This window comes from Pseudomonas sp. GW821-FHT10C09, assembly GCF_059415465.1.
Window position 1 is genome coordinate 55,797 of the sequence record NZ_JBWKNG010000018.1, and the last position, 94,781, is coordinate 150,577.

The following is a 94,781-nucleotide window of genomic DNA, read 5'->3' on the forward strand; positions in this document are numbered from 1 at the left end:
TTCACGCGGGTCGAGCGGTTGTTGCGGGGTCAGGCTCTGCTTTTCGCCAGCCATGTCGTTCTTGCGCATCTTGCGAAAGTGGCCCTTGAGCAGGTTGCGGTAAATCAACGCATCGCGGTTGTAGAAGGCCAGGGACAACCAGCCGTCTTTTTTCGTCAATTGATGCAATACCGGCAAGATCGCGTGAGGTTCGGCGAGCCATTCCAGCACGGCATGGCACAGCACCAGGTCGTAGGGTTCGGTGAGCTGACCGAGCAGCTCTTGCCACGGCGCCTGAATGAACGTTGCGCTCTGCCCCGCCTCGGCGAAACGTTGGCGGGCGCCTTCGAGCATCGGCTCGGCCGGCTCGGCCAGCGTGACGTCATGACCGCGCTGGGCCAGCCACAACGACATGTGGCCCAGGCCGGCCCCGATGTCGAGCACACGCAGCGGCCGGTCCGGCAGCGTTTCGGCCAGGTCGGCCTGAAGCACCGCCAGGCGAATCGCGCCTTTGGCCCCACCGTAGATTTTTTCGGCGAAGCGTGTCGCCAGTTGATCGAAATGACGATCGCTCATCAGCTGAACCTCTTTTCACTGTCCGCGAGTTTGCTGCGCACGACTTCATTCATGTCCAGCCCCAACTCGCTGCACAGCAGCAATAAATAGAGCACGATATCGCCGACTTCCTGCCCGGCGTGGGCGAGTTTGTCGGCCGGCAGCTGACGCGACTGGTCTTCGGTCAGCCACTGGAAAATCTCCACCAGCTCGGACATTTCCACGCTGGCGGCCATGGCCAGGTTTTTCGGGCTGTGAAATTGCCGCCAGTCATTGCGGTCACGGATGGCGTGCAGGCGTTCGGTCAGTTCAACAAGGTTCATCGGGCTCTCCTGAAGGCGTATAGCTTCGGGGGGATGGCCGGGGTTGGCAAGGGCGCTTTTCCCACAGGTGCAATGCAACCCTCTATGCTTGTGGGGAACTCGCCACCGCGATCAATGGCCCAAGGCTCAACCACTTTCATCAGGACGTTAACCACATGCAGGTAGAAGGTTTTTTCGAATGGCTCGGCCAGGCGCTCGGTTCGGTCATCCGCTTTATCGTTGACGCCCTCAGTGGCCTGTTCAATCTGTTGAGCCACGCCGGCAGCAATTTTGTCGATGGGTTGTCCCGGACGCTGGGGATGGACACTTCGATCATCAGCATCATTGCGCTGATCCTGGGGTTGATGCTGTTGTGGTCGGCGATTCGGGCGTTCATGAATGCGTCGATCATCATGGGGATTATCTGGTTGCTGCTGGGGCTGTGGCTGCTGAGCTGGATCATCCACTAACACCCAAAATCCCAATGTGGGAGCGAGCCTCCCGCTACAATGCCGGCTTCGCCAAGGAGCCTGCATGTCCAACCTGATTGCCGACTGGCGTGACCGCCCGACCCATCGCCGGGTCTGGGCGCTGGCTGCGCCGATGATTCTGTCGAACATTTCCGTACCGCTGGTGGCACTGGTCGACAGTACGGTCATCGGCCACCTGCCCCACGCCCATCAGTTGGGCGCCGTCGCAGTCGGGGCCAGTTTGTATAGCTTCCTGGCCTGGGCCATGGGCTTTCTGCGCATGGGCTCCACCGGTTTCGCCGCGCAGGCGGCCGGACGCGGGGATGGTGCGGCGTTGCGGCAGATTTTGCTGCAAGGCCTGTTGTTGGCGATGGGCCTGGCGATTGTCCTCGGTGCGGTGGGCGTTCCCTTGAGCGGCGTCGCGCTGCACTTCATGCAACCGTCGGCAGAGCTGGATCAACTGACCCGCGAGTTTTTCCACACCCGGCTGTTCGGACTGCCAGCGGCGCTGGCCAGTTATGCACTGGTCGGCTGGTTCCTCGGCACCCAGAACGCCCGGGCGCCGCTGGCGATTCTGCTGAGCACCAACCTGGTGAACATCGCGCTGAACCTGTGGTTCGTCCTTGGGCTGGAATGGGGCGTGGTCGGCGCAGCCCGCGCCTCGGTGATTGCCGAATGGACCGGCGCACTGATTGGCCTGCTGATGACGCGCAAAGCCCTGCGTGCCTACCCCGGTCACATCGTCTGGGCCGCGTTGGCGCTGTGGCAGAGTTGGCGGCCATTGCTGGCGGTCAATCGCGACATCTTCATCCGTAGCCTGGCGCTGCAATCGGTGTTTTTCCTGATCACCGTGCAGGGCGCGCGACTCGGTGATGCCACTGTTGCCGCCAACGCGCTACTGCTCAATGGCTTGCTGCTGACGGCCCACGCACTGGACGGATTGGCGCATGCCGTGGAAGCCCTGTGCGGGCACGCTATTGGCGCGCGTGATCGAGAGGCGTTGCGGCGTTCTCTGGTGGTCGCCTGCGGTTGGTCATTGCTGGCGAGCCTGGGCTTTGCCGTGCTGTTTACCTTCGCCGGGCATCTGTTTATCGAAATGCAAACGAACATCCAGAGCGTGCGCGACACCGCGTTCATCTACCTGCCCTACCTCGCCGCGTTGCCGCTGATTGCGGTGTGGAGTTACCTGCTCGACGGGTTGTTCATCGGCGCCACTCGCGCCCGGGAAATGCGCAACGGCATGCTGCTGACCGTGGTCCTGCTGCTGCCCTTCGCCTGGCTGCTGCAAGGCTTGGGCAACCATGGACTGTGGATCACCTTTCTGCTGTTCATGGTGTTGCGCAGCCTGACTCTCGGCGCGTTCGCCTGGTATTTGCGCAAGAACGACGGCTGGTTCACGGGATGATGGGGTCAGGGTCCTCGTTGGGTTGATCGTTCTGCCACAAGGTGCGCAGGCTATCGAGACGCGCCTGCTGGGTGGCTCCGGACAAAGGCAGTTCAGGCTTTGCGCCAGGGTGCTGCAAACGTAGCCACAACCAGCCATCGAGCACCGGCCGCTCGCTGAAGCCCAGCGCCAGCCCTTCTTTCAGATGGGACCATAGACGTGGGTAGTCACGACCGGTGGATTGGCTCCAGCACCAGGCATGCTGCTCCAGCAGGCAGGTTTGCAAAGCGTCCCGCTGACGCGCGCTGAGGTCTTCCTCAATCCCAAGCGGTTTGACCACAAGCCCCGGATTGAACAACTGCTGCCAGCCCTGACAACCGATGGCCCGATCAGCCCAGGTTCCACCGAACCAGCGTATCTGCCTGATCGGACCGAGCCAGCGACTCAGTTCCCGGGCATCGCACGCATCGAAAAAATAGCTGGCCGTGTACGGGTTGTAGTAACTCAACAAAGCGCGGTGATGCAGGCCGACGGTGACGGTGAGCATGCGTCGCAAATGCTCGAGCAATTGCGACGGCGATGCTTCACTGACCAGCCACAACCCGCTCCAGAGATGGGGCTCGCCCAGGCAACGTTCGGCCAGTGCCGGGCACCCCTTGAGATCAATCAGCACCGGCCCGTGATCCCGTAACGACTGCCATTCGGTGTCGTCAAACAGCCCGTACTGTCGAGCGGGGGCAAATTGTCGGCGCCGCGTCGCTGCGGCCCCGGGTTCGCCCGGCGCATCGAGCAACAGCCATTGTGAGGTTGGATCGGGAGCCTGGACGGCAATCATGGTGTACCGCTCTGGCCAAGCTGCGTCGCTGCCCGGCACGCACAAAGGACATGTGTGCAATGTACGAAACTGCCCCCGCCGGGCAGCAGACACAGCAACACCAACGGTTCGCCGGACTGCAACAGGCGCAACAATCCGTCAACCGACACATTGTCAGCGGCCATCGGTGCAGGCTGAGGATCGGCCGAGCCGCGCGCTTGGATGACCGGCGGAGCGCAAAGAAACCCGGTGATAAGCGGTTGATCGGGATCGCCTTCGATAAAGCTCACCAGCACTTCAAGCCCCTCTCTCAACGGCATGGTGTGGGCGCTGCTCAATTCGGGTGCCATCGACAACCAACAGTGGCTGGGGGCTGCGCCTTCGCCCTGATAGAGCCAGTCAAATTGCACCGCGACAGGCCTGGTTGCATCGGGTCGAGGCTCATCGACCTCAACCACCCAAGCCCGTTGCAGGCTATGCATCCGCGGACCCATGACCGAATTGGTCGTCACATGAGGCAGCTCTGCCCCGCCCTTAACGTGCCCGTCACCAACCACCAGACAATGACCACGCCTGCGGTGCTCGAAGTGATAGTGCAGGCGTTCCTGCGCACACAGCCGCTGGAAAAATTGCAGGTCCGATTCCTGATACTGCGTGCAGAAATCCCGAGGCGGGTAATCGCCGGTCAACTCGAAACGCCTATCCTTGCCCGCAATGCCATGTTCCTTGAGCACCTGGGCGAGAATCTCCGGTACCGAACGGTTGCTGAAAATACGCTGGCTGAACCGCTGGGCCAGACACGCCAGCTTCGGCCTCAGGCGCACACGACAACGCCTGGGTGTGGCGCCCTGCCCGGCCTGGACAAGCTCATGCAACTGTCCGTGAAAACCGTTTCCCGGCGGACCGACATGCAAAAAGGCCGGCCGGTACAACAGGCTTGCCAGGTCGAGTGCCGGATCATCGATCAGCAGATCCAGGTTGAACTCAAAGGGTTGGCTGATCGCTTCACTGCCGGTAAAGGCCAAGACCGCAAAGGGATCGGGCAGGCCCTCAACATCCAGACGAAATGACGGCTCGTTGGCTGGATCGAACATCGGCGATTCTCTACAGGAGGGGCGGCTGGGGATTCTCTCCGAGAGAGTTGGCCGAGTAGAGTGCTGAACTACAACTTAGGAAATGACCTACGCGAAAAGAGGACCACATCGCAGGGATAGACGTGTATGTGAGTCATTTCGCACGAAAATAAAGACGCGTCGCACCAGGTCATCTGAAATTTCCGCAGCATGCGGAATATTTTCAGACAACCTGATGAGAGCAGTGACCTGCCTTACGAAGACAGGTAAGACGAACGGGTCAGGCCCAGGCGCAGAGCGTCGAGGAACTGGGTGCGCTCGGCAGCGGTGATGCGGGCACTGGCGCACTTGTCGCGGTAGTGGGTCATCAACTCTTCCGGCGACAAGTGCACATAACGCAGCATGTCTTCGATGGTGTCGTGGGTTTCGATACCCGCGTGGTACACGCTGCCGTCAGCGTTCTGGTAGATGTTCACCGAATCGGTGTCACCGAACAGATTGTGCATGTCGCCGAGGATTTCCTGGTAAGCGCCGACCAGGAAGATACCCAGCAGGTAGTCTTCACCGTCATTCAGCGCATGCACCGGCAGGCTGGTTTCGATGCTCTGCTCGTCGACGTATTGCTTGATCTTGCCGTCGGAGTCGCAGGTCAGGTCTTGCAGTACGGCGCGGCGCAGCGGCTCTTCGTCGAGACGGTGCAGCGGCAGGATCGGCAGCACCTGGCCGATGGCCCAGGTGTCCGGCAGGCTCTGGAACACCGAGAAGTTGCAGATGTACTTGTCGGCCAGCTTGTCGTTGAGTTCGTCGAGCACCTGACGGTGCGAACGCTGACGGGCTTTCAACGAGTTGTGCAGGCGACGGCACACAGCGAAGTAGCATTGCTCGGCCAGGGCTTTTTGCGCCAGGGTCAGCTTGCCATCGGCGTACTGGGTGGCCACGTCGCTCATGTAGTGCGTCGCGCGCCAGTAGGTTTCGGTGACCATCTCGATGTCGGTCGGACCCAGCAGGTCAACCAGCCACTGCACGGTTTCCGGCAGTTCTTCCTTGCTGTCGATCTGCGGTACGTCGTCGTTGTGTTTCTCGACGTCGGTCACCTGCACCACCAGCATGGCGTGGTGAGCGGTCAGGGAGCGACCGCTTTCAGAGAAGATGTTCGGGTGCGGCAGGTTCTGCGCGTCGCAGAACTCCTTGAGCATCCCGACCACGACACCAGCGTAATCGTCCATGTCGTAGTTGATCGAACTGGCGTTACGCGAATGCGTACCGTCGTAGTCCACGCCCAGACCACCGCCCACGTCGATGTGATCCACCGGCAGGCCGAGGTTGCGCAGTTCGCCGTAGTAACGGATCGCTTCCTTGAAACCGTGCTGGTAGTCCGCCAGGTTGGCGATCTGCGAGCCCATGTGGAAGTGCAGCAGGCGAATGCCCTGATCCAGGCCAGCGGCACGGAAACGCTCGACCACCGACAGCAACTGCGCCGCCGACAGACCGAATTTGGATTTCTCGCCGCCGGTGTCCGCCCATTTGGACGAGGCCAGGGACGACAGACGCACGCGCAGGCCGACCTGAGGCTTGACCTTCAGCGACGCCGCTTCTTCGATCACCAGGCCGACTTCGGATTCTTTCTCGATCACGATAAAGACGTTGTGACCCAGCTTCTGGCCCATCAGCGCCAGACGAATGAACTCGCGATCCTTGTAACCGTTGCAAACGATGGTGCCGCCCTTCGGCGCCAGCGCCAGCACGGCCAGCAACTCTGGCTTGGAGCCGGCTTCCAGACCGATGGAAACGTCCTGGGTGGCGATGATGTTTTCGATCACCGCTTCTTGCTGGTTCACCTTGATCGGGTACAGCGCGGTGTACTTGCTCTGGTATTCCAGACGCTCGATGTTTGCATCGAAGGCGCCGGTCAGCTGACGCACGCGGTCTTGCAGGATATCCGGGAAACGCACCAGCAATGGCAAGGACAAACCGCTTTTGCGCAGTTGGTCGACTTGCTCGAACAGATCAATAGGCGAACTGGTCGGACCGTTCGGACGAACTTCGACGCGACCGGCGTCATTGATCGCGAAATACCCGGCCCCCCAATGGCGAATCCCGTAAACACTGCGGCTGTCCGCAACTGTCCATTGGCTGCCATCGTCTTTGCGTGTGCGTCGTACGGACATTGAAGTCCCCTATAAAGAAGTCATAGAGCGTCGCCTGGGTTCAGGCCGGCGCAGTCTAAAGAATGAAAATGACGATTAGCCTGCATGCAAGGGCGATAGACCGCACATTCAGGTTTGAGTTTAGAAACCGGTCAGAACAGGCTCTGTGAAAACCATGTTGGCGACGCCAGAACTGTTGTCAGGACTGGATCAAGCCGAGGGTGGTTTTCACAGAGGCTGCTAGCCGCCGGACTTCTTCGCTTTGAAACCGAGTTTGATCAGCTCGCCCAAGAGTAGCTCGACATGATCGCCCTGGATTTCAATGATCCCGTCTTTCAACGCTCCGCCTGTGCCACAACGCTTCTTCAACGTGGTGGCCAGTTCCTTGAGCGCGTCTTCGGCCAGCGGCACGCCGTTGACGGTGGTCACCGTCTTGCCGCCACGGCCCTTGCTTTCGCGACGCACGCGAGCGATGCCGTCGCCGGCAGGGATAACGGTCTGTTTGCAGATACAGGCGTCCACCGGTTTACTGCAATCCGGGCAATGACGACCTGCGTCGGTGGAAAATACCAGGCCACCAAGGGCGGCGAAGGATGCGGCTTTTTTGGCCACCGGCAATCCTCTTGGGAGGACAAAGACTGGTCGCGGCGACTTGGGAAGCCGCCATCGACCGCGAAGCCCCACTCAGGCAGGGGCAGCGCTACTGAACCAGGCATGCCGGTTCAGCTTGAAAAGGTCGCGCAGTGTAACGGCAAAAAGCCGACTTGCTAAGAGCCAATCGGCGCCAATTTATAGCTCTTTTGCGACGCCATCCCGTTGCGCGCGCAGATAGCGCTTCAACGCCGCCAGAGAGTCCGGGCAATAAGGCTTTTGCTCGATTTCCAGCATGACCTGATCGATGGGCATGAAGCGCGCTTCAAGCACCTCTTCAGGCTGCAGAATCAATGGCCCGTCCCAGACCGCCGAAAACGCCGAACACCAGAGCCGGTTGCCGGTGTCTTCAAAGAAGAAGTGATCGTGGGCGGTCAGTTCCACCCCGCTCACGCCCAGCTCTTCCTCCAGCTCGCGGGCGGCTGACTCGGCGTAGGTTTCGCTGGCGAGCACCATGCCCCCCGCCGCCACGTCCCAGTACCCCGGATAAATGGCTTTGCTCAAGGTTCGGCGATGCACACAGAGTTCACCGGCGCAATTGAACAACATGATGTAGGTGCCGCGCCCGATCAGCCCGCGCTCGCGCAAATCGGAACGGACCAGGGCGCCAAGCAGGTTGTCCTGCTCGTCGACCCAGGCGATCTGTTCGGCATCCGAGGCCGCCCGATGAGCGACCTCTTTGGCGTTATCAACCATGACTCAGCCTTGATTGAGCAATTGACGCAGATCGATCACTGCGGCGTTGGCCCGGGAAATGTAGTTGGCCATGACCAGCGAGTGGTTGGCCAGCACACCGAAGCCGCTGCCGTTGAGGATCATCGGGCTCCAGACCGGTTCTTGTGATGCTTCCAGCTCACGAATGATCTGGCGCACGCTGACCGTGGCGTTTTTCTTGGCCAATACGTCGGCGAAGTCGACTTCGATGGCGCGCAACAAGTGCGAGAGCGCCCAGGCCTGGCCGCGAGCTTCGTAGAACACGTTGTCGATCTGCATCCACGGGGTTTCGACGATTTCTTCGTCAACCTGTGGCACTTGCCCTGGCGCGAGGACTTCGGTTTTCAGCGAAGTGTTGAGTTTGACCCGGCCAACGCTGGCCGACAGGCGTTGCGACAGCGAACCCAGGCGGGTACCGACGTCACCGAGCCAGTTGTTCAGGTTGTCGGCGCGGGCATAGAACAGTGCGCTTTTCTGGTTAGGATCGGACAAACGCGCCTGATAGCGGCTCAGGGAATTGATGCCTTCCTGATACTCGGACTCACTGGAAGGCAGCACCCAGCTCTTGTTGTCGAAGTTGAAACGAGGTTCGGCCTTGGCCAGGTCGGCGTCTTCGGCCGATTGCGACTGGGAACGGGCGAAGTCTTTACGCAGTGCGCGGCTCAGGTCGCGAACCTGGACCAGCACGCCATATTCCCAGCTTGGCATGTTGTCCATCCACAGGCCCGGCGGGAAACGGTCGTTGGAAATATAGCCACCCGGCTTGGTCAGCAACGTACCGGCGACGGTCTTGAGGGTTTCCACCGTGGTGTAGCCGACGACCATCTGCTTACCTTCTTTTTCGGCAGCGATCTGGGCATTTTGCTGGACCGGAAACAGCGCGGGCTCCTCGCTCCAATACCAACCCAGGGCAATCGCCACCAGCAAGTAAAGACCGATCAAGGTGGCCAGCGCCCGGCTGAACAGCAGGCCGCCGATATAACTGCGGGTGGCCGACTTCGGTTCAGCGGCACGTTCAGGGGCGCTGCCCGCGCGGTTCTTCCAGTCCAGCATGGCGATATCCTTTCAATCACTTGAGTTCATCGGTTCGACCACAACCCTACGCCATCGTGCCTCGTTTTGCCGCGTAATAATCGGCGCGCTGCCGTGAGCCAGGATTGCATCGTCGAGGCGTCACTATAAAGGAAGCACACGCCTTGAGCCTATCCGACCGACCGGTCATAAACTGAATGAGGCCGCATTACAGATTATTGACGTACGACACTCGTGCAATTGCAAAGAGGTGCTAGCATAGAGCCACCAGTCGATCTCAGCTTTTACCCTAACTAGTAGTCAGGATATGACCGAGCCAGAAGACCCCAGCCGTGAGCGCCTCAAGCACCACTTTGCCCAGCGGGTAATTCATCAGGCACGTCAAATTCTTGAGATCTGGCAGCGCCTGCAACGCAGTGAGTGGTCCACCACCGATTTATCGGAACTGAGCGAGGCCAACTTGCGCCTGCTGCGGTTTGCCGAGCGCTTCGAACAACCTGAACATACTCAACTGGCACGTCACATCGGCCAGTCGCTGGAGGCTGTCGACGCCAATCGCGGACGCCTGAGCAGTGGGCTGATCACCGACCTCAATCGCTTGATGCAGCGCTTGTCGCGTACCGGCCTGCGCCATGGCGATCAGTACGAGCAAACCTTCCTGCCGCCGTTGCGCAAGCCGATCTACGTGATGTTGCAGGATCACGACCGCGCCGAGCGCCTGGCCAAGCAACTGGAATTTTTCGGGCTCAGCGCCCAATCCCTCGACAGCGTTGCCGCATTCCGTTCCTCGATGGTCGAGCGCTTGCCGGCGGCAATCGTCATGGACGTGGACTTCAGTGGCGCCGGTATCGGCCTGAAACTGGCTGCCGAAGCTCAGGAAGGTCTCGATCATCGCCTGCCGCTGTTGTTCTTCAGCCTGCATGAAACCGACACCCCGACCCGCCTCGCCGCCGTGCGCGCCGGTGGCCAGGAGTTTCTCACTGGCACCCTGGAGGCTTCGAGCCTGCTGGAGAAAATCGAAGTCCTGACCTGCGTCGCGCAGTACGAGCCTTATAAAGTGCTGATCATCGACGACTCCCGCGCCCAGGCCCTGCACACCGAACGCCTGCTCAATAGCGCCGGGATCGTCACGCGCACGTTGATCGATCCGATTCAGGCCATGGCCGAACTGTCGGACTTTCAGCCAGACCTGATCATCCTCGACATGTACATGCCGACCTGCACCGGTACGGAACTGGCCAAGGTGATCCGTCACAACGACCGTTACGTCAGCGTCCCGATCATTTACCTGTCGGCCGAAGACGATCTGGACAAGCAGCTCGACGCCATGAGCGAAGGCGGCGACGACTTCCTGACCAAGCCGATCAAGCCGCGCCACCTGATCACCACCGTGCGCAACCGCGCGGCACGGGCACGCAACCTGAAAGCCCGGATGGTCCGCGACAGCCTGACCGGTTTGTACAACCACACGCACATTCTGCAATTGCTTGAAGACTGCAGTTTCCGCTCTCGCCGCGAGAACAAGCCGCTGAGCTTTGCGATGCTCGACATCGACCACTTCAAACGGGTCAACGACAGCCACGGCCACCCCATGGGCGACCGGGTGATCAAGAGCCTGGCGCTGTTTTTGAAGCAACGCCTGCGCAAGACCGACTTCATCGGCCGCTATGGCGGTGAAGAGTTTGCGATCGTGATGCCGGACACCGACCTCGCATCGGCCTACGCCGTGCTGGATGAAATTCGTCAGCGCTTTGCCGAAATTCACTATCCGGCCCAGCCACAAGACCTGTGGTGCACGTTCAGTGCCGGCGTGGTTGAGTTGTGCGAGCACTCCGACAGCCTGATGATGGCCAGTCAGGCAGACGAGGCGCTCTATCGCGCCAAGGACGCCGGACGAAATCGTGTTCAGGCGGCGCGAACGTCAAAGCAAAGTGCCACTTTTTCATCGGAATTCACCGATTCGGTCATAACCCTGTAACACAAACGCAATAAATTCAGGCGCTTACCATTCTGCCGTTGGTAGATACGCCATGCGCCTGAAGTTGCTGACCAATCTCAATACCCTCCTTTTAGTCGCCGTGTGCGTGGCCTTGGGCGCCACGCTGTGGTGGTCGCAAAAGGCCTTGGAGCGTCCCTATCTGCTGATGGAGCGCTACCTGGGGCTGTCCCAGCAATTTCAGAATGAAGTCGCGCGCAACATCGAGGACTACCTCGCCAGTGGCGATGCCCTGCGCCTGAGCAGCGCCAGCCAGGCGATTGATGTCTTGCAAAAAGAGCTGGGCGAGTTGCCACCGGCCCTGGCCGACACCTTGCGCCCGAGCCTGTCGACGCTGGATGAGTTCAGCAAAACCGATCTGTTGGCCGCCGGCAAACTCGCGGGTGATCCGCAGGCGCTGCTGCTGCAAGCCGAACGCGAACTCGGCGCCAGCCTCGACCAGCTCAGCCAGTACGCCAGCGCTGACGCGGCCTACCTGACGCCACTGCTCGCCGCCTCTCAACATCTGGGCAAACTGTCTCTGGCCCGGGACAAACTGGTCAGCAGCGGCCGCAGCGAACTGGCCGCCGACGTCGAGCGCGAAGTCGCCAACATCCGTACTCAGGCAGAACTGTTGAGCGGCTTGCCACTGCTCGGCGTTGCCGCCAAGACCGAATCCAGCACCGATGATTTTGCCTCGATGATGGGGCTGGAGAACAACGAGAAAGCCGCTGCTGAAGACGCCGGTGTTGGCCTCAAGCGTGAACTCAACAGCCTGCTGACACGCTACCCGGCCGAGCTGTCGCGCACCCGTGACCAGATTCAGAAACGCACTGACCTCAGCGCCGCCACGCACCTGAAAATCGCCGACGTGCAACAAGCGATTGCCGGGCTCGAACCGGTGGTCCGCGCCCAGCACGGACAGATCCAGGGCGAAGTGCGCTTGATGCAAGGCGTGATGATCGGGTTGATCCTGCTGATCGCCCTGCTCATCGATACCCTGCAACGACGCCTGGCCCGAACCCTGACCAACCTCGCGCCGGCCCTGTCCACCTGGGCCGAAGGCGACTTCAGCCGCGACATCGAACTGGGCAACACCAATCGCGAATTGCATGACATCCAGGCGTCGCTCAATCGCTTGCGCGCCTACCTGGTGGATCTGGTCGGGACCATTCGTCTCAACGCCGAGCAAGTCGCCGGCAGCAGCCGAACCCTCGCCGATTTGAGCAATGACCTGCACAGCGGTGCCGAACATCAAGCAGGCGACACGGCCCTGATCCGTGACTCCCTCGGTGAACTGGAGGCGACCATTCAGCAAGTTGCCGGCGATGCCAGCCAGGCCGCGGACGCCAGTCGCCATGCCGGTCTGGCCGTTGAACACGGCCAGAAGGTCATCGGCCTGAGCCTGACCGGCCTGCATGCGCTGGTGGGTGAGGTACAGGGCAACGCGCAGATGATCGAGCATCTGGCGGAAGAGTCGGCGACCATCGGCGGCGTGCTGACGGTGATCCGCTCGATTGCCGACCAGACCAACTTGTTGGCCTTGAACGCCGCCATCGAGGCGGCCCGTGCCGGCGAGATGGGTCGCGGGTTTGCTGTGGTAGCGGAAGAGGTTCGCTCACTGGCGCAACGCACCGCAGGCGCTACGGCAGAGATCCAGACGCTGATCGCCGGCCTGCAAACCGCCGCACGTCAATCGGTAGAGGGCATGCGCGCACAGGTGGAACACGCCGAAGCCACGGCCAATCAGGCGCAGGCGGCGGATGGCGCGCTGGACAAAATCGTCGGCGCGATCCAGACCATTGCCGACACGGCCGTGCGCATCGCCGATGTCACCGCCCAGCAGAGCGGTGCGGTCAGTGAGATTCGCGACCACAGTGAGCGCATTCACCAATTGGGCGGGGATAACTTGCTGCGCATTGGTGAAGGGCGTGAGCAAGGGGAGAACCTGTTGGTGCTGGGCGGGCGGCTGCGTACGGCCGTTCAGGCTTTCCGCGTCTGACAAATTACCTTCGCAAGCAAGCCCGCTCCCACAGGGATATGCATTCCCCTGTGGAGCGAGCCTGCTCGCGAAGGCGTCGGCACAACCACCACCGAACGCCCCGCCCTGCACACCCGCCCGCCGTCCGCTATCATGCCCCCAATTCCGATACGCGAGATTGTCATGCGCCGTTTGCTCTGCCTGCTGCTTTTAGTGCTCGCCCTGCCGGCCAACGCCGCCGGGTTGCTGGACACCCGGCCCAGCTCCACCCTGGGCTCGATCAACAACAGCGCCGACTTCCTGCCGGTGCGCGAAGCCTTTCAACTGAGCCTGGTAGACAGCACGCCGCAATCGATCAAGCTACGTTTCGTCGCCACCGAGGGGTATTACCTCTATCGCCATCGTTTCCAGTTTCGGGCTGACCCGGCCGAGATAAGCCTGGGCGCCGCCCAACTGCCCAAGGGCGAGCAGAAGCACGACGAGTACTTCGGCGATGTCGAGGTGTATCACGGGATTATCGAGGTCGAGCTGCCGCGCACCGATCCGCGCGCGTTCACCCTGGCCGTGACCTATCAGGGTTGCGCCGACAAAGGCCTGTGCTATCCACCGGAAACCGAACGCCTGAGCATTGATGGCATCGGCGCTCCGGCCCCGGCGCAAAACTGGAGCTGGCGCGAACTCGCCCTGTTCTTTCTCGCCGGCCTGGGCTTGACCTTCACGCCGTGCGTGCTGCCGATGTTACCGATCCTTTCCGGCGTGGTGTTGCGCGATCAGGTCGGCGGGCTACGGGGTTTCAATCTGTCGCTGGCCTATGTGCTGCCAATGGCCGTCTGCTTTGCCTTGCTCGGCGCCTTGATGGGCATGTTCGGTGCACAGCTTAATCTCCAGGCACGGCTGCAATCGGCCTGGGTGCTGGTGCCATTTGCAATGTTTTTTGCCGTATTTGCACTGGCGATGTTCGGCATCTTTGAACTGAAACTGCCGCAGTTCATCAACAATCACCTGCATCGCATTGCCGGCCGCACTCAAGGTGGTTCGCTGTGGGGCGCGGCAGTCCTCGGGACGGTATCGAGCCTGATCGTTTCGCCTTGCGTGTCCGCGCCATTGGCCGGTGCCCTGCTGTACATCAGCGCCAGCGGCGATGCATTGGGGGGCGCACTGAAACTGTTCGTGCTCGGCCTCGGCATGGGCCTGCCGCTGATCCTGGTGGCGACCGGTGGTGCCGCCCTGCTGCCGAAAAGCGGCCCGTGGATGGTCATGGTCAAAAACATCATCGGCGTCCTGCTGCTGGGCACCGCCATTGGCCTGCTGAGCCGCGTGATACCCGGGCCGATGACGCTGGTCCTGGTGGGCTTGCTGTGGGGCGGGGTCGGCCTGTTTCTTGGCGCGTTGGAGTTCGTCTACAAACCCCCTCGAAAACGCCTGGGACAACTGCTCGGCCTGTTTCTGCTGTTTTACGCCATGGCCTGCTGGTACGGCGCCTTCAGCGGCCAGGGCGACCTGCTGAACCCCCTCGCTCGAACGCCCGTCGCGGCCAGTAGCAGCCAACCGCAAACCACCGATGACTGGCAAACCATCAGCACGCCTGCAGAACTGGATCGCGTGCTCGCCGAGGCTCAATCCTCCGCCACCCCGCTGCTGCTCGACTGGTACGCCGACTGGTGCATCAGCTGCAAAGTCATCGAACACGAAGTGCTCAACGACGCCAACGTCATGGAACGCCTGCAAGGTTATCGACTGGTTCGTTTCGATATCACCGCCAGCAATGCCGAACAACGCGCCCTGCTCGACCGATACAAACTGTTCGGCCCTCCGGCCTTGATGTTTTTCGGCAAGGACGGGGTTGAACGTGCCGATGTGCGAGTGATCGGCGAGATCAATGCCAAGGACTTCGCCGAACGTGTTGCGAAGGCAAATGACCGGATTTAATCAGCCGGTCACATATTTCGCGCAAACATCGGCTATCGTGCTGGCTATTGCATAGAACTGGACAGTCACAAAGGCTTTGCGGCATAGTCGCCGGGTTCTGACACTTGCACACAGATAACAAGGAACAGCAGATGGCGACCCTATTGGTGCTGCACGGCCCCAACCTGAACTTGCTCGGCACCCGTGAACCGGGCACCTACGGCGCTACGACACTGGCGCAGATCAACCAGGACCTGGAACGCCGCGCCCGTGAAGCCGGCCATCATCTGCTGCACCTGCAAAGCAACGCCGAGTACGAATTGATCGACCGCATTCACGCCGCGCGTGGCGAGGGTGTGGACTTCATTCTGATCAATCCAGCAGCTTTTACACACACAAGTGTCGCATTACGTGACGCGCTGCTGGCGGTGAGCATCCCATTCATCGAAGTGCATTTGTCCAACGTGCACAAACGCGAACCTTTCCGCCATCACTCTTACTTCTCCGACGTAGCGGTGGGAGTGATCTGCGGCCTTGGCGCCAGCGGTTACCGACTGGCCTTGGAGGCTGCACTAGAGCAGCTTGAACAACAAGCTATACGCCCCTGACCGACCCTTGGGAGTTGATGATTCATGGATATCCGTAAAGTTAAGAAACTGATCGAATTGCTGGAAGAGTCCGGTATCGACGAGCTCGAGATCAAGGAAGGCGAAGAGTCCGTTCGCATCAGCCGTCACAGCAAGACGCCGGCTCAGCAATACTACGCACCTGCGCCAATGCACGCTCCGGCACCTGCGCCGGTTGCCGCAGCTCCGGCTGCCGCCGCGGCACCTGCAGCACCGTCCGCACCTGTCCTGAACGGCACCGTTGCCCGTTCGCCGATGGTCGGCACCTTCTATCGCAAATCTTCGCCATCCTCGCCTTCGTTCGTTGAAGTTGGCCAGACCGTGAAGAAAGGCGACACCCTGTGCATCGTCGAAGCCATGAAGATGATGAACCACATCGAAGCTGAAACCAGCGGTGTGATCGAATCCATCCTCGTCGAAGACGGCCAGCCGGTTGAGTACGACCAACCGCTGTTCACCATCGTTTGAACCGCGGAGAAACTTTGATGACTGCGAAGTTGGAAAAAGTTCTGATCGCCAACCGCGGTGAGATTGCCCTGCGGATCCTGCGGGCCTGCAAAGAGATGGGCATCAAGACTGTCGCCGTTTACTCCAAGGCTGACAAAGAACTGATGCACCTGGGCCTGGCAGACGAGTCCGTCTGCATCGGTCCGGCCTCGGCCGCGCACTCTTACCTGCACATTCCGGCAATCATCGCCGCAGCTGAAGTGACCGGCGCTACCGCCATTCACCCAGGTTACGGTTTCCTTGCGGAAAACGCTGATTTCGCTGAACAGGTCGAGAACTCCGGCTTCGCTTTCATTGGCCCGAAAGCCGACACCATTCGCCTGATGGGCGACAAGGTATCGGCCAAGCACGCCATGATCGCTGCGGGCGTTCCAACCGTTCCGGGGTCCGACGGCCCGCTGCCTGAAGACGAAGAAACCGCTCTGCGCATCGGTCGCGAAGTCGGTTATCCGGTGATCATCAAGGCCGCTGGCGGCGGCGGTGGTCGCGGTATGCGCGTTGTGCATAAAGAAGAAGACCTGATCTCCTTCGCCAAACTGACCCGCACCGAAGCTGGCGCGGCGTTTGGCAACCCGATGGTCTATCTGGAAAAATTCCTGACCAACCCACGTCACGTGGAAGTCCAGGTGCTTTCCGACGGCCAGGGCCACGCCATCCATCTGGGCGACCGCGATTGCTCGCTGCAACGTCGTCACCAGAAAGTTCTCGAAGAAGCGCCGGCACCGGGCATCGACGAGAAGGCTCGCGCTGAAGTCCTCGCTCGCTGCGTCAAGGCGTGCATCGACATCGGCTACCGTGGCGCCGGCACCTTCGAGTTCCTTTACGAGAACGGCCACTTCTACTTCATCGAGATGAACACTCGTGTCCAGGTAGAGCACCCGGTTTCGGAGATGGTCACCGGCATCGACATCGTCAAGGAGATGCTCAGCATCGCCGCTGGCAACAAGTTGTCGTACACCCAGGACGACGTGGTGATCCGCGGTCACGCCCTGGAATGCCGAATCAACGCCGAAGACCCGAAAACATTCATGCCGAGCCCGGGCACGGTCAAGCATTTCCACGCACCAGGCGGCAACGGCGTTCGCGTCGATTCGCACCTGTACAGTGGTTATGCCGTTCCGCCGAACTACGATTCGTTGATCGGCAAGCTGATCACCTACGGCGCAACCCGTGACGAAGCCATGGCGCGCATGCGCAATGCGCTGGACGAAATCGTTGTCGACGGGATCAAGACCAACATCCCGCTGCACCGCGATCTGGTCCGTGATGAAGGCTTCTGCAAAGGGGGCGTGAACATTCACTACCTCGAGCACAAGCTGGCAGGCGAGAAGCACTAAGCTTCGACCCGATCAACAAAGCCGCCTTCGGGCGGCTTTGTTGTTTCTGGAGATTTCATCCCGCCGAACACCATGCCCCCTTGTGGGAGCGAGCCTGCTCGCGAAGGCTATGTCACATCCCAACATTAGAAGAGACTGACCCACCGCTTTCGCGAGCAGGCTGCTCCCACAGGGAACTGCGAGACCAAGCGACTCCCACAAAACCTCCGCGCTCGCGTAAACTTGCGCGCTTCTCGCAGCCCGCTAGGCTGCAATCAATATTTTTCAAAGGTGCCCGCCATGCCTTGGCTGCAAGTCCGTCTCGCCATCAGCCCAGAACAAGCCGAAACCTACGAAGACGCTTTCCTTGAAGTGGGCGCCGTGTCGGTGACCTTCATGGACGCCGAAGATCAGCCGATCTTCGAACCAGAACTCAACACCACGCCGCTGTGGTCGCACACGCACCTGCTGGCCCTGTTCGAGGGCGGCACCGAAGCTGCCAGCGTTTTGGCCCACCTTGAGTTGCTGACCGGCAGTCCGCTGCCCGAGCATCACAGCGAAGTGATCGAAGACCAGGATTGGGAACGCAGCTGGATGGACGATTTCCAGCCGATGCGTTTCGGTCAGCGCCTGTGGATTGTCCCGAGCTGGCACGCCGCCCCTGAACCCGACGCCGTGAACATTCTGCTGGATCCGGGCCTGGCGTTCGGCACCGGCACCCACCCGACCACCGCGCTGTGCCTGGAATGGCTCGACGGTCAGGACCTGAAAGGTTGCAACGTGCTGGACTTTGGCTGCGGCTCGGGGATTCTGGCAATTGCCGCCCTGCTGCTGGGTGCCAAGGAAGCCGTCGGCACCGACATCGACGTGCAGGCACTGGAAGCCTCCCGCGACAACGCCGGACGCAACAACATCGACGAAGCACTGTTCCCGCTGTACCTGCCTGAAGACCTGCCGCAGGTGAAGGCCGACGTTCTGGTCGCCAACATCCTCGCCGGCCCACTGGTTTCCCTGGCTCCGCAGCTGTCCAGCCTGGTCAAGCCGGGTGGTCGCCTGGCGCTGTCCGGGATCCTCGCCGAACAAGGCGAAGACGTTGCCGCCGCCTACGCTCAAGACTTCGATCTGGACCCGATTGCCAATCGCGATGGCTGGGTGCGCATCACCGGCCGTCGGCGCTAGAATGAACGCCTGCATAAACCGGATCGCCGCATGACCGACAGCTTCGTCACCCAGTGCCCGCATTGCCAAACCAGCTTCCGCGTCAGCCATGCCCAGTTGAGCGTGGCACGCGGAGTGGTTCGTTGCGGCTCGTGCTTGCAAGTGTTCAACGCGGCCAAGCAGTTGCTTGAGCAACGGGCCGGCAAGGACGCTGTCACGCCGGTTAGCCCGGCCATCGTAGAACCGCCAGCGCCACGCGCGATCAGCCAAAAGCAGTGGACGGCCTCCGAACTGGACCTGGACAGCCTGGATCTGGACGAAGAGCTCGCCCGGCTTGAACAGCGGGAGATCCAGCCGACCAAGGAGTTTGGCCGGCACCGCGAAGACGGCCTCAGCGCCCGGCGCGACGCTAACGAACACGAAGAAGAACAGTGGTCCGACAGCCTCTTCAGCGAATCGGCCGCAGACCGCGCTCAACCGGTAGAAACCGAACAACCGGAAACAGAACCCGAACCGGACAACCACGAACGCACCGAGCCTTCGTTTTCGCTGGAGCCGGTTGATCTGGATGATGAACCCCAGGTGCCTCATCTGCGCCTGCACGACCCACTCGATGCCCCGCTCAACCACGAACGCCTGTCGGCAACCGAGGCGCTCGACGATGACCTGCCGTCGATCGAACCGTTGCGCAAACGTCGCGAGCGCAGTGAACCGGGCGTGCGCGCCGAGGTATTGCAGGACCTTACCGACGATCCGCTGCAACTGGACTGGCAAAAGCGCCGTTCCCCCTGGGGCCGGCGGTTGTTCTGGCTGCTACTGGTCTTGCTCGGCGCCGCGGCGCTGGCCGGTCAATACATTGCGTACCATTTCGACGAACTGGCCCGTCAGGACCAATACCGCCCCTGGTTCCAGCAACTGTGCCCGCAAGTCGGCTGCACGGTGCCGTCCAAAGTCGACATTGCGAAAATCAAGAGCAGCAACCTGGTGGTCCGCAGCCATCCGGAGTTCAGTGGCGCACTGGTGGTCGACGCGATCATCTACAACCGCGCCCCGTTCTCGCAGCCCTTCCCGCTGCTGGAACTGCGTTTTGCCGACCTCAATGGCCACTTGATCGCCAGCCGTCGCTTCAAACCCGGCGAGTACCTCAACGGCGACCTCGAAGGCATGGCGGAAATGCCCCCGCAAACGCCGATCCACATCGCGCTGGATATTCTCGACCCGGGCGCCAAAGCGGTGAACTACAGCCTGAGCTTCCACTCCCCCGAGTGAAACGGTTCACCGTTACAGGCTTGGCGGCAGATTTCTGACTGGGACCGTCCGAACCAAACTGCTGGCAATAACAGAATAACTGTTCAGATTTTGTTCAATTCAGCCTTTATCCAGTCATCGAGAGCGGGTATCATGCCAACCCTTTTTCGAACTCTAATGATCCGGCCCCACAACAGGGAAGTCCTATGTCGGCGGTACGCATCGGTCCATACACATTGCAAAACGGCTTGATTCTCGCCCCGATGGCGGGAGTCACCGACCAACCCTTTCGTCAGCTGTGCAAGCGATTGGGCGCGGGGCTAGTAGTCTCGGAAATGGTCACCAGCGACATGAGTTTGTGGAACACCCGCAAGTCGCGGATGCGCATGATCCACGAAGGTGATCCCGAGCCACGCTCGGTACAGATCGCCGGTGGTGATGCACAGATGCTGGCGGACGCGGCCCGGGCCAACGTCGAGCTGGGTGCGCAGATTATTGATATCAACATGGGCTGCCCGGCGAAGAAGGTCTGTAACAAGGCTGCCGGTTCTGCGCTGTTGAAGGATGAAGCATTGGTCACCGAGATCCTGCAGGCCGTCGTGGCTGCGGTTGATGTGCCGGTAACCCTGAAGATCCGTACCGGCTGGGACCGGGACAACAAGAATGGTTTGACGGTGGCGAAGATCGCCGAGCAGGCCGGCATTACGGCGTTGGCGGTCCATGGCCGCACCCGTGCCGACCTCTACACCGGTGAAGCCGAGTACGACACCATTGCCGCGATCAAGCAGGCGGTGTCGATGCCGGTCTTTGCCAACGGCGATATCGATTCGCCAGAGAAGGCCCGTTACGTGCTCGACGCGACCGGTGCCGATGGCTTGTTGGTAGGCCGGGCTGCCCAGGGGCGGCCATGGATTTTTCGCGAGATCGACCATTTCCTGCGTACCGGCGAGAAGCTCCCGGCGCTGGAACTGATCGAGGTGGAACGCATTCTGCTAGAGCATCTGGCTGCCCTGCACGTCTTCTATGGCGATGTCATGGGTGTGCGGATCGCTCGAAAGCATGTGGGCTGGTATCTCGCAACCTTGCCGGGCGCCAGGGAGTTTCGCGCCCACTTCAATCGTTTGGAAGATACGGAAGCACAATGCGCCAACGTTCAGGGCTTCTTCGCCGAACGTTACAAGAGCCTGACAGGGGACGGAGAAGGGGTGGCCGCATGACGATGATGACCGAGACTTTAGTGAGTGGAACAACACCCGTGAGCGACAACGTGAATTTGAAACAGCACCTCAATACGCCCAGCGAAGAAGGTCAGACCCTTCGCGGGAGTGTCGAGAAGGCGCTGCACAATTATTTCGCCCACCTTGAAGGCGCTGCCGTCACGGATGTGTACAACCTGGTGCTCTCCGAAGTCGAGGCTCCCCTGCTCGAGTGCGTGATGAACTACGTCAAGGGCAACCAGACGAAGGCCAGCGAGCTGCTCGGACTCAACCGGGGCACGCTGCGCAAGAAACTCAAGCAGTACGATTTGCTGTAAGCATTCAATCAAACCAGAAAGGCGCCCGCGTAAAAACGGTCGCCTTTTTTGCTGACTCCTTTGCTTTTGATGGAAATTGAAATGACCGACCAGACTACCCGCCTGCCGATCCGCCGCGCCTTGATCAGCGTTTCCGACAAGACCGGGATCCTCGAATTCGCCAAAGAGCTTGAAGCCCTGGGCGTCGAGATCCTCTCTACCGGCGGGACGTTCAAGCTGCTGCGTGACAACGGCGTTGCCGCAGTGGAAGTCGCGGATTACACCGGTTTCGCAGAAATGATGGACGGTCGGGTGAAGACCCTGCACCCGAAAATCCACGGCGGGATCCTCGGTCGTCGCGGTATCGACGATGCGATCATGAACGAGCACGGCATCAAGCCGATCGATCTGGTGGCGGTCAACCTGTACCCGTTCGAAGCGACCATCAACAAGCCAGGCTGCGACCTGCCGACCGCGATCGAGAACATCGATATCGGCGGCCCGACCATGGTCCGCTCTGCTGCCAAGAACCACAAAGACGTGGCCATCGTGGTGAATGCCAGCGACTACGCCAGCGTCCTCGAAAGCCTCAAGGCCGGCGGCCTGACCTACGCTCAGCGTTTCGACCTGATGCTCAAGGCGTTCGAACACACCGCTGCCTACGACGGCATGATCGCCAACTACATGGGCACCGTGAACCAGGCCGCTGACACCCTCAGCACCGAAGGTCGCAGCGAATTCCCGCGCACCTTCAACAGCCAGTTCGTCAAGGCTCAGGAAATGCGCTACGGCGAGAACCCGCACCAGAGCGCGGCGTTCTACGTGGAAGCCAAGCCTGCCGAAGTCGGCATCGCCACCGCGACCCAACTGCAAGGCAAAGAGCTGTCGTACAACAACGTGGCCGACACCGACGCCGCGCTGGAATGCGTGAAGAGCTTCGTCAAGCCAGCCTGCGTGATCGTCAAGCACGCCAACCCGTGCGGCGTGGCCGTGAGCCCGGACGCCGAAGGCGGTATCCGCCAGGCCTACGAACTGGCCTACGCCACCGACACCGAATCGGCGTTCGGCGGCATCATCGCCTTCAACCGCGAGCTGGATGCTGAAACGGCCAAGGCCATCGTCGAGCGCCAGTTCGTCGAAGTGATCATCGCCCCAAGCGTCAGCGAAGAAGCCCGCGCCATCGTGGCTGCCAAAGCCAACGTGCGCCTGCTGGCCTGCGGCGAGTGGTCGGCTGATCGCGCCGCTGCCTGGGATTACAAACGCGTCAACGGTGGCCTGCTGGTGCAGAGCCGCGACATCGGCATGATCGGTGCCGACGACCTGAAAGTCGTGACCAAGCGCGCCCCGACCGAACAGGAAATCAACGACCTGATCTTCGCCTGGAAAGTCGCCAAGTACGTGAAGTCCAACGCCATCGTCTACGCCAAGAACCGTCAGACCATCGGTGTCGGCGCCGGCCAGATGAGCCGTGTGAACTCGGCGCGTATCGCTGCGATCAAGGCTGAACACGCTGGTTTGCAGGTAGCCGGCTCTGTGATGGCATCGGACGCGTTCTTCCCGTTCCGTGACGGCCTGGACAATGCGGCCAAGGTCGGTATCACTGCGGTGATCCAGCCAGGTGGCTCGATGCGCGATGCAGAAGTGATTGCTGCTGCTGACGAAGCCGGCATCGCCATGGTATTCACCGGCATGCGCCACTTCCGTCACTAAGTACGACGATCAACTGTGGGAGCGAGCCTGCTCGCGAAGACGGCGGCACATCCAACAATGATGTGACTGACACACCGCTTCGCGAGCAGGCTCGCTCCCACAGAAAAGCAGCCTCATTGCTGCATCCAGAATTAGCGTCATCCGAGGTTTTTGAAATGAATGTTTTGATCATTGGCAGCGGTGGCCGTGAACACGCACTGGCCTGGAAAGTGGCTCAGGATCCGCGCGTGCAGAAAGTCTTCGTGGCACCCGGCAACGCCGGCACCGCCATCGAAGCCAAGTGCGAAAACGTCGCCATCGACGTGCTGGCTCTCGAACAGCTGGCAGACTTTGCCGAGAAAAACGTTTCCCTGACTATCGTCGGTCCGGAAGTACCACTGGTGGCCGGCGTCGTCGATCTTTTCCGCAGCCGTGGCCTGGATTGCTTCGGTCCGACCGCTGGCGCTGCCCAGCTGGAAGGTTCGAAAGCCTTCACCAAGGACTTCCTCGCGCGTCACAAGATCCCGACCGCCGACTACCAGAACTTCACCGAGATCGAGCCAGCCCTGGCTTATCTGCGTGAAAAAGGCGCACCGATCGTGATCAAGGCCGATGGCCTGGCCGCTGGTAAAGGCGTGATCGTTGCCATGACCCTGGCCGAAGCCGAAGACGCCGTGCGCGACATGCTTGCGGGCAATGCGTTCGGTGATGCCGGTTCGCGCGTAGTGATCGAAGAATTCCTCGACGGCGAAGAAGCCAGCTTCATCGTCATGGTCGACGGCAAGAACGTGCTGCCAATGGCCACCAGCCAGGACCACAAACGCGTCGGCGACGGCGACACCGGCCCGAACACCGGCGGCATGGGCGCTTACTCCCCTGCCCCGGTCGTGACTGCCCAAGTGCACCAACGGGTCATGGACCTGGTGATCTGGCCGACCGTTCGCGGCATGGCCGAGGAAGGCAACGTCTACACTGGCTTCCTGTACGCCGGCCTGATGATCGACAAGGCTGGTAACCCAAAAGTCATCGAGTTCAACTGCCGTTTCGGCGATCCTGAGACCCAACCGGTAATGCTGCGTCTGCAGTCGAGCCTGGTATTGCTGGTCGAAGCGGCGCTGGCGCAAGCGCTCGACAAGGTCGAAGCGCAATGGGATCCACGTCCGAGCGTCGGCATCGTGTTGGCCGCTGGCGGTTATCCGGGTGACTACGCCAAAGGCGTGGCCATCAATGGTCTGGATGCAGCCGCGGCACTGGAAGGCAAAGTCTTCCACGCCGGTACCGCACTCAAGGACGGTCAAGTGGTGACGGCCGGTGGTCGGGTGCTCTGCGCCACTGCCATGGGCGCCAGCGTCGATGCGGCTCAGCAGCAAGCTTACAAACTGGCAGCAAAAATTGACTGGGAAGGCTGTTTCTACCGCAAGGACATTGGCTACCGTGCCATTGCCCGTGAACGTGGCGAAAGCCAGGAGTAAGGCCATTCATTTGGCCGGGCAAGGGCCGCTGGTCCTTGCCCCACTATTCCGGCACTGCGCATCGTTATAATCTGGCATCAACCTACGAAGGGATTTCGCCGTGCGCTGGCTCAGGATCGCCATAAGCCTTACCGTCACTCTGCTGACCTTGCTCTGCATGCTTCCGGCCCAGGCCGCGCAAGGCAGTGGCTGGGCAGTATTGCTCGACGAACAGGGCGATTTGCAGCTCAGCGACATCCGTTCCGCTCGCTACACCAACCAATTCAGTCCCATCGAACTTGATCGCCTCAATGCGGCCGAGCCCGATGGCGCGTTATGGCTACGCTTCAGGCTGGCCCCCGGCAAGCATGAACAATTGCTGCGGGTGTTCGCCCCCGACCTGTCGTCGCTCAAACTGTTTGTCCTCGACGGCGACAAGCTGATCGATCAAGTGCAGACCGGCACCGGGCAGCCCCAGGCTGACCGCCCCCTGCCCAGCAGCGAGTTCATGTTGCCGCTGCCGCAAAGTGACACGCCCCTCGACGTCTACGTGCGACTGGTCTCCGACCATCAGCTGCGGCCATATATCACCCTGCAATCGGCGGTCATGACTGCGGCCAGTCAGAACCAGACGCTGATCTACGGATTGCTGTTCGGTTGCCTTTGCATGCTGATCCTGCACAACTTCGTCCGCTACGCCTACACACGCTCGCGCAGCAGCCTTTGGCTGGCCTGGTGTGAAGGGTTGTTGATGCTCAGCCTGCTGCTTCTGCTGAACCTGGCCGGGCCCTGGTTACCGAACTGGCACGCCATCCAGACGCCGGGCGCCTACATCGCGTTATTGCTGACAGCGCCGAGCGGCTTGATGCTCGCCTGGCGCTTCTTTGCCCCGCTTGGCCCTCACGCGCTGAACAAATTGCTGCTGGCGGACATTCTGTTCATCGTCGTCTGCGGCCTGCTGCTGTTGTTCGTCAACACCCTGCCGCTGAACATTATCACCTACGCCCTGGTAGCCCTGGCAGGCCTGAGCATGTTGTTCGTCAGCGCCTATCACTGGCAAAAGGGTTATCGCCCGGCGCGCTTTTTCGTCGCGGCGATGGTGGTGTTCAACATCGGCACGCTGATCATATTGCCCGCACTGCTGGGACTGACCCAGGTCGCGCCGCAAGGCCTGATCACTACCCTTCTGGTGTTCATCTGCATCAGTGGCCTGCTGATGAGCATTGCCCTGAGTGAACGTCAGCGCAGCATCACCGAAGATCGCTTCAGCATCAGCCGCGACCTGGCCGCCAGCAACGCCGAGATCAACGCCAAGGCCGAATTCCTGGCGAAAATCAGCCATGAAATCCGTACCCCCATGAATGGCGTGCTGGGCATGACCGAGCTGCTGTTGGGCACGCCACTGTCGGTCAAGCAACGCGACTACGTACAAACCATTCATAGCGCCGGCAACGAACTGCTGACGCTCATCAACGAGATCCTCGACATCTCCAAGCTCGAGTCAGGGCAGATCGAACTGGACGATGTGCAGTTCGACCTCAACGCCTTGATTGAAGACTGCCTCAGTATCTTCCGCGCCAAGGCCGAGCAGCAGAATGTCGAACTGATCAGCTTTATTCAGCCACAGGTGCCGCGCGTCATCAGCGGTGACCCGACACGCCTGCGCCAGACCCTGCTCAGCCTGCTGGAAAACGCACTGAAGAAGACCGAAGAAGGCGAGATCCTGATCGTCGTCGCCCTTGATGAGCGCAGTGTCAAACCACGCCTGCGCATTGCCGTGCAGGACAGCGGTGTGCCGATGGAAGCCGAAGAGCGCGATGCCCTGATGCACGCCGAACTGCACAGCAAGCATTTCCTCTCGGCGACGAGTCTGGGCGGCAATCTGGGACTGGTGATCGCGCGTCAGCTGATCCGTCTGATGCAGGGCGAGTTCGGTATCAAGACCGGCGCCAACCAGGGCAGTACTTTATGGCTGACGCTGCCACTGGACCCGGACCGGCTAGAACACCCGACCTCTGACCTCGATGGCCCGCTGCAAGGTGCGCGCGTATTGGTGGTGGACGATAACGACACCTGCCGCAAAGTGCTGGTGCAGCAGTGCAGCGCCTGGGGCCTGAACGTCAGCGCCGTGCCGTCCGGCAAGGAAGCCCTGGCGTTGCTGCGCACCAAGGCGCATTTGCGCGACTACTTCGACGTGGTCCTGCTGGACCAGAACATGCCCGGCATGACCGGCATGCAACTGGCAGCCAAGATCAAGGAAGACCCAAGCCTCAATCACGACATTCTGCTGATCATGCTGACCGGCATCAGCAATGCCCCGAGCAAGATCATTGCGCGCAACTCCGGGATCAAACGCATCCTCGCCAAACCCGTGGCCGGCTACACCCTCAAGACCACCCTCGCGGACGAGCTGAATCAACGCAACAAAGGCCCGGCCGCTTCGCATCACCTGTCGACCGGCCCGGCACTTCCGGTAAAGGTTCCGAGCGACTTCCGCATCCTCGTGGCCGAAGACAACACGATCTCGACCAAGGTGATTCGCGGCATGCTCGGCAAGCTCAACCTGCAACCGGACACCGCCAGCAATGGCGAAGAAGCCTTGCAAGCCATGAAAGCCCAGCGCTACGACCTGGTGTTGATGGACTGTGAAATGCCGATCCTCGATGGCTTCTCCGCCACCCAGCAACTGCGCGCCTGGGAAGTCGGCAATCAACGAACACGCACTCCCGTGGTGGCGTTGACCGCGCATATCCTTGCCGAGCACAAAGAGCGTGCGCGCCAGGCCGGGATGGACGGGCACATGGCCAAGCCCGTCGAGCTGTCGCAATTGCGTGACCTGATCGAGCATTGGGTTGCCGAGCGTGATCAGCAGAACCGGGCCACGGTGCAACCGTCCTGAGCCGACAGACTCCGCAACGCCTGATAGACTCCCTTCGACGTCCCTAGCCAGTGAGCTTGCACCATGCTCCAAGTGTTGTTCAGCGTTTACCTGAAGATGCTGGTGCTCTACAGCCCGTTCTTCGTGTTGTCCTGTTTCATCAGCTTGACTCGCGGCTACTCGCGCAAGGAACAACGACGCCTGGCCTGGAAAGTGGCGCTTGCCACGTTGGTGTCCAGCGTCTTGCTGTACCTGTTCGGGCGGGTGATTTTCAGTGTGTTCGGCATTACCGTGGACGCATTCCGCATCGGGGCCGGCAGCGTGCTGTTCATCTCGGCGCTGGGCATGGCCCAAGGCAAGCCGGCGGTGCAAACCGACAACGTGCAGCAGGACGTGACCATTGTCCCGCTGACCATTCCCTTGACGGTCGGCCCCGGCACCATCGGTGCATTGCTGGTGATGGGCATCGGCCAACCGCATTGGGATGACAAGCTCACGGCCATTCTCAGTATTACCCTGGCCAGTTTTACCGTGGGTGTCGTGCTTTATCTGTCCAACCACATCGAGCGAATTCTCGGTGACCAGGGATTGCAGATCGTCAGCCGGTTAATGGGGTTGTTCGTCTGCGCACTGGCCGCGCAAATCATCTTTACCGGGGTGAAAGGCTACCTGGTTCCCTGACATTCAAGGCCGCAGGTTCGAGAGAACCTGCGGCCTTGTTTCAATCGGACTCAGTGCTGCCCGTTGCCGGAACGCTCCTCTGCAATCGGGAGGTCGATGCGCTGCTCCGGTACAAGCTCGCTGAGCAAGACGTTGTCCTTTTTACCTTGCTTGGTCAGCAACGCGTTGACCAACAAGGACACAGCAAAAGATCGATACCCTTCTATGCCAAGGAACACGTCGCCCCGCAAGGTGACATCCGCCGAGAACACATCGCGAAAGATCAGGCTGTGCCCACAGTCGGGATCGACCATCACCAAGTGCTCCCGAACCTTGCTCAGCGTCAGTTGGTCTGAGGCGCCCAACGCCCAGATCAACTTGCCGGGAATTGACACATCACGTCCCGGGATCGGCCGGCAGTCGACAATGACCGACTCCAACCGGAACCAGACAGCCTTCGACAAGCAGTATGTGACGGCGCCCTGCCCCAGTCGAAGGACCAACGTGTTCACGTCGTCGGGAATCAACGGCATCAGGTCAATGACTGTCTTCTGTCCTTCGATCACCAGCACTTCAGAGTTGCGCTGAATATAACGGACGGGGCCGGACTTCTCCTTGCCGGGGTAAGTGTGGAGCAGCCCGTCTTTACGCTCATGCAGCAACACACTGGTTTGGTGCTGTGTCCCCAAGAGTTCGAACTCATCCGGTGCCGAAGCCGCCGCAATCCGAATCAATCGCCCGGTTTCAGACACGTACCATTGCAGGTTGTCGGGTTGCTCTATCGCAAGGAACGCCGCGTGCCGGTGGTTCTGGGCCAGCTGTTTAAGGCCATCCTGCAACGGGCCGGTCTGAGCAGTCACCCAATCACCATTGACCCCGGCGATCAATACCGACTCCTGATAGCGCAACTCCACATTGATGCCCTCAAGCGTTGTTGCGCGAAGTCCTGCGCCTTCTGCTGTGACATCGGCAAAGCGCCAGGGCGCCCACTCACGCACCGGCGCCGGTATGGCGTCGGCCTGCAACACTCTCGAGCCCTGGCCAAATGCACGGTCCAGTTGCGCAGGATCGATAAAGCGTTGGCGGTAGATTTCACCGGTTGAAAGCTCCAGCAACCAGGCCGAAGCGTTGTCCGGCGTAACGCTGAGCAAGCGCACTTCCCCACCACGCCCCAGATCGGATAACAGCAACCGATTGTTCACGTACCAGGCACTTAGCCGCAGATGACCGTGCATGTGGGTCAATCCCACAATGGCAAAACTCGCGGCCGGGTATTGGCCTGCCACGGTGTCGAGTGCCAGCCACCACAGTGCCCGATCCTTGAGCCAGTCATCCGTCACGCCACCCAGTTGCAGGCGACCTTCAGCGGTCACATTGAAGAACAGGCCTTTATCGGTCAGCGCCAGATACTCCTCTTCAACGGCAACCACGTTCACCAGCCCTGCGGGTTCAATCCGTTCAACGCTCCAGGTCCCGTTGATTCGTTGCTGCCGGGACAGACGCTTGGCAACCTTGTCGTAGACGACGAACACATCACCTTCATGGTTCGTCGGCGGGACAAGTGTGAGTTCTTGCAGATTCTTGATCGAGTCAGGCCAGCCTCGCTCCCGGTGTCGCGACGCGGCAGGGCGGACAATCAGGCGGTCACTGCGGCGAATCCAGGCGAGGTCGCGCAGTGTCGAATCCACCTTCCAGCAGATAGAAACGTACGCCGCAGGCTGCCAGTCGACTGTGGTCACCACAGCGTTGGCCGGTGTATGCGCAAATACAACATGCTCACCCAATACCTGAGCCCAGTCGTCGAGTGTCTCGCGCTGGTTCACGACCACTTCCAATGCCGGGTCCAGGTCTCGAGTCATCGAACTCAAGAACAGTTCGTCTTCATGCAGCTGGTAGACAAACTCATCCACCGTCAGGTCTTTGCGAGTGACCTTTTGCACGAGGGTGATCACCCCATGCGCCGTCTCTTTGCAGTGGGTGATAAGACTGTCGGCGGCTTCAGCAAGCAATAGCCGATAACGCCGGTCAAGCAGGCCAGTCACTGCATCGACTTGCCAGACAAGGTAGTTTCGCGGGTCATAGAAGTACGCATAACCGTTGACCACCGCACCCAGTAACGCCTCATTGGCCTCACCCAGCGCATCGTCGCGGATGTACAGAAAGCGATCGAAAGCCGAGTCGTACCAAGCCGTCGTAAACCTCGGTTCATCCGGTTTTTCGAAGGGGACAGGAAACTGATGAACCGGCGTGTAAGGCATGCCCAAGCGATGCGCTCGGGCCAGCGTCTTGAAGTGATCCTGCAACGCCTGGGCATCCATGCCCGGGGTCGCGTCCTGCTCGATAACCATCAATGTCGTCTTGGCAAAATCGACCTTGAAGACTTGATTCTTGCCGATCTTTATCAGGACCTCATGTCGCCCCTTGCCGCTCATCTCGACGTTGATGGCGCCGATAGAGAGGCCGCCAAAACGCTCCACCCGAATATCGCTTTGCTTGGCCCAAGAGGCTTGCAGCAACCAACGCGAGGTCTCCTGGCTCGACGACTCCAGTTCAACGCTCACTCCGGGATTGAGCACGAGCGAGCAGTCCGCACCTGCGCCCTCGATTTTATAAGTGATCTTGTCGTGCCACGGTTTCGGCAGGGCGGGGACCACCAGCGTGCGCGCGATCGCGTCCAGCCGAACAGTGATTACCGTCGGCTGATAGACCGGGTTCAGCCGATAGACAATGTAGTCACCGGGAAACGAATAGAACGAAAACAGGAACTGACGCTGGCCATCCACTTTGCGCTTCTCCAGGCGACGCGCCGTATCAAACCCGACGTCGTGGCGCAGCGTCGAAAAGGGCAGCCATTTGTATTCATAGCCGTAAACCGTTTTAGGCGTGCAAGGCAGCACAATGGCCTGGCCGGCAGCGGGTGAAAACCCGGCGCGTCCTGGCAAACCGAGTTCGCGGCGAACATCAATCGCTCGGGCGTAATCCACCTCAAAGTCGGGGACCCCGAAATGATCACGCAGGGGGAACAGCTCAGGGCTGCCGAAGACCAGGGTTCGCGCCCTCAGGTCGATCGTCTGGAACACCAGAACCGATTGAGGCAGCCATGCGTCGGCCGCGCCATCGAAACGATAGCCGCCTTCGCGAAGGGCGCGTTCCAGCCCGTCAAAAAACAACCCGACCTGTTTGACCTCTTCGGCAATGACCGCAAAACCCTGGGCGAGCGCCGCCGCGCCAATCGCCAGGCCGCCCAGAATCACACCGGCACCACCCAGCACCGCGGCCGCTGTGCTCGCCCCCACTACACCGGCACCGATTCCGGCCCCCGCCAGCAGCACGCTGGCGGAATCGAATGCCAGTTGAGTACCGTACTGCGCGCGCTCAACGTCGTTGTCGGCCGTGGACAACTGGTAGATATCGAATCCTGCGTTGGCCAGGCCCAGGATCGTACCCACGCCTTCATTGGCGACATGCCCCAATGCTTCGGTCACCACCGGCGCACAGGTTTGAGCGATCACCTTCTCTTCAGCCAGCGCCTGGCGCACCAGCTTGACCAGCCCCAGCACATCGACCACGTTGCCATGCACCAGCTGTGCGTAATTGACGTAGGCGTGCAGCCGAACAGCCATCGTCAGGGGTCTCCCGGCACCTTCCTGATTGCGCAACGCGTTCATCAGCGCCTGGAGGGTGAACCCCGCGTTCAAGGTATGAACGCTGCCCGCGCCCGTCGGATCCGGCTCGTTGACCGGCATCCGGGGTTTTGCCGCCAGCGCAGAGAATTGCTCTGACAGATACGTCTTGATGCGCAGGAAGCGCTGATCATTGGTGATGACTTGCACCAGGTGCTTAGGCTTCTGGGGATCGATAAGGCTCAGGCGATACTCACCGACCGGGGTCACCTCCAGTGTCTCGAACAACGGGACAAACTCATGCGACAGCTGGTTTTTTTCCAGTAGATCGATGGTTGCCTCGCGAATCTGCTGGCTCCACCCATAGCTGTCGAGTTCCAGCAGGCTGCTGCCCAGCCGTGGATTGCTCATCAGCGATTCGCCGTGAGCACTGGCCAGACGCTGGCGTACCACGGGCAATGACTGCTCCTTCAAGGGGCCGGGTTGCAGCAGCTCGGAGACACGAATCCCCGAAGGCAATACCGTCGCGGACAGACGAGCACCGTCCAGTTCGATCAGGTCAAATGCCGGCCGGATCGCGTCGCCATAAGCGGCGTACTGTTTGGCCATTTCATGGTGCAGGAAGAACTGCTCCAACGCTTCGCGAAACAGCAGCGGTTGCTCAAATTCGAACACACCGAAGTTCGGATCGTAGAAGTGATAGAGGCCGCGCTCGCCGACAAAGGTTTTCGCCACCAGCATCGAGTGGTTGTTGGAGTTGAGCATCAAGGTACTGGTGGCCGTCCTGGCTTCCAGTGCCGCCACCACCTGCGCCACATCAGAGCGCGCAAGGGCGGTGCCCATTTCGTTAAGCTGCACGCCGCACATCTCCTCCACCGCGTGCAGGAATACCGCGGAGTCATTTTCCTCGGGGTCAATAACCCCGAGGTAGAAGCGCTCCCGCAAAGTATTGGCGGCAGCAGGACCGTGTACCAACGCCGCGGCCATCGCCAGTGCCAGCGGATAACAGCGCCCCCCCACCCGCTCGCCAGCCCCCTGTAGAAGCAAATCCTGTGGCACCAGCTTCGTCGTACCCGCATGGAAGCTGTCCAGAACAATACCCACTCGCTCGACAACCCGGTCACGGTACTCAAGCTTGGCGACCTGTTGGATTCGGGCGACGTGCTGCCCCCACTGCCGCAAGGTCAGAGGTTGCGCGAGGGCATTGGTCTTGAGATCCAGTGCATGCTCGGAGAACGCTGGCGGTTCATCGGGCGCGCTGTTCATTCCTGCCACGAAGGCCGGCGCATTGTGTTTGAAGAGCTGACGTTCAATAGCCGCATAACGCCCCGAAACACCCAGATCGCGAAGCGTATTGACCAGGTTATCCAGCTCGGCACTCAGCGCCTCGAAGCTGCGGTTATCCAGGGCCTTGGCTCCCAGCAAAGCACCGAGCAACAGACGCTGAGAGGGGCTCAATTGCGTCGTCGAGAACGAGCCATTGGCGATTGCGCTCAAGATTTCATCGACTGACAGATGTTGGCTCATCGTGTCGCTCAGCGAGGCAGGAGGCAGCGTTTTAGCGTCCTGGGCGCTGATCGATTGCCTGTCATCAAAGCTCAACGGCACGGCCCTTTCAAACGTCACCGTATCGCTGAGCTGGTCATTCATCGCCTGCAGAAACGGCTCACCGAGTTCATCAGCCAAGTGTTGCAACAAATCGGTCGACAACACATGACGCCCTTCGATGACCGGCCAGCCTTCCTCGAAATCAATGGCCTGGTACTTCAGCAACGCCCCCATGTCACCCTTGAAGCGGTTTTTGAACTTCCCTTCCTGCCAGCGCTTTTGCTCACTGGCCAACCATTGGGAGGTGTCACTCGCGTTTTCTTTCCAGGAGTGATCCAGCTCCTCTTCAGTCGACCGGTTGACGGTCGCGATGGGAGCAATAGCGACATCCTCTCGCCAGTTGTCAGCCGCCTGCGGGGTGAAGTGCATTCGGACGTAGGCATCTATCGCGTCACGCATCGCCGCAGGTCCGGTCAGGTAGATCGTCACTTCGCTCTGTGGGCGAATACCATCGCTGTAATAGTTGGCGGCTGCTTCCACCAGAAAATTGAGCGCCAGGTCTTCTTCCATTGGCAGTTCTTGCAAAGGACCGAATTTTTTCTCGATGACCTCCCGCGCAAGATTGATCATCGCTTCAGCATCGATCAAGGCGACCTTTCTCTGCATGGCCAACCGAGCCGTGGCATCGACCATTTCGTAGTTGAGCCTGAAACGTTCGATGACTGCACTCAGCATTGCCGAGCCGGGATGCGCCATCAGGAATGCATTACTCAAACTGCTTTGCTCGGCGACAGCGCGCAGTCCGGCCGGACGAACGAGGCGCTCGACAGGTGGGCGGAACACACTTTTCAATGCTGGACGACTTTGGGCAAATCGTTCCAGCGCCGGACGATGTTCCTGGGGGATGACCTCAAAATAGTTTGTGTATTTGCTGCGAAGCGCCTGGCGGCCCGGCATCCATTCCGGATTGTGATCAAGCAACAATTGCAGCACGCCCAGGCGTGCATCCGCGCCAAACTGGCTGATGTCCACCTCACCCATCACGTCCAGAAGAGGCGGCAGGTTATCGACATCCGCGTAACTTCCCCCTTCAGCGATCAAGGCTTCGACGCGCACCACATCGGAGGCGGCGGCAAAGTTGCCGCGCAGGCTGATTTCTCGTTCATAAATGGCCTGCAAACGTAGCGGCGCACCATTGTTTGCCAGGTCACGAAGTTCAAGAGCGCCCTCGGCCAGCGCCGAAAGGCTTTCGTTGTTTTTGACCTTCAAGGCCTTCAAGTGCGCTTCGTTCTGCCCATAAGCGCGGACCAGAAGATCAATGCGTGCGCCGTCAGCTGATTCACCGCGTTTTACCGCGCGGGTGATATGCGCGCTCATCTGTTGCTTGAGGACAATGGCCCGCTCTTCGTACTTGTCACCCAGTTCAAACGCTGTCTGGCTGGTCGCTCCACCGTTGATCATCGCATCAGCCTTGGCGGCCTCGACCACGATCCGGTTGGTTTCGTAGGCCAGCAACGCGTCGCTGTCGTACCAGAGTTTGAGGTGATAGCCCTCCCCCGCGAGGGCTTGCTTCCAGACATTGATGTAATCGCGCTGGATATCCCCGATGCCGCCGCCAAGCCATACAAAGTGCAGGTTTTTCGGCACTTCGGTGGCGGTAACCCTTAGCTGCTCAACACTGCTGGACAACCGCGTCTGAAAAGCTTCAACCCGGTTGTGAATGTCTGTCAGCGTGGGGGACTGTCCTTCACCGGGTTCCGCCAGCACCGTCACTTCCGCAGAACGCCGGCGTCGCCTGGAGGGTTCTACAAAAGACCCAAGTGCCTGGAGCAGCAATCCAAGCGGCACACGCATTCGCGGTAAATCGAGCAATCCAATACAACCGAAGTAATACCGAAATGCCGCGTCGTATTCATCAGTGCCTTTGTACTCGTGTAATGCCAGTTCAAGATCAGACAACTTGAAAAGATCAATAAAACTGACGTAACCGTTCGCACGGCGAGCTTCTTGCTCACGCACAGACACACCTCCCTGTAAAAAGACTAACAATGATTAAAAATCAAACCCCTCGACGACTAAAAGGCCAATGACATTGCATCACTGGCCCGAGAAACTTACTGAATGGCGCTCTTGCGCCGTTGAAACCTTTTACTCAGCACCGCCTTATAATGTTGACCAAGATACTCTTCCAGCTCATCCTTGACTGCCGCATAACGAAGTGGATTAAAAGTAATGTAAGAACTGCCGCGAAAAATATCGCGCCCCGATGTTTTCCAGTCGAAAAAAACAAGCCCGGTTTCCTGTTGACCACCGACGCTATCAATCGATGACATCGAAGTCAGAATAATACCGTTTGCCAACTGATCGCAGGGCATTACCGCCAACCTGACGCCTTTGTCTTTAGTGACTTCACGATTAAACAAATTGATTGCTTCAGGTTCTTTCTTCAACGCAATCAACGTCGAGTCGACTATCGCACTGAGCGCCGCAGCACCAGGAATCGCTGCCTTCGCTGCATCGACGCCAGCCTTGATGATATCGGTGACAATGTTATCCATCGTCAGTTGACGAGCGCTCTTCTGATAGGCGGTGTACCCCGCGTCCGCGACAAAACACCCCACGTCATCCATACACTGAAGAAAAGCGAGATACCAGGCTCGCGGGTTATTGCCTGGAACTTCGAAACTGGCCTCCAGTTTTGCAAACTTGATCAGGTTTTCGATAATGGCCATGTTTTCCAGAGAAATATTGGCGCCATAGCCCACGAGTGTATCGGCCAACACCACTGCATCCAGTTCTTTGGTCGGGCTGGAAGGGGCTGTTACCGCAAATCTCTTCACCCGTGAAACAGCAACCGGCATGGATGACCGCTTACTGATACGCGCTTTTACCAAAGCAATGCTTTCATCAATACTCAACACACTTTCCATCTTATCCATATTCAACACTTCCTTGTTTAATCAACTGCCCAATGCGGGCACAGACCGAATCTAACGCACCCTTCCCCAGCCAACAAACCGCAATTGAATTCCACATATGTATCAGAAACAAATACAAGCAAACTCATCATTAGCACTTTGCCTGACGAACTGTAATCTGCGCGAACACCGCAATATTCGCGGCACACGCGCTACATAACAAAGGAACTAGCCATGAGTATTGAAACAACTGCCGGAGTGGTAACAAGCCATAACCTTATCTCGTGCATTGACGAACTGTCTTTGCAAGATTTCGATGACTTGACCGATTGCACGCAACTCGCAACCCGGTCGGCCGACCTCGGTCACAATCGCTTCGCCAATTCACAACTCTGGCTGGATGAATACGTTCGCACATTGATATTTTTTGGCTGGTCGCTCCATGAAGGCGCCATCACAACACGCACACGCACGACGGTTTCGGGGAGCATTGCCGATGTTCTGGTGCAGAGCGCACACACCATGAATCCCAGGCAAGGCAAGGCCATGATTGACACCCTGGATGCGTTGAAGCCCGATAAACCCGCCCTGCTTTCACTGGATGAAGAAAGCCTTAAAGGCCATCGTTTTCAGGTAGCCCCATCCCGTTACGACTCAAAGGGGAACCTTCACATGGCCATCTTTAATCTTGAGTTGGTCGCCGATACCAAAAGAAGCAGTTTCTTGTTTTGGCCCTGGGAAAAACAATCGGCAACACTTGTTCAGCAACGTGCCTTTCTAAAATTGAACAGAGACGAACTCGACACGAAGAGGGCGCTTATGGCGGTCACGCTGCGTGGTCAGGTGATGAAACGATTTGCCTTGAGAAAGCGCCAGACATAAAAAAGATCAAATAAAAACGCCCCCGAAGGGGCGTCATGACTCAACTGGCGGGCTTGTCGCCGTACCAGCGCGGCGTATACACCCACTCACCACCCTCGGCACGCGGGAACACACAGGTTGTAGAAGAGCCGATCAGCACCATGGTGCGCATGTCCACCTGATCCGGGGTCAACTGCCCCAGCGTGGTGACACGCAAGGTCTGGCCCGGGCGACCAATGTCCCGCCCCAACACCACGGGCGTTTCTGCCGTGCGGTGTTGCGCGACAATCTCCAGTGCCCGCCCCAACTGCCACGGACGCGAACGCGAGATCGGGTTGTAGAACGCCAGCGCCAGGTCAGCCTGAGACGCCAGGTCCAGGCGCTTCTCGATGATTGCCCAAGGCTTGAGGTTGTCCGACAGGGACATCACGCAGAAGTCGTGGCCCAACGGCGCACCGGCCTGAGCCGCGGTGGCAAGCGAAGCTGAAACGCCTGGCAGAATCTCCAGATCAACGTTGTGCCAGCTCGGCTCCGTCGATTCGTGCAACGCTTCGAGCACCGCGGCTGCCATGGCGAACACGCCGGGATCGCCGGAAGACACGACCACCACCGAGCGCCCTTGGGCTGCCAGTTCGAACGCATGGCGAGCGCGCTGCATTTCCTCACGGTTATCGGTGCAGTGCAGCACCTGATCGTCGCGAAACGGCCCGGCCATGCGCACGTAGGTCTCGTAACCGAGCACATCATTGGCGCGCGCCAGCTCAGCCTTGACGGCCGGCACCATCAGTTCGGCAGCACCCGGGCCCAGGCCGATCACCGCCAGGCGACCACGCGCACGACCGATCCGGGCAAGGTCCAACGGCTGACTGGCCACGGCAATGGCAATACCTGCGTCCGCCGAAACGACGGTAGCGTCCGGCACGCTGTGGCGGGCCAGTTCGCTGACGTCGCCGCAATCCCCTGCAAACCGCAGCGGCACGCCCAGCTCAAGCGCCGCTTCGCGCAAGGCCGGGTTCGCCATGTGCAGATCGCTAGCCAACAGGCACGCCAGCGATTGCACGGCGATGTTGGCCTGATGCAACGCCGCGCGAATCGCCTTCGGCAGGTCCGCCACATCGGCGCTCACCGCCACCAGCACGCTGCGCGGGTAGATCAGCAACTCGTTGGCCGCTGGCATGCGTTCGGCACTGCCGACGTGAATCGACAACTGCGCCTGGGGATCTTCCGGCAACTGTGCTTGCGCCAGCCACGGTGCAGCCCCTTCGATGCGCACGCTCTGGCCGGCGAGCAAATCCGAGACAAAGCGTTTACCCAGTTCCAGATTACCGAGCGCGTAACCACTCGGCGGATTGAGCAGGCAAGTGCCAAAGCGCAATTCACCGCTGGTGGTAATCGCCGCTGAGACCTCAAGACCGGCGGCAATCTCCCGCGCCATGACGTTCACACCACCCAGCCCGCCGAGCAGCGGCACCACGGCGCTGCCGTCTTCAGCCACGGCCAGCACCGGCGGCTCGGCGCCTTTTTCCAGCAACAACGGCGCCAGCGTGCGAATGACGATGCCGGCCGCACACAGCGCGATGATCGGCGTGTCCTGTTGATAAAACTCACGCATGGTTGCGCCGAACTCGTGATACACACGGTCCGCGCCTTCTACCCGTTCAGCCAGGCCATGGATCAATGCGCCGGGGTAAACCTGCTGGATTTTGCGCGCCGTCGCGAGGCTGCCGTTACCGAGGATGACAATTGCCGGAACTGGACGGGCCATCAGCCTTGCCACCTTTCGCCGGGAACGATGATCAGCGAGAAGTATGGCGAGGACATCGGCTCGACCTGATCCAGCGGGACGATTTTCTGATTGGCCATGGTCGCGCGCTCAACGTACAGCGCGCGCTCCGCCAGGCCGAGTTCTTCGAGCACCTGACGCACTTTGGGGAAGTTACGCCCCAGCTTCATGATCACCGCCGCATCGGCATCGGCCAGCCGACGCTTAAGCTCGTCGTGAGGCAGCACGCCGGACAGCACCGACAAACTCTGATTGCGGTACACCAGCGGCGCGCCCAGCACCGAAGCGCCGCCGAGCATCGAGCACACGCCCGGCACGACTTCGGCTTCATAGCGTTCCGCCAGCCGATCATGCAGGTACATGTAAGAGCCGTAAAAGAACGGATCACCCTCGCAGATCACCGCCACGTCACGGCCCGCGTCCAGATGCGCCGCGAGCTCTTCGCCGGCTGCATCGTAGAAATCGCTGATCACTTGCTCGTACGACAGCGGGGCCGGCAGCGCTTCGGTCGTCACCGGGTACACCAGCGGCAGCAGCGTTTGCGCGTCCTGCAAATGCGCCTCGATGATGCCGAAGGCGTTGCCCTTTTTACCCTTGGCGACGAAGTACGCCACCACTGGCGATTCGCGCAACAGGCGCAGGGCTTTGACGGTAATCAGTTCCGGATCACCGGGGCCGACGCCCAGGCCGATCAAGCGTCCAGGTTGCTGCATCATTCGATCTCCGTGGCGAGGGCGTTGACGGCGGCGGCGGCCATGGCGCTACCGCCCAGCCGGCCTTGCATGATCACAAACGGCACACCGCGACTGTCGGCGGCGAGTGCGGCCTTGGATTCGGCGGCACCGACGAAGCCCACCGGGAAGCCGAGGATCAGGGCAGGTTTCGGCGCGCCGGCATCGAGCATTTCCAGCAGGTAAAACAGTGCGGTCGGCGCGTTGCCGATCACCACCACGCTGCCTTCCAGGTGCGGGCGCCACAGCTCCAGAGCCGCGGCGGAGCGGGTGTTGCCCAACTCTCGGGCCAGGTCCGGAACGCTGTCGTCGCGCAGGGTGCAAATCACCTGATTGTTCGCTGGCAGTCGCGCGCGGGTCACGCCTTCGCTGACCATCCGCGCGTCGCACAGGATCGGCGCACCAGCGGCCAGCGCCTCGCGCCCGGCCTTGCCCGCGCCTTCGGAAAACTGCAAGCCGTCGATGGCATCGACCATGCCGCAGGCGTGGATCACGCGCACCGCGAGTTTCTCCAGATCGGCGGGGATTCGTGCCAGGTTGGCCTCGGCGCGAATGATCGCGAAGGAGTTGCGATAGATCTCCTGACCGTCGCGTATGTAATCAAGCATCCAGGGGGCTCCGTGAGCGGTCGTCGAGCAAGGCTGCGACCGCTTCAATAGTAAGATTGCGTGCGTGCAGCGCGCCGAAACCGGGCTGTGCTGCATCGCGAAAATAGAGGTCGTAATGACCGGCAGAAACTGCCAGCAAGGTAATCGGCGCGATGTGCGCAGCGGCGCAGGAACGCGAGCAACCCGACAGGTGAATGTTCAGCGCCTGCCCTTGGCGTTGCAGCAGCGCGGCCAGTTGCCGGGCATCGCCCTTGGTGTCGGCCAGGCCTTTGCCGCAACCGGTCGAACCGGTGCAGGCGATCAGTTGGGCCAAGGCGTCGTCGGCCGAGCAGCGCAGGCCGAGTTGTTCGAGGCTGTGGATAACTTGAGCTGCATATTCGGTATGAACACCGGGCAGCAACAGGCTTTGCCACGGTGTGAAACGCAGGCTGGCGTTGCCGTGTTCCCGAGCCAGTTGTGCAACACCGCGCAGCATCGCGGGATCGAGACGTCCCAGCGGCGGCGCTGCGCCGATGTACACGCGCTCGGCGTCACGCTGCGGATGCGCGCCGATGTGCAAGAAGTCAGGTCCTGCGATGCGTTGCCAACCCTCGACGGCTTTCAGCGACACTCGCTCGGTCAGCCGAGCAAGAAACGCGTCGAGTGAACATTCAGCGAGCAGATGGCGCATGCGTGTCTGCTCGGGACGTGCCCCTTCAAGAAACAATTCCAGCACCGCAACGACCAGCGCATGCCCCTGATCCTGCGCCACCGAACCGGCGGGAAAGTCTGTCGGGCACCCGGCCAGACCGAAGGCCCACCGTTGTTCGCCATCACGCTCAACCGCTGAAAGCCACAAGTCATGGGGATGTTCGAGCATCGCCAAGGCTTCGCCGCCATCCAGTTGCACGGCAAATTTGGCGCTGAGGTCGTGCATGCGGGCATCGTTTTGCAGCGTGGCGAGTATCTGCCCTGCCAACGGGCGCGTGTCGATCAACAGGTGCTGGTCGATCCCGGCGCTCGGGCTGAGCATCAGGTTGCGCACATCATCGCCAGCGGCGCTGCTCGGGCCGAGCCCGGCCGCCATCAGGCTGTCGATCAAGGCGGCGTGTTCACCGCCGATCCCGCGAATTTGCAGGTTGGCGCGGTTGGTCGCCTCGATCACGCCCCCGGCATAGCGTTCGGCAGCCTGCGCCACCGCGTCGGCCTGATCGGCGCTGATCGAACCGCCATTCAACTTGATCCGGCAGATGCCGCCATCCAGTGCCTGAACAATACGCAGCAACCCCGGGCAAGCCGAGGGGCGTAAGGCAGTGGACATCGGACGTTCGTTCAAGGGGGCGACCGGCTGTGTGGGAAAGGCGCTTCGCGGGCGAAGGCGCGGTATTATGCCTGCTTTGTCAGGCGGCATGAAAAGCCTGCCCGTCGGAACCGTCCGATTGAGGACTATTTTTAAGGACTGCAGATGTCACCCTGGCTGACAGTAGTGGGAATCGGTGAAGACGGCTTCAAGGGCCTGGGCAGAAACGCCCGGCATGCCCTGCTGCGCGCTTCGCGGATTATGGGCGGTCAGCGGCAACTGGATTTGCTGCCGGTGTGCATCCGTGGCGAACGGCAGTTGTGGCCGAGTCCATTTTCCCTTGAGCCGCTGTTGGCCCGTCGCGGTGAACCGGTGTGCGTGCTGGCCAGCGGCGATCCGATGTTCTTCGGCGTCGGCGCCAGCCTTGCACGCCAGGTATCCGCCGAAGAAATGCAGATCCTGCCGGCGCCCTCCTCCTGTTCGCTGGCCGCCGCGCGAATGGGCTGGCCGTTGCAGGAGGTGGTGACGCTGTCCGTGGTTGCCCGGCCGCTCGCCGCCCTCAATGCGCAGTTGTTCAGTGGCGTGCGTTTGCTGGTGCTGAGCAACGACGGTCAAAGCCCGGCGGCGATTGCCGCACTGCTGCGCGAGCGCGGTTTCGGGCCGAGCCGGCTCACCGTGCTGGAACATCTGGGCGATGCAGCCGAACGGCGTATCGATGGCGTTGCCAACGACTGGCATGATCCGCAGATCGCCGACCTGAACCTGATCGCCATCGAGTGCCTCGCCGAGCTGAACACGCCACGCCTTTCGCGACTGGCCGGGCTGCCGGACTCGGCTTTCAAACACGACGGCCAACTGACCAAACGCGACGTGCGCGCCATCACCCTCGCGCGCCTCGCGCCGGTGCCGGGTGAACTGCTGTGGGACGTCGGCGCCGGCAGTGGCTCGATTGGCATCGAATGGATGCGCGCGCACCCGACGTGCCGCGCGCTGGCCATCGAAGCCGATGAAGGTCGGCAGCTGCTGATCGAACACAACCGCGACGCTCTCGGCGTTCCCGGCCTGCAACTGATTCGCGGCAACGCACCACAGGCCCTGGCCGCGCTCGAACGCCCGGACGCGATTTTCATCGGTGGCGGTGTCACCCGCGAGGGCGTGCTCGACACTTGTTGGGCGCAACTCAAACCCGGCGGCCGATTGATTGCCAACGCCGTCACCCTGCAAAGTGAAATGACCCTGATGGCCTGGCGCGAACGGCATGGCGGCGAGCTGACCCGCATCCACATTGCCCAGGCGCAGCCGTTGGGCGAATTCGACACCTGGCGCCAAGCGCTGCCGATTACCTTGCTGGACGTGACGAAGCCCTGCGATGCGTGACGAAACCGCCGAACAACCCGCCCCGTTGCGCAGCGGCCTGACCACCGGCAGCTGCGCCACCGCGACCAGTCTGGCCGCAGCGCGGCTGTTATTGGGCGGCCTGGGTGCTGACGCGGTCGAGATCGTGTTGCCCAAGGGCAAGCACGTGCAGATGCGCCTTGAATTTTGTCGCCTGACCGACGACGGCGCCGAAGCCGGAACCATCAAAGATGCGGGCGACGACCCCGACGTGACCCACGGCGCCCTGCTGTACACGCAGGTGCGGCTGAGCGCCGGGCCGGGCATACGCTTCAATGCCGGTCGCGGTGTCGGCACGGTGACGCGTCCCGGATTGGTGCTGGCCGTCGGCGAACCGGCGATCAACCCGGTGCCGCGCAAAATGATCACCGACCACCTGACCTTGCTGGCCGAAGAACTCGGCTACCGCGGCGGCTTCGAGGTCACCGTGAACGTCGAGGACGGCGAAGCCCTGGCGCTGAAAACCATGAACCCGCGCCTGGGGATTCTCGGTGGACTGTCGATTCTCGGCACCAGCGGCATCGTCCGGCCGTTCTCCTGCGCAGCCTACATCGCCTCGATCCACCAAGGCATCGATGTCGCCAAAACCAACGGTTACCTGCACATCGCCGCGTGCACCGGCAACGCCAGTGAAGACACCATGCGCCGGGTCTACGACTTGCCGGAAATCGCCCTGATCGAAATGGGCGACTTCGTCGGGGCCGTGCTCAAACACCTGCGCAAAGTGCCTGTGGATAAACTCAGCCTGTGCGGCGGCTTCGGCAAGATCAGCAAATTGGCGGCCGGGCACATGGACTTGCACAGCCGACACTCCAGTATCGACCTGCCGCAACTGGCGGAATGGGCCGCGGCGGTCGGCGCTGATGAAGCGCTGCAACAGGCCATTCGCGAAGCCAATACCAGCCAGCAAGCCTTGGCGATGGCCAGTGCTGCGGGCATCGCGCTGGGCGATGCGGTGTGCCAGCACGCGCTGGATTTCGCTCGCAGCGTGGTGCCGGCGCAGGTTCAGGTTGAAGTGTTTGCGATTGACCGTCAGGGCGGGATTGTCGGCCATGCGGGAGCTTTTCAATGAAGCGCATTTTGCTGCTCGGCGGCGTGACGGAAGCGCTGGCCATCGCTCGCACCCTTGGCCCTGAACACATTTACAGCCTGGCCGGGGTGGGTCGGGTGCCGACGGATCTGACCTGTCAGGTGCGCGTCGGCGGCTATGGCGGGGCGGAAGGTCTGGCGCAATTCATTCGCGACGAAGGCATCGACCTGCTGCTGGACGCGACCCATCCCTACGCCGCGCAAATCAGCCAGAACGCCGCCACTGCCGCGCAGTTGACCGGCATTGCCTGCTGGGCGCTGCGCCGTCCGGCGTGGCAACCTCAGGCGGGAGATGACTGGCGCGAAGTCGCCGACTGGGCCGAACTGATCGAAGCCCTGAAACCCTTCCACCGCCCCTTGTTCACCCTCGGCCGCGAACCCCTGCAGCACTTGCACGAAATCCCGCCGGAGCAATTCTGGACCCTGCGCGCGCTGGACGTTTACCCCGGCAACGACCGCTGCGAAGTCATCGGCGCACGCGGACCGTTTGTGATCGAGGATGAACGCGAGCTGTTTGAGCGTCGGCAGATTGATGTGCTGATCAGCAAGAACAGCGGCAGCACCGCGACCGAGCCGAAGCTGGAAGTGGCGCGGGAGCGTGGGGTGCCGGTGATTGTGTTGAAGCGGCCGGTGTTGCCGGGGGTTGATCGGGAATTTGGGATGGTGGGTGAAGTACTGGCTACTCTTTCGATGTCGGACCATTCCTGATAACTGCTTAACATCGCGATTTTGCCGGCAACACTCTCGGACGGAGCCGGCTATTCACTCTATGGCTTCATCCCTATAGTCCGGGTCCTCAGATCTTAACAAGCACACTAACCCTGCATCTCGAGGGCCGGCTGAACTCGGCCCGAGGAAAGTGTATCTTGCCAACTTGTATCCCAAGGAATACGATCGATCATGATCGACTTCGAACGATCCCGTACTTTTGCCGATTGGCTCGACTCACTGAGAGACATCATTGGCAAAGCTCGCATCATTGCCAGGCTCCGGGCTGCCGAGCATGGAAATTTTGGAGATTGCGAATCCGTAGGCGGAGCTGTTTATGAAATGCGTGTTCATTACGGTCCCGGCTACAGGATGTACTTCACCCGTCGAGGTGAAGTGGTTTATTTGCTGTTGATGGGTGGAGATAAGTCCACTCAAAAACGAGACATCAAACGCGCCCTTCAAATGGCGCAAAACATCGGTAATGAGGAGTAAGTCATGGCCGAGCAATTCACCCGCTTCGATGCCGCCGAGTTTCTCAAGACACCGGAAGAAATGGCTGCCTACCTGGATGCATGCTTTGAAGAGGATGCTGGAGACGGATTACTGATACGTGCCGCCCTCAATGACATAGCCCGAGCAAAGGGCATGACACAAATTGCCCGGGATGCAGGCCTGGGTCGTGAAAGTTTATACAAAGCGCTCGGTAGCACTGGCAATCCGGAATTCGTGACTATCATGAAGGTTATGAAAGCTTTGGGCCTGCGCTTGCATGCCAGTGCACTCTGAGTGCACTGCGACACCAAACCGCACGCCGCTTTTTTACTTATCGGCCCTGATCAGGCTAAATAGCCGCGCTTGATCGCCCACCCAAACGGATTTCCTCATGTCCCGACATCGGCTTGCAATTGCCTGGATCGCCTGCTTCGCAGTGCTGTTCAACATGCTCGCCATGCCGATGAGCAATGCGATGGCGCAGTCGGCGAAATCGCCTGCCGAGCAATTGTTGTGGGGCAGTTTCTGCACGTCCAGCGGCACCAAGATGGTGGCGATTTCCCTGGGCGATCTTGGGCAGAAAGCACCGCAAGGCGACGAACATTCCAACATGCAGCATTGCTGGTGTTGCTCGGGCGCAGCGCCTGTCGTGGCGCTGCCAGGGCATGAGCCGCAGCTGTACTTCGCGCAGTTCGAGGCCAATCGAAGCCTGCCCGCCGTCACACTCGATATCCCCACACCGCGCCAGCAATGGCCCAGTCTCAATCCCCGCGCTTCCCCTCTGGTGTGATTCCTTCTCGCAATTGACCTGCGTTTTGAATCGCTCTGGAGAACTGCCATGTTGAACAAACTTATCGTTCTGGCCGCGCTGCTGCTGCCTGCCTGCTTTGCCAATGCTCACGAATACAAAGTCGGCGAGCTGGAGATCGCTCACCCGTGGTCGCAGGAGTTGCCGCCCAACGCGCCAACCGTTGCTGCCTATTTCGTGATTCAAAACAGCGGAAAAACCGCTGATCGCCTGGTCAGTGTCGATTCGCCGATTGCAGGCGAGGCGCAGTTGCACGAACACGTGATGCAAGGCGATCTGATGAAGATGCAACAGGTGCCTAGCGTCGATGTTCCGGCGGGCGGCAACGTCACGTTTGCGCCGATGGCCTATCACGTGATGCTGGTCAACCTGAAAGACCGCAGCCTGTTGAGCGACGGCAAACGCTTTCCGCTGACGATGCATTTCGAGAAGGCCGGTGACGTCACGGTCGAAGTTTCGGTGCAGAAGAAGCCGCCTGAAGACATGCAGATGCACGCTCACGCCCAGTAACCGGCAGAGCAGAATCCGCCATGCGCCCGCTTAGCGCCAGGTCATCCGCACACCGTCGTCAGTCATTGAGCCTGACGCGCGGCAGCTGGATCAGCCTGTTCGCCATGCTGATGATCTTTATCGGTCCGCTGATTTCTCAGTCGATGCCGATGGATCAGCGCGCCTCTGCAATGACCATGAACATGTCGATGGACATGAGCATGGATATGTCGGCAATGGAGCACGCCGACCACGGCGCGCAACCCGCTGCCGAGCACTGCCCGCCCACCCCGTCGCACCACGCGATCTGGGAAAAATGCGGCTATTGCAGCCTGCTGTTCAACTGCCCGGCGCTGACCGGCGGAGTTTCATTCACCGCCTTCAATACCCCGCCCGCCAACACCTTCACTACCCCGTCCCCCCGCCTGGGCCACGCCCGGCAAACCGTCTTCCCCGGCGCCCGAACCCGCGCCCCGCCCATCGTCGCGTAAACACCCACCTCTGATCTCACACGGTTTAGAAGCCAGCCAGGCAAACCTGTGGGAGCGAGGTTTTGTGGCAAGGGAGCTCGCTCGCCACAAAAACTCGCTCTGACAAGGAAATTGCCTTGGCTGTCGGCCGTGTCGTTTATGCCGTTCGATGGAAATTGTCATGTCCAGGTTTTCTGCTGACTCACGCTTGAGCACTGCCCAAGCTTCTTTTGCCCTGAACGACGCCAGTGTTCGTTTCAGGCACGCCACCGCATTCCTTTGTGGCGCTCTACTTACACCCATGGCGCTGGCCGATGAACACGCTGGCCACAACGAAGAACTGAGCCCGACGGTGATCACCGCGATTGCCCCCAGCTCGCCGCTGACCATTGTCACCAACCCCAAGGACCCGCGCCAACCCGTGCCGGCCAGCGACGGTGCCGACTACCTGAAAACCATCCCCGGCTTCGCCCTCGTGCGCAACGGCGGCACCAATGGCGACCCGGTGCTGCGCGGCATGTTCGGTTCGCGGATGAACATCCTCACCAACGGCGGCCAGTTGTTGGGCGCCTGCCCCGGCCGGATGGACGCGCCCACCTCGTACCTCTCGCCGGAAACCTACGACAAACTCACCGTAATCAAAGGTCCGCAAACCGTCCTCTGGGGACCGGGAGCTTCCGCCGGGACCATCCTGTTCGACCGTGAACCGGAAAGCTTCGGCGAACTCGGCACGCGGGTGAACGCCAGCGTACTGGGCGGCTCCAACGGCCGTTTCGACAAAGTGCTGGACGCCGCTGCCGGCGGGCCACTGGGCTACGTGCGAGTGATCGGCAACACCGCCCACGCCGACGATTATCGCGATGGCAACAACGACACCGTGCCCTCGCGCTACGACAAGTGGAACGGCGATGTCATGCTCGGTTGGACCCCGGACGCCGACACCCTGCTGGAATTGACCGCCGGCAAGGGCGATGGTGAAGCGCGTTATGCCGGGCGCGGCATGGACGGTTCGCAATTCAAGCGCGAGAGCCTGGGCCTGCGTTTCGAGAAGTCGAACATTGGCGACGTGCTGGACAAGGTCGAAGCGCAGATCTACTACAACTACGCCGACCACGTGATGGACAACTACACCCTGCGCACGCCTTCCGGCACCGGAATGATGTCCGGCCCGATGGCCTCCAACGTCGACCGCCGCACCGTCGGCGCGCGGATCAAGGGCACCTGGCGCTGGGCCGATGTGCAGTTGATCAGCGGCATCGACGCGCAGACCAGCGAACACCGTCAACGCGGCAGTATGGGCATCGACACTTACAAAAACCTGCCTTATACCGAAGACGCTGACTTCCACAACTACGGCGCGTTCGGCGAACTGACCTGGTACGCCGCCGACCGCGACCGGCTGATTACCGGCGCGCGGCTGGACCGCGCCTCGGCCAAGGATTACCGGCAAACCACCGGTTCGGGGATGATGACCCGCCCCAACCCGACCGCCGACGACACCCGCGCCGACACCCTGCCAAGCGGCTTCGTCCGTTATGAGCATGACTTGGCTGACAGCCCGACCACCCTCTACGCCGGCATCGGTCACACCGAGCGTTTCCCGGATTACTGGGAGCTGTTTTCACCCAAGCTCGGCCCCGCCGGCTCGGTGAATGCCTTCGACTCGATCAAGCCCGAAAAAACCACCCAGCTCGACTTCGGCCTGCAATACAAAACCGAAGACCTCGACGCCTGGGCCTCGGGTTACGTCGGCAAAGTCCACGACTACATCCTGTTCAACTACCTCCCGACCCCGATGGGCACCACCTCCCAGGCGCAGAACATCGACGCGCGAATCATGGGCGGCGAACTCGGTGCGGCCTACAAACTGACCTCCAACTGGAAGGCCGACGCCACCCTGGCCTACGCCTGGGGCAAGAACAGCAGCGATGGCAACGCACTGCCGCAAATGCCGCCACTGGATGCGCGTTTCGGCCTGACCTACAGCGAAGACAACTGGAGCGCCGGCGCCTTGTGGCGAGTGGTCGCGGCGCAAAACCGCATTGATCAGAACAAGGGCAACGTCGTCGGCAAAGACTTCGACAAGACCCCGGGCTTCGGCGTGTTCTCGCTCAACGGTGCCTACCGGATCGACAAACACTGGAGGGTCAGCACCGGCGTCGACAACCTGTTCGGCAAGGCCTACGCCGAGCATTTGAACCTGGCCGGCAACGCCGGTTTTGGCTACCCGGCCAATGACCCGCAGGCCATTAAAGAACCGGGGCGAACGCTCTGGACCAAGGTGGACATGAGCTTCTAAAAGCATCGCGAGCAGGTTCACCCATGTGGGAGCGAGCCTGCTCGCGAATGACTGCGCAGCAGTCACCAGACAACAACAAAAGACCCAAGCCAAAGCGGAGCACACGTGATGAAACAGCCCAAAGTGAATTTCTACAACCTGGCCTGGCGCTGGCATTTCTATGCCGGTCTGTTCGTGGCCCCCTTCATGGTGATGCTGGCCCTGACCGGCACCCTTTACCTGTTCAAACCGCAACTCGACCCGTTGATGTACGGCAGCCTGATGAACGTCCCGGCCGGCCACCACACCGTGTCCGCCGATGACCTGCTCAAGCGGGTGAAAGAGGCTTATCCACAAGCAACCATCAAACAGTACCTGCCGCCGGTCAACGCCGAACGCAGTGCGCAATTCGTCGTGATCAACGGCGACACCGAACTCAACGTGTTCATTGATCCGTACCACGGTGACATCCTCGGCGAGCAAGATGCCAAGAAAAACCTGCAAGCCATTGCGCGGGCGATTCACGGCGAGCTGATGATCGGCACCGTCGGTGATCGACTGATCGAAATGGCCGCTGGTTGGGGCATCGTGCTGGTGGTGTCCGGGGTATTCCTGTGGTGGCCGCGTGGTCAGGCCGCAGGCATTTTGTGGCCACGCCTGAGCAGTCGTGGTCGCGTTCTGTGGCGTGACCTGCACGCGGTCACCGGGTTCTGGGGCGCGTCGTTGCTGCTGGTGATGTTGCTCAGCGGCATGACCTGGACCGGGTTCTGGGGCCAACAATACGCAGGCGTCTGGAATGTGTTCCCGGCCGCGATGTGGGACAACGTACCCAAATCCGATGAACAGGCCCGCAGCCTCAACACCGCCACGCAACAGACCGTACCGTGGGCGATGGAAAACACGCCGATGCCGATGTCCGGTGGCGACCACGCCGAACACATGGCGCACGGCGGCGCACAGGCCGGCCCCGCCGCACCGACCATCAGCCTGCAAGACGTGCAGAACATCGCCGTGCAACGCAAGGTCGAGCCGGGTTACAGCGTCACCTTCCCGAAAACCGCCACCGGTGTGTTCACCATCGCCGTGTTCGCCGACGACCCGCGTAACGACGCCACGCTGCATGTCGATCAATACACCGGCGATGTCCTGGCCGATGTGCGCTTCGAACAGTACGGCACCGTCGCCCGCGCTACGGAAATCGGCGTGATGCTGCATGAAGGCAAGATGTTCGGCGTGGTCAACCAGATCATCGTCCTGCTGATTTGCCTGATGATTCTGCTCAGTGCCGTCAGTGGTGTGGTGATCTGGTGGAAGCGTCGGCCACAGGGCAAATTCGGTGTGCCGCCACTGCGTCACGACCTGCCGAAATGGAAAACCGCGACGGTCATCATGCTCGCCCTGGGCGTGATGTTCCCGCTGGTGGGAGCTTCCATGGTGGTGGTCTGGGTGCTGGACCGCGTGCTGTTGTCGCGTTTTAGCCGACAAACTGAATCGGCCTCATCTTCAACATGAAACAGGCGAGATGCGCGGGTTAGAGAGGCCTGTAGACTTCCCGCGCTTATCTCGCGCTCATTTTTAGTGTTACTGTGTAACGCAAATGCCGTTCTGATCCAAAGGCCCTTTCGCGAGCAGGCTCGCTCCCACAGTGGTTCTGTTGCGTACAGACCAAATGTGGGAGCGAGCCTGCTCGCGAAGGGGCCATCAGCAACACCCCAAAATCTCCGAGTAATTGCATGACCTCGCTGAACCTCAAACACCTCGCCTGGACACCCTTGGGCCACGGCCATTGCCACCACCAGTTCCAACTGCGTGATGCCTCGCTGCACGTGGCCGCCGGCGAGTTCGTCGGGTTGATCGGCCCCAATGGCAGCGGCAAGACCAGCCTGCTGCGTTGTGCCTGGCGCTTCAGCAAACCCGAGAGCGGCGAGGTCCAACTCGATCACCACAACGTCTGGAAGCAATCCTCCCGTTGGTGCGCGCAACGCATTGCCGTGGTCTTGCAAGAGTTCCCCGACGCCTTCGGCCTGACCGTAGAAGAAGTGGTCGCCATGGGCCGCACGCCGCACAAAGGCCTGTTCGATGGCGACACCCTCGAAGACCGATACCTCGCGACCCAAGCGCTGGAATCCGTCGGTCTCAACGGCTTTGAAGACCACGCCTTCGCCACCCTCTCGGGCGGTGAAAAACAGCGGGTGATCCTCGCCCGCGCCCTGGCGCAACAACCGCAATTGCTGATCCTCGACGAGCCGACCAATCACCTCGACCCGCGCTATCAGCTGGAACTGCTGCAACTGGTCAAACGCCTGCAGATCGGCACCCTCGCCAGCATCCACGACCTCAACCTGGCCGCCGCTTTCTGCGATCGGTTGTACGTGATCAACCACGGCCGCATCGTCGCCAGCGGCACCCCCAACGAAGTCCTGACCGCCCCGCTGCTGCGCAACGTCTTCGGCGTCGACGCCTTGATCGACGAACACCCCCTGCACGGCTACCCACGAATCACCTGGATTACCCAACCATGACGTTGCGTTCCCTGCTGTGCGCCGCCCTTCTGCTGGGCAGTGCCCAGGCATTGGCCGAGGCCACTCACTACCCGCTGACGATTCAAAGCTGCAATCGCGAAGTCACCTTCAAGCAAGCACCGAAACACGCGGTCAGCCACGACATCAACATGACCCAGATGATGCTCGCCCTCGGCCTCAAGCCGAGCATGGCCGGTTACAGCGGCGTGAGCGGCTGGAAGTCGGTCACCCCTGAAATGCAGAGCATCCTCGACGGCTTGCCGGAGCTCGCCGCCAAGTACCCGTCGGTGGAAACCCTGCTCAACGCCAACGTCGATTTCTTCTTCGCTGGTTGGGATTACGGCATGCGCGTGGGCGGCGACCTGACGCCGCAAACCCTGCAACCGCTGGGCATCAATGTCTATGAGCTGACCGAGTCCTGCGCGTTCGTGATGAAGCGCCCGGCCGCCACTCTGGAAGACACCTACAACGACCTGCGCAACCTCGGCAAAATCTTCGACGTGCAGGACCGCGCCAACGCTTTGATCGCCGACATGCAGGCGCATGTCGCCGAGGTGCGCAAAGACCTGCCGGCCGACAAACCGCGGGTGTTTCTCTATGACAGCGGCGAAGACCGCGCCATGACCTCCGGCCGCCTCGGCATGCCGCAAGCGCTGATCGACGCCGCGGGCGGGCGCAACATTCTCGATGACGTCGATGCGAGCTGGACGCGGGTCAACTGGGAGAACGTGGTCGAGCGCAATCCGCAGGTGATCGTGATCGTCGACTACGGCGAAGTCACTGCCGAACAGAAAGAACAATTCCTGCTCACCAACAAGGCACTGCAATCGGTGGACGCGATCAAAAACCAGCGCTTTATCGTCATTCCTTACGTGCAGGCCACACCGGGCATCGACAACGTGCTGGCGGTTGAAACCCTGGCCAAAGGTTTCCACGGCGAATGATCAACCGTCGTTACGCCTTGTTGCTGCTGACCCTCGGCGCGTTGTTGCTGGTGTCGTGCGTGGTGTCGCTGGGCTTCGGCCCGGCGCGGGTGCCGGTGGACGTGGTGTGGCGAATTTTGCTGCACAAAGTGTTTGGGCTTGGCGAGGTGAACTGGAGCGCCGGGCAGGAACACATCGTGTGGTTGATCCGTGTGCCGCGCATGCTGCTTGGCGCGTTGGTCGGCGCCGGGCTGGCGTTGATCGGTGCGGTGCTGCAAGCGGTGACGCGCAATCCGTTGGCTGATCCGCACCTGCTTGGTGTGACCTCCGGCGCCACCCTTGGCGCGGTGATTGTGGTGCTGCATGTCGGTGAGTTTGTCGGGCTGCTGACCTTGCCGATTGCTGCGTTTATCGGCGCGTTGGTCAGCATGTTGCTGGTGCTGATGATCGCCAATCGCAACGGGCGGCTGGACAGTGATCGACTGCTGCTGTGCGGTGTGGCGGTGTCTTTCGTGATGATGGCGATGGCCAATCTGCTGCTGTTTCTTGGCGATCACCGCGCCAGTTCGGCGGTGATGTTCTGGATGCTCGGCGGGCTTGGGTTGGCGCGTTGGGAATTGCTCGCGGTGCCGGCGGCCAGCGTGTTGCTGGGGTTGGTGTTGCTGCTGGGTATGGCTCGGCCGTTGAACGCGTTGATGGCCGGCGAACAGACGGCGGTGACCCTCGGGCTCAATGCACGCACCGTGCGCTTGCGGGTGTTCTTGATTGCATCGCTGATGACCGGGGTGCTGGTGTCGATCAGCGGGTCCATCGGCTTTGTCGGGTTGATGGTGCCGCATATTGCGCGGCGCCTGGTCGGGGCGGAACACCGGCGATTGCTGCCGGTGTGCGTGTTGCTGGGCAGCGTGTTCCTGGTCTGGGTCGACGTCGCCGCCCGCACCCTCATCGCGCCGGAAGACCTGCCCATTGGCGTCGCCACGGCGGCCATCGGCGGGTTGTTCTTCATCGGCCTCATGCGCCGCCGCTGACGCTCACAAGAACACCACTGAACCCTGTGGGAGCGAGCCTGCTCGCGAAGACGACGGCACAGCCAACATCTATGTGACAGACACACCGCTTTCGCGAGCAGGCTCGCTCCCACAGGGGATGGTGATTCTGGGGTTGTTTAGATGTGTTTATACGGACGCAAAAATACCGGACGTTTCCCACGACTTTTTCAGGTTGTTCGTCGGACGTTGGCTGTCTAGTCTGGGGCTGTCACTGCACATCAGTGAACGGGCGTGAGAACCCGGCAGCCCCTGTTAATCCAACATCAGTACCACCATAATTGCCGCCGGCTAATGCGCTTGCGTCAATGCTCTATGGCGGCTGTGTGCGGGCGGACTTCGGTCCGGCCGGGTTCGGGGTTACCGGTTTCTCACTCCGCACATAGCTGCCACCACTTTATCGTGTGAGAACGATAGGTGGTGGCCCCAAATGAGATGACCCCAAATGAGCAAAAAGATTGTTCCAGATCCACCCATCGACACCACCACGCCCGAACCCGAAACATCTCACAACGAAGACCTGCTCCGAGACCGCGAAGCCATCAAACGCGCCCTCGACTACTACCTCGATCCCCCGGAGCTCTTCACCGAAAAACCCCGCCGCCCCAGCACGATGTACATGATCGCTCCAAACAACGACACCGAAAGCCTGCTGGTCCATGCCTGTGAATCCCTGGCCTCCGCCAGTGTCATGGCCAGCGATTTCGCCGGCGACCTGATTGGCCCGCAACGCCACAAAGCCATGGCGATCCAGCAGATCATCATGCTCGCGGAACTGGCCGTGAACCGCGCAGTAGATAACGTCGTCCCCACCTGAATACGCCGCAAAAAAATGTGGGAGCGAGCCTGCTCGCGATAGCAGTGGGGCAGTCACTGTGATGTTGAATGGGCTGCCGTCTTCGCGAGCAGGCTCGCTCCCACAGGGGTTTATCGTCGTCCGCAGATCCCGCGCCCGACACAAATTCAATGTGGGAGCGAGCCTGCTCGCGATGGCGGTGGGTCAGTCACTGCGATGTTGAATGTGTCCTCATCATCGTTCCCACCCGGGCTCAACATTCCCTACACTGCCTGTCTCACGACTCTCAGGATGAGCCTCATGTTGAAAAGTATTTTCCTGTCGTTGCTGGTGATCAGTTCCAGCGCCGCATTGGCCGATACCACCGTCGATGTTTCGAAGATTTACGGCAAGATCCAATTTGTCGACAGCTTCCCGGACTACAAGGTGCAGGTGGTGGATTCCTTTCCCGATCTGAAGGTGCAGCAGGTCGACTCTTTCCCGGACTCGCCAGGCAAGTGGAAAACCGTCGACAGCTTCCCTGATTACAAAATCCAGATCGTCGATTCCTTCCCTGATTTCAAGATCCAATACGTCGACTCATTTCCCGGCCCCAACTGACTCCCTCTGCATCACCGCTGCCGCCACGCGGCAGCACCACAATGACGCACACCCTCGCACCACCGCCCCGCCCTCGTCCCTTCGTGGTGCGCCGCCAACCCGCGTAACCGCTCTAAACCGACATTTCCCTGCCTTTCGCCGACCGGGCACAGCCTTTGCAAAACACCCTTCAGTAGTCCGCATCTGCCAACCAAAAAAATTCATAAGTTCATGGAGATCGCACAATGAAGCGTCGTAGCTTGATCAAGGCTTTCACACTCTCGGCAAGCATTGCCGCGATGGGCATGACCTGGACCGTCCAGGCCGCCGAGACCATCAAGGTCGGGATTCTGCATTCGTTGTCCGGCACCATGGCGATCTCCGAAACATCGCTCAAAGACATGGCGTTGATGACCATCGACGAGATCAACGCCAAGGGCGGCGTGAACGGCAAGATGCTGGAGCCGGTGGTGGTGGACCCGGCGTCGAACTGGCCGCTGTTCGCTGAGAAAGGCCGGCAGTTGCTGACTCAAGACAAAGTGGCCGTGGTGTTTGGCTGCTGGACTTCCGTGTCGCGTAAATCGGTGTTGCCGGTGTTCGAAGAACTCAACGGCTTGCTGTTCTACCCGGTGCAATACGAAGGCGAAGAGATGTCGCCGAACGTGTTCTACACTGGCGCCGCACCGAACCAGCAGGCGATCCCTGCGGTTGAATACCTGATGAGCGAAGAAGGCGGCAGCGCCAAGCGTTACTTCCTGCTCGGCACCGACTACGTCTACCCGCGCACCACCAACAAAATCCTGCGCTCGTTCCTGCATTCCAAAGGCGTGGCGGACAAGGACATCGAAGAGGTCTACACCCCGTTCGGCCATGCCGATTACCAGACCATCGTCGCCAATATCAAAAAATTCTCGGCCGGCGGCAAGACGGCGGTTATCTCCACGGTCAACGGCGACTCGAACGTGCCGTTCTATAAAGAGCTGGCCAACCAGGGCTTGAAAGCCACCGACGTTCCGGTGGTGGCGTTCTCCGTCGGTGAAGAAGAACTGCGCGGCATCGACACCAAACCGTTGGTGGGCAACCTCGCGGCGTGGAACTACTTCGAGTCGGTCGAGAACCCGCAGAACAAGAAATTCGTCGCCGACTGGAAAGCCTACGCCAAGAAACACAACCTGCCGGGCGCCGACAAAGCGGTGACCAACGACCCGATGGAAGCCACCTACGTCGGCATTCATATGTGGGCGCAAGCGGCTGAAAAGGCCAAGTCCACCGACGTCGACAAAGTCCGCGAAGCCCTCGCCGGCCAGACCTTTGCCGCGCCGTCGGGCTACACCCTGACCATGGACAAGACCAACCACCACTTGCACAAGCCAGTGATGATCGGCGAGATCCAGGCTGACGGTCAGTTCAACGTGGTGTGGCAGACCGAAGGGCCGATCCGCGCCCAGCCGTGGAGCCCGTTTATCGATGGCAACGACAAGAAGCCGGATTATGCGATGAAGAGCAACTAAGCCACTGGATGTCCGACCTGGGCATGGAGCCCAGGCCGGATGCAGTTCCCTGTGGGAGCGAGCCTGCTCGCGAAAGCGGTGTGTCAGGCAACCTTTTTCTGAATGTAGGTCCGCTTTCGCGAGCAGGCTCGCTCCCACAATGTCCGTGTCAAGGCGACTACCTATGCCCTCCGCCCTTTATCGTCTGATTCTCGCCATCGCACTGTTATTGCCGATGGCCGCTCATGCCAGCGACGCCGAAGACTTCGTCGCCGCCAACCCCGTGCAGCAAGCCAAACTGCTGGAAGCCTGGGCCGCGCAGCCCGAGCCGGCGCGTGTCGAGCTGATCAACGCCCTGCAACAAGGAGAGTTGACCGTCGACGGCCAAGCCAAAACCCTGCGCCTGAACAATCGCCTGCGGGGTCTGATCGACACCGCACTGGCCAGCCATCAACTGCTCGCCGCCGACCCAAAAACCCGCCTGGCCGCCGCGCAGCAACTGCAAAAAAGCGCCAAACCCGCGCAGCTGAAATTCCTCGACCAGCAATTGGCCGGCGAAAAAGACGAAAGCGTCCACGCCGCCCTCAGCCTTGCGCTGGCCAATCTGCAACTGGTCGACACCGACCCCGCCGTGCGCCTCGCCGCGGTGCGTTTGCTCGGTGAAACCGGGGACCCACTGGCCCGCACCCGCCTCGAAACCTTGCTGGAGCCGGGCGTCGAAGCCGACGTCGCCGTGCGCACTGCTGCCGAAACCAGTCTCGCCCAAGTCAAACGAAAACTGCTGATCGGCGAGTTGCTCGGCCAGGCCTTTAGCGGCATGTCCCTCGGTTCGATCCTGCTGCTCGCCGCCCTCGGTCTGGCGATCACGTTCGGCCTGCTCGGCGTGATCAACATGGCCCACGGCGAGATGCTGATGCTCGGCGCGTACTCGACGTATGTGGTGCAGATGATGTTCCAGCGCTACGCCCCGCAAGCCATCGAGTTCTACCCGCTGATCGCGTTGCCGGTGGCATTTTTCGTCACCGCCGCCATCGGCATGGCGCTGGAACGCACGGTGATTCGCCACCTCTACGGCCGCCCTCTGGAAACCTTGCTCGCCACCTGGGGCATCAGCCTGATGTTGATTCAACTGGTGCGCCTGGTGTTCGGCGCGCAGAACGTTGAAGTGGCCAACCCGGCGTGGTTGTCGGGCGGGATTCAGGTGCTGCCGAATCTGGTGCTGCCGTACAACCGCATCGTCATCATCGCCTTCGCGCTGTTTGTGGTGGTGCTGACCTGGCTGCTGTTGAACAAGACGCGCCTGGGTTTGAACGTGCGCGCCGTCACCCAGAATCGCAACATGGCCGCGTGCTGCGGCGTGCCGACCGGGCGCGTGGACATGCTCGCCTTCGGCCTCGGCTCGGGCATCGCCGGCCTCGGCGGCGTGGCGCTGAGCCAGATCGGCAACGTCGGCCCGGACCTCGGCCAAAGCTACATCATCGACTCGTTCCTGGTGGTGGTGCTCGGCGGTGTCGGCCAGTTGGCCGGTAGCGTCCTGGCCGCGTTCGGCCTCGGCATCGCCAACAAGATTCTCGAACCGCAGATCGGCGCCGTGCTCGGCAAGATCCTGATCCTCGCGCTGATCATTCTGTTCATCCAGAAGCGTCCGCAAGGCCTCTTCGCACTGAAAGGACGGGTGATCGACTGATGAACCAGCCCCTGCTCGTTACCGCTACACAAAAAGCCGGCCCCAAAGTCACGATCGCGGTCGGCGCGGTGATCCTTGCGCTGCTGCTGGCGTTGCCGCTGCTGTCGCTGTTATCGCCGATCAGTGTGTTTCACGTCTCGGCCTACACCCTGACACTGGTGGGCAAGATTCTTTGCTACGCCATCGTCGCCCTCGCGCTGGACTTGGTGTGGGGATACGCTGGCCTGCTGTCTCTCGGCCACGGTTTGTTCTTTGCCCTCGGCGGTTACGCGATGGGCATGTACCTGATGCGCCAGGCCTCGGGCGATGGCTTGCCGGCGTTCATGACATTCCTGTCGTGGACTGAATTGCCGTGGTACTGGACCGGCACCAGCAACTTTCTCTGGGCCATGTGTCTGGTGGTGTTGGCGCCGGGATTGTTGGCGTTGGTGTTCGGCTTCTTCGCCTTCCGCTCGCGGATCAAGGGCGTGTATTTCTCGATCATGACCCAGGCCCTGACCTTCGCCGGAATGCTGTTGTTCTTCCGCAACGAGACCGGGTTTGGCGGCAACAACGGCTTCACCAACTTCCGCACCATTCTCGGTTTCGGCATCACTGAACCAGGCACCCGCGCCGTGCTGTTTTTCGCCACGGTGGTGTTGCTGGTGGCGAGCCTGTTCATCGGCTGGCGCCTGGCGCAGAGCAAGTTCGGTCGGGTACTGACCGCGCTGCGCGATGCAGAAAACCGCCTGATGTTCTGCGGCTACGACCCACGCGGTTTCAAGCTGTTTGTCTGGGTGTTGAGCGCAGTGTTGTGCGGCTTGGCCGGGGCGTTGTACGTGCCGCAAGTCGGGATCATCAACCCGAGCGAAATGTCGCCGACCAACTCGATTGAAGCGGCAGTCTGGGTGGCCCTCGGTGGTCGCGGCACCTTGATCGGCCCGCTGCTCGGCGCCGGTGTGGTCAACGGCATGAAGAGCTGGTTCACCGTGGCGTTTCCGGAATACTGGCTGTTCTTCCTCGGTGCCCTGTTCATCGTCGTGACCTTGTACCTGCCTAAAGGCGTGATCGGTCTGCTGAAGAAAAGGGGCGAACAATGAGAATCACACCCACGGCGGAATTCATGCTCGAGCCAGCCTTTTTTCCCGTAGAGCCAAACAAGGACGCCGGCACCAGCCGCGATGCCATCAGTCACGGCCAACGCGTCGGCCCCGGCCTCGATACCCGCCACGGCACGATCCTGACCCTGGAAGACATCAGCGTCAGCTTCGACGGCTTCAAGGCGCTTAACGATCTGAACCTGTACATCGGCGTCGGCGAACTGCGCTGCATCATCGGTCCCAATGGCGCGGGCAAGACCACGCTGATGGACGTGATCACCGGCAAGACCCGGCCGAGTCACGGCAAGGCCTGGTTCGGTGAAACCCTGGACCTGACGCAGATGAGCGAAGTGCAGATCGCCCAGGCCGGCATCGGTCGCAAGTTCCAGAAGCCGACGGTGTTTGAAGCCTTGAGCGTGTTCGAAAACCTGGAGCTGGCGCAGAAAACTGACAAGTCGGTATGGGCCAGCCTGCGTGCGCGCCTTACTGGTGAGCAGAAGGATCGCATCACTGACGTGCTGGAAACCATTCGCCTGACCACGTCGGTCAATCGGCCGGCGGGGTTGTTGTCCCACGGTCAGAAGCAGTTTCTGGAAATAGGCATGCTGCTGATGCAAGACCCGCAACTGCTGCTGCTCGATGAACCGGTGGCAGGCATGACTGACGCAGAAACCGAATTTACCGCTGAACTGTTCAAGAGCCTGGCCGGCAAGCATTCGTTGATGGTGGTGGAGCACGACATGGGGTTTGTCGGTTCGATTGCCGACCACGTCACCGTGTTGCACCAGGGCAGCGTGCTGGCCGAAGGGTCGCTGGAGCAGGTGCAAGAGAATGAGCGGGTGATTGAAGTCTACCTCGGTCGCTAGAGCTGCAAACACTGATCAACTGTGGGAGCGAGCCTGCTCGCTAATGCGGTTTACCAAACAACATCAATGTTGCCTGACACACCGCTTTCGCGAGCAGGCTCGCTCCCACAGGGGATTTGAGGGGAATTCGAAGATGCTGCAAGTCGACAAGCTGCACCAGTACTACGGCGGTAGCCACATCCTGCGCGGCCTGACGTTTGAGGTGAAGGTCGGTGAAGTGACTTGCCTGCTAGGGCGCAACGGCGTGGGCAAGACCACGCTGCTCAAGTGCCTGATGGGTTTGCTGCCGTCAAAAGAAGGCGCAGTGAATTGGGAAGGCAAACCGATCACCACCTTCAAGCCGCACCAACGCGTGCATGCGGGGATCGCTTACGTGCCACAGGGCCGTGAAATATTCGGCCGCCTGACCGTGGAAGAAAACCTGCTGATGGGCCTTTCGCGTTTTCCCGGCAGCGAAGCCAAGGAAGTCCCGGCGTTCATCTACGAGCTGTTCCCGGTGCTGTTGCAAATGAAACAGCGGCGCGGCGGAGACTTGTCCGGCGGCCAACAGCAGCAGCTGGCTATCGGCAGGGCCCTGGCCAGCCGCCCACGGTTGCTTATTCTCGACGAGCCCACCGAAGGCATCCAGCCGTCGGTGATCAAGGAAATCGGCGCGGTGATCAAGAAACTCGCGGCCCGGGGCGACATGGCGATTTTGCTGGTGGAGCAGTTCTATGATTTCGCTGCCGAACTGGCCGATCAATACCTGGTGATGTCCAGGGGTGAAATCGTGCAGCAAGGTCGCGGTGAAAATATGGAAGCCGAAGGTGTACGCGGTCTGGTAACGATCTAATCTGTAGCGTCCTAACGATAATTAAAAAATATGAACTTACCTGCCTCAACTGCCCTGTTTACCCCGAGCTGGCACGCCGAACTGGAGCTGGGTTACGCCCGATTCGGCGACAACACGCGCCCGGTTCAGCGCCGCCACAAAGGCCCGCTGCGAGTGCAAAAGCATCTGTATGCCGAAGGTCCCGAGGTGTGCCAGCACATCATCGTTCACCCGCCGGGTGGAATCGCCGGCGGTGATCGGCTGGACATTTCGGCCAGTGTCGGTACCGACGCCTGGGCACAAATCACCAGCCCCGGTGCGGCCAAGTGGTATCGCGCGGCGGGACCCGCCTATCAGAAGCTCGACTTGAAGGTAAGCGCTGGCGGGACGCTGGAATGGTTGCCGCAAGAGACGATTATCTTCAGCGATGCCCAAGCCGAATTGAGCACCTCGATTGAGCTGGAAGGTGATGCGCGGTTGTTCTACTGGGATGTTGTGGCGCTGGGTCGCCCGGCCAGTGGCGAGCGTTTTGACCTCGGGCATTTTCAGGCGCGGCTGGACATCCGCCGCGACGGCCAGTTGCTCTGGCACGAACGCCAGCGCATTGTCGGGAATGACGGGTTGCTGGATTCGCCGATTGGTCTTGATGGTCAACCGGTGTTTGCGACGTTGCTGGTCACCGGGGAGATCGACAGTGAACTGCTGGAAACCTGTCGGTCGTTGCCCAATGCCGTGCGCGGGGATTTGTCCCAGTTGCCGGGGCTGTTGGTGGCCCGGTGCCTGGCCAGCGAAGCGCTGTTGGCGCGCGGCTGGTTGATCGAACTATGGCGATTGCTCAGGCCTGCCTTGCTTGGCCGGGAAGCGGTCCCACCCAGAATATGGAGCACCTGAAACACGATTCAAATGTGGGAGCGAGCCTGCTCGCGAATGCGGTGTATCAGTAAAAAACTTGTTAACTGACACACCGCATTCGCGAGCAGGCTCGCTCCCACAGGTAACGTGTTTACAGATCTGAATACTTTTTATCTGCCCAGATGGATTCCAACGATGGACCTGACACCACGCGAAAAAGACAAGCTGCTGATCTTCACCGCCGGCCTCGTCGCCGAGCGGCGTTTGGCGCGCGGCGTGAAACTCAATTACCCGGAAGCCATGGCCTACATCTCCGCCGCCCTGCTCGAAGGCGCGCGTGACGGCCAGACCGTGGCCGATTTGATGCATTTTGGCACCACGCTGCTGACCCGCGAACAAGTCATGGAAGGCATCCCGGAAATGATCCCGGAGATCCAGGTCGAGGCGACGTTCCCCGACGGCACCAAACTGGTCACCGTCCACCAACCCATCGCCTGAGGAGCCGCCATGACGTACCACATCCGTGACGCGGTGCATGCCGACCTGCCGGCGATCCGCGACATCTACAACGACGCCGTGCTCAACACCACGGCAATCTGGAATGAACAAGCCGTCGACCTCGGCAATCGCCAGGCCTGGTTCAGCGCCCGGCAAGCCCAGGGTTATCCGATTCTGGTGATTGTCGACGGTGACAACAGCGTGCTGGGCTACGCTTCATTTGGTGACTGGCGGCCGTTCGACGGTTTCCGCCACACCGTCGAGCACTCGGTTTATGTGCGCAGCGACCAGCGCGGCAACGGCCTCGGCCCGCAGCTGATGACGGTGCTGATCGAACGCGCCAAGGGCTGCGACAAGCACGTGATGGTCGCCGCCATCGAAAGCGGCAACGCCGCTTCCATTCGTCTGCATGAACGCGCCGGTTTCATCACCACCGGGCAAATGCCGCAGGTGGGCACCAAGTTCGGCCGCTGGCTGGACCTGACCTTCATGCAATTGACCCTCAATCCTGGCGCGGAGCCGCCTGCCGCCAGCAAGGAGTAACGCCCGATGAACGCCGCCCAACTGCGACGCGTCAATGTTGAAAGCTTTGCGCACTACCGCCAGGGTTTGATTGATCTGCTGCTCGACGCCGTGGGTTATGGCGCCAGTGTCGGGTTCATGGCCGAACTGGACGCGACCCAGGCCCGCGCCTATTTCGATGAGGTTCAGGAGAACCTGAACAAGGGCAACGTGCTGCTGTGGGTGGTGGTTCGCGACGAACAAGTGGAAGCTAGCGTGCAACTGACCCTGTGCCAGAAAGCCAATGGCCTGAACCGCGCCGAAGTGCAAAAACTGCTGGTGCGTGAACACGCCCGTCGTCGCGGTCTGGGCCAACAGTTGATGAGCGCTCTGGAACAGGCCGCGCTCCAGCACAAGCGCGGCATGCTCTACCTCGACACCGAAGCCGGCTCCCCCGCCGAAGATTTCTACAAGGCGCTGGGTTACACCCGGGCGGGCGAGATCCCCGACTACGCCTGCGACCCGAGCGGGCGCTACAAACCGACTGCGCTCTACTACAAGATTCTGCAAGGAGCCCATTGATGATTCCCGGTGAATACCAGATCCAGCCCGGTGACATCGAACTCAACGTTGGCCGCCGCACCGTCAGCCTGAAAGTGGCCAACAGCGGCGACCGGCCGATCCAGGTCGGCTCGCATTACCACTTTTTCGAAACCAACGACGCCCTGACCTTCGACCGCGCCGCCAGCCGCGGCATGCGCCTGAACATCCCGGCGGGCACCGCCGTGCGCTTCGAGCCGGGGCAGAGTCGTGAGGTCGAGCTGGTCGATCTGGCCGGGCATCGCCGGGTGTTCGGGTTTGCCGGGCGGATCATGGGTGACCTTTAAGTATTGCGGTGTCTGAACCGGCCCCTTCGCGAGCAGGCTCGCTCCCACAGTTGATCGCATTCCCCTGTGGGAGCGAGCCTGCTCGCGAATCTGTGAGCGTAGCGAACAGTCTCAAAAACAATTGAATTTCAAGGCGAACGAATGAAGATCTCCCGTCAAGCCTACGCCGACATGTTCGGCCCCACCGTCGGCGACAAGGTTCGCCTCGCTGACACCGAACTGTGGATCGAGGTCGAAAGAGACTTCACCACCTACGGCGAAGAAGTGAAATTCGGTGGCGGCAAAGTCATCCGCGATGGCCAGGGCCAAAGCCAACTGTTGGCCGCAGAAGTCGTCGACACCGTCATCACCAACGCGCTGATCGTCGACCACTGGGGCATCGTCAAAGCCGACGTTGGTCTCAAGGACGGCCGTGTCGCAGGCATCGGCAAGGCCGGCAACCCGGACGTGCAGCCGAACGTGACCATCGCCATCGGCGCCGGCACCGAAGTCATCGCCGGTGAAGGGATGATCCTCACCGCCGGCGGCATCGACACGCATATTCATTTCATCTGCCCGCAGCAGATCGAAGAAGCGCTGATGAGCGGTGTCACCACCATGATCGGCGGCGGTACCGGCCCGGCAACCGGCACCAACGCCACCACATGCACCTCGGGACCATGGCACCTGGCGCGGATGCTTCAAGCGGCGGATGCCTTCCCGATGAACATCGGCCTCACCGGCAAGGGCAACGCCAGCCTGCCGGAACCGTTGATCGAGCAGGTCAAGGCCGGCGCCATCGGCCTCAAGTTGCACGAAGACTGGGGCACCACGCCGGCGAGCATCGACAACTGCCTGAGCGTCGCCGATCAATACGACGTGCAGGTGGCGATCCACACCGACACGCTCAACGAATCCGGCTTCGTCGAAACCACCCTCGCCGCGTTCAAGGGCCGCACCATCCACACCTACCACACCGAAGGCGCGGGCGGCGGTCATGCCCCGGACATCATCAAGGCCTGCGGCTTTGCCAACGTGCTGCCGAGCTCGACCAACCCGACCCGGCCGTTCACCCGCAATACCATCGACGAACACCTCGACATGCTGATGGTCTGCCACCACCTGGACCCGAGCATTGCCGAAGACGTGGCCTTCGCCGAAAGCCGCATCCGCCGCGAGACGATTGCTGCCGAAGACATCCTGCACGACCTCGGCGCGTTCTCGATGATCAGCTCCGACAGCCAGGCCATGGGCCGCGTCGGCGAAGTCATCACGCGCACCTGGCAGACCGCTGACAAGATGAAAAAGCAGCGCGGCCCGTTGCCGGGCGATGGCGAGGGCAACGACAACTTCCGCGCCAAACGCTACATCGCCAAGTACACCATCAACCCGGCGATCACCCACGGCATCAGCCATGAAGTGGGCTCGATCGAAGTCGGTAAATGGGCCGACCTGGTGCTGTGGCGTCCGGCGTTTTTCGGGGTCAAACCGACGTTGATCCTCAAGGGCGGCGCCATCGCGGCCAGCCTGATGGGCGATGCCAATGCTTCCATTCCAACACCGCAGCCGGTGCACTACCGGCCGATGTTCGCCAGTTATGGTGGCTCGCTGCATGCCACCAGCCTGACCTTTATCAGCCAGGCGGCGCAGGAGGCAGGTCTTCCCGAAGCACTGGGCCTGAAAAAGAAAATCGCCGTGGTGAAAGGCTGTCGCGAGGTGCAGAAAACCGATCTGATCCACAACGATTACCTGCCGAATATTGATGTCGATCCGCAGACGTATCAGGTCAAGGCCGACGGTGTGTTGCTGTGGTGTGAGCCGGCGGATGTACTGCCGATGGCGCAGCGCTACTTCCTGTTTTGATCGGTTGAGCGGCACACAAAAAAGGCCTGGATGCTTGCGCAGATCCAGGCCTTTGTTCATCGGTTAGCAGTGTTTGTTTAAATCGGGTGCTTGACCAACTCCTCGCGAGAGAACTTCTCGATCAGCACAGCTTCCTCAATCTGCAACTGAGCATCCAGGTCAGCAGATTGCACTTTGAATTGCTCCTCTGATAATTCGCCTGCCTGCTGGCGATCACGCAGACTGGCCAGGCGATCCTGATAAGGTTCGCGCTGCGCTTCGAACTGCGCGCGGTACTTGTTGGTCACGAAGTCATTCCAGAAATCTTTCGCCACCAGCGACTGAAATTCTTCAGGCGAACTGTCCAGCGCCAGCACCTTGGCACAGGCCTGATCCAGCATCGCGGGGGTGACTTTGCCCATGTGGACGAAGCGGACTTGCTGCGGTTGCCCCGGCAATCCGAGCCGGTCCTTGAGCCCGTAACGATAGGCCAGTTTGATCTCGACCTCTTCCAGATTCCGGATCTGCTGTGCCTTGAGGGCGGCCGACAAGCCCGGCGTGTTGTTGATCGCGGTGGTGCGTTGCTCAATATCGGCCAAGGCGATTTTCTCGAGCTCGTCCAACCGGAACAAGCCTCTGGACAGTTTCAACAGCGCAGCACTTTGCTCGCCGTCCATGGCCAGCGTCCGCGCTCTGTACACCATCGCCATGATTTCCAGGTTACTGAATGACAACGCGGCACGATCACAACAGGCAGGCCTGCCGGCCCACTCGAACATCTCCTGACGTAACGCTATCGACTCGGGGTTGGCCTCGGTGATGGTGTCGACGACTTCCCATACGCGTAGCTGAAGGTCTGCATGGCCGCTGCCGGCATTCTCGAGTTTGCTGAGCACATGGAAAAATCCTTGGGAACCCTCCTGCGTGGACAGTGATTGCCATTGGGCCTGCCTGGCCGGGACCTGGTCAGCGGACAGGTCTTTGAGCCAACGCTGAAGCGCGGCCCGTTCCTGCCCTCCCGCTATCGCGCGCTCGACTGGGGCTTGATACTCGAAGACTCCCGGTCGCCTGGCGCCCCACAAGTCATGACGCTCACGCTCGAGCCGGCTCCAATAATCGCGTAGCTGTTGCTGGGCGACCTCGGACAGTGGGTTGCCACCAAAGAAGGTAACGTTGTTGACGCGCGCCACCTGTTCCAACCGCTCCGCAGGAGGTGCGATAACCGCCTCCGGGATCGTCGTGATCCGGTTGTTGCTCAAATCAACGAGATCCAGCAATGGCTGCGCCCCCAGACCCACCGGCCACGCCTCAAGGTCGATCGAATTCAGGCCGAGCACGCGCAAATCCGTTATTTGAGTGAAGTCCGGCACCATGCCCAATGGGTTTTGCTCCAGGATCATCGCCCTGAGGGTCGTCCGTCGGGAAAGAATCCCCGCCGTTTCCGGCGTCAGGCGAATGCGGTTGCGCTGCAAAAACAAACGCGTCAATCCGTGCATGTCGTCCAGCGCCGGGGGTATCGCCGTCAGCTGGTTGTTCGACAGGTCCAGCCAGCGCACGCCTTTGAAGTGCGCAAGAAAACCCTCTGGCGAAACGCTCAGGCCCATACCGCTGAGTTTTAGCGAACCCACGTGACTGAAATCGGCCTCAAGGTCCGGCACGCTGTCGAGCGTCTGGCCACTCAAGTCGAGCTCAAAACCGATCGGGCTACCGTCGGCAGCGTTCCTTTGCGGGGATTGCCGCCGCCAGCACGCTCGAATGCGGTCTGCGGCGGTGTATCGCTCTGCCCGATCAGACAAACCTGCCGCCATCTGCCCCGCCCGAACGTAGCGCGAACGTGCACCGCCCCCGGAAAACGCCCACGCCGACAGCTGCTGATTCAACGTTTCGTATTCACGTTCAAGGCGAGCCAGCTCGGTCTGGGCCGCAAGCCCGTGGGTTTGCAGAAAGTCCTCAACCTCGAATTCGTCGAAGCCGGGGTACAGCTGGCGAACCCTGGCGCTCATTGTGTCCTGAACTTTAAAGGCATCCGGCAGGCTTCCCTTCAGGAGTTCAGGCTTTAGCGTTTGCACACGGTCCCGATAGTCCTTGAGTTGCTGCCAGCCCTGGCGCGTAAACGGGTTGCCCTCAAGCAGCGTGACCCGATTCACCCTGGCGTTTGCTTCCAGATGATCATCCGCCGTAGAGAGCCTCTCTTGAGGCACTTCGGTCAGGTGGTTCTCGCGCAAGTCCAGCACTTGCAGGTCGGGGAGATTCCCCATGCCCAGGGGCCATTGGTCGATGCCCGTACCGCTGAGGTTGATGGTCTTCAGTCGCGTCAGGGCGCTGAAATCAGGGGCGATTCCCAGTGGGTTTTTCAACAAATCGAGCGTCTCAAGCGCACTTGATTTCCCGAGCACCGCAGCCGTGTGTTGATTCCATCGAACCCGGCTGCCTCTGAGGCTCAAGTGAGTCAAACCTTGCATTTCACCGACCGCCTCCGGCAATTCGCTGAGCCGGGACATGCCCTCCAGCTTCAACGTCTTGAGCGCGGTGAACCCCTTGAGAAACGCATCGAGGTTGCGCACGCCCGTGCCGGTCAGTGCGAGTGTCTCCACATGCTCGAATCGAGCGCTCAACGAGGGCAACTCAACGGTCGAGTCGATACTCAGTGTCGAGCCGCTCTGCCGGCGCCAGCAGCGGTTGATATTGCTGGCGATCTGACGCTCGCGCCCGCCCGGGATCCGCCCGGCTACCGCAGGGCTGCTTTCTGCGGTGACGCGGGACTGGACCCAGGTATCCAGTTCTTTCTTGAGGGTCGTGCATTCGGCTTCACGTCGAGTCAGTCCGCCACGAACGTCTTCACCCAATGAACGCAGGAAGGATTCGACCTCGGCCTCGCTGAAATCCGGGTATAGCTTGAGCACCCGCGCACGCGGCGTGCGGAAAAAACTTGCCAGCCCTGAGGGCAACGGGCCAACGCCGCCGAGCAATTTCATGCCTGGCTCGACGCTTGGCTTGAGCACTCGGTGCTTCTGAAGTACCGCCCTCAATTGATCTCGCGGCAACGGCGTCTGTTGCACCGTCATTTTCAATCGTTCGGCCTCTTGCAGCGTGAAGCCCAATGCCTGGCGTTCCTCTGCCGTCAGCGCCTGCAACACAGATGAATAGAGACTTGAAGACGTCGACTGGGCGAACCGGGTGTTCGCATCCACCACCAGTACCGCACGGACCGGGTTCTGCTGCGGGCCAATCGCATCCAGTAACTTCCCTTGCAGCCCATATTCGCGCAGCTCGAAATGTGCGTCCTTCGGCCAGCCAGGCAGCGCTTCAAGGCTGCGCAGGGCCAATCGTTCGCTGTCGACACCGGAGGCGGTCTCTAGATAAAGGCCTTCATAGGCTCGCGCCACACGCAGCTCCTGCCGGGCCTGTTCGGCCTGCTCGTAAATGCGCTGAGGCAAGGGCCCGGGCTTGTCCATTTCCAGCCGTTCTGCCTGAGTCGCGCCTTGCAGTATCTCTTCGACAACGACGTTGGGTAGCTGCGGGAAAAAGACTTTGATTCGCGCAACGGAATCTTGAGCGTTGGCATCCTGCTCTCGATACAAAGACTCGAACAATGAGTGTTTTCTGTTCTGCACGGCGCGAGCGATTTCCTTGCGCAGTTCAGCGGCGCGTTGTTCTAGCGTCATTTCCGGGGTTCCCGGCACGGGCAACAGCTCCTGACTGCGCACGAGCCTCAATTGCAGGCGCAGATCAGCCTTGGCATAGACCGCAGGGTCATTGCTGCTTATCTTCGCCCTGAAGGTTTCAATGTCCCGGTCGATTCGAAAACGCGTGAGGGTGTCGGACAGCTGCGCACCCGGCGGCTGTTGTTCGACATGCAGGCGACGCAACTGATCGTGCTCGACGCCACTGGCGATGCGCACCTGCTCCAGTTGCGCATCGGTGAAGGCCTGCGCGCGATAACCGAGTCGCCGCATCAGGACTGGCCCCTCCCAGCTCAGGGGGTCTTCCCCTTCGTGGCTCCACGCGCCGGCACCGTTATGCTCCAGGTGCGGCGAATAGGCCTCGGGCCGGCGCGGGTGCAGGATGCAATACTCACCGCTGGCGGAATTTTGCCTGACCAAAAAGCGCGCCTCGTCGAGCGGCAAAATGGCATGACCGTTGACCGCGTGCAGTCCCAGTCCGTCCGGTTGTGAATCCGCCGGTATCGTAATGGGAGACTTGTACGGTTCAAGGTCCGGCTTCCACAACCGTTGTTGCCCCGTGGGCAGCGTCACCGGTTTCAACGCCTCGACCAAGGGTTCGGGCTTCACCGCTGCCAGTTTGCCCAGGCCTTTCCCCGCCCCGTGCAGCACGGCAATCAGCGCGAGGTTTTCCGCCACGTCGGTAAGGTGAGCCCAGGCGGCCTTGCGATCACCTTCGCTCCACTCAATGACACCTTCGAATGTCTCGTACAGGATCTGGCCTGCCATCACCCCGATCATCACCTCACCCAGCACCGGTACAAACATCGAGGCGCCGTTCAACACCAGCATGCCGACTTCAAGCAAATGGGCGATTTTTTCCGCTCGGACCCGGGCATCGACATCGGCCGTTGGAACCGCGTGACTGCGGGCATCCGCCAGGATTTTGTGACGACTTTGCTCAAAGAGATCCGCCCAGGGGTCGACGTTCGGCCCCCAGAGACCATGCTGCCGGTAACCCGTGATCGGGAGATAAAGTTCGTCGACCGGTTCCTGTCGGGACGGTGATTCGGGAGGCAGTTCTTTAAGCTGGTAGAAGGCAGAAAACAACGGGGGGAGCACTTCAATAGCTTTCCACAAGGGAGATCGCAATGGCGCTAGCGGGTCTGGCGGGGCATCCGCGGCTTTGCGGGTGAACTGGCTGAAGTAATACGGACGATCCGCATAGGCAACGAACTGGCTGAAAAAGCGTTGATACGCCTTGGGGCCACCGTTGGCCGGTGGCGAGGCGTCTTTGGCCATGAACAGACGCTTCAAGGTCGCCTCCATTTCCAGGCCCTTGTAGCGTTTTAACGGGTGCTGCGGGTCGTGGGGAATGTAGAGAAGGACGTCATCGGAGTAGCGATACTTTTCGCAAATATGAAAAAGCACACAGCCGGTCATTCGCTTCTTCATCAACACCAGGTTGCAGATCCACACCGGTGTGTTGTCGATCGTCGGGTTGAGCTCTCCGTCGATGACCGAAAGGATCATCGAATAATCCTTCGGCTCAATGTCCTTCTTCAGCAAGGCGAGCTCGGCAGCCGCGCGCATCGCATCCTTTTGACTGTTCACAAACCGCTTGCGCAGCACGGCTTCGGCCACGGGATCCGACGGTTGCACAAAGTCCTTCAGGTACGCCTGATACTTCGCACCGATGTCCAGCTCCCGACACAGCTTCAGGTATTGCATCACCGTCAAGGCAGTAGTCACCTTGCTGAACTGGCCCGGGTTCGATTCGACAACAAAGCCTGAGGAAGAATGAAAGTGCGCGGGAGCACACTCCTGCTCTTCGAAGTTGTGCAACGCGGCTTGCAGCAGCGGCAATTTCAACACTTCGAAGGTGCCGACCTCTATGTCGAAAACACCCATCTCCAGAGGCTTTTTCAGCTGCAGGAAGGTTTTAGTGACGTCCAGTTCAACGGCGAACTGATCCTTGAGCGCCTTGACCAGTAACGGCTGCGCAAAAGCATCAATGTCCTGCAGGCGCGACAGGGTTTTATCCAGCAGGTTCTGCGACGTCACACTCGCCACAAAACTCGCGCTCAAGGCCTGACGCTGCGCCTGCGAGGCCGCCAGATACCAATCGGGAAGAATCAGCGGAGCGTTTTTCAGCGCCTCTCGCCGTTCGGGGGAGGCATTTACCAGCCAGTCCGGGATGGCATTGGCGATGAATTCGGCGTGAGCACTTTGTAGCTCGGCAGCGGGTATTTGCGCTGCATTGTTGTCGTTGCTTTCGTGTTTGTTTCGCAAGGTACATATCCTTATGTACGAGGTAATAGGCCGGCACGAGAACCATCGGTTCTCGTGCCGCAATCGACATCCACGTCAATTCAGTTTTTCAGGGTGAGAGGGGTTTCGACCCGTTGCAGCTTTGCCCGGTCCATTGCTTGTCGGGTCAGCGTCTTGAGCAATGTCTGCGTCTGGGCATTGAGCCGGCTCATTTCGCTTTCATACTCTTCGGCGCTCATGACACGTCCTGGGGCGAACTCGCTTTCCGGCAGGCCAAGCTCGGCGGCGAGTACCCGGATCTCTTCTTTCAATTGCGCTTTTTCCGGCAAGGAAAGGGACTGGGTCGCCCGTTTTTCCAGCGCCATGTAAAAATCGGTGGTCGCGTCGATACGGCGCCTGATGGCTTTGAATGCCCGACGATTGGAGCCCTGGATGTAAGACACCCAGAATGGCTGCTCGCTGATCGAATCACGCAGCAACTCGCCGGCCTCCAGATCCAGCACACGCTGGCAAGCCGCTTCGATCATCTGTGGCGTGACAGCGGCGATTGTCCTGAACTGCATTTTTCGAGACTGCCAAGGCAGTTCCAGGCGGTCGGCCAGGTCCGTCATGTACGCCAGATGCACCTCGACTTCATCAATGGTGCCCGTGACCTGACCCGCCGCATTGACGCGCCTGAACTGCTCGCCCTGGCTCGCTCGCTCACCGATAACCTTGTGGGCGATTTTGCTCAGCTCATCCAGACGGGACTTGCCCTGCGCCAGCTGCACCAACTCGGCTTCAACCAGATTCGGACTCGCCAGTTCATAGGCTTCGTGTATCAGCACTTCCACACCCATGGCATTGAACAGTTGAGCCCCGCCATCGACGCACTGCGTAGGCGCCGAGGACATCGTGAACAGTTTTTCTCGCAGCGGGGTGTCTTTGGACATGGCGTCGAGCATGCGCCAGACCTTGGCGGTCATGTCCACCCGAAAGGCGATGTCATGCTTGAAGTGATACGACTCGGTCAGCTTGCGGATCTCGTTGAAAAATGGCACTGAACCGTGCTCATCCTCGACCTCATTCCAGACTTCCTGTCGGGCGACCCACTCAGGTCGTGTCAGCCCTTGCTCCCAATCGAGGCTATCGCGTATGCCACGGGGCGGATAAGGTCGATCAGGGTCCATGCCGACGGACTGAATGTATTCGCGCAGCGTCTGCAAATTGGCTTCCGGTAACCACCGCGCATTGCGACTCAACACCGTGCGCGCCAACAGTTCCGCATCGGCGCTGCCCCGCGCAACCGAAGGGACCTCGAGAATCCGGTTGTATTGAATATCCAGATAAAAATGCCGGAACCTGGGCAGCGAAAACAGTCCGTCGGGCCAGGTGGAAATGCCCGTATCAGTCAACAGCAGCGTATGCAGCATGGGCATGCGGCCAATATCGGGGACGCGTCCCAACGGGTTGCCCATCAGGTCCAGGCTTTCCAGCTGAACGAGCCCGCCCAGATCAACCACCGCGTGTTCGTCCAGCGCGATTCGATTGCCACGCAGATTCAACTCCGTCAGCCCATGCATCCGGCCCACCACACGAGGAAACCGTGTAAGCGGGTTTTCGTTGAGGTTCAGGTGGCGAAGCCTGGGGAAGTGATCGAGCAGCGACACCTGGGCATCGGCCAACCCGGTGTTCAGCAGATTCAGGTGGGTGACATGCCCGAAATCACCCTCCAGAGGCGGCATCGTCGCCAAATGCCTGCCCAGTGGCATACCGCTCAGGTCCAGCGTTATCCCATGCGCATTGCCGAAGACATCCACATCCTTTGGCCCGGTGTGCTGCCAGCATTGCCTGATCGCTTTAAACAGCGCGTTTCTTGACTGCCATTCAGCCCTTCCGGCAGCGCTGTATCTGGACGCTTCGGTTGGAGAGCTCAGCCAGCGCTGGAAGTTAGCGGTGAGTCGATTGAACTGCGCCTCAAGCTCGCTCGCTCGTTGTTCCGGACTGCCTTCACGGCCACCACCCGCCAGATAGGCCTGCGCCTCGGTTTCTGTCCAGCCGGGACGCACACTGCGGACCCGCTCTTGCGGGGTCAGCCGTGCGGTGAGTCGTTGAATGCCTTGAGCGTCACCGGGCATGCCGCCGCGCAGTTTCATCGTTTGCGGATCATAAATCGGCTTGCGAATCGGGTTGTCGGCCAGCATCGGCAGCAACTTGTCCCGTGCCAGTGGTGCCCTTTGAACCGCCTGCCTGAGTGCGTCCGCTTGATTGATCTCATAACCGAGCGCAATACGTTGCGTGTCGGGCAACGCATGCAGCACCGAAGCAAACAGATTGTCAGCACCATGCAAATGTTGATCGGCAGCGTCACGCGCTTGATAGTCACCGTCGCTACTCACCAGCACCTTGCGCACGCTTGCGTCTTGCGAGCCAATGCTGTCTCGCAGGGGACCTGTGAGTGAATGCTCACGGATTTCGATGCGCACATCGCCAGGCCAACTCGGCAATGTTTCCAGGGTGTGCAACGCCAGCCTGTCGGTATCCGCGGTGTGCAGAAACTCAAGGAAAAGCCCTTCATAGGCACGCGTCGTACGCACCTCCAGTAAGGCTGAACGTAGCTGCGCCTTGAGCTTCAAGGGAAGACGTTTGTTCTGCGCAACTACACGCAGGTCTTCAGGCGCGGCGGCGGCCAGTAACTCTTCGGCAAGGTTGGCCGGACAATGCGAAAAGGCGTCCTGTATCACCCGCACACCGGCATCGTCTGAAAGTTGATGGGCGTTGTAGAGCGCATCGAAACCGGTCTTTCGTTGCAGGTAGGTCAACGGGCCTTGCTGTTTCTCGGTTTCAGCCCATGCCTGGAAGCGTCTTATCGTGTCGACGAGCAGCGCCGGTGGTGCGTCGTTCTCCACCTGCAACCTGCGCAGTGCGTTTTCTTCGACACCACTGGCAATGCGGATCTGTTCCAGTGTCGCATCGTCAAAGCCATCGACCATCGGCCCCAGACGCCGCATGAGGGCAGTCTTGTCCCACTCGATGGGACGGTCAAGTTCGGTTTGCCAGGCACCGGCCCCGTTGTGCTTCATCTTCGGTTGATAGGCCGTCGATCTATTCGGGTGCTGCAACCGCGGCTGGCCGGTCTGCGGATCATCGGTGACCTCAAAGTACTTACCCTCACGTGGAAGAAAGTCCCTTCCATTGTGTCGATGAAGACCTCGTTCATTCGCCACCGCATCCTTGGGCAGGGAAACCGCGTGTTCATAGGGTTTCAGGTCCGGGTTCCAGAGACGGGTAGAGCCATCGGCGAGTTCGACCTTTTTCAGTTGGTCGACAAACGACGACGCCTTGACCGGCGCCGGGAGGCGTCCGGGCAATACGTGCCCGGCCATCATCAGTGCCAGTTGGGCCGCATTGATCATGACCCCGACCAGCAGACCCGCAGCTTCGTCCCTGTCCCCTTTGCTCCAGTCTTCAATACCCTCCATGGTTTCGAGGAGCATTTGCCCGGCCATGATGCCCAACATGGCTTCCCCCAGCCCGGGCACCAACAGGGCGCCGAAATTGAACACGTTCCAGCCCAGACTCAAGTAACTGGTCAACCGCGCCCAGCGAGTGGCGGCATCTTCATCACCCGTCGGGACGGCAATGTGCCGCGCGTCGGCGATGGCCTTCTCTCTGCGCCAGCCTGAGACATCACGCCAGATATCGCCGGTAACGGGGTTGGTGATCGGCTCTGCATCGGGGTTTTCCGTGGCGGTTTCCCTCCACCAGGGGCCCATATCCAAGGGCTCGCGTTGATGCCAGGTAAAGGTGCTGAGGCGCTCGTTGATTCGCGAGAAAAAACGACCTTTGTCTTTTTGCGCCACGAACCGACTGAAAAACTGTTGATAGTCCGGTGCACGCAACTGGCTGATCAGCGCCTTCATGAAATCAGCTAACGATGCATATTCCTTGAGCGGGTGTTCAGGGTCGTCCGGTACATAGGCGATCAAGGGGCCGTCCAGACGACTTTGTTGATGAATATCATCCTGACGGAGCATCTCATCAAGCACACCACCGGGACCGTTGGCGAAAAACGCCTTGAGGAGCTTGAACTGTTCAAACTCCTGGCCCGGCAATATCGACAGGCGCTGAGACCATTCCATCAGCAATTGCTGGTGCGCCGGAATCAGACTGTCATAGGTTTTTTTTACCAGCGAGGAGTCTGCCACTGCGCTGAACACTACAACGCCGGTCAGTTTGAACCCCATGAGAGACAAGCGATGACATTGCAGGGGCCGACTACCCAGCATGATGTTGCTTTTACGATCCCGTACGTCCTGCAACTTGCTGTATGAATAATAAGAGAGGTCGTTTTTCAGATACGCAATGAGCGCTGACTCGTTGAACGCCGCTATTTCGCAGGCGACGGCATGCCGCTCAAGCGTTGTTCTGGCATCAACGCTGTCTGGCTTGAGCAATGCAGTGATGTGTTTCTGATACTGGGCGCCGATATCCAGCGTCCGGCACAGGGAGGTAAACCGCTCGACCGTCAGGGTCTGGCGTTGCAACGCCCCCTCGGCATCCTGGGTGAAAACGCCGGAGCCATCGCGAAAGGCGCCGGCCTGTGTTTCCGGCTCTTCAAAATTGTGCAGAGCCGCTTCCAGCAACGTGTATTGCCTGACTCGACTGGCCTGGGTATCGATGCCAAATATCAGGGTGGCGGGCGCATAAATGCGTAATACCGTTGTATTGACGTCCAGTTCGAGATTCAGCTGACCTTTCAGGGCTTGAACCAGTAGCGGTTGCGCAAAGGCCTTGATGTCCTGTTGTACATCTTTCAGGGTCTTTTCCAACGGCCCCTGCAATCGCCAGCGCTCATCGATAAGCGCCTTCAAATACTGGCGATCAATCACCCGCGCACGGCCATACCATTCGGGAACGGCCGGTTTTTGTTTAATAAATGATTCAAGCCTTTGGACCGGCACGGTCTTTATGAACGCCGGGACTTTTTGTGCGAGGTATTCCAGATAAATGTTCTCGCCCTCATCGGACATCAATGAAGATGTTTCCCCAACAGTTCCTTCTGATGATGCTTCCATTTCGCAAACACTCTTTATGCAACTCCAAGAGCGACCAGCTTATGCAGCGACGAAAAAAACAAAAGATCAAATAACTGCTGACAAACCGCTGAAAACAGCCGCTCCCATCCAACTTTAAAACCTGAAAAATATTTAATTACCACCCTGCTCACCGCATCGTCTGAACCTGCGCGTGAACGGTAGTATTGGCCAGCCTGTAAAAAGACTAAGCTGCCCAGACCTTCTGCCAGGAAACCCGCCATGCGCTTATCCGAATTCATCAGGCAACACGTGGACCGTATCGTCGATGAATGGGAGCAGTTCGCCAGAACCATTACGCCAGCGGCCGAAAACATGGATCGGGTGGCCTTGCGAGATCACGCCAAGGCGATCCTGTTGGCGGCAGCGCGAGACATGACCACTGCGCAAACCGCTAGCGAACAGCGCGCCAAGGCCAAAGGTGAAGGCCCGGAGAAGACCCCGAGCCTGGACGAGGCGGGCGCCAGCCATGGCGAACTGCGGCATACCGTCGGATTTGATCTGGTGCAGATGACCTCGGAGTTCCGGCATCTGCGCGCCTGTGTGATCCGTTTGTGGGTCGACACCCTGGAATCACCGGACCTGACCTACTTCCAGGACATGATCCGCTTCAACGAAGCCATCGACGAAGCCCTTGCCGAGTCCACTGCGGCCTATGCCGAACAGGTCAATCACTCACGGGACATATTCCTGGCGATTCTTGGGCATGACCTGCGCGCGCCATTGCAAGCGGTGAGCATGTCCACCGAATTGCTGATGCGCAAAGCCGCGCTGGAAGGCGATGCACTGGCCTGCGCGAACAACATAAAGCGTGGCGCACGGCACATGGCGGTGATGGTCAGTGATTTGCTGGAGCTGGTGCGCAGTCGTTTGGGCAAGAGCCTGCCCATCGAGCCGGCGCCCATGGACCTGGCCGATGCCGCGCATGCGGCGATTGCCCAAGCCTGCGCCGGTAACCCGGAGTGCGATCCGACGGTAAAAGCCGTGGGAGACACACAAGGTGTCTGGGATGCCGGACGGATCGCTCAACTGTTGCAGAACCTGATCGGCAATGCCTTGCAGCACGGTTTGAACAAACGTGATGTAACCGTCACCGTGAGCGGGGAGCCTCAGACGGTTCGCCTGACGGTGCACAACTTCGGCGTGCCGATTCCCGAGGAGACCATCGGCACCATTTTCGACCCGCTGGTGCGCAGTGCCGACGAAGAACTCGGCCAGCCAACGACCAGCCTTGGCCTGGGGTTGTTTATCGTCAAGGAAGTGGTGAACGCCCATGGAGGGACGATTGAGGTCAGTTCGAACGAGACTGACGGGACGCTGTTTACGGTGGTGTTGCCCCGGAACGGATAGGCTGGGATACCGCGCTTCCGTTCTTCGCGAGCAGGCTCGCTCCCACAGGGGAATGCGATCAACTGTGGGAGCGAGCCTGCTCGCGAAAGCGGACTGACAGGCAACCCAGAATCAACAGAATACCTACTCGACCACCAACCGCCCCAACCGCTGCTTCAACATCCGGTTCTCGGCCCGCAACTGCTGCACTTCTTCCAGCAGGTCCAGCGCCAAGGCGACGCCTTCCCATTCCAGCTCCAGGTCGCGCCGCAACTTGGCGGCGCGCTTGGCCAGTGCCAGCTCGTAATCGTTGAAACGCCAATCCTTGGGCTGCTTGCCCTGAGGTTCGAGGATGCCGTGTTCGACGATTTCGATCACGTAGACGTCCGACAGGTCGGTCGCCTCACAGAATTCTGCCAGGTCCAGGTGAACGATCAGGGGGTTGCTCATGATGGGCTACTCCGTCTCTTGGATCAGAAGTTTTCTCTTGGGTTGAACTCGGCTTTTTTCGCCAGTTCCTGCCACAACGCCTTGACCTCATCGTTCGAGGTTTTCGGCATGACGGCCTTCAATTGCACGAACAGGAAGCCACGCTCGCCCGCCTTGTTCAGCAGGCCGTGGCCCTTGGCGCGCATGCGCTGGCCGTTCTGGCTGCCGGCCGGGACCTTGAGGTTGATCTTGCCGGTCAGGGTCGGCACCGCCACTTCGGTGCCCAGCGCCAGTTCCCACGGTGCCAGCGGCAACGTGATGATCAGGTTCTCGCCTTCGACGTCGAATTTAGGGTGCGGCGCAAAGCGGATGATCAGAAACAGGTCGCCATTGGCGCCACCACCGATCCCCGGGGCCCCCTGGCCCTTGAGGCGGATGCGCTCGCCGTCGGTCACACCGGCCGGGATCTTTACGTTCAGGCTCTTGGTGGTGTTGCTGACATGCTGGCCGGCCGCGTTGTACTGCGGCACCTGGAAGGTGACCTTCTTGGATTCGTTCGAGAGGGTTTCTTCCAGAAAAATTGCGAGTTCCATTTCCACGTCTTGCCCTCGACGTCCCGCACTGCGACGCGACTCTCCACCGCCAAAACCAGGCCCACGGTTGCCGAAGATCGAACTGAAGAAGTCCGAAAAATCGCCCGTGTCCTGACCACCACCAAAACCACCGGCACCACGACCCTGCCAACCCGGCGGGCCCTGGAACGGTTGGCCGTGCTGGCCGTATTTGCGCAAGTCGTCGTATTCGGCGCGCTTGTCGGCGCTTTTCAGCGCTTCATAGGCTTCCGAGGCGTCCTTGAATTTGGCCTCGGCGTCCTTTTCCTTGCTGACATCGGGGTGGTATTTGCGCGCCAGCTTGCGATAGGCAGCCTTGATTGCCTTGTCGTCAGCGGTCGGTTCCACACCGAGAATCTTGTAATAGTCTTTGAAGTCCATCTAAGGATCACCATCCGTTATCAATTCGCGCAGCCACGCACAGCATGCTCTTGTTTGCAGCATTTGGATTGACCGATCTCAATTTTGTGACCGGGCGGCGCGTCAGAAGTTTATCGGCAGCGGGCGGCGGTTCTTGCGACCGCCGGTTGGCTACCAGGCCCATGCCAGCAAGTTTGGGGCAAAGCTGAGTGTTTCAAGCGCTAATGCCTGCGAAATAGCGGATAGTCGGCCTTCGAATATTCGCCTTCCTGGCATACACTGCGCGGCCGTTTTTTAACCGGAACCTGAAAGACATGAAAAACGCATCTCCAGCCCGTGCCTGTGGTATCGACTTCGGCACGTCCAACTCCACCGTCGGCTGGCTGCGCCCCGGCATGGAAACGCTGATCGCGCTGGAGGACGACAAGATCACCCTGCCCTCGGTGGTCTTCTTCAACATGGAAGAACGCCGCCCGGTGTACGGCCGGCTGGCGCTGCACGAGTACCTGGAAGGCTACGAAGGCCGGCTGATGCGCTCGCTCAAGAGCCTGCTGGGCTCCAAGCTGATCAAGCACGACACCAGCGTTCTCGGCACGGCGATGCCGTTCAAGGACCTGCTCGGGCTGTTTATCGGTCAGCTGAAGAAGCGCGCCGAGACTGCCGCTGGTCGGGAGTTCGAGGAAGTGGTGCTGGGCCGTCCGGTATTTTTCGTCGATGACGATGAAATGGCCGACCAGGAAGCCGAGAACACCTTGGTGGATGTGGCCCGCGCCATCGGCTTCAAGGATGTCTCGTTCCAGTACGAGCCGATTGCGGCGGCGTTCGACTATGAGTCGACCATTGAAAAAGAAGAGCTGGTGCTGATCGTCGACATCGGCGGTGGTACCTCCGACTTCTCGCTGGTACGCCTTTCGCCTGAGCGCCGCAACCACGACAACCGCCACGACGACATCCTCGCCACCGGCGGCGTGCACATCGGCGGGACCGACTTCGACAAGCAGTTGAGCCTGCAAGGCCTGATGCCGCTGTTTGGCTACGGCAGCCGCATGAAGAGCGGCGCCTACATGCCGACCAGCCACCACATGAACCTGGCGACCTGGCACACCATCAACTCGGTGTACTCGCAAAAGTCGACCCTGGCCCTGGGCAGCATGCGCTACGACATCGAAGACACCGGCGGCATCGATCGCCTGTTCAAGCTGATCGACCAGCGCGCCGGCCACTGGCTGGCCATGGAAGTGGAAGAAACCAAGATCCAGCTGACCCACGCCGACAGCCGCCATGTGCCGCTGGACCGGATCGAGCCGGGGCTGAGTGTGGAACTGAGCCGCGCCCTGTTCGAATCCGCTATCGAAGCGTTGTTGGAGCGCGTGCGCAACAGCGTGACGCAGATGCTCAACGACGCGAATGTGCGGGTCGATCAGGTGGATACGGTGTTCTTCACCGGCGGTTCGAGCGGGATTCCGGCGCTGCGCAACAGCGTTTCGGCGATGTTGCCGAAGGCGCGGCATGTGGAAGGGAACATCTTTGGCAGCATTGGTAGCGGCTTGGCGATTGAAGCGTCGAAGCGTTACGGCACGATGGACTGATTAACCGAGTCGCCCCCTTCGCGAGCAGGCTCGCTCCCACATTGGATCTCGGTCAACTGTGGGAGCGAGCCTGCTCGCGAAAGGGGCAGTCCAGGCGATACATCACCCGGATCAAACCATCCCCACCTGCCGCAATTCGCTTTTCAGATACGCATAATAAATCGGCCCCGCCACCACCCCCGGCAGGCCGAACGCGGCTTCGAACACCAGCATTGCCAGCAGCAACTCCCACGACTTCGCACTGATCTGCCCGCCGACAATCCGCGCGTTGAGGAAGTACTCGAGCTTGTGGATAAAAATCAGGTAACCCAGCGCCGCCACCGCGACCCAGATCGACAGTGACAAACCGACAATGGTGATCAGCGTATTCGACATCAGGTTGCCGATCACCGGCAGCAAGCCGAGCAGGAAGGTCAGCACGATCAGGGTTTTGGTCAACGGCAACTTGATGCCGAACATCGGCAGGATCACCGCCAGGAAGATCCCGGTGAAGAAGGTGTTGAGCAGTGAAATCTTGATCTGCGCAAACACGATGTTACGAAAAGCCTGGACCAGCAGATGCAGACGATCAAACAACGCAGCGGCCAGCGGCTTGCGTTTGGTCAGGTCCGGCACGCGCTGCAAGGCAATGATCGCCCCCAGCACCATACCGATCAGCAGCGTCACGAACATGTGCGCCGCATCCTTGCCGACCAGTTGCAAGTCGCTCAAGTGCTTGCTGATCCACTCGCCGATGGCCACGCGGAATTCACCGGCGCTGGCGGGCAGATAGGCGTCGATGAACGGCGGCAATTGCCCGCGCGCGCGCTCGACCACGTGCATGAATTTATCGAGGGACGCGCCCGGGTTTTCCGCTTCGTGCAGCAGGAAACTGAAGGCGCCGGCAAAGATCAGCGCCAGCACACTCACCACCAGCGTCCCGAGCAGCGCCACCGCCAGCCAGCGCGCGCGCCGGCCTTCAATCAGCCGCTGCAATTGCGGCGTGAGCATATTCACCAGCTCGAACACCAGCAGGCCGGCCAACAGGCTAGGCAACAAGCGCAGCGGGATCACCAGCAGCAAACCACCAAAAATGATGACCCAACTGATCAGCAGCAAAACGTGGCGTTGAGAAAACGTTGGCATACAGCCTCAAAACGAACAGCGTAAAAGGATTGGCAGTCTGCCAGCGTTCCGGTGGCAGCACTAGGAATTGTGTAGGTCGACTTTGGTCGGGGATCTGGCGATTTTTTGCGGCGCCCCGACTGGCCTCTTCGTCGGAACGCCGCCCGGAGACAGGCTCGCTCCCACATGGGTCCTGCGAACATAGAACCATTGTGGGAGCGAGCCTGCTCGCGAAGAGGCCTTATCATCCCCCACATATTCTGGATCAATACTTATTTTTTCTTCAGGCAATCACTCATGAACGCCTTGCGCTCATCGCCCTTCAGCACCTTGGTGGCCGCATCGGCGTTGCAGGCCTTCATCTTCTCTTGCTGAGGGGTCATGGCTTTCACGTCAGTGGCGGCCGGCTCGGCTTTGAGGCAGTTACTCATGAACGCCTTGCGCTCATCACCTTTCAAAGCCTTGGTGGTGGCGTCGGCGTTGCAGGTTTTCATCCTTTCTTGCTGCGGAGTCATGGCCTTCATTTGAGCGGCGGCCGGGGCGGTCGGCGCGGCTTTGAGGCAGTCACTCATGAACGTATTGCGCTCATCGCCCTTGAGGCTTTTGGCGGTTGCATCGGCATTGCAGGTCGTCATCTTGTCCTGCTGGGCAGTGGCCGCAAAGCCCTGGGCGCAGAGCAGCAAACCGATCATCAACAAAGGGGCACGCAACATCTTCATGGAGTTTTCTCCTTGTTGCCGCGCCGAGGGGCACGGCCTCATGCTGGAGTGTAGACAACCCCTGTTACACCTTCCTGTTCTCCAGGTGACTGCGTCGATACTGCTCCGGCGTACACCCGGCCTGGCGCTGAAACATTGCGATAAAAGCCGAGCCGGTGCTGTAACCCATGTCGAAGGCAATGTCCTGAACACTGCGCTGGCTGTCGAGCGCTTCGATCGCCGCGAGGAAGCGCAAGCGCTGGCGCCACTCGCCGAAACTCATGCCCAGCTCGCGAACGAACTGCCGGGCCAGGGTGCGCTCACTGACATGGATCTGCGCAGCCCAGTCGGCCAAGGGGCGGTTATCGCCGGGTTCGGCTTGCAAGGCTTCCAGTATTCCGAGCAACCCCGGACTGCTGGCGTAGGGCAGATAGCATTCATGCACCGGTGCCAGTTGCAGTTGATCCACCAATACCTGGCCGAGACGAACGTCCGCCTCGTGCTCGGGAATCTTCACATCACGCGCCGCGAAGTCCTTGAGGATCGCTTTGAGAATGTCGCTGATTGCCAGCGTGCAGGCCTGTTGCGGCAACTCGCGGCACAGCGACGGCGCCAGGCACACCGCGCGATAGTTGATCGGCTGATTGCTATAGAAGCTGTGCTCGGTCTCGGGCGGCACCCACACCGCGTATTGCGGTGGCGACATGAAGCGGCTGTTGCCGATTTCCATGTGCAACACGCCATTGGCCGAATACTCGAGCGTGCCCCAAGGGTGGCGGTGAGCCGAGGCGTATTCGTGGGTGTTGAAGTCGGCGTAGCGGAAGTAAATCGGGGCCGGCAGTTCGCTGAACTCCAGCAGGTCGATGTGTTTACTGGTCATGCTGTCCGTCATCAAGGGCCGATTGTCTGGATCGAAGTATAGGCTTGCATCCAGACAAGGGGATAATTGCCCCTCATTAACGTTCTGGTTTTTTCCGATGCAATACGCTTATCCCCTGCTGGCCATTTTCATTTGGGCTGGCAACACCGTGATCACCAAAATGTCAGCCGGGGCTATCTTCCCCGCCGAGATCGGTTTCTATCGCTGGCTGCTGGCCGGGATGCTGTTCACGCCGTTCATGCTCAAACCGGTGATCGCGCATTGGCCACAGATTCGTCCGAACCTGGGCAAGATTTTCGTTCTCGGCGTGCTGGGCATGGCGGTCTATCAGAGTCTGGCGTATTTCGCTGCGGCACTGACCTCGGCCACCAACATGGGGATCATCCTGTCGCTGATGCCGCTGATGTCGCTGGCCATGGCGATTATCAGCCTCGGCCAACGCCTGACGGTTGGCGCATTGGCCGGTGCGGTGCTGTCGTTTGCCGGTGTGTTGGTCGTCGTTTCATCCGGCAGCCTCGGCGCGCTGCTGGAACACGGCGTGAACCTGGGTGACGCGATGATGTTGATCGCCACGCTGGCCTACGCGATTTACAGCACCTTGCTGAAAAAATGGCAGCTGCGTTTGCCGCCGTTGGTGTTGTTATATATGCAAGTGTGGGTGGCGGTGGTGGTGCTGTTTCCGCTGTTTGTGATTTCACCGAAGGTCGGGCTGACGCTGCAGAATATTCCGCTGGTGCTTTACGCCTGCCTGCTGGCGTCGATGTTGGCACCGCTGGCGTGGATGCAGGCGGTGGTGCGGTTGGGACCGAGCCGGACCACGCTGTTTTTCAATTTGCTGCCGGTGATTACGGCGCTGATTGCGGCGGTGGTGCTGCATGAACAGTTGGCGATGTACCACTTGGTGGGCGGGCTGTTGACGTTGGGCGGGGTGGTGCTTTCGGAGCGCTGGACCACGGTGATCGGCCGCAAGGTTCGGGTTGCCTGAACTGACGCCTTCGCGAGCAGGCTCGCTCCCACAGTTGATCGCATTCCCCTGTGGGAGCGAGCCTGCTCGCAAAAAGGGCAACTCGGTCTAGACGCCTGCCGCTTTAAGCCGGGCGGCATGCTCGACGAACAACCGGATCGGCTCGGCGCCCTTCCCCACCAGCCCTAGCGACTGATTGACGATGTCGAAGTGATCCAGCGGATACTCATCGCCAATCACCGTCCCCAGGTGCGAGCTGTAACGCCCGACCATCCCGTCGCAATGCCCGACCTCCCTCACAAAGGTTTTGGCAAACAACCGGCAACTGCGATTAGTCCCGTCCAACAGGTTACGCCCGCGATCGGTAATGCCGGGCTGCAACGTCCCGGACCACGAGTAATAACGCACGCCGTTGACCTCCTCCGGCCCGTGCCCGCCCCAGGTTTCAGGCAGGCCCTGTGGATAACGCTGATTGAACAGCGCCACGCCTTCAGTGGTGAGCGAGTGATGGGAAGCATGTACATCCACCGGCAGCTTCGGCCCGCGATAGCCGGTTTCGAGCAGGCACATCAACGCGGCAATCATCCGTAATAGAAAGGTCAGCAACCGGCCCATGGCGCTGTCATGCGGGTAGTGTTTGTGCAGATAATCGGCCAGTTCCGAACCATGATTCGGACCGGCCACCGAGGTCACCGAAGCCACAAGGTCCGGGCGTTTGGCCGCCGCGTAACGGGCCGTCAGCGAGCCCTGGCTGTGACCGAACAGGTTGACCTTCTCGGCCCCGGTCTCGCGCAGGATTTCCTCGATTCGCGCCAGCAGTTGATCGCCGCGCACTTCACTGGAATGGAGCGGCGAAACCTGCACCGCGAACACCGTCGCCCCACCTTGGCGCAACGCCGAGACGATGCCGTACCAATAGGGGTAGAGCACCAATCGGACAAACCCGAGCATTCCGGGGACCAATACCAACGGGTAACGCGTGGCGGAACCTTGCGACATGGGCGAACGTCCTTGTGGTCGATGAGATGAAGCAAGGCGCGATGCAAGACGTCCACCAAGCATCGCCACCGAAGATGACAACTCGACGACCAGTCTATGACATCCCGCTCTACTTAAGTCCCACCACACCCGCCACGATGAGCCCGACCGACACCAGTTTAATTGCCGTCAGGCTTTCGCCCAACAGCGCAAACCCCAGGAATACCGTGCCCAGTGAACCGATGGCGGTCCAGATCGGATACGCGATGCTCACCGGCAACTCGCGCATGGCCAGGGTCAGGAAGTAAATGCCGCCCACGGCGGCCACGACGGTGATCAGCGACGGCCAGGGCCGGGTGAAGCCTTCGGCGTATTTCATGCCCATGGCGAAGGTGACTTCGAACCCGGCGGCGATCAGCAGAAACAGCCAGGCCATCTAGAACTCCCTGGCCAGCGCCAACAGGCGCTGCTCGGCCTCGGCGGCGGAGATCCGAAAGGTACGTTCTTCGGACTCTTCACCCTCGGCGGCGACCACAGTGATGTCGGTGATACCAATGAAGCCCAGTGCCGTGCGCAGCATTGGATCAGCGTGGTTCATGGCTTCCAGCTCACCGCCCGGGCCGAAACCGAAGCCGCCACGACTGGTGACGATCAAGGCTTTTTTGCCCTGTAGCAGCGGCTCGTATTGGGCGACGCCATTGTCCAGGGTGTGGTTGAACGTCAGGCCGAGCCGCACAATCTGATCGATCCAGGCCTTGAGGCCGCTGGGCACGCTGAAGTTGTACATCGGCGTGGAAATCACCAGCAGGTCGTGGCCCAGCAGTTCGCCCACCAACTCATCGCTGAAGGCCAGATCAGCCTGCATCGACAGGGGGCGCGCATTCGGCTCGGGGTAAAACGCAGCAGCGATAAAGGCTTCGTTAGCCGGCGGAATCAAGGCTCGCCCGACTTCACGACGGGTCAACTGAGCGTGCGGATGGCGCGCCTGCCAGGCCGAAAGAAACACTTCAGCCAAACGGCGAGAGTGCGAGCGGTCGCCACGGGGGCTGGCGTGAATGGCAAGAATTTTACTCATCTGAATCTCCTTGGGATTAAACTCTAACTGCTTGTGGCTTGCAGCTTGAAGCGCACAGCCAACCGCTTCAAATGAGCATAAATCAGTCAGGATGAATCTATTTCATCCATGGAGCCTTGAATGTTTGCCTCGTTGCCACTGACCGCCCTGCGTGCCTTTGAGTCCGCGTCCCGCTTGTTGAGCTTCAAGGCAGCCGCCGAAGAACTCTCGGTGACGCCGACGGCGGTATCCCATCAGATCCGCTCCCTTGAAACCTGGCTCGGCGTGCCGTTGTTCGAGCGTTTGCCTCGGCAAGTGCGCCTGACCGACGGCGGTGAACGGCTGTTCCGCAGCCTGCACGGTGCCTTTCTGGACGTGGCGCAAAGCGTCGATACCTTGCGCCCGCAGCGCAACGGCGCGAGCCTGACGGTCTCCACCACCGCAGCCTTCGCGGCGTTGTGGCTGGTGCCGCGCCTCGGGCGCTTTTATGCGCGCCATCCCGGCATCAGCCTGCGCCTGGACACCCACTGTGAAGTGATCGATCTGCATCAGGATGCCAGCGTCGATCTGGTGCTGCGCTACAGCCTCGACACCTACCCCAACCTCTATGGTTTGTGTTTGTTCGATGAGTCCTTCGGCGTCTACGGCTCGCCCGAGCAGGTCGCGCTGGCCGCCACTCGCACGCCGACGCTGATCAGCGTGCACTGGCACAACTCCAAGCTGTACGCCCATGGCTGGGAGGCGTGGTGTGCGCAGTCGGGCGAGTCATGGCTGGCGGGAAAACCGGCGGTGCGTGAATACGACGAAGAGCATTACGCCCTGCAAGCAGCGATTGCCGGACAAGGCTTGGTGCTGGCGAGCAACATTCTGGTGTCGGAAAGCGTGGCCAGCGGGTTGCTGGTGGCGTATCGCGGCGAGATTCAGGTCGATGGCGCCGGCTATAGCGCACTGTGTGTGCCGGGGCGCGAGCGACATCCGCCGGTCCGGGCATTTTTTGCCTGGTTGCGCGAGGAGGCGTTGCTGTCCGGGCATGCATTGGCGTGAGGCCGCCGATTACAAATTACATCAAACTTTTCGCCGCGCGCAGGACTCACAACTTTCGTAGCGATCACTCTTAGAAGGTGACGCAAACCGGATTAGCCTCCAGGAGAACGAGATGAGTGACATGCATTTGTCTGATGTAACCACGCTTCGCGAACGGGCCCGCAAGAATGTCGAGAATGGCGCGGTCACTGAAAGCTATAGCGCCGACCGCGAAGAAGTCCTGCGCCTGCTCAACGCATCGCTGGCCACCGAACTGGTCTGCGTGTTGCGCTACAAGCGTCACTACTTCATGGCCAACGGTGTAAAAGCCCATGTGGCGGCCGATGAGTTTCTCGAACACGCGACCCAGGAAGCCGAACACGCCGACCGCCTGGCCGAGCGCATTGTGCAGCTGGGCGGTGAACCGGAGTTCAACCCTGATCTGTTGTCGAAAAATTCCCACGCCCAGTATGTGGCGGGGAACAGTCTCAAGGAGATGGTCTACGAAGATCTGGTTGCCGAGCGCATCGCCATCGACAGCTATCGCGAGATCATTCAGTACATCGGCGAGAAAGACCCGACTACGCGGCGGATCTTTGAGGACATCCTGGCTCAGGAAGAAGAGCATGCGGATGATATGGCTGACATTCTGAAAGATTTGTAGCGCCTGGCAGACCGCCTTCGCGAGCAGGCTCGCTCCCACATTTGCCCTGTGAACTCCGGACCAATGTGGGAGCGAGCCTGCTCGCGAAGGCGTCTTCATAGACGCCGCAATTACTTGGTGGGTTTTACCGTCACAGGTGCCTTGCCCGCCTTCATCTGCTCCAGCAACGGCGCACACTGGTTCGGCTCACCACCACTTGGCGCCACCAGCGCCAACAACCCGGCCGCCGGAGCGGCAATCACGCCCAGCGCCACCATCCCCGCCCCGCGCAGCATCAGCGGCACCGCTTTCACCCCGGCATCAGGCTTGATGAACTTGCCCCTCACGTACAACGGCGAGCGCAGCGAAATCAAGCGCCAGCCCTTCGACTCCGGCGTAATGGTCAAGTCCAGTTGCTCGGTCGCCATGTTCGCGGTGCCATCGATGTAGATGATCGCGTTCTCCGTATCGAAGACGAACAGACGCGTGGTCGCCAGCCCGGTCTTGATATCGAAGTCGGCCGCCGCGCAATTGATCTTCACTTCTTTGTCGCCGAAGATTTTACCGACCACGTAGTTACCGACGTTGAGCCCGGCCAGTTCCATCAGCTCGCGGCTGATCGCGCCGTCGTTGATGATCATCTTCAGATTGCCGTTGGCGCTGCCCAACAGTTTGGCCACCGAGTTGCCGCGCCCTGAGATGTCTGCATCGCCATTGAGCTCGCCGAAACTGGTTTTCATCGGTTCGAAGGTCGGGAACAGTTGCTTGAGCTTGAACTTGCGCGCAGTGAGTTTGGCCTGCCCCTCCAGGGGTTCAGTCCGGCCATTCAAGCGAATCTGCGCTTCCAGATTGCCGCCCGCCACACCAAAGCGCAGGGGTTCCAGGCTGAGTTGGCCGTCGGTCAGCACCAGGTGCGTATAGAGGTCGGTGAACGGCAGTTTTTCGCTGTGGACGATGCGCTTGCCGGTGAATTCTACGTCGGCGTCCATGTCACGCCAACGCTCGGTCTTGAACTCTTCGACCGGCAACACTTTGTCCACCGGCTGCTGGCTGTCAGCGCCACGGGCCTTTTGCTTGGCATTAGAATCGGCACCGATCAGCGGTGCGAGGTCGGCAAACAACAGTTGGTTGGAGAGCAGCGAACCACTGAGCTTCGGTCTTGGCTGACTGGCGACATACGCCAGGCTGCCATGAATGTCACTCTCGCCGATCTTGCCGTTGAATTCTTCATAGCGGAACACCGCGCCACCGGGTTCATGCAGCTTGGCAATCAAATGCCCGTCGGTGGCGTATGGCGGCGTATCCGGCAGTGTCACACCAGTCAACGGATACAGATTGCCGAGGCTGGTGCCGGCCAGTTTCAGTCGCAGGTCCAGCGCGCCGAGGTTAAGCGGGTCGGTCAGGGTCCCGGCCAGTTCGACGCTGGTATCGGCGATCTTCACCTGCGCCTGCAGCGGGAACGGCTTGGCCGCGTCCTGCAGCGCCAACAAGCCACCGATCTTGCCGGAGCCTTCGAGTTTCTGCGCGTGGTACTGGCCTTTGACCTTGAGGGCGAAGGCGTAGTCCTGAGGCGCAGCCCCCTTCTCAAGCGCGGTTTTCGCAGCCTTGTCACCGACGATGTCGCTGAACGGAATCGGCTTGCCCAGCGGATCGATGAGCACATCAAGCTGCGTCTTCAGGTTCTGGTCATCAAGGGTGACGTGGCCCTTGTCGAAGCCGATGGCGCCGATATCGACCACCCAGTTCGACGGTTCGGCGTTGGGGTCTTTCGGGTCGAATTTGAAGGTCCAGTTGGCGCGGCCGTCGGCCAGGCGTTGGAGCTGGGCGTTCGGTTCGGTCAGGTCGATGCGCGGGATGACCACTCGCTGCGCCAACAGGGCCAGCGGCGAAATACGCAGCTCGACGCGCTTGAGGGTGACCATCTGCGGTTGTTTCGACCAGTCCGGGTTGCCGAGACTCAAGTCTTCGGCCTCCACATGGGGCCACGGCACCCAGGCCCGCCAGCCGCCCTCGTCAGCCTCGCGCTGCCAGACCACCGCGAGGTTGCCATTGATAGCGAACGGTCGGTGCAGCTCTTCGGAGACTTTGCTGTTGATGGTGGGTTTGATCCGGTTCCAATCGAAGAACACGATGATCAGCACGAGTATCGCCAGCAGAATCACCAGACTGGCAAAGACCCAGGCAAAAATCTTGGGGGTGCGCGTCATTGCACAGGACTCCTGAATACGACTGAGCGCCCTGACAGCGACGCACGTATGAAACGTTAGGCCAGAACCGGCCTGCCATGACAGCTAGGACTGGGAAAAGCCGTGCAGGTTTAACCGAAAAGCCTATTAACGTTCAAATAATCCCCCGCGATCACTCTGCGCGCTCCAAACGGTGTTACCGCCACCCGCACTGTTGTGCGGCGCGAGTGAGTCGAAACTACCCACCCCAGTGCAAAAACACCCGCCGGAAACGCCCGTTCTAGAGCGCTCCAGCAGAACAATCAATTCTGTTGATTATTACCATTGCGTTTATGAACTTTCATATCGACTTATCGAGAGTAGCATTGCCCTCGTACCCACTTTATCGCCCTCCCAAGGAGCAACCCATCATGAAACGCCAATTACTGCTTAGCCTGACCCTCTCGATGCTAGCCAGCACCGCTTTCGCTCTGCCAGCCGCTGATCAGGCCACTCCGCAAGTCAAAGACAGCCACTCGGTGTTCAGCCAAACCGTCGCCGCCGATGGTTCCGACCGCACTCCACAAGGCCAGACCCTTGCCGAAGGCGGTAACGATCGCCTGAAAGAAAAAGGCCTGATCACTCAAGATGGCTCGGATCGCACCCCACAAGGCCAGACCCTGGCTGCTGACGGTTCCGAACGCACTCCACAAGGTCAAACCCTGGCTGCCGACGGTTCCGAACGCACTCCACAAGGTCAAACCCTGGCTGCTGACGGTTCCGATCGCACTCCACAAGGCCAAACCCTCGCTGAAGGCGGTTCCGACCGTACCCCACAAGGCCAAACCCTGGCTGAAGGTGGTGGTGACCGTGTGATCGAACGCAACAGCGCTCTGAGCTAAGCCTCATGGCCGCCCTGAAAAAAAGCCCAATCCCCGGATTGGGCTTTTGACTTATAGAGAAGCCGCAATTCCCCGCCTGCCCCCCGATAGTCGTTCGACGCCAGCGAAGCCGATTTGCTAGAGTGCGCCGCTGTCCAGTCCAGAAAACACCCTTGCGATGCTGCCCCGCGCCGAACAGAAACAACAAACCCGCAACGCCCTGATGGACGCTGCCCGTCACCTGATGGAATGTGGCCGAGGATTCGGCAGCCTCAGCCTGCGCGAAGTGGCGAAAACCGCCGGCATCGTACCCACCGGTTTCTACCGGCATTTCGCTGATATGGATGAACTGGGCCTGGTGCTGGTAAGCGAAGTCGGTCAGACCTTCCGCGAAACCATTCGCCTGGTGCGCCATAACGAATTCGTCATGGGCGGCATTATCGATGCGTCGGTGCGGATCTTTCTCGACGTGGTCAGTGCCAATCGTTCGCAATTTCTGTTTCTTGCCCGCGAGCAATACGGCGGATCGCTGCCTGTGCGGTTGGCGATCGGGCGCTTGCGCGAGGACATCAGCTCGGATCTGGCGGCTGACTTGTCGTTGATGCCGAAACTGCAGCATCTGGACATTGCCGGGTTGAGCGTGATGGCGGACCTGATTGTAAAAAGTGTGTTCGCGACACTGCCGGACATCATTGATCCGCCCGCCGAAGCGCTACCGGAGCATCTGACGCCGCAAGCGAAGATCACCCAGCAACTGCGCTTCATCTTCATCGGCCTGAAACACTGGCAAGGGCTCGGCAGCACCGAATAAGCCTGTGGGAGCGAGCCTGCTCGCGAAAGCGCAGTGTCAGTTACCTCAAGTGTTGACTGTGCCGACGCCTTCGCGAGCAGGCTCGCTCCCACAAAACCCGTCAGCGCATCAATTCGGTGCAACTCATACATCCTCGCACCACTACCGATCAAGATCCTGCAATTCACCAACGCTCACACCAAGCTCCGACAGGTATTTCCTACGTATCCCCCGATTGGCAAGCCCCTTGCTCTAGCCTGAGCATTGCCCATTGCTGGAAGCCTACCGATGCTGGTGATTCACCACAGAATCGACCCTCAACCCGTCTGGGCCGCAGAGTTGCACCTGACCTTCGAAGCCCGGAGTAAAAGCCGTTTGCGCTGTTTCAGTGCCGACGGTGAAGACGTCGGGTTGTTTTTGGAACGAGGTCAACCGCCCCTGTATGACGGCGAGTGCCTGCAAGCCGAAGACGGGCGGATCGTGCGTGTCTGTGCCCGTCCCGAACAATTGCTGCACGTTACCTGCGCCAATGCCTTCGAATTGACCCGTGCCGCCTATCACCTCGGCAACCGTCATGTTGCCCTGCAGATCGGTGATGGCTGGTTGCGCCTGCTCGACGATTACGTGCTCAAAGCCATGCTTGAACAGCTGGAGGCCAAGGTCGAAAACATCGAAGCGCCGTTCCAGCCGGAACACGGCGCCTATGGCGGCGGCCATCACCATTCACGGCATGGCGACGAAGACTTCAACTACCCACCGAAACTGCACCAGTTCGGCGTCCGTTTATGAACCCGGCCTGGGCGCTGCTGCGCCTGGCCAGTCCGCAGTTGCCGATTGGCGGCTACAGCTATTCCCAGGGTCTGGAAATGGCGGTGGATAACGGCCGCGTGAGCGATGCAGACGGCGCGCGACGCTGGATCAGCGATCAATTGTTGCTGAACCTGGCGCGGTTCGAAGCGCCGCTGTTGCTCGCCCATTGTGTGGCCGCAGCGGAGGAAAACTGGGCCGAACTGCAGCAACGCTGCGAGGAACATCGGGCCAGTCGGGAAACCCGCGAATTGCATCAAGAGAGCCGGCAGATGGGCTACTCCTTGCAACAACTGCTCAGCGGTTTACCGGAACTCGACGCACCCGCCCGCGCCTTCCTCGAACAACGCCCTGAACCGCATCTGGCCCTCGGCTGGGCGCTGGCCGCCCGGGCTTGGGGGATCACTGCGCAGGATGCGTTGGCCGCATGGCTCTGGAGCTGGCTGGAAAACCAGTTGGCGGTGTTGATGAAAACCCTGCCGCTGGGCCAGCAAGCCGCGCAACGCCTGACTAGCGAACTGCTGCCGCTGCTGCAACAAGCCCAGCAGGACGCCACCCGAATCACCCCCGAACACTACGGCAGTGCCGCGTTTGGCCTGTCCCTGGCGTGCATGGCTCATGAGCGCCAGTACAGCCGTCTGTTCCGTTCCTAGGGCCTTTTAACTTGGAGAACAACATGAACACACAACCCCTGCGCGTCGGCATCGGCGGCCCGGTCGGTTCCGGTAAAACCGCCCTGACCCTGGCCTTGTGCCTGGCCCTGCGCGAGCGCTACAACCTGGCCGTCGTCACCAATGACATCTACACCCGCGAAGACGCCGACTTTCTGGTGCGTAACGAAGCCCTGGCGCCGGAGCGAATCATCGGCGTGGAAACCGGCGGCTGCCCGCACACGGCGATCCGCGAAGACGCCTCGATCAACCTCGAAGCCGTGGATCAACTGAACCGCCGCTTTCCGGGGCTGGACCTGATTCTGGTGGAGTCCGGTGGCGACAATCTCTCGGCAACCTTCAGCCCTGAACTGTCCGACCTGACCATCTACGTGATTGACGTTTCAGCCGGCGACAAACTGCCGCGCAAGGGCGGCCCCGGCATCTGCAAATCCGATCTGCTGGTGATCAACAAAGTCGACCTCGCGCCATTGGTAGGTGCATCGCTGGAGATGATGGACAGCGACACCAAACGCATGCGCAACGGCAAACCGTTTGTCTTCAGTAACCAGAAAACCGGTCTGGGCCTTGAAGAGATCATCGCTTTCATCGAACGCCAGGGCCTGCTGACAGCCGCCTGATCACGATTTATCAACAAGGAAGCTTATCCATGACACTGAAACGTATTCTGGGCGCCGTGGCCCTGCTGTTGACACCGGCCATCGCCTTCGCCCATCCGGGGCATGGCGACAACGGCTTGATCGCAGGTATCAGCCACCCGCTTGGCGGCCTCGATCACTTGCTGGCGATGGTTGCCGTCGGCTTGTGGGCCGCGCAGCAAAAAGGCGCGGCGCGCTGGGCGCTGCCGTGTACGTTTGTCGGCACGATGCTGATTGGCGGGTTGCTGGGGTTTGAAGGGCTGAACCTGCCAGCGCTGGAAGGCGGGATTGCCGCGTCGGTACTGGCGCTGGGCCTGGCGGTGGCGTTGGTGGTGCGTCCGCCATTGAGCGTGGCGGTGGCGGCGACGGCGTTGTTTGCGCTGTTCCACGGTGTGGCGCATGGGCTGGAGTTGCCGGACATGTCGAGCCCTTGGACGTATGCGGCCGGGTTTGTGGCAGCGACGGCGGCGTTGCATGCGGCCGGTTACGCCGTCGTGCGCGTGCTCCCGCAAGCGGCTGCACCGTTGGTTCGGTTGGCGGGTGCGGCGTCGGCAGCGACTGGGGTCTGGTTGTTGGCGGGCTGATTTCTTTATCGCCGGTGATGGCCACATCGCGAGCAGGCTCGCTTGTATGGTAGGACTTGAAGGGAGGAGGAGGGACTAGGCTCGATTCTGACTGTTGACGCAG

At 60.3% G+C, this 94,781-nt stretch carries 80 protein-coding genes (1 of these 80 only partly in view); 54 read left to right on the forward strand and 26 right to left on the reverse strand.

Annotation, left to right across the window (positions count from 1 at the left end):
- Together AC07N8_RS19600 and AC07N8_RS19605 are read right to left on the reverse strand one after the other, a co-directional pair.
- Positions 1 to 555: the 5' portion of a methyltransferase domain-containing protein gene (locus tag AC07N8_RS19600; protein ID WP_493145677.1), read on the reverse strand. It extends 195 nt beyond the left edge of the window; the window shows 555 of its 750 coding nt (coding positions 1-555); its start codon is at positions 553 to 555; its stop codon lies off the left edge, out of view.
- On the reverse strand, positions 555 to 857 hold the full coding sequence (locus AC07N8_RS19605) for a MazG-like family protein (RefSeq protein ID WP_007947666.1): 303 nt from the start codon (positions 855 to 857) through the stop codon (positions 555 to 557). Before AC07N8_RS19605 ends, AC07N8_RS19600 begins: the two co-directional genes overlap by 1 nt.
- A gap of 155 nt (positions 858 to 1,012) precedes the next feature.
- Here AC07N8_RS19605 and AC07N8_RS19610 point away from each other — a divergent pair, with 155 nt between their 5' ends.
- Both AC07N8_RS19610 and AC07N8_RS19615 read left to right on the forward strand, forming a co-directional pair.
- Positions 1,013 to 1,306 carry a hypothetical protein gene (locus AC07N8_RS19610; RefSeq protein WP_483841176.1) on the forward strand — a complete coding sequence of 98 codons (294 nt, stop codon included), beginning with the start codon at positions 1,013 to 1,015 and terminating at the stop codon, positions 1,304 to 1,306.
- Between the two features lie 64 nt (positions 1,307 to 1,370).
- The gene (locus tag AC07N8_RS19615) at positions 1,371 to 2,711 is read left to right on the forward strand and encodes an MATE family efflux transporter (protein WP_493145678.1); all 1,341 of its coding nucleotides are present in this window, start codon (positions 1,371 to 1,373) and stop codon (positions 2,709 to 2,711) included.
- Here AC07N8_RS19615 and AC07N8_RS19620 read toward each other — a convergent pair.
- The 6 genes from AC07N8_RS19620 to AC07N8_RS19645 form a co-directional block, all read right to left on the reverse strand.
- Positions 2,701 to 3,525, reverse strand: a complete 825-nt coding sequence (locus AC07N8_RS19620) for a DUF4123 domain-containing protein (protein WP_483841174.1) — start codon at positions 3,523 to 3,525, stop codon at positions 2,701 to 2,703. The genes AC07N8_RS19615 and AC07N8_RS19620 overlap by 11 nt on opposite strands.
- Positions 3,522 to 4,598, reverse strand: coding sequence for a contractile injection system protein, VgrG/Pvc8 family (locus AC07N8_RS19625; protein WP_493145679.1), 1,077 nt, complete (start codon positions 4,596 to 4,598; stop codon positions 3,522 to 3,524). Before AC07N8_RS19625 ends, AC07N8_RS19620 begins: the two co-directional genes overlap by 4 nt.
- Before the next feature lie 233 nt (positions 4,599 to 4,831).
- On the reverse strand, positions 4,832 to 6,745 hold the full coding sequence (gene speA, locus AC07N8_RS19630; protein ID WP_483841172.1) for an arginine decarboxylase: 1,914 nt from the start codon (positions 6,743 to 6,745) through the stop codon (positions 4,832 to 4,834).
- 219 nt (positions 6,746 to 6,964) lie between these two features.
- Positions 6,965 to 7,336, reverse strand: coding sequence for a translation initiation factor Sui1 (locus AC07N8_RS19635; protein ID WP_493145680.1), 372 nt, complete (start codon positions 7,334 to 7,336; stop codon positions 6,965 to 6,967).
- A gap of 177 nt (positions 7,337 to 7,513) precedes the next feature.
- Positions 7,514 to 8,071, reverse strand: coding sequence for an NUDIX hydrolase (locus AC07N8_RS19640; protein WP_483841171.1), 558 nt, complete (start codon positions 8,069 to 8,071; stop codon positions 7,514 to 7,516).
- A 3-nt stretch (positions 8,072 to 8,074) separates the two neighbouring features.
- Positions 8,075 to 9,142 carry a DUF2333 family protein gene (locus AC07N8_RS19645; protein ID WP_123435973.1) on the reverse strand — a complete coding sequence of 356 codons (1,068 nt, stop codon included), beginning with the start codon at positions 9,140 to 9,142 and terminating at the stop codon, positions 8,075 to 8,077.
- A gap of 286 nt (positions 9,143 to 9,428) precedes the next feature.
- Between AC07N8_RS19645 and gcbA the strand changes: the two genes are divergently transcribed.
- The 14 genes from gcbA (at position 9,429) to AC07N8_RS19715 (ending at position 28,052) form a co-directional block, all read left to right on the forward strand.
- On the forward strand, positions 9,429 to 11,099 hold the full coding sequence (gcbA, locus tag AC07N8_RS19650; RefSeq protein ID WP_493145681.1) for a diguanylate cyclase GcbA: 1,671 nt from the start codon (positions 9,429 to 9,431) through the stop codon (positions 11,097 to 11,099).
- A gap of 955 nt (positions 11,100 to 12,054) precedes the next feature.
- On the forward strand, positions 12,055 to 13,098 hold the full coding sequence (locus AC07N8_RS19655; RefSeq protein WP_493145711.1) for a methyl-accepting chemotaxis protein: 1,044 nt from the start codon (positions 12,055 to 12,057) through the stop codon (positions 13,096 to 13,098).
- Between the two features lie 162 nt (positions 13,099 to 13,260).
- Positions 13,261 to 15,006: a protein-disulfide reductase DsbD gene (locus AC07N8_RS19660; protein WP_493145682.1), complete on the forward strand. Its 1,746-nt coding sequence runs from the start codon at positions 13,261 to 13,263 to the stop codon at positions 15,004 to 15,006.
- A gap of 131 nt (positions 15,007 to 15,137) precedes the next feature.
- Positions 15,138 to 15,593: a type II 3-dehydroquinate dehydratase gene (gene aroQ, locus AC07N8_RS19665; RefSeq protein ID WP_007947649.1), complete on the forward strand. Its 456-nt coding sequence runs from the start codon at positions 15,138 to 15,140 to the stop codon at positions 15,591 to 15,593.
- Between the two features lie 24 nt (positions 15,594 to 15,617).
- Positions 15,618 to 16,079, forward strand: coding sequence for an acetyl-CoA carboxylase biotin carboxyl carrier protein (accB, locus tag AC07N8_RS19670; RefSeq protein ID WP_483841167.1), 462 nt, complete (start codon positions 15,618 to 15,620; stop codon positions 16,077 to 16,079).
- A gap of 17 nt (positions 16,080 to 16,096) precedes the next feature.
- Positions 16,097 to 17,455: an acetyl-CoA carboxylase biotin carboxylase subunit gene (gene accC / locus AC07N8_RS19675; RefSeq protein ID WP_483841166.1), complete on the forward strand. Its 1,359-nt coding sequence runs from the start codon at positions 16,097 to 16,099 to the stop codon at positions 17,453 to 17,455.
- Positions 17,456 to 17,734: 279 nt separating this feature from the next.
- Positions 17,735 to 18,613: a 50S ribosomal protein L11 methyltransferase gene (gene prmA / locus AC07N8_RS19680; RefSeq protein ID WP_483841165.1), complete on the forward strand. Its 879-nt coding sequence runs from the start codon at positions 17,735 to 17,737 to the stop codon at positions 18,611 to 18,613.
- Positions 18,614 to 18,643: 30 nt separating this feature from the next.
- Positions 18,644 to 19,861 (forward strand): DUF3426 domain-containing protein, encoded by a 1,218-nt coding sequence (locus tag AC07N8_RS19685; protein WP_493145683.1) that lies wholly within the window; start codon positions 18,644 to 18,646, stop codon positions 19,859 to 19,861.
- 185 nt (positions 19,862 to 20,046) lie between these two features.
- Positions 20,047 to 21,057: a tRNA dihydrouridine synthase DusB gene (gene dusB / locus AC07N8_RS19690; protein WP_027921902.1), complete on the forward strand. Its 1,011-nt coding sequence runs from the start codon at positions 20,047 to 20,049 to the stop codon at positions 21,055 to 21,057.
- Positions 21,054 to 21,374: a DNA-binding transcriptional regulator Fis gene (fis, locus tag AC07N8_RS19695; protein WP_007907419.1), complete on the forward strand. Its 321-nt coding sequence runs from the start codon at positions 21,054 to 21,056 to the stop codon at positions 21,372 to 21,374. Before dusB ends, fis begins: the two co-directional genes overlap by 4 nt.
- An 81-nt stretch (positions 21,375 to 21,455) precedes the next feature.
- Entirely contained in the window at positions 21,456 to 23,063 is a 1,608-nt protein-coding gene (purH, locus tag AC07N8_RS19700; RefSeq protein ID WP_483841163.1) for a bifunctional phosphoribosylaminoimidazolecarboxamide formyltransferase/IMP cyclohydrolase, read from the forward strand.
- A 155-nt stretch (positions 23,064 to 23,218) separates the two neighbouring features.
- On the forward strand, positions 23,219 to 24,514 hold the full coding sequence (purD, locus tag AC07N8_RS19705) for a phosphoribosylamine--glycine ligase (protein WP_493145684.1): 1,296 nt from the start codon (positions 23,219 to 23,221) through the stop codon (positions 24,512 to 24,514).
- Between the two features lie 100 nt (positions 24,515 to 24,614).
- Positions 24,615 to 27,392, forward strand: coding sequence for a hybrid sensor histidine kinase/response regulator (locus AC07N8_RS19710; protein WP_493145685.1), 2,778 nt, complete (start codon positions 24,615 to 24,617; stop codon positions 27,390 to 27,392).
- A gap of 63 nt (positions 27,393 to 27,455) precedes the next feature.
- Complete coding sequence (locus AC07N8_RS19715; protein WP_483841160.1) at positions 27,456 to 28,052, forward strand: MarC family protein; 597 nt, start codon at positions 27,456 to 27,458, stop codon at positions 28,050 to 28,052.
- 50 nt (positions 28,053 to 28,102) lie between these two features.
- On the opposite strand, the gene AC07N8_RS19720 is transcribed toward AC07N8_RS19715, so the two are convergent.
- Together AC07N8_RS19720 and AC07N8_RS19725 are read right to left on the reverse strand one after the other, a co-directional pair.
- Complete coding sequence (locus AC07N8_RS19720; RefSeq protein WP_493145686.1) at positions 28,103 to 35,221, reverse strand: TcdA/TcdB pore-forming domain-containing protein; 7,119 nt, start codon at positions 35,219 to 35,221, stop codon at positions 28,103 to 28,105.
- Positions 35,222 to 35,316: 95 nt separating this feature from the next.
- Entirely contained in the window at positions 35,317 to 36,141 is an 825-nt protein-coding gene (locus AC07N8_RS19725; protein WP_493145687.1) for a hypothetical protein, read from the reverse strand.
- Between the two features lie 213 nt (positions 36,142 to 36,354).
- Between AC07N8_RS19725 and AC07N8_RS19730 the strand changes: the two genes are divergently transcribed.
- Positions 36,355 to 37,002, forward strand: coding sequence for a hypothetical protein (locus AC07N8_RS19730; protein ID WP_493145688.1), 648 nt, complete (start codon positions 36,355 to 36,357; stop codon positions 37,000 to 37,002).
- Positions 37,003 to 37,042: 40 nt separating this feature from the next.
- Here the strand turns inward: AC07N8_RS19730 and cobJ are convergent, their stop codons facing one another.
- Genes cobJ through cobG form a run of 4 tightly spaced genes read right to left on the reverse strand, consistent with a single transcriptional unit; the run spans position 37,043 to position 41,403 of the window.
- Positions 37,043 to 38,746, reverse strand: a complete 1,704-nt coding sequence (gene cobJ / locus AC07N8_RS19735) for a precorrin-3B C(17)-methyltransferase (protein WP_493145689.1) — start codon at positions 38,744 to 38,746, stop codon at positions 37,043 to 37,045.
- Entirely contained in the window at positions 38,746 to 39,477 is a 732-nt protein-coding gene (locus AC07N8_RS19740; protein ID WP_262172661.1) for a precorrin-2 C(20)-methyltransferase, read from the reverse strand. Before AC07N8_RS19740 ends, cobJ begins: the two co-directional genes overlap by 1 nt.
- Positions 39,477 to 40,103: a precorrin-8X methylmutase gene (locus AC07N8_RS19745; RefSeq protein WP_493145690.1), complete on the reverse strand. Its 627-nt coding sequence runs from the start codon at positions 40,101 to 40,103 to the stop codon at positions 39,477 to 39,479. The genes AC07N8_RS19740 and AC07N8_RS19745 overlap by 1 nt, the downstream gene beginning before the upstream one ends.
- Complete coding sequence (gene cobG / locus AC07N8_RS19750; RefSeq protein ID WP_493145691.1) at positions 40,096 to 41,403, reverse strand: precorrin-3B synthase; 1,308 nt, start codon at positions 41,401 to 41,403, stop codon at positions 40,096 to 40,098. Before cobG ends, AC07N8_RS19745 begins: the two co-directional genes overlap by 8 nt.
- A 144-nt stretch (positions 41,404 to 41,547) precedes the next feature.
- On the opposite strand from cobG, the gene cbiE reads away from it, so the two are divergent.
- From cbiE to ureC, 26 genes are all read left to right on the forward strand, one after another.
- The gene (gene cbiE, locus AC07N8_RS19755) at positions 41,548 to 42,759 is read left to right on the forward strand and encodes a precorrin-6y C5,15-methyltransferase (decarboxylating) subunit CbiE (protein ID WP_493145692.1); all 1,212 of its coding nucleotides are present in this window, start codon (positions 41,548 to 41,550) and stop codon (positions 42,757 to 42,759) included.
- Entirely contained in the window at positions 42,752 to 43,849 is a 1,098-nt protein-coding gene (locus AC07N8_RS19760; protein ID WP_493145693.1) for a cobalt-precorrin-5B (C(1))-methyltransferase, read from the forward strand. Before cbiE ends, AC07N8_RS19760 begins: the two co-directional genes overlap by 8 nt.
- Positions 43,846 to 44,574, forward strand: coding sequence for a cobalt-precorrin-6A reductase (locus AC07N8_RS19765; protein ID WP_493145694.1), 729 nt, complete (start codon positions 43,846 to 43,848; stop codon positions 44,572 to 44,574). Before AC07N8_RS19760 ends, AC07N8_RS19765 begins: the two co-directional genes overlap by 4 nt.
- A 192-nt stretch (positions 44,575 to 44,766) precedes the next feature.
- Positions 44,767 to 45,069 carry a type II toxin-antitoxin system RelE/ParE family toxin gene (locus AC07N8_RS19770; protein ID WP_483841151.1) on the forward strand — a complete coding sequence of 101 codons (303 nt, stop codon included), beginning with the start codon at positions 44,767 to 44,769 and terminating at the stop codon, positions 45,067 to 45,069.
- A 3-nt stretch (positions 45,070 to 45,072) separates the two neighbouring features.
- The gene (locus tag AC07N8_RS19775; RefSeq protein ID WP_483841150.1) at positions 45,073 to 45,363 is read left to right on the forward strand and encodes an addiction module antidote protein; all 291 of its coding nucleotides are present in this window, start codon (positions 45,073 to 45,075) and stop codon (positions 45,361 to 45,363) included.
- Positions 45,364 to 45,460: 97 nt separating this feature from the next.
- Entirely contained in the window at positions 45,461 to 45,859 is a 399-nt protein-coding gene (locus tag AC07N8_RS19780; RefSeq protein ID WP_140669647.1) for a DUF2946 domain-containing protein, read from the forward strand.
- A gap of 48 nt (positions 45,860 to 45,907) precedes the next feature.
- Positions 45,908 to 46,387, forward strand: coding sequence for a copper chaperone PCu(A)C (locus AC07N8_RS19785; RefSeq protein ID WP_483841149.1), 480 nt, complete (start codon positions 45,908 to 45,910; stop codon positions 46,385 to 46,387).
- A gap of 20 nt (positions 46,388 to 46,407) precedes the next feature.
- The gene (locus tag AC07N8_RS19790; protein WP_483841148.1) at positions 46,408 to 46,857 is read left to right on the forward strand and encodes a DUF2946 domain-containing protein; all 450 of its coding nucleotides are present in this window, start codon (positions 46,408 to 46,410) and stop codon (positions 46,855 to 46,857) included.
- Between the two features lie 160 nt (positions 46,858 to 47,017).
- Complete coding sequence (locus tag AC07N8_RS19795; RefSeq protein WP_493145695.1) at positions 47,018 to 49,135, forward strand: TonB-dependent copper receptor; 2,118 nt, start codon at positions 47,018 to 47,020, stop codon at positions 49,133 to 49,135.
- 108 nt (positions 49,136 to 49,243) lie between these two features.
- Positions 49,244 to 50,626 carry a PepSY-associated TM helix domain-containing protein gene (locus tag AC07N8_RS19800; protein ID WP_493145696.1) on the forward strand — a complete coding sequence of 461 codons (1,383 nt, stop codon included), beginning with the start codon at positions 49,244 to 49,246 and terminating at the stop codon, positions 50,624 to 50,626.
- 221 nt (positions 50,627 to 50,847) lie between these two features.
- A complete protein-coding gene (locus AC07N8_RS19805; protein ID WP_483841145.1) occupies positions 50,848 to 51,636 on the forward strand; it encodes an ABC transporter ATP-binding protein in 789 nt (262 codons plus the stop codon).
- Positions 51,633 to 52,580 carry an ABC transporter substrate-binding protein gene (locus AC07N8_RS19810; protein WP_493145697.1) on the forward strand — a complete coding sequence of 316 codons (948 nt, stop codon included), beginning with the start codon at positions 51,633 to 51,635 and terminating at the stop codon, positions 52,578 to 52,580. Before AC07N8_RS19805 ends, AC07N8_RS19810 begins: the two co-directional genes overlap by 4 nt.
- Complete coding sequence (locus AC07N8_RS19815; RefSeq protein WP_493145698.1) at positions 52,577 to 53,587, forward strand: FecCD family ABC transporter permease; 1,011 nt, start codon at positions 52,577 to 52,579, stop codon at positions 53,585 to 53,587. Before AC07N8_RS19810 ends, AC07N8_RS19815 begins: the two co-directional genes overlap by 4 nt.
- A gap of 463 nt (positions 53,588 to 54,050) precedes the next feature.
- The gene (locus AC07N8_RS19820; RefSeq protein WP_493145699.1) at positions 54,051 to 54,422 is read left to right on the forward strand and encodes a DUF6124 family protein; all 372 of its coding nucleotides are present in this window, start codon (positions 54,051 to 54,053) and stop codon (positions 54,420 to 54,422) included.
- 279 nt (positions 54,423 to 54,701) lie between these two features.
- Positions 54,702 to 55,001 carry a 7(1) septoil knot domain-containing protein gene (locus AC07N8_RS19825; protein WP_493145700.1) on the forward strand — a complete coding sequence of 100 codons (300 nt, stop codon included), beginning with the start codon at positions 54,702 to 54,704 and terminating at the stop codon, positions 54,999 to 55,001.
- A 224-nt stretch (positions 55,002 to 55,225) separates the two neighbouring features.
- Positions 55,226 to 56,491 carry an urea ABC transporter substrate-binding protein gene (urtA, locus tag AC07N8_RS19830; RefSeq protein WP_046033026.1) on the forward strand — a complete coding sequence of 422 codons (1,266 nt, stop codon included), beginning with the start codon at positions 55,226 to 55,228 and terminating at the stop codon, positions 56,489 to 56,491.
- 163 nt (positions 56,492 to 56,654) lie between these two features.
- Positions 56,655 to 58,157, forward strand: coding sequence for an urea ABC transporter permease subunit UrtB (urtB, locus tag AC07N8_RS19835; protein ID WP_483841140.1), 1,503 nt, complete (start codon positions 56,655 to 56,657; stop codon positions 58,155 to 58,157).
- Positions 58,157 to 59,236, forward strand: a complete 1,080-nt coding sequence (gene urtC, locus AC07N8_RS19840) for an urea ABC transporter permease subunit UrtC (protein ID WP_483841139.1) — start codon at positions 58,157 to 58,159, stop codon at positions 59,234 to 59,236. Before urtB ends, urtC begins: the two co-directional genes overlap by 1 nt.
- Complete coding sequence (gene urtD / locus AC07N8_RS19845) at positions 59,233 to 60,102, forward strand: urea ABC transporter ATP-binding protein UrtD (RefSeq protein WP_483841138.1); 870 nt, start codon at positions 59,233 to 59,235, stop codon at positions 60,100 to 60,102. The genes urtC and urtD overlap by 4 nt, the downstream gene beginning before the upstream one ends.
- Positions 60,103 to 60,235: 133 nt before the next feature.
- Positions 60,236 to 60,934: an urea ABC transporter ATP-binding subunit UrtE gene (urtE, locus tag AC07N8_RS19850; protein WP_483841137.1), complete on the forward strand. Its 699-nt coding sequence runs from the start codon at positions 60,236 to 60,238 to the stop codon at positions 60,932 to 60,934.
- A 30-nt stretch (positions 60,935 to 60,964) separates the two neighbouring features.
- On the forward strand, positions 60,965 to 61,804 hold the full coding sequence (locus tag AC07N8_RS19855) for an urease accessory protein UreD (protein ID WP_493145701.1): 840 nt from the start codon (positions 60,965 to 60,967) through the stop codon (positions 61,802 to 61,804).
- 156 nt (positions 61,805 to 61,960) lie between these two features.
- Positions 61,961 to 62,263, forward strand: coding sequence for an urease subunit gamma (locus tag AC07N8_RS19860; RefSeq protein WP_007945249.1), 303 nt, complete (start codon positions 61,961 to 61,963; stop codon positions 62,261 to 62,263).
- A gap of 9 nt (positions 62,264 to 62,272) precedes the next feature.
- Positions 62,273 to 62,806 carry a GNAT family N-acetyltransferase gene (locus tag AC07N8_RS19865; RefSeq protein ID WP_493145702.1) on the forward strand — a complete coding sequence of 178 codons (534 nt, stop codon included), beginning with the start codon at positions 62,273 to 62,275 and terminating at the stop codon, positions 62,804 to 62,806.
- A 6-nt stretch (positions 62,807 to 62,812) separates the two neighbouring features.
- The gene (locus AC07N8_RS19870) at positions 62,813 to 63,346 is read left to right on the forward strand and encodes a GNAT family N-acetyltransferase (protein ID WP_123435935.1); all 534 of its coding nucleotides are present in this window, start codon (positions 62,813 to 62,815) and stop codon (positions 63,344 to 63,346) included.
- Positions 63,346 to 63,651 (forward strand): urease subunit beta, encoded by a 306-nt coding sequence (locus tag AC07N8_RS19875; protein WP_008146494.1) that lies wholly within the window; start codon positions 63,346 to 63,348, stop codon positions 63,649 to 63,651. The genes AC07N8_RS19870 and AC07N8_RS19875 overlap by 1 nt, the downstream gene beginning before the upstream one ends.
- Positions 63,652 to 63,792: 141 nt before the next feature.
- The gene (gene ureC, locus AC07N8_RS19880) at positions 63,793 to 65,493 is read left to right on the forward strand and encodes an urease subunit alpha (RefSeq protein WP_483841134.1); all 1,701 of its coding nucleotides are present in this window, start codon (positions 63,793 to 63,795) and stop codon (positions 65,491 to 65,493) included.
- 77 nt (positions 65,494 to 65,570) lie between these two features.
- Here the strand turns inward: ureC and AC07N8_RS19885 are convergent, their stop codons facing one another.
- The 3 genes from AC07N8_RS19885 to AC07N8_RS19895 all read right to left on the reverse strand — a co-directional run bounded on the left by AC07N8_RS19885 (position 65,571) and on the right by AC07N8_RS19895 (position 76,704).
- On the reverse strand, positions 65,571 to 71,426 hold the full coding sequence (locus tag AC07N8_RS19885) for an NEL-type E3 ubiquitin ligase domain-containing protein (protein ID WP_493145703.1): 5,856 nt from the start codon (positions 71,424 to 71,426) through the stop codon (positions 65,571 to 65,573).
- Between the two features lie 80 nt (positions 71,427 to 71,506).
- A complete protein-coding gene (locus AC07N8_RS19890) occupies positions 71,507 to 76,417 on the reverse strand; it encodes an NEL-type E3 ubiquitin ligase domain-containing protein (protein WP_493145704.1) in 4,911 nt (1,636 codons plus the stop codon).
- A 59-nt stretch (positions 76,418 to 76,476) separates the two neighbouring features.
- Positions 76,477 to 76,704 (reverse strand): hypothetical protein, encoded by a 228-nt coding sequence (locus tag AC07N8_RS19895; protein ID WP_483841131.1) that lies wholly within the window; start codon positions 76,702 to 76,704, stop codon positions 76,477 to 76,479.
- Here AC07N8_RS19895 and AC07N8_RS19900 point away from each other — a divergent pair.
- Entirely contained in the window at positions 76,703 to 77,830 is a 1,128-nt protein-coding gene (locus tag AC07N8_RS19900; protein WP_483841130.1) for a sensor histidine kinase, read from the forward strand. The genes AC07N8_RS19895 and AC07N8_RS19900 overlap by 2 nt on opposite strands.
- A 123-nt stretch (positions 77,831 to 77,953) precedes the next feature.
- Here AC07N8_RS19900 and AC07N8_RS19905 read toward each other — a convergent pair whose 3' ends face one another.
- Together AC07N8_RS19905 and AC07N8_RS19910 are read right to left on the reverse strand one after the other, a co-directional pair.
- On the reverse strand, positions 77,954 to 78,259 hold the full coding sequence (locus AC07N8_RS19905; RefSeq protein WP_123435930.1) for a chaperone modulator CbpM: 306 nt from the start codon (positions 78,257 to 78,259) through the stop codon (positions 77,954 to 77,956).
- Between the two features lie 23 nt (positions 78,260 to 78,282).
- Positions 78,283 to 79,230, reverse strand: coding sequence for a DnaJ C-terminal domain-containing protein (locus tag AC07N8_RS19910; protein ID WP_483841129.1), 948 nt, complete (start codon positions 79,228 to 79,230; stop codon positions 78,283 to 78,285).
- Between the two features lie 293 nt (positions 79,231 to 79,523).
- Between AC07N8_RS19910 and AC07N8_RS19915 the strand changes: the two genes are divergently transcribed.
- Positions 79,524 to 80,798: an Hsp70 family protein gene (locus AC07N8_RS19915; protein ID WP_027921941.1), complete on the forward strand. Its 1,275-nt coding sequence runs from the start codon at positions 79,524 to 79,526 to the stop codon at positions 80,796 to 80,798.
- Positions 80,799 to 80,909: 111 nt separating this feature from the next.
- Here the strand turns inward: AC07N8_RS19915 and AC07N8_RS19920 are convergent, their stop codons facing one another.
- The 3 genes from AC07N8_RS19920 to AC07N8_RS19930 form a co-directional block, all read right to left on the reverse strand.
- Positions 80,910 to 81,923, reverse strand: a complete 1,014-nt coding sequence (locus AC07N8_RS19920; RefSeq protein ID WP_027921942.1) for an AI-2E family transporter — start codon at positions 81,921 to 81,923, stop codon at positions 80,910 to 80,912.
- 251 nt (positions 81,924 to 82,174) lie between these two features.
- On the reverse strand, positions 82,175 to 82,621 hold the full coding sequence (locus AC07N8_RS19925; RefSeq protein WP_493145705.1) for a PsiF family protein: 447 nt from the start codon (positions 82,619 to 82,621) through the stop codon (positions 82,175 to 82,177).
- 64 nt (positions 82,622 to 82,685) lie between these two features.
- On the reverse strand, positions 82,686 to 83,480 hold the full coding sequence (locus tag AC07N8_RS19930) for an AraC family transcriptional regulator (RefSeq protein WP_483841127.1): 795 nt from the start codon (positions 83,478 to 83,480) through the stop codon (positions 82,686 to 82,688).
- 97 nt (positions 83,481 to 83,577) lie between these two features.
- Between AC07N8_RS19930 and AC07N8_RS19935 the strand changes: the two genes are divergently transcribed.
- A complete protein-coding gene (locus tag AC07N8_RS19935) occupies positions 83,578 to 84,465 on the forward strand; it encodes a DMT family transporter (RefSeq protein ID WP_483841126.1) in 888 nt (295 codons plus the stop codon).
- A gap of 87 nt (positions 84,466 to 84,552) precedes the next feature.
- Here AC07N8_RS19935 and AC07N8_RS19940 read toward each other — a convergent pair whose 3' ends face one another.
- The 3 genes from AC07N8_RS19940 to AC07N8_RS19950 all read right to left on the reverse strand — a co-directional run bounded on the left by AC07N8_RS19940 (position 84,553) and on the right by AC07N8_RS19950 (position 86,497).
- A complete protein-coding gene (locus AC07N8_RS19940; protein WP_493145706.1) occupies positions 84,553 to 85,443 on the reverse strand; it encodes an alpha/beta fold hydrolase in 891 nt (296 codons plus the stop codon).
- Positions 85,444 to 85,552: 109 nt separating this feature from the next.
- Positions 85,553 to 85,858 (reverse strand): DMT family transporter, encoded by a 306-nt coding sequence (locus AC07N8_RS19945; protein ID WP_157714384.1) that lies wholly within the window; start codon positions 85,856 to 85,858, stop codon positions 85,553 to 85,555.
- Positions 85,859 to 86,497, reverse strand: a complete 639-nt coding sequence (locus tag AC07N8_RS19950) for an FMN-dependent NADH-azoreductase (RefSeq protein WP_483841123.1) — start codon at positions 86,495 to 86,497, stop codon at positions 85,859 to 85,861. It lies immediately after the preceding gene.
- A 120-nt stretch (positions 86,498 to 86,617) separates the two neighbouring features.
- Between AC07N8_RS19950 and AC07N8_RS19955 the strand changes: the two genes are divergently transcribed.
- Both AC07N8_RS19955 and AC07N8_RS19960 read left to right on the forward strand, forming a co-directional pair.
- On the forward strand, positions 86,618 to 87,520 hold the full coding sequence (locus tag AC07N8_RS19955) for a LysR substrate-binding domain-containing protein (RefSeq protein ID WP_483841122.1): 903 nt from the start codon (positions 86,618 to 86,620) through the stop codon (positions 87,518 to 87,520).
- A gap of 112 nt (positions 87,521 to 87,632) precedes the next feature.
- The gene (locus AC07N8_RS19960) at positions 87,633 to 88,163 is read left to right on the forward strand and encodes a ferritin-like domain-containing protein (protein ID WP_493145707.1); all 531 of its coding nucleotides are present in this window, start codon (positions 87,633 to 87,635) and stop codon (positions 88,161 to 88,163) included.
- A gap of 110 nt (positions 88,164 to 88,273) precedes the next feature.
- Here the strand turns inward: AC07N8_RS19960 and AC07N8_RS19965 are convergent, their stop codons facing one another.
- A complete protein-coding gene (locus tag AC07N8_RS19965) occupies positions 88,274 to 90,349 on the reverse strand; it encodes an AsmA family protein (RefSeq protein ID WP_493145708.1) in 2,076 nt (691 codons plus the stop codon).
- A gap of 389 nt (positions 90,350 to 90,738) precedes the next feature.
- Between AC07N8_RS19965 and AC07N8_RS19970 the strand changes: the two genes are divergently transcribed.
- From AC07N8_RS19970 to AC07N8_RS19995, 6 genes are all read left to right on the forward strand, one after another.
- Positions 90,739 to 91,209, forward strand: a complete 471-nt coding sequence (locus AC07N8_RS19970; RefSeq protein WP_493145709.1) for a hypothetical protein — start codon at positions 90,739 to 90,741, stop codon at positions 91,207 to 91,209.
- 157 nt (positions 91,210 to 91,366) lie between these two features.
- Positions 91,367 to 91,999 (forward strand): TetR family transcriptional regulator, encoded by a 633-nt coding sequence (locus AC07N8_RS19975; RefSeq protein ID WP_027921952.1) that lies wholly within the window; start codon positions 91,367 to 91,369, stop codon positions 91,997 to 91,999.
- A gap of 267 nt (positions 92,000 to 92,266) precedes the next feature.
- Positions 92,267 to 92,767, forward strand: coding sequence for an urease accessory protein UreE (gene ureE / locus AC07N8_RS19980; RefSeq protein WP_483841118.1), 501 nt, complete (start codon positions 92,267 to 92,269; stop codon positions 92,765 to 92,767).
- Positions 92,764 to 93,438 carry an urease accessory protein UreF gene (locus AC07N8_RS19985; RefSeq protein ID WP_493145710.1) on the forward strand — a complete coding sequence of 225 codons (675 nt, stop codon included), beginning with the start codon at positions 92,764 to 92,766 and terminating at the stop codon, positions 93,436 to 93,438. Before ureE ends, AC07N8_RS19985 begins: the two co-directional genes overlap by 4 nt.
- Before the next feature lie 23 nt (positions 93,439 to 93,461).
- On the forward strand, positions 93,462 to 94,076 hold the full coding sequence (gene ureG, locus AC07N8_RS19990; protein ID WP_007947546.1) for an urease accessory protein UreG: 615 nt from the start codon (positions 93,462 to 93,464) through the stop codon (positions 94,074 to 94,076).
- A 29-nt stretch (positions 94,077 to 94,105) separates the two neighbouring features.
- Positions 94,106 to 94,678, forward strand: coding sequence for a HupE/UreJ family protein (locus AC07N8_RS19995; protein ID WP_483841116.1), 573 nt, complete (start codon positions 94,106 to 94,108; stop codon positions 94,676 to 94,678).
- Positions 94,679 to 94,781: the final 103 nt, after the last annotated feature.

Bases quoted from the DNA above. Each gene is read 5' to 3' on its own strand.
- urtE (WP_483841137.1), top strand. From the start codon at position 60,236: ATGCTGCAAGTCGACAAGCTGCACCAGTACTACGGCGGTAGCCACATC.
- AC07N8_RS19640 (WP_483841171.1), bottom strand. From the start codon at position 8,071: ATGGTTGATAACGCCAAAGAGGTCGCTCATCGGGCGGCCTCGGATGCC.
- AC07N8_RS19780 (WP_140669647.1), top strand. From the start codon at position 45,461: ATGTCCCGACATCGGCTTGCAATTGCCTGGATCGCCTGCTTCGCAGTG.
- AC07N8_RS19925 (WP_493145705.1), bottom strand. From the start codon at position 82,621: ATGAAGATGTTGCGTGCCCCTTTGTTGATGATCGGTTTGCTGCTCTGC.
- AC07N8_RS19620 (WP_483841174.1), bottom strand. From the start codon at position 3,525: ATGATTGCCGTCCAGGCTCCCGATCCAACCTCACAATGGCTGTTGCTC.
- AC07N8_RS19775 (WP_483841150.1), top strand. From the start codon at position 45,073: ATGGCCGAGCAATTCACCCGCTTCGATGCCGCCGAGTTTCTCAAGACA.
- AC07N8_RS19745 (WP_493145690.1), bottom strand. From the start codon at position 40,103: ATGCTTGATTACATACGCGACGGTCAGGAGATCTATCGCAACTCCTTC.
- purD (WP_493145684.1), top strand. From the start codon at position 23,219: ATGAATGTTTTGATCATTGGCAGCGGTGGCCGTGAACACGCACTGGCC.
- AC07N8_RS19820 (WP_493145699.1), top strand. From the start codon at position 54,051: ATGAGCAAAAAGATTGTTCCAGATCCACCCATCGACACCACCACGCCC.
- AC07N8_RS19825 (WP_493145700.1), top strand. From the start codon at position 54,702: ATGTTGAAAAGTATTTTCCTGTCGTTGCTGGTGATCAGTTCCAGCGCC.
- AC07N8_RS19930 (WP_483841127.1), bottom strand. From the start codon at position 83,480: ATGACCAGTAAACACATCGACCTGCTGGAGTTCAGCGAACTGCCGGCC.
- AC07N8_RS19955 (WP_483841122.1), top strand. From the start codon at position 86,618: ATGTTTGCCTCGTTGCCACTGACCGCCCTGCGTGCCTTTGAGTCCGCG.
- AC07N8_RS19970 (WP_493145709.1), top strand. From the start codon at position 90,739: ATGAAACGCCAATTACTGCTTAGCCTGACCCTCTCGATGCTAGCCAGC.
- AC07N8_RS19615 (WP_493145678.1), top strand. From the start codon at position 1,371: ATGTCCAACCTGATTGCCGACTGGCGTGACCGCCCGACCCATCGCCGG.
- AC07N8_RS19625 (WP_493145679.1), bottom strand. From the start codon at position 4,598: ATGTTCGATCCAGCCAACGAGCCGTCATTTCGTCTGGATGTTGAGGGC.
- AC07N8_RS19810 (WP_493145697.1), top strand. From the start codon at position 51,633: ATGACGTTGCGTTCCCTGCTGTGCGCCGCCCTTCTGCTGGGCAGTGCC.
- AC07N8_RS19805 (WP_483841145.1), top strand. From the start codon at position 50,848: ATGACCTCGCTGAACCTCAAACACCTCGCCTGGACACCCTTGGGCCAC.
- AC07N8_RS19725 (WP_493145687.1), bottom strand. From the start codon at position 36,141: ATGGATAAGATGGAAAGTGTGTTGAGTATTGATGAAAGCATTGCTTTG.
- AC07N8_RS19855 (WP_493145701.1), top strand. From the start codon at position 60,965: ATGAACTTACCTGCCTCAACTGCCCTGTTTACCCCGAGCTGGCACGCC.
- ureE (WP_483841118.1), top strand. From the start codon at position 92,267: ATGCTGGTGATTCACCACAGAATCGACCCTCAACCCGTCTGGGCCGCA.
- AC07N8_RS19795 (WP_493145695.1), top strand. From the start codon at position 47,018: ATGTCCAGGTTTTCTGCTGACTCACGCTTGAGCACTGCCCAAGCTTCT.
- accB (WP_483841167.1), top strand. From the start codon at position 15,618: ATGGATATCCGTAAAGTTAAGAAACTGATCGAATTGCTGGAAGAGTCC.
- AC07N8_RS19960 (WP_493145707.1), top strand. From the start codon at position 87,633: ATGAGTGACATGCATTTGTCTGATGTAACCACGCTTCGCGAACGGGCC.
- AC07N8_RS19940 (WP_493145706.1), bottom strand. From the start codon at position 85,443: ATGTCGCAAGGTTCCGCCACGCGTTACCCGTTGGTATTGGTCCCCGGA.
- AC07N8_RS19645 (WP_123435973.1), bottom strand. From the start codon at position 9,142: ATGCTGGACTGGAAGAACCGCGCGGGCAGCGCCCCTGAACGTGCCGCT.
- AC07N8_RS19785 (WP_483841149.1), top strand. From the start codon at position 45,908: ATGTTGAACAAACTTATCGTTCTGGCCGCGCTGCTGCTGCCTGCCTGC.
- fis (WP_007907419.1), top strand. From the start codon at position 21,054: ATGACGATGATGACCGAGACTTTAGTGAGTGGAACAACACCCGTGAGC.
- AC07N8_RS19870 (WP_123435935.1), top strand. From the start codon at position 62,813: ATGAACGCCGCCCAACTGCGACGCGTCAATGTTGAAAGCTTTGCGCAC.
- AC07N8_RS19995 (WP_483841116.1), top strand. From the start codon at position 94,106: ATGACACTGAAACGTATTCTGGGCGCCGTGGCCCTGCTGTTGACACCG.
- AC07N8_RS19655 (WP_493145711.1), top strand. From the start codon at position 12,055: ATGATCGGGTTGATCCTGCTGATCGCCCTGCTCATCGATACCCTGCAA.
- AC07N8_RS19660 (WP_493145682.1), top strand. From the start codon at position 13,261: ATGCGCCGTTTGCTCTGCCTGCTGCTTTTAGTGCTCGCCCTGCCGGCC.
- urtD (WP_483841138.1), top strand. From the start codon at position 59,233: ATGAGAATCACACCCACGGCGGAATTCATGCTCGAGCCAGCCTTTTTT.
- speA (WP_483841172.1), bottom strand. From the start codon at position 6,745: ATGTCCGTACGACGCACACGCAAAGACGATGGCAGCCAATGGACAGTT.
- AC07N8_RS19905 (WP_123435930.1), bottom strand. From the start codon at position 78,259: ATGAGCAACCCCCTGATCGTTCACCTGGACCTGGCAGAATTCTGTGAG.
- cobJ (WP_493145689.1), bottom strand. From the start codon at position 38,746: ATGGCCCGTCCAGTTCCGGCAATTGTCATCCTCGGTAACGGCAGCCTC.
- aroQ (WP_007947649.1), top strand. From the start codon at position 15,138: ATGGCGACCCTATTGGTGCTGCACGGCCCCAACCTGAACTTGCTCGGC.
- urtA (WP_046033026.1), top strand. From the start codon at position 55,226: ATGAAGCGTCGTAGCTTGATCAAGGCTTTCACACTCTCGGCAAGCATT.
- dusB (WP_027921902.1), top strand. From the start codon at position 20,047: ATGTCGGCGGTACGCATCGGTCCATACACATTGCAAAACGGCTTGATT.
- AC07N8_RS19895 (WP_483841131.1), bottom strand. From the start codon at position 76,704: ATGGCGGGTTTCCTGGCAGAAGGTCTGGGCAGCTTAGTCTTTTTACAG.
- ureG (WP_007947546.1), top strand. From the start codon at position 93,462: ATGAACACACAACCCCTGCGCGTCGGCATCGGCGGCCCGGTCGGTTCC.
- AC07N8_RS19760 (WP_493145693.1), top strand. From the start codon at position 42,752: ATGCGTGACGAAACCGCCGAACAACCCGCCCCGTTGCGCAGCGGCCTG.
- AC07N8_RS19890 (WP_493145704.1), bottom strand. From the start codon at position 76,417: ATGTCCGATGAGGGCGAGAACATTTATCTGGAATACCTCGCACAAAAA.
- AC07N8_RS19875 (WP_008146494.1), top strand. From the start codon at position 63,346: ATGATTCCCGGTGAATACCAGATCCAGCCCGGTGACATCGAACTCAAC.
- ureC (WP_483841134.1), top strand. From the start codon at position 63,793: ATGAAGATCTCCCGTCAAGCCTACGCCGACATGTTCGGCCCCACCGTC.
- AC07N8_RS19920 (WP_027921942.1), bottom strand. From the start codon at position 81,923: ATGCCAACGTTTTCTCAACGCCACGTTTTGCTGCTGATCAGTTGGGTC.
- gcbA (WP_493145681.1), top strand. From the start codon at position 9,429: ATGACCGAGCCAGAAGACCCCAGCCGTGAGCGCCTCAAGCACCACTTT.
- AC07N8_RS19610 (WP_483841176.1), top strand. From the start codon at position 1,013: ATGCAGGTAGAAGGTTTTTTCGAATGGCTCGGCCAGGCGCTCGGTTCG.
- prmA (WP_483841165.1), top strand. From the start codon at position 17,735: ATGCCTTGGCTGCAAGTCCGTCTCGCCATCAGCCCAGAACAAGCCGAA.
- AC07N8_RS19730 (WP_493145688.1), top strand. From the start codon at position 36,355: ATGAGTATTGAAACAACTGCCGGAGTGGTAACAAGCCATAACCTTATC.
- AC07N8_RS19815 (WP_493145698.1), top strand. From the start codon at position 52,577: ATGATCAACCGTCGTTACGCCTTGTTGCTGCTGACCCTCGGCGCGTTG.
- AC07N8_RS19910 (WP_483841129.1), bottom strand. From the start codon at position 79,230: ATGGACTTCAAAGACTATTACAAGATTCTCGGTGTGGAACCGACCGCT.
- AC07N8_RS19605 (WP_007947666.1), bottom strand. From the start codon at position 857: ATGAACCTTGTTGAACTGACCGAACGCCTGCACGCCATCCGTGACCGC.
- AC07N8_RS19800 (WP_493145696.1), top strand. From the start codon at position 49,244: ATGAAACAGCCCAAAGTGAATTTCTACAACCTGGCCTGGCGCTGGCAT.
- AC07N8_RS19860 (WP_007945249.1), top strand. From the start codon at position 61,961: ATGGACCTGACACCACGCGAAAAAGACAAGCTGCTGATCTTCACCGCC.
- cobG (WP_493145691.1), bottom strand. From the start codon at position 41,403: ATGTCCACTGCCTTACGCCCCTCGGCTTGCCCGGGGTTGCTGCGTATT.
- accC (WP_483841166.1), top strand. From the start codon at position 16,097: ATGACTGCGAAGTTGGAAAAAGTTCTGATCGCCAACCGCGGTGAGATT.
- AC07N8_RS19965 (WP_493145708.1), bottom strand. From the start codon at position 90,349: ATGACGCGCACCCCCAAGATTTTTGCCTGGGTCTTTGCCAGTCTGGTG.
- AC07N8_RS19915 (WP_027921941.1), top strand. From the start codon at position 79,524: ATGAAAAACGCATCTCCAGCCCGTGCCTGTGGTATCGACTTCGGCACG.
- AC07N8_RS19900 (WP_483841130.1), top strand. From the start codon at position 76,703: ATGCGCTTATCCGAATTCATCAGGCAACACGTGGACCGTATCGTCGAT.
- urtB (WP_483841140.1), top strand. From the start codon at position 56,655: ATGCCCTCCGCCCTTTATCGTCTGATTCTCGCCATCGCACTGTTATTG.
- purH (WP_483841163.1), top strand. From the start codon at position 21,456: ATGACCGACCAGACTACCCGCCTGCCGATCCGCCGCGCCTTGATCAGC.
- cbiE (WP_493145692.1), top strand. From the start codon at position 41,548: ATGTCACCCTGGCTGACAGTAGTGGGAATCGGTGAAGACGGCTTCAAG.
- AC07N8_RS19715 (WP_483841160.1), top strand. From the start codon at position 27,456: ATGCTCCAAGTGTTGTTCAGCGTTTACCTGAAGATGCTGGTGCTCTAC.
- AC07N8_RS19685 (WP_493145683.1), top strand. From the start codon at position 18,644: ATGACCGACAGCTTCGTCACCCAGTGCCCGCATTGCCAAACCAGCTTC.
- AC07N8_RS19865 (WP_493145702.1), top strand. From the start codon at position 62,273: ATGACGTACCACATCCGTGACGCGGTGCATGCCGACCTGCCGGCGATC.
- AC07N8_RS19740 (WP_262172661.1), bottom strand. From the start codon at position 39,477: ATGCAGCAACCTGGACGCTTGATCGGCCTGGGCGTCGGCCCCGGTGAT.
- AC07N8_RS19985 (WP_493145710.1), top strand. From the start codon at position 92,764: ATGAACCCGGCCTGGGCGCTGCTGCGCCTGGCCAGTCCGCAGTTGCCG.
- AC07N8_RS19950 (WP_483841123.1), bottom strand. From the start codon at position 86,497: ATGAGTAAAATTCTTGCCATTCACGCCAGCCCCCGTGGCGACCGCTCG.
- AC07N8_RS19770 (WP_483841151.1), top strand. From the start codon at position 44,767: ATGATCGACTTCGAACGATCCCGTACTTTTGCCGATTGGCTCGACTCA.
- AC07N8_RS19935 (WP_483841126.1), top strand. From the start codon at position 83,578: ATGCAATACGCTTATCCCCTGCTGGCCATTTTCATTTGGGCTGGCAAC.
- AC07N8_RS19975 (WP_027921952.1), top strand. From the start codon at position 91,367: ATGCTGCCCCGCGCCGAACAGAAACAACAAACCCGCAACGCCCTGATG.
- AC07N8_RS19765 (WP_493145694.1), top strand. From the start codon at position 43,846: ATGAAGCGCATTTTGCTGCTCGGCGGCGTGACGGAAGCGCTGGCCATC.
- AC07N8_RS19945 (WP_157714384.1), bottom strand. From the start codon at position 85,858: ATGGCCTGGCTGTTTCTGCTGATCGCCGCCGGGTTCGAAGTCACCTTC.
- urtC (WP_483841139.1), top strand. From the start codon at position 58,157: ATGAACCAGCCCCTGCTCGTTACCGCTACACAAAAAGCCGGCCCCAAA.
- AC07N8_RS19790 (WP_483841148.1), top strand. From the start codon at position 46,408: ATGCGCCCGCTTAGCGCCAGGTCATCCGCACACCGTCGTCAGTCATTG.